Origin of the sequence: Kribbella speibonae (assembly GCF_004331375.1) — a bacterium.
Lineage (GTDB): Bacteria > Actinomycetota > Actinomycetes > Propionibacteriales > Kribbellaceae > Kribbella > Kribbella sindirgiensis.
The window spans coordinates 1,188,765-1,304,107 of record NZ_SJKC01000003.1 but is presented as its reverse complement, the minus strand read 5'-3'; the positions used below and the strand labels follow the sequence as shown (position 1 = coordinate 1,304,107).

General features: G+C 65.9%; 105 protein-coding genes and 1 pseudogene (2 of these 106 cut by a window edge). 51 read left to right on the top strand and 55 right to left on the bottom strand.

Annotation, left to right across the window (positions count from 1 at the left end; translation table 11 throughout):
- Positions 1-497: the 3' portion of a LysR family transcriptional regulator gene (locus E0H92_RS27455; RefSeq protein ID WP_131498206.1), read on the top strand. The gene continues 403 nt to the left of window position 1, outside the view; the window shows 497 of its 900 coding nt (coding positions 404-900); its start codon lies off the left edge, out of view; the stop codon is at positions 495-497.
- A 7-nt stretch (positions 498-504) separates the two neighbouring features.
- Here the strand turns inward: E0H92_RS27455 and E0H92_RS27450 are convergent, their stop codons facing one another.
- Genes E0H92_RS27450 through E0H92_RS27440 form a run of 3 tightly spaced genes read right to left on the bottom strand, consistent with a single transcriptional unit; the run spans position 505 to position 3,194 of the window.
- The gene (locus E0H92_RS27450) at positions 505-1,056 is read right to left on the bottom strand and encodes a DinB family protein (RefSeq protein ID WP_202873837.1); all 552 of its coding nucleotides are present in this window, start codon (positions 1,054-1,056) and stop codon (positions 505-507) included.
- 24 nt (positions 1,057-1,080) lie between these two features.
- Positions 1,081-2,169, bottom strand: a complete 1,089-nt coding sequence (locus tag E0H92_RS27445; protein WP_131498205.1) for a flavin monoamine oxidase family protein — start codon at positions 2,167-2,169, stop codon at positions 1,081-1,083.
- Positions 2,166-3,194 (bottom strand): alcohol dehydrogenase catalytic domain-containing protein, encoded by a 1,029-nt coding sequence (locus tag E0H92_RS27440; RefSeq protein WP_131498204.1) that lies wholly within the window; start codon positions 3,192-3,194, stop codon positions 2,166-2,168. The genes E0H92_RS27445 and E0H92_RS27440 overlap by 4 nt, the downstream gene beginning before the upstream one ends.
- A gap of 145 nt (positions 3,195-3,339) precedes the next feature.
- On the opposite strand from E0H92_RS27440, the gene E0H92_RS27435 reads away from it, so the two are divergent.
- From E0H92_RS27435 to E0H92_RS27420, 4 genes are read left to right on the top strand one after another with little or no spacing between them, the layout of a single operon-like run.
- Positions 3,340-3,687 (top strand): hypothetical protein, encoded by a 348-nt coding sequence (locus E0H92_RS27435; protein WP_131498203.1) that lies wholly within the window; start codon positions 3,340-3,342, stop codon positions 3,685-3,687.
- A gap of 14 nt (positions 3,688-3,701) precedes the next feature.
- Positions 3,702-4,442 carry a DsbA family protein gene (locus tag E0H92_RS27430; protein ID WP_131498202.1) on the top strand — a complete coding sequence of 247 codons (741 nt, stop codon included), beginning with the start codon at positions 3,702-3,704 and terminating at the stop codon, positions 4,440-4,442.
- Complete coding sequence (locus E0H92_RS27425; RefSeq protein WP_238173609.1) at positions 4,439-5,062, top strand: vitamin K epoxide reductase family protein; 624 nt, start codon at positions 4,439-4,441, stop codon at positions 5,060-5,062. The genes E0H92_RS27430 and E0H92_RS27425 overlap by 4 nt, the downstream gene beginning before the upstream one ends.
- Before the next feature lie 19 nt (positions 5,063-5,081).
- Positions 5,082-5,738 (top strand): GntR family transcriptional regulator, encoded by a 657-nt coding sequence (locus E0H92_RS27420; RefSeq protein WP_202873836.1) that lies wholly within the window; start codon positions 5,082-5,084, stop codon positions 5,736-5,738.
- A gap of 71 nt (positions 5,739-5,809) precedes the next feature.
- Here the strand turns inward: E0H92_RS27420 and E0H92_RS27415 are convergent, their stop codons facing one another.
- Positions 5,810-7,243, bottom strand: a complete 1,434-nt coding sequence (locus tag E0H92_RS27415; protein WP_131498201.1) for an amino acid permease — start codon at positions 7,241-7,243, stop codon at positions 5,810-5,812.
- Between the two features lie 189 nt (positions 7,244-7,432).
- Positions 7,433-8,677, bottom strand: a complete 1,245-nt coding sequence (locus tag E0H92_RS27410; RefSeq protein WP_131498200.1) for a MalY/PatB family protein — start codon at positions 8,675-8,677, stop codon at positions 7,433-7,435.
- Positions 8,678-8,759: 82 nt separating this feature from the next.
- Here E0H92_RS27410 and E0H92_RS27405 point away from each other — a divergent pair, with 82 nt between their 5' ends.
- Positions 8,760-9,209 carry an Lrp/AsnC family transcriptional regulator gene (locus E0H92_RS27405; RefSeq protein WP_131498199.1) on the top strand — a complete coding sequence of 150 codons (450 nt, stop codon included), beginning with the start codon at positions 8,760-8,762 and terminating at the stop codon, positions 9,207-9,209.
- Between the two features lie 59 nt (positions 9,210-9,268).
- Here the strand turns inward: E0H92_RS27405 and E0H92_RS27400 are convergent, their stop codons facing one another.
- Both E0H92_RS27400 and E0H92_RS27395 read right to left on the bottom strand, forming a co-directional pair.
- Positions 9,269-10,273 carry a proline racemase family protein gene (locus tag E0H92_RS27400; protein WP_131498198.1) on the bottom strand — a complete coding sequence of 335 codons (1,005 nt, stop codon included), beginning with the start codon at positions 10,271-10,273 and terminating at the stop codon, positions 9,269-9,271.
- Between the two features lie 19 nt (positions 10,274-10,292).
- On the bottom strand, positions 10,293-11,360 hold the full coding sequence (locus tag E0H92_RS27395) for a proline racemase family protein (protein ID WP_131498197.1): 1,068 nt from the start codon (positions 11,358-11,360) through the stop codon (positions 10,293-10,295).
- 133 nt (positions 11,361-11,493) lie between these two features.
- On the opposite strand from E0H92_RS27395, the gene E0H92_RS27390 reads away from it, so the two are divergent.
- From E0H92_RS27390 to E0H92_RS27355, 8 genes are all read left to right on the top strand, one after another.
- Positions 11,494-12,336, top strand: a complete 843-nt coding sequence (locus tag E0H92_RS27390) for an ABC transporter substrate-binding protein (RefSeq protein ID WP_131498196.1) — start codon at positions 11,494-11,496, stop codon at positions 12,334-12,336.
- A 28-nt stretch (positions 12,337-12,364) separates the two neighbouring features.
- The gene (locus E0H92_RS27385) at positions 12,365-13,090 is read left to right on the top strand and encodes an amino acid ABC transporter permease (protein ID WP_131498195.1); all 726 of its coding nucleotides are present in this window, start codon (positions 12,365-12,367) and stop codon (positions 13,088-13,090) included.
- Complete coding sequence (locus E0H92_RS27380; protein ID WP_131498194.1) at positions 13,087-13,887, top strand: amino acid ABC transporter ATP-binding protein; 801 nt, start codon at positions 13,087-13,089, stop codon at positions 13,885-13,887. Before E0H92_RS27385 ends, E0H92_RS27380 begins: the two co-directional genes overlap by 4 nt.
- 31 nt (positions 13,888-13,918) lie before the next feature.
- The gene (locus tag E0H92_RS27375) at positions 13,919-14,821 is read left to right on the top strand and encodes a dihydrodipicolinate synthase family protein (protein WP_131498193.1); all 903 of its coding nucleotides are present in this window, start codon (positions 13,919-13,921) and stop codon (positions 14,819-14,821) included.
- Between the two features lie 24 nt (positions 14,822-14,845).
- Positions 14,846-16,099 carry an NAD(P)/FAD-dependent oxidoreductase gene (locus tag E0H92_RS27370; RefSeq protein WP_165550048.1) on the top strand — a complete coding sequence of 418 codons (1,254 nt, stop codon included), beginning with the start codon at positions 14,846-14,848 and terminating at the stop codon, positions 16,097-16,099.
- A 61-nt stretch (positions 16,100-16,160) separates the two neighbouring features.
- Complete coding sequence (locus E0H92_RS27365) at positions 16,161-16,853, top strand: GntR family transcriptional regulator (protein ID WP_131498191.1); 693 nt, start codon at positions 16,161-16,163, stop codon at positions 16,851-16,853.
- 82 nt (positions 16,854-16,935) lie between these two features.
- Positions 16,936-18,429: a gamma-aminobutyraldehyde dehydrogenase gene (locus tag E0H92_RS27360; protein ID WP_131498190.1), complete on the top strand. Its 1,494-nt coding sequence runs from the start codon at positions 16,936-16,938 to the stop codon at positions 18,427-18,429.
- 10 nt (positions 18,430-18,439) lie between these two features.
- On the top strand, positions 18,440-19,048 hold the full coding sequence (locus tag E0H92_RS27355) for a short chain dehydrogenase (protein WP_131498189.1): 609 nt from the start codon (positions 18,440-18,442) through the stop codon (positions 19,046-19,048).
- Here E0H92_RS27355 and E0H92_RS27350 read toward each other — a convergent pair.
- Positions 19,036-20,625 carry a PucR family transcriptional regulator gene (locus E0H92_RS27350; protein ID WP_238173608.1) on the bottom strand — a complete coding sequence of 530 codons (1,590 nt, stop codon included), beginning with the start codon at positions 20,623-20,625 and terminating at the stop codon, positions 19,036-19,038. The two genes, E0H92_RS27355 and E0H92_RS27350, sit on opposite strands and share 13 nt — an antisense overlap.
- A 114-nt stretch (positions 20,626-20,739) precedes the next feature.
- Here E0H92_RS27350 and E0H92_RS27345 point away from each other — a divergent pair, with 114 nt between their 5' ends.
- The 4 genes and pseudogenes from E0H92_RS27345 to E0H92_RS45245 all read left to right on the top strand — a co-directional run bounded on the left by E0H92_RS27345 (position 20,740) and on the right by E0H92_RS45245 (position 24,623).
- A complete protein-coding gene (locus E0H92_RS27345; protein WP_131498188.1) occupies positions 20,740-22,257 on the top strand; it encodes a CoA-acylating methylmalonate-semialdehyde dehydrogenase in 1,518 nt (505 codons plus the stop codon).
- Positions 22,250-23,584, top strand: coding sequence for an aspartate aminotransferase family protein (locus E0H92_RS27340; RefSeq protein ID WP_131498187.1), 1,335 nt, complete (start codon positions 22,250-22,252; stop codon positions 23,582-23,584). The genes E0H92_RS27345 and E0H92_RS27340 overlap by 8 nt, the downstream gene beginning before the upstream one ends.
- Before the next feature lie 421 nt (positions 23,585-24,005).
- Positions 24,006-24,158 (top strand): annotated as a pseudogene (locus tag E0H92_RS45675) (type IV toxin-antitoxin system AbiEi family antitoxin domain-containing protein); the annotation flags it as partial.
- A 135-nt stretch (positions 24,159-24,293) separates the two neighbouring features.
- Positions 24,294-24,623 (top strand): BAR domain-containing protein, encoded by a 330-nt coding sequence (locus tag E0H92_RS45245; RefSeq protein ID WP_238173607.1) that lies wholly within the window; start codon positions 24,294-24,296, stop codon positions 24,621-24,623.
- A gap of 121 nt (positions 24,624-24,744) precedes the next feature.
- Here the strand turns inward: E0H92_RS45245 and E0H92_RS45795 are convergent, their stop codons facing one another.
- Complete coding sequence (locus E0H92_RS45795) at positions 24,745-24,843, bottom strand: EspF repeat-containing protein (RefSeq protein ID WP_202869986.1); 99 nt, start codon at positions 24,841-24,843, stop codon at positions 24,745-24,747.
- Between the two features lie 52 nt (positions 24,844-24,895).
- Between E0H92_RS45795 and E0H92_RS45790 the strand changes: the two genes are divergently transcribed.
- Positions 24,896-25,087 (top strand): hypothetical protein, encoded by a 192-nt coding sequence (locus tag E0H92_RS45790; RefSeq protein WP_420843838.1) that lies wholly within the window; start codon positions 24,896-24,898, stop codon positions 25,085-25,087.
- 747 nt (positions 25,088-25,834) lie between these two features.
- Here E0H92_RS45790 and E0H92_RS27325 read toward each other — a convergent pair.
- Positions 25,835-26,626 carry an SDR family oxidoreductase gene (locus E0H92_RS27325; RefSeq protein WP_238173606.1) on the bottom strand — a complete coding sequence of 264 codons (792 nt, stop codon included), beginning with the start codon at positions 26,624-26,626 and terminating at the stop codon, positions 25,835-25,837.
- A 26-nt stretch (positions 26,627-26,652) separates the two neighbouring features.
- Positions 26,653-27,537: an MBL fold metallo-hydrolase gene (locus E0H92_RS27320; protein WP_202873835.1), complete on the bottom strand. Its 885-nt coding sequence runs from the start codon at positions 27,535-27,537 to the stop codon at positions 26,653-26,655.
- Between the two features lie 80 nt (positions 27,538-27,617).
- On the opposite strand from E0H92_RS27320, the gene E0H92_RS27315 reads away from it, so the two are divergent.
- A complete protein-coding gene (locus E0H92_RS27315) occupies positions 27,618-28,052 on the top strand; it encodes a MarR family winged helix-turn-helix transcriptional regulator (protein ID WP_131498185.1) in 435 nt (144 codons plus the stop codon).
- 129 nt (positions 28,053-28,181) lie between these two features.
- Here E0H92_RS27315 and E0H92_RS27310 read toward each other — a convergent pair whose 3' ends face one another.
- Positions 28,182-28,364 carry a hypothetical protein gene (locus E0H92_RS27310; RefSeq protein WP_131498184.1) on the bottom strand — a complete coding sequence of 61 codons (183 nt, stop codon included), beginning with the start codon at positions 28,362-28,364 and terminating at the stop codon, positions 28,182-28,184.
- Between the two features lie 83 nt (positions 28,365-28,447).
- Between E0H92_RS27310 and E0H92_RS44305 the strand changes: the two genes are divergently transcribed.
- The gene (locus E0H92_RS44305) at positions 28,448-28,618 is read left to right on the top strand and encodes a hypothetical protein (protein WP_165550046.1); all 171 of its coding nucleotides are present in this window, start codon (positions 28,448-28,450) and stop codon (positions 28,616-28,618) included.
- 3 nt (positions 28,619-28,621) lie between these two features.
- Here E0H92_RS44305 and E0H92_RS27305 read toward each other — a convergent pair whose 3' ends face one another.
- On the bottom strand, positions 28,622-29,431 hold the full coding sequence (locus E0H92_RS27305) for a DUF4145 domain-containing protein (RefSeq protein ID WP_131498183.1): 810 nt from the start codon (positions 29,429-29,431) through the stop codon (positions 28,622-28,624).
- A gap of 2 nt (positions 29,432-29,433) precedes the next feature.
- Entirely contained in the window at positions 29,434-33,735 is a 4,302-nt protein-coding gene (locus tag E0H92_RS27300; protein WP_165550044.1) for an AAA domain-containing protein, read from the bottom strand.
- A 778-nt stretch (positions 33,736-34,513) separates the two neighbouring features.
- On the opposite strand from E0H92_RS27300, the gene E0H92_RS27295 reads away from it, so the two are divergent.
- Together E0H92_RS27295 and E0H92_RS27290 are read left to right on the top strand one after the other, a co-directional pair.
- The gene (locus E0H92_RS27295; protein ID WP_131498181.1) at positions 34,514-34,780 is read left to right on the top strand and encodes a hypothetical protein; all 267 of its coding nucleotides are present in this window, start codon (positions 34,514-34,516) and stop codon (positions 34,778-34,780) included.
- 248 nt (positions 34,781-35,028) lie between these two features.
- Complete coding sequence (locus E0H92_RS27290) at positions 35,029-35,481, top strand: PaaX family transcriptional regulator C-terminal domain-containing protein (RefSeq protein ID WP_131498180.1); 453 nt, start codon at positions 35,029-35,031, stop codon at positions 35,479-35,481.
- On the opposite strand, the gene ald is transcribed toward E0H92_RS27290, so the two are convergent.
- The 3 genes from ald to E0H92_RS27275 are packed head-to-tail and all read right to left on the bottom strand — an operon-like array spanning position 35,478 to position 39,049.
- On the bottom strand, positions 35,478-36,602 hold the full coding sequence (gene ald, locus E0H92_RS27285; protein ID WP_131498179.1) for an alanine dehydrogenase: 1,125 nt from the start codon (positions 36,600-36,602) through the stop codon (positions 35,478-35,480). The two genes, E0H92_RS27290 and ald, sit on opposite strands and share 4 nt — an antisense overlap.
- 33 nt (positions 36,603-36,635) lie before the next feature.
- On the bottom strand, positions 36,636-37,916 hold the full coding sequence (locus E0H92_RS27280) for a metal-dependent hydrolase family protein (protein ID WP_165550040.1): 1,281 nt from the start codon (positions 37,914-37,916) through the stop codon (positions 36,636-36,638).
- A complete protein-coding gene (locus E0H92_RS27275) occupies positions 37,916-39,049 on the bottom strand; it encodes an aminotransferase class V-fold PLP-dependent enzyme (RefSeq protein ID WP_131498177.1) in 1,134 nt (377 codons plus the stop codon). The genes E0H92_RS27280 and E0H92_RS27275 overlap by 1 nt, the downstream gene beginning before the upstream one ends.
- A gap of 194 nt (positions 39,050-39,243) precedes the next feature.
- Here E0H92_RS27275 and E0H92_RS44300 point away from each other — a divergent pair, with 194 nt between their 5' ends.
- From E0H92_RS44300 to E0H92_RS27260, 3 genes are all read left to right on the top strand, one after another.
- The gene (locus E0H92_RS44300) at positions 39,244-39,486 is read left to right on the top strand and encodes a DUF3311 domain-containing protein (RefSeq protein ID WP_165550038.1); all 243 of its coding nucleotides are present in this window, start codon (positions 39,244-39,246) and stop codon (positions 39,484-39,486) included.
- Positions 39,487-39,497: 11 nt separating this feature from the next.
- The gene (locus tag E0H92_RS27265) at positions 39,498-40,997 is read left to right on the top strand and encodes a sodium:solute symporter family protein (RefSeq protein ID WP_131498175.1); all 1,500 of its coding nucleotides are present in this window, start codon (positions 39,498-39,500) and stop codon (positions 40,995-40,997) included.
- Between the two features lie 73 nt (positions 40,998-41,070).
- The gene (locus E0H92_RS27260) at positions 41,071-41,607 is read left to right on the top strand and encodes a helix-turn-helix domain-containing protein (RefSeq protein ID WP_131498174.1); all 537 of its coding nucleotides are present in this window, start codon (positions 41,071-41,073) and stop codon (positions 41,605-41,607) included.
- A 9-nt stretch (positions 41,608-41,616) separates the two neighbouring features.
- On the opposite strand, the gene E0H92_RS27255 is transcribed toward E0H92_RS27260, so the two are convergent.
- On the bottom strand, positions 41,617-42,336 hold the full coding sequence (locus tag E0H92_RS27255; protein ID WP_238173604.1) for a GntR family transcriptional regulator: 720 nt from the start codon (positions 42,334-42,336) through the stop codon (positions 41,617-41,619).
- Positions 42,337-42,465: 129 nt separating this feature from the next.
- Here E0H92_RS27255 and E0H92_RS27250 point away from each other — a divergent pair, with 129 nt between their 5' ends.
- The 6 genes from E0H92_RS27250 to E0H92_RS27225 are packed head-to-tail and all read left to right on the top strand — an operon-like array spanning position 42,466 to position 48,753.
- Entirely contained in the window at positions 42,466-43,824 is a 1,359-nt protein-coding gene (locus E0H92_RS27250) for an ABC transporter substrate-binding protein (protein ID WP_131498172.1), read from the top strand.
- A gap of 4 nt (positions 43,825-43,828) precedes the next feature.
- Complete coding sequence (locus E0H92_RS27245; RefSeq protein ID WP_202873834.1) at positions 43,829-44,791, top strand: carbohydrate ABC transporter permease; 963 nt, start codon at positions 43,829-43,831, stop codon at positions 44,789-44,791.
- Complete coding sequence (locus tag E0H92_RS27240) at positions 44,788-45,600, top strand: carbohydrate ABC transporter permease (protein WP_131498171.1); 813 nt, start codon at positions 44,788-44,790, stop codon at positions 45,598-45,600. The genes E0H92_RS27245 and E0H92_RS27240 overlap by 4 nt, the downstream gene beginning before the upstream one ends.
- Before the next feature lie 37 nt (positions 45,601-45,637).
- Complete coding sequence (locus E0H92_RS27235) at positions 45,638-46,444, top strand: 6-phosphogluconolactonase (RefSeq protein ID WP_131498170.1); 807 nt, start codon at positions 45,638-45,640, stop codon at positions 46,442-46,444.
- Between the two features lie 30 nt (positions 46,445-46,474).
- Positions 46,475-47,770, top strand: coding sequence for a family 4 glycosyl hydrolase (locus E0H92_RS27230; protein ID WP_131498169.1), 1,296 nt, complete (start codon positions 46,475-46,477; stop codon positions 47,768-47,770).
- Positions 47,767-48,753, top strand: coding sequence for a BadF/BadG/BcrA/BcrD ATPase family protein (locus E0H92_RS27225; protein ID WP_131498168.1), 987 nt, complete (start codon positions 47,767-47,769; stop codon positions 48,751-48,753). Before E0H92_RS27230 ends, E0H92_RS27225 begins: the two co-directional genes overlap by 4 nt.
- Before the next feature lie 59 nt (positions 48,754-48,812).
- Here the strand turns inward: E0H92_RS27225 and E0H92_RS27220 are convergent, their stop codons facing one another.
- From E0H92_RS27220 to E0H92_RS27180, 9 genes are read right to left on the bottom strand one after another with little or no spacing between them, the layout of a single operon-like run.
- Complete coding sequence (locus tag E0H92_RS27220; RefSeq protein WP_202873833.1) at positions 48,813-49,856, bottom strand: LacI family DNA-binding transcriptional regulator; 1,044 nt, start codon at positions 49,854-49,856, stop codon at positions 48,813-48,815.
- Positions 49,857-49,901: 45 nt separating this feature from the next.
- Entirely contained in the window at positions 49,902-51,779 is a 1,878-nt protein-coding gene (iolD, locus tag E0H92_RS27215) for a 3D-(3,5/4)-trihydroxycyclohexane-1,2-dione acylhydrolase (decyclizing) (protein WP_165550036.1), read from the bottom strand.
- Entirely contained in the window at positions 51,776-52,687 is a 912-nt protein-coding gene (locus E0H92_RS27210) for a Cgl0159 family (beta/alpha)8-fold protein (protein WP_131498167.1), read from the bottom strand. The genes iolD and E0H92_RS27210 overlap by 4 nt, the downstream gene beginning before the upstream one ends.
- Complete coding sequence (gene iolC, locus E0H92_RS27205; protein WP_131498166.1) at positions 52,684-53,625, bottom strand: 5-dehydro-2-deoxygluconokinase; 942 nt, start codon at positions 53,623-53,625, stop codon at positions 52,684-52,686. Before iolC ends, E0H92_RS27210 begins: the two co-directional genes overlap by 4 nt.
- Positions 53,625-54,503, bottom strand: coding sequence for a sugar phosphate isomerase/epimerase family protein (locus E0H92_RS27200; RefSeq protein ID WP_131498165.1), 879 nt, complete (start codon positions 54,501-54,503; stop codon positions 53,625-53,627). The genes iolC and E0H92_RS27200 overlap by 1 nt, the downstream gene beginning before the upstream one ends.
- Positions 54,504-54,513: 10 nt before the next feature.
- On the bottom strand, positions 54,514-56,010 hold the full coding sequence (locus tag E0H92_RS27195; protein ID WP_131498164.1) for a CoA-acylating methylmalonate-semialdehyde dehydrogenase: 1,497 nt from the start codon (positions 56,008-56,010) through the stop codon (positions 54,514-54,516).
- A gap of 11 nt (positions 56,011-56,021) precedes the next feature.
- A complete protein-coding gene (locus E0H92_RS27190; RefSeq protein WP_131498163.1) occupies positions 56,022-57,020 on the bottom strand; it encodes a sugar phosphate isomerase/epimerase family protein in 999 nt (332 codons plus the stop codon).
- On the bottom strand, positions 57,020-58,036 hold the full coding sequence (locus E0H92_RS27185; RefSeq protein ID WP_131498162.1) for a Gfo/Idh/MocA family oxidoreductase: 1,017 nt from the start codon (positions 58,034-58,036) through the stop codon (positions 57,020-57,022). Before E0H92_RS27185 ends, E0H92_RS27190 begins: the two co-directional genes overlap by 1 nt.
- Before the next feature lie 33 nt (positions 58,037-58,069).
- Complete coding sequence (locus E0H92_RS27180) at positions 58,070-58,993, bottom strand: TIM barrel protein (protein ID WP_238173603.1); 924 nt, start codon at positions 58,991-58,993, stop codon at positions 58,070-58,072.
- Between the two features lie 191 nt (positions 58,994-59,184).
- On the opposite strand from E0H92_RS27180, the gene E0H92_RS27175 reads away from it, so the two are divergent.
- Together E0H92_RS27175 and E0H92_RS27170 are read left to right on the top strand one after the other, a co-directional pair.
- Positions 59,185-60,606, top strand: coding sequence for a sugar porter family MFS transporter (locus tag E0H92_RS27175; protein WP_131498160.1), 1,422 nt, complete (start codon positions 59,185-59,187; stop codon positions 60,604-60,606).
- 13 nt (positions 60,607-60,619) lie between these two features.
- Complete coding sequence (locus tag E0H92_RS27170) at positions 60,620-60,985, top strand: universal stress protein (RefSeq protein ID WP_131498159.1); 366 nt, start codon at positions 60,620-60,622, stop codon at positions 60,983-60,985.
- Between the two features lie 357 nt (positions 60,986-61,342).
- On the opposite strand, the gene E0H92_RS27165 is transcribed toward E0H92_RS27170, so the two are convergent.
- On the bottom strand, positions 61,343-62,377 hold the full coding sequence (locus E0H92_RS27165) for a hypothetical protein (protein ID WP_131498158.1): 1,035 nt from the start codon (positions 62,375-62,377) through the stop codon (positions 61,343-61,345).
- A gap of 487 nt (positions 62,378-62,864) precedes the next feature.
- Here E0H92_RS27165 and E0H92_RS27160 point away from each other — a divergent pair, with 487 nt between their 5' ends.
- The 5 genes from E0H92_RS27160 to E0H92_RS27140 all read left to right on the top strand — a co-directional run bounded on the left by E0H92_RS27160 (position 62,865) and on the right by E0H92_RS27140 (position 70,131).
- Positions 62,865-63,245 (top strand): TIR domain-containing protein, encoded by a 381-nt coding sequence (locus E0H92_RS27160; RefSeq protein ID WP_131498157.1) that lies wholly within the window; start codon positions 62,865-62,867, stop codon positions 63,243-63,245.
- Positions 63,203-64,204, top strand: a complete 1,002-nt coding sequence (locus E0H92_RS27155; RefSeq protein ID WP_202873832.1) for a caspase family protein — start codon at positions 63,203-63,205, stop codon at positions 64,202-64,204. The genes E0H92_RS27160 and E0H92_RS27155 overlap by 43 nt, the downstream gene beginning before the upstream one ends.
- The gene (locus tag E0H92_RS27150; protein ID WP_131498156.1) at positions 64,201-64,677 is read left to right on the top strand and encodes a hypothetical protein; all 477 of its coding nucleotides are present in this window, start codon (positions 64,201-64,203) and stop codon (positions 64,675-64,677) included. Before E0H92_RS27155 ends, E0H92_RS27150 begins: the two co-directional genes overlap by 4 nt.
- A gap of 74 nt (positions 64,678-64,751) precedes the next feature.
- Complete coding sequence (locus E0H92_RS27145) at positions 64,752-67,718, top strand: NHL repeat-containing protein (protein WP_131498155.1); 2,967 nt, start codon at positions 64,752-64,754, stop codon at positions 67,716-67,718.
- 10 nt (positions 67,719-67,728) lie between these two features.
- Positions 67,729-70,131 carry a hypothetical protein gene (locus E0H92_RS27140; RefSeq protein ID WP_131498154.1) on the top strand — a complete coding sequence of 801 codons (2,403 nt, stop codon included), beginning with the start codon at positions 67,729-67,731 and terminating at the stop codon, positions 70,129-70,131.
- 604 nt (positions 70,132-70,735) lie between these two features.
- Here the strand turns inward: E0H92_RS27140 and E0H92_RS27135 are convergent.
- Positions 70,736-72,265: an SNIPE associated domain-containing protein gene (locus E0H92_RS27135; RefSeq protein ID WP_238173602.1), complete on the bottom strand. Its 1,530-nt coding sequence runs from the start codon at positions 72,263-72,265 to the stop codon at positions 70,736-70,738.
- Between the two features lie 543 nt (positions 72,266-72,808).
- Between E0H92_RS27135 and E0H92_RS27130 the strand changes: the two genes are divergently transcribed.
- The 3 genes from E0H92_RS27130 to E0H92_RS45785 all read left to right on the top strand — a co-directional run bounded on the left by E0H92_RS27130 (position 72,809) and on the right by E0H92_RS45785 (position 75,151).
- Entirely contained in the window at positions 72,809-73,063 is a 255-nt protein-coding gene (locus tag E0H92_RS27130) for a hypothetical protein (protein WP_131498152.1), read from the top strand.
- A gap of 648 nt (positions 73,064-73,711) precedes the next feature.
- The gene (locus tag E0H92_RS27125; protein ID WP_131498151.1) at positions 73,712-74,323 is read left to right on the top strand and encodes a phage integrase central domain-containing protein; all 612 of its coding nucleotides are present in this window, start codon (positions 73,712-73,714) and stop codon (positions 74,321-74,323) included.
- A 210-nt stretch (positions 74,324-74,533) separates the two neighbouring features.
- The gene (locus E0H92_RS45785) at positions 74,534-75,151 is read left to right on the top strand and encodes a helix-turn-helix domain-containing protein (protein WP_165550034.1); all 618 of its coding nucleotides are present in this window, start codon (positions 74,534-74,536) and stop codon (positions 75,149-75,151) included.
- Positions 75,152-75,283: 132 nt separating this feature from the next.
- On the opposite strand, the gene E0H92_RS27115 is transcribed toward E0H92_RS45785, so the two are convergent.
- The 4 genes from E0H92_RS27115 to E0H92_RS44285 all read right to left on the bottom strand — a co-directional run bounded on the left by E0H92_RS27115 (position 75,284) and on the right by E0H92_RS44285 (position 78,984).
- Entirely contained in the window at positions 75,284-75,952 is a 669-nt protein-coding gene (locus E0H92_RS27115; RefSeq protein ID WP_131498150.1) for a hypothetical protein, read from the bottom strand.
- A 65-nt stretch (positions 75,953-76,017) separates the two neighbouring features.
- A complete protein-coding gene (locus tag E0H92_RS27110; protein WP_131498149.1) occupies positions 76,018-77,637 on the bottom strand; it encodes a hypothetical protein in 1,620 nt (539 codons plus the stop codon).
- Positions 77,638-77,953: 316 nt separating this feature from the next.
- Positions 77,954-78,586, bottom strand: coding sequence for a S1 family peptidase (locus E0H92_RS44290; protein WP_165550032.1), 633 nt, complete (start codon positions 78,584-78,586; stop codon positions 77,954-77,956).
- A gap of 38 nt (positions 78,587-78,624) precedes the next feature.
- The gene (locus tag E0H92_RS44285) at positions 78,625-78,984 is read right to left on the bottom strand and encodes a CU044_2847 family protein (protein WP_165550030.1); all 360 of its coding nucleotides are present in this window, start codon (positions 78,982-78,984) and stop codon (positions 78,625-78,627) included.
- Between the two features lie 591 nt (positions 78,985-79,575).
- Here E0H92_RS44285 and E0H92_RS27100 point away from each other — a divergent pair.
- The gene (locus tag E0H92_RS27100) at positions 79,576-80,892 is read left to right on the top strand and encodes a condensation domain-containing protein (RefSeq protein ID WP_131498147.1); all 1,317 of its coding nucleotides are present in this window, start codon (positions 79,576-79,578) and stop codon (positions 80,890-80,892) included.
- A 342-nt stretch (positions 80,893-81,234) separates the two neighbouring features.
- Here E0H92_RS27100 and galE read toward each other — a convergent pair whose 3' ends face one another.
- The 3 genes from galE to E0H92_RS27085 are packed head-to-tail and all read right to left on the bottom strand — an operon-like array spanning position 81,235 to position 84,573.
- On the bottom strand, positions 81,235-82,230 hold the full coding sequence (gene galE, locus E0H92_RS27095) for a UDP-glucose 4-epimerase GalE (RefSeq protein ID WP_131498146.1): 996 nt from the start codon (positions 82,228-82,230) through the stop codon (positions 81,235-81,237).
- Positions 82,231-82,285: 55 nt separating this feature from the next.
- The gene (locus tag E0H92_RS27090) at positions 82,286-83,455 is read right to left on the bottom strand and encodes a glycosyltransferase family 4 protein (RefSeq protein WP_131498145.1); all 1,170 of its coding nucleotides are present in this window, start codon (positions 83,453-83,455) and stop codon (positions 82,286-82,288) included.
- A 2-nt stretch (positions 83,456-83,457) separates the two neighbouring features.
- Positions 83,458-84,573: a glycosyltransferase family protein gene (locus E0H92_RS27085; RefSeq protein ID WP_165550028.1), complete on the bottom strand. Its 1,116-nt coding sequence runs from the start codon at positions 84,571-84,573 to the stop codon at positions 83,458-83,460.
- Between the two features lie 27 nt (positions 84,574-84,600).
- Here E0H92_RS27085 and E0H92_RS27080 point away from each other — a divergent pair, with 27 nt between their 5' ends.
- Entirely contained in the window at positions 84,601-85,836 is a 1,236-nt protein-coding gene (locus tag E0H92_RS27080) for an MFS transporter (protein WP_165550027.1), read from the top strand.
- Here E0H92_RS27080 and E0H92_RS27075 read toward each other — a convergent pair.
- The 9 genes from E0H92_RS27075 to E0H92_RS27030 all read right to left on the bottom strand — a co-directional run bounded on the left by E0H92_RS27075 (position 85,799) and on the right by E0H92_RS27030 (position 97,564).
- Complete coding sequence (locus tag E0H92_RS27075) at positions 85,799-86,602, bottom strand: Rossmann-fold NAD(P)-binding domain-containing protein (protein WP_131498142.1); 804 nt, start codon at positions 86,600-86,602, stop codon at positions 85,799-85,801. The two genes, E0H92_RS27080 and E0H92_RS27075, sit on opposite strands and share 38 nt — an antisense overlap.
- A gap of 1,535 nt (positions 86,603-88,137) precedes the next feature.
- Positions 88,138-90,153, bottom strand: coding sequence for a condensation domain-containing protein (locus E0H92_RS27065; protein ID WP_131498141.1), 2,016 nt, complete (start codon positions 90,151-90,153; stop codon positions 88,138-88,140).
- A gap of 14 nt (positions 90,154-90,167) precedes the next feature.
- Entirely contained in the window at positions 90,168-91,343 is a 1,176-nt protein-coding gene (locus E0H92_RS27060) for an acyl-CoA dehydrogenase family protein (protein ID WP_131498140.1), read from the bottom strand.
- Between the two features lie 5 nt (positions 91,344-91,348).
- Positions 91,349-93,091 (bottom strand): carbamoyltransferase family protein, encoded by a 1,743-nt coding sequence (locus E0H92_RS27055; protein WP_131498139.1) that lies wholly within the window; start codon positions 93,089-93,091, stop codon positions 91,349-91,351.
- A gap of 61 nt (positions 93,092-93,152) precedes the next feature.
- On the bottom strand, positions 93,153-94,460 hold the full coding sequence (locus E0H92_RS27050) for a DegT/DnrJ/EryC1/StrS family aminotransferase (protein ID WP_131498138.1): 1,308 nt from the start codon (positions 94,458-94,460) through the stop codon (positions 93,153-93,155).
- Positions 94,461-94,531: 71 nt separating this feature from the next.
- Positions 94,532-95,164, bottom strand: coding sequence for a 7-carboxy-7-deazaguanine synthase (gene queE / locus E0H92_RS27045; protein WP_131498137.1), 633 nt, complete (start codon positions 95,162-95,164; stop codon positions 94,532-94,534).
- Between the two features lie 3 nt (positions 95,165-95,167).
- Positions 95,168-95,863, bottom strand: coding sequence for a 7-cyano-7-deazaguanine synthase QueC (gene queC, locus E0H92_RS27040; RefSeq protein ID WP_131498136.1), 696 nt, complete (start codon positions 95,861-95,863; stop codon positions 95,168-95,170).
- Positions 95,864-95,981: 118 nt separating this feature from the next.
- Positions 95,982-96,536 carry a P-loop NTPase family protein gene (locus tag E0H92_RS27035; RefSeq protein ID WP_131498135.1) on the bottom strand — a complete coding sequence of 185 codons (555 nt, stop codon included), beginning with the start codon at positions 96,534-96,536 and terminating at the stop codon, positions 95,982-95,984.
- Complete coding sequence (locus E0H92_RS27030) at positions 96,533-97,564, bottom strand: adenylosuccinate synthetase (RefSeq protein WP_131498134.1); 1,032 nt, start codon at positions 97,562-97,564, stop codon at positions 96,533-96,535. Before E0H92_RS27030 ends, E0H92_RS27035 begins: the two co-directional genes overlap by 4 nt.
- A 90-nt stretch (positions 97,565-97,654) precedes the next feature.
- Here E0H92_RS27030 and purB point away from each other — a divergent pair, with 90 nt between their 5' ends.
- Positions 97,655-99,034 carry an adenylosuccinate lyase gene (purB, locus tag E0H92_RS27025; protein WP_338068874.1) on the top strand — a complete coding sequence of 460 codons (1,380 nt, stop codon included), beginning with the start codon at positions 97,655-97,657 and terminating at the stop codon, positions 99,032-99,034.
- A gap of 1 nt (position 99,035) precedes the next feature.
- Positions 99,036-99,698, top strand: a complete 663-nt coding sequence (locus E0H92_RS27020; protein WP_165550025.1) for an HAD family hydrolase — start codon at positions 99,036-99,038, stop codon at positions 99,696-99,698.
- 17 nt (positions 99,699-99,715) lie between these two features.
- On the opposite strand, the gene folE2 is transcribed toward E0H92_RS27020, so the two are convergent.
- The 4 genes from folE2 to E0H92_RS27000 all read right to left on the bottom strand — a co-directional run bounded on the left by folE2 (position 99,716) and on the right by E0H92_RS27000 (position 102,343).
- The gene (folE2, locus tag E0H92_RS27015) at positions 99,716-100,519 is read right to left on the bottom strand and encodes a GTP cyclohydrolase FolE2 (protein ID WP_131498131.1); all 804 of its coding nucleotides are present in this window, start codon (positions 100,517-100,519) and stop codon (positions 99,716-99,718) included.
- Positions 100,509-100,877, bottom strand: coding sequence for a 6-carboxytetrahydropterin synthase QueD (queD, locus tag E0H92_RS27010; protein ID WP_202873831.1), 369 nt, complete (start codon positions 100,875-100,877; stop codon positions 100,509-100,511). Before queD ends, folE2 begins: the two co-directional genes overlap by 11 nt.
- A gap of 88 nt (positions 100,878-100,965) precedes the next feature.
- Positions 100,966-101,814 carry a hypothetical protein gene (locus E0H92_RS27005; protein WP_131498130.1) on the bottom strand — a complete coding sequence of 283 codons (849 nt, stop codon included), beginning with the start codon at positions 101,812-101,814 and terminating at the stop codon, positions 100,966-100,968.
- Complete coding sequence (locus tag E0H92_RS27000) at positions 101,807-102,343, bottom strand: phosphoribosyltransferase (protein ID WP_165550023.1); 537 nt, start codon at positions 102,341-102,343, stop codon at positions 101,807-101,809. The genes E0H92_RS27005 and E0H92_RS27000 overlap by 8 nt, the downstream gene beginning before the upstream one ends.
- 317 nt (positions 102,344-102,660) lie before the next feature.
- On the opposite strand from E0H92_RS27000, the gene E0H92_RS26995 reads away from it, so the two are divergent.
- Genes E0H92_RS26995 through E0H92_RS26980 form a run of 4 tightly spaced genes read left to right on the top strand, consistent with a single transcriptional unit; the run spans position 102,661 to position 106,934 of the window.
- On the top strand, positions 102,661-103,644 hold the full coding sequence (locus E0H92_RS26995) for a UDP-glucuronic acid decarboxylase family protein (RefSeq protein ID WP_202873830.1): 984 nt from the start codon (positions 102,661-102,663) through the stop codon (positions 103,642-103,644).
- Between the two features lie 28 nt (positions 103,645-103,672).
- Positions 103,673-105,067 (top strand): class I adenylate-forming enzyme family protein, encoded by a 1,395-nt coding sequence (locus tag E0H92_RS26990; protein WP_131498127.1) that lies wholly within the window; start codon positions 103,673-103,675, stop codon positions 105,065-105,067.
- Positions 105,064-105,582: a phosphopantetheine-binding protein gene (locus E0H92_RS26985; RefSeq protein WP_131498126.1), complete on the top strand. Its 519-nt coding sequence runs from the start codon at positions 105,064-105,066 to the stop codon at positions 105,580-105,582. The genes E0H92_RS26990 and E0H92_RS26985 overlap by 4 nt, the downstream gene beginning before the upstream one ends.
- Positions 105,583-105,584: 2 nt before the next feature.
- Entirely contained in the window at positions 105,585-106,934 is a 1,350-nt protein-coding gene (locus tag E0H92_RS26980) for an AMP-binding protein (protein WP_165550021.1), read from the top strand.
- 131 nt (positions 106,935-107,065) lie between these two features.
- Here the strand turns inward: E0H92_RS26980 and E0H92_RS26975 are convergent, their stop codons facing one another.
- From E0H92_RS26975 to E0H92_RS26950, 6 genes are all read right to left on the bottom strand, one after another.
- The gene (locus E0H92_RS26975; protein WP_131498124.1) at positions 107,066-108,490 is read right to left on the bottom strand and encodes a glycosyltransferase family 4 protein; all 1,425 of its coding nucleotides are present in this window, start codon (positions 108,488-108,490) and stop codon (positions 107,066-107,068) included.
- Positions 108,487-109,662 carry an IMP dehydrogenase gene (gene guaB, locus E0H92_RS26970; RefSeq protein WP_131498123.1) on the bottom strand — a complete coding sequence of 392 codons (1,176 nt, stop codon included), beginning with the start codon at positions 109,660-109,662 and terminating at the stop codon, positions 108,487-108,489. The genes E0H92_RS26975 and guaB overlap by 4 nt, the downstream gene beginning before the upstream one ends.
- Entirely contained in the window at positions 109,662-110,465 is an 804-nt protein-coding gene (locus E0H92_RS26965; protein WP_131498122.1) for a hypothetical protein, read from the bottom strand. Before E0H92_RS26965 ends, guaB begins: the two co-directional genes overlap by 1 nt.
- A 62-nt stretch (positions 110,466-110,527) precedes the next feature.
- On the bottom strand, positions 110,528-112,342 hold the full coding sequence (gene asnB / locus E0H92_RS26960; RefSeq protein ID WP_131498121.1) for an asparagine synthase (glutamine-hydrolyzing): 1,815 nt from the start codon (positions 112,340-112,342) through the stop codon (positions 110,528-110,530).
- 3 nt (positions 112,343-112,345) lie between these two features.
- Positions 112,346-113,323, bottom strand: a complete 978-nt coding sequence (locus tag E0H92_RS26955; RefSeq protein ID WP_165550019.1) for a glycosyltransferase family 4 protein — start codon at positions 113,321-113,323, stop codon at positions 112,346-112,348.
- Between the two features lie 65 nt (positions 113,324-113,388).
- Positions 113,389-114,480, bottom strand: coding sequence for a Gfo/Idh/MocA family protein (locus E0H92_RS26950; protein ID WP_131498119.1), 1,092 nt, complete (start codon positions 114,478-114,480; stop codon positions 113,389-113,391).
- A gap of 390 nt (positions 114,481-114,870) precedes the next feature.
- On the opposite strand from E0H92_RS26950, the gene E0H92_RS26945 reads away from it, so the two are divergent.
- A protein-coding gene (locus E0H92_RS26945) for an ABC transporter ATP-binding protein (RefSeq protein ID WP_131498118.1) crosses the window boundary here: on the top strand, positions 114,871-115,343 show its start. It continues 1,414 nt past the right edge of the window; the window shows 473 of its 1,887 coding nt (coding positions 1-473); its start codon is at positions 114,871-114,873; its stop codon lies beyond the right edge, outside the window.

Here is a 115,343-nt window from a genome sequence, read left to right as displayed (position 1 = left end):
CCGCACTCGTCGCCCGCGACTTCGACCTCGTGCTCCACGAGGAATACCCAGGCATACCCGTCCCACCGGTCAGCGGCGTCACCGTCGAACGACTCACCACCGACCCCATGCTGCTTGCCACCCCCGCCGCTGCAGGCCTCACCTCGATCGAACACGCCGCCAACCAGCCCTGGGCCATGGAACCCGGCAGCACCCGCGCTGGAGCCTGGGCCAGAGCCGTGTGCCGCAGAGCCGGCTTCGAACCGCACGTCGTCTACGAATCGACCGACGTACTCCTGCACCGGCTCCTCGTCGAACGCGGTCTTGCCACTGCACTGTTGCCACAACTCGTACTCAATACCGACCCACAACCGAGCGGACTCCGGACAGCGGCCGTTCCCGGCCACCCTCAGCGCGAAATCATGCTCGCCTACCGCAGCGGAAGCCGCACCAACCCCGCGATCGCCGCAGTAACCGAGACGCTCAAGTCACCTCAACCGCCGTCGCAGCCTCGGTGAGGGTCGGTCACCGTAGGTTCAGCGGGTTGAGGACGAGGTAGCCGTCGACTCGTGACAGGCGGTCGCACTCGGGTGCGTCGGGCAATGCATGACCGAGGCGTTGGGAGCGCACCTCGGAGATCCATTGATCGTGCTGATACTCGTGATTGACGATCGCGGTCACCAGGTGGCCGGCGATGATGGTCAGTTGATCGGGCGCACCCACCCGGCCGGCGGCGATGTCGCCGACCCGGGCATGGATGCGCTCGGCAACGGTACTGCGGAAGGTGGCGAGCCGGCTGACCGTCGGAAGCGCGCCCCTGAACTGCTCGGGATTCGCGGAGTCCATCACGCCGTCGAGCTCGGGGGCCGGGCTGGGTTCGGCCGCCGTGAGGTTGCGGATCATGAAGTGGGCGACGTGGGCCTGGTGGCCGAGGTGCCAGCCGATCGCGGAGAAGTCCGGTTCGGGTCGCCACACCACCTCGTCCGCGGTGAGGTCGCGCCAGAGTTCGTCGGTGTAAGCCCTGGCCCGGTCGTATTCGGCGAGCAACTCGGGCAGGGGCAGCAGGTAGTCGTTCACAGGATGTCTCCGAAGTGAGTCGGGTCAGGTGCAGGTGACGGTGGTTGCGATGGCGTCGGCCGCACGGAGGCCGGCGCGGACGGCTCCTTCGAGGTGGCCGGCGTACTGGGTCGCGGTCTCGGTGGACGCCCAGTGGATCGGGCCGTTGGCCGGCGACCGGAACACCGGATGACCGAACGTCGCCGTCGTGGCTCTCGGGCTGAGTCCGGCCGACGGTGTCGTGTGCGGCTCCCTACTCCAGTCGCGTGCCACGATCCGCAGCGGACGGTCCGCGTCAGGGCCGAACAGCTGAACGAGCTGCCGACGGAACACATCGGCAATCTCTGCCTCGCCGTCGAACTCCCGGCTGTCGGCGAACCCGAAGATGGCCGCCTGACCACCGGGCGGACCCGAATGGTCGTGGAACTCGCGGAACGGCCCTCGATAGCTCACGGCAGCGCCGGACAGACCGGCATCACGCCAGAAGGACCGTTCGTACACCGCGACAGCCTTCACGACCTGGCCCATCCACACCGCAGTCGTGCGGGCAACCCGCTCCACCGGGTCGGCCAGCGGCGGGTCGAAGGTAATGGTCGTCGTTGCCAACGCCGGCGGCAGCGCCAGGACCACCTGGTTGCACTGCAGCCGTCCGGTGGTGGTTTCAACGACGACGGGGCCGGCATCACCAGTGCTGACAATTCGGGTGACACGCTCGGAAAGACAGATGGTCCCAGCCGGCAGCCCTGCCGCAAGATGTTCGGCGAGGATCCGAGCGCCGCGAGCGAACCGGTAGGCGGGCACGTTGACGGGGTTGCCGTCCGCACGTTCGACGCTCCCATGTACGTCGAGCATCGCGTCGCCGGCGGTGGCCTGAGCAAACAGGTCGATGCCGAAACGGCGTACCAGCTCGAGTACCCGGTCTTCTCCTGGCCAGATCCAGGAGGCGCCGAGGTCGACGTACCCGCCGGGGACCTCCACGGAGACCGCGCGGCCGCCTACCTCCGGACGTGCCTCGAGCACTCGAACAGAAAGGCCTCTTGCGTGCAACTGGTCAGCAACGACGAGTCCGGCGATACCCGCTCCGACGACGGCGACGTCGTACGCCGACACCGCCGTCTGCTCAGGAGGGGTCACCCTTCGGCTCCCGGCTCGAGCACGATCCGGAACCGCACGCCGCCGTGCCTGAGCTTGTTCAGCGCCGCTTCTGCCTGGACCAAGGGCATGCGCTCGATGACCGGCCGGATACCGTTCGTCACGGCGAACTCCATGGTCTCCTCGATATCACGAGGCGAGCCGGTCAGGCTGCCGGTGACGACCTGACGGTTCATCACCAGCTGTACGGCGGAGATGGTGAGCCGGCCGCCGTCGACGCCGACGAGCGTCAGCCGACCGCCCACACGCAAGCCCGTCACCAGCCCGGACACGGCGTCGGTCGCCGATGCGGTCGAGATGATCAGGTCGGCGCCGCCGAGGCGTTGCAGCGCGGCGGGCACGTCCTCGGTGGCGCTGTCGATGTAGCTCTGCGCGCCCAATTCGAGTGCCTGCGGCTTGCGTTCGTCGCCGCGGGAAATCGCGATCGTGCGGTACCCCAGAGCCTTGGAGAACGAGACGGCGAGGTGACCCAGACCACCGATCCCGAACACGGCCACGGTCCCGCCGGCCCGGACGCCTGCGTGGCGGAGCGCATTGAAGACTGTCACACCGGCACAGCCCATGGGAGCTGCGTCAGCGAAGTCGAGTCCTTCCGGTATGCGTGCCAGTGCGTCGGCGGGCACGACAATGGTCTCGGCCCATCCACCCCGGTAGTCCACGCCCGGCGTACGTCGCTCCGCACAGTGCACCGGGTCGCCGGTCCGACAGAACGCGCAGTGCCCACAACTGCCACCGAACCAGCCGACGGCGACGCGATCCCCGACACTCCATCCGGCCACGTCGGCACCGATCGCGGCGATCGTGCCCGCAACCTCGTGACCGGGCACGATCGGAAACCCCGTCGCCGGCTCCTTCGCCGCGGCAAGCCCCAGGTCGGCATTGCACACACCGGATGCCTCGACCTGGACGAGCACCTGAGCTCGGCCCGGGCCCTGAGACGGCACCTGGATGGCCTCCAGCGCCGAGGCCGGCGCCTCGATCGCCATCGCGGTTGTCGTGTTCACCATGGACGTCCTCTCGTTTCCGGTCGCCGGCCCACTGCCGGCGACCACCGTGCCGACCCTCGTCCGGCATCCATTCACTACTGATGTACAACTTGTATCCTAGTTTTATTCCGCCTGACCTCCGACACCGAAAGCGAGGCAAGCCCCGATGCGCGAGCTCGAAGTGCGAAGACTCTTCGACGGCGAACCTGACTACCTGCACGACGTCGTGACCGACGTGGCGGACGTACTGTTCGACCTCGACGGCACCGAGCCCGGGCGCGTCTCGTACTCGAGGTGGCGCACCGTGTCCGCGCCCGGCGCGCGCGTCGTCGTACACATCAGCCGGACAGCGGCCGACTGCGAGTTCCGCGCCCGTGCGACCGTCCGGCAGTCCTTGCTGCCACGTCTGAAGGGCGAGAGGCGGCGGCTGGAGTTCCTGATGCACGTGATCGACTCGGTCCTGCGGGCCGAGCGCCGTGCTGAGCTGGTCGGCGAGGGTGGGACGCGCCGGTGAGCAAACGAGGGCGATTGCACAGACGCGAAGTACAGGCGGCATTGCAGCAAGAGCGGAAGCGGCAGGCGCGACGTGCCTGGATCGCACGCGGCATCGGGAGCACGATCATGCTCGGGCTGCTGGCGGCGATGGCAGTCGCAGTCATCCATGCCGCCCGCACGCCGCAATCGACCGCCTCCGCGGAGATCGTCGCACCCAAGGGCGTGACCTCCGACGGGGCGATCCCGGTCGGGGACCCCGGCGCCCCGGTGCGGGTCACGGTGTACTTCGACTACATGTGCCCGGCCTGCGGGGCGTTCGAGAAGGCGAACGGCGCCAGTCTGAAGGCACTCGCCGCCGCCGGTAAGGCGAGACTCGAGTTGCGCCCGCTGCGATTCCTGGACCCGACTTCCCTCGGTACGGCCTACTCGACCCGTGCGGCCAACGCGCTGGCAACCGTGGCCGCGGACAGCCCGAGCAACCTCTGGGCCTTCCACTCGGCGCTCTACGCACACCAACCACAGGAGAACAGCCACGGTCTGACCGACGCCGAGATCGCGCGATACGGCGAGGACGCGGGTGTGCCGTCCTCTGTGACCAGCAAGTTCGTCGACGGAAGGTACGCAGGCTGGATCCGGAAGATGAGCGACGCCGCGCTGCCCACGGTCGAGTCGACCCCGACCGTCCTGATCAACGGCTCGGAGTTCGACGGGAGCCTGATGATCGCCGGCCCGCTCACCGAGGCGATCGAAGCAGCAGTCGGCCGCAGCAAGTGACGATCGAACGACGTCGTACGACCGCGCGGCCGTGGCAGAAGACCCGATGGCTGTACGGCCAGACCATGCTCGCGTCGACCGCCGGGCTCATCGCTTCGCTGGTCTTGTCGGTGGACGCCTATCGACTTGCCCAGGATCCGCAGACGGGCCCGTCCTGCAACATCAACGCCGTACTGAGCTGCGGCTCGGTCGGCTCATCGGAGCAGGCACACGTCTTCGGCTTCCCGAACGCGTTTCTCGGGCTGATCACCGAGCCCGTCGTGCTCACCATCGCAGTCTGCGGCCTCGCCGGGGTCCGGTTCCCGCGATGGCTTCTCGCGTGCGCGCAGGGCGCCTGCACCGTCGGGCTGGGATTCTCCTACTGGATGCTGTTCGAGTCGGTCTTCGCCATCAAGGCACTCTGCCCGTGGTGCCTGCTCGTGACGCTCACGACAACTCTGGTGTTCGCGGCGATCACGGTCCTGAACGTCCGCAACCGCACGCTGCCGCTGCCCGCGGGGGTTCAGGCACTGGCGGAGCAGGCGCTCTCCCTGGATGCCGACGCCTTCGCCCTCGCCGCATGGATCCTCGCCGTCGCCACAGTCATCGTGTCCAGATTCGGTTCGGCACTGCTCCAGTGATGACCGGTAGGCTCTTCTGGTGACTGCGAACCGTACGACGGCCGCGGATCGCGCTCATGCGGGGATCAAGGACGGCATCATCAAGGCCAAGTACCCGCCGGGGTCGATGCTCAGCGAGAACGAACTGGCTGCGGAGCTGGAGATGTCCCGTACGCCGGTGCGCTCCGCGCTGGCCCGCCTCCAGGACGAGGGCTGGGTGACGATCTACCCCCAGCGCGGCGCGCTGGTCCGCGACTTCACGGCCGAAGAGATGCGGGAGTCGGCAGATTTCCTGCATGCGCTGGAGACGGCAGGCATCCAGCGCGCCGACTCCACTCGCCGGCAGGCGATGGCGAAAGCCCAGGAGCACAACCTCGCCGCACAGCACAAGGCGCTGACAACCGGCGACTACGCGGGCTTCGCGCAACTGGCGACCGAGTTCCATCGGGCGTTCGTCGAGGTGGCCGGCAACAGCATCATGCTGGCCGCCTACGACCGGCTCCGGGAACGGCAGAACATGGTCATCGCCAAGAGCGGCGACCGGCTGGCAAAAGCACCGGCTGATGTCGTGGCCGAGCACCGGAGCCTCATGGAACACGCCCGCGACGGCGACTGGGATGCCTTCTCCAACGCCCTGTACGCCCACCTGTCGCTCAACGATGCGCACGACGCAGGGACCCGGCCGACCCTGCACTGACCAGGCAGTCATCGCCAGGTCAGTGCAGTCACGAGTGATACGACGTCACATCCGATGGCGGGTGTACCTGCTCAGCGCTCGAGCCGAACATCTGGAACGTCTGCCGACGTAGCCGTGGTGACTGACCGAGCGGTGTAGAGGCGGTAGGCGATGAAGACTACGCCGACCCAGCCGGCGGAGACCAAGAGAGAGACTCGGGTGTCGGGCAGGATGGCGATGCACACGAGGACCGCGGCGACGAACACCAGGCCGAGATAGTTGCTGTAGGGCGAGAACGGCATCTTGTAGCGGATCTGGTCCGCGTCGCCGTTACGGACTCGGCTGCGGCGGAATCGCAGATGGCTGATCAGGATCGATGCCCAGGCACAGACGAGTCCGTACACGGTGACCGAAGAAAAGATCTCGAACACCCGGCCGGGCATCAACAGGTTGAGGAGTACGCCGGCCAGCATCGCCCCGAACACGAGGAAGATCGCCCGTGCGGGTACGTTCCGCTTGTTCACGACACCCAGGAACGCGGGAGCGTTCCCTTGCAGGGACAGGTTGTAGAAGGTCCGGCTGTTGGTGAACACGCTGGCGTTCACCGCGGACAGCACTGCCGTGATGACCACCAGGTTGAGGATGGTCGCGGCAGCGGGAATGCCGAGCCGGGCGAAGACCTCGACGAACGGACTGCTGTCACCGGTCAGCGAGGTCCACGGGAAGATGATGACGAGGACAGTCATCGCTCCGACGTAGAAGATGAGCAGGCGCCAGAAGGTCGAGTTGACGGCCTTGGGCATGGTGGTCGCCACGTCCTTCGCCTCCCCGGCCGTCAGGCCGAGGTTCTCGATCCCCCCGAACGCGAACGCCACCATGACGATCGAGAGCAACGAGCCGCCGATGCCCTGCGGGAAGAACCCGCCATGGTTGGTCAGGTTGCCGAAGCCGATCGGGTGCCCGTTGTTGCCGACGCCGAAGAAGATCAAGGCGCACCCGAAGAGGATGAACGCGACGATGGCGACGATCTTGATCATCGAGAACCAGAACTCGGACTCGCCGTAGAACCGTACTCCGATGATGTTGACGGCGAACATCACGAGCACCGCGACCGCGGCGGTCACCCAGATCGGCATCGCCGGCTGCCAGTACTGGACATAGCGGCCCAAGGCATTGAGCTCGGCCGCACTCGTGGCGAGCAGGAAGACGAAGGCGTTCCAGCCATTGAGGAAGCCGGCGAAGCGGTGGATGTAGCGATTGGCGTAGGAGACGTAGGCGCCGGACACCGGCTCCTCGACCGACATCTCACCGAGAGCACGCATCACGAAGTAGATCGCGACTGCTGCGACGACGTACGTGAGGATGACGGCTGGCCCGGCCGTCTTGATCGCCCATCCGGAGCCGTAGAAGAGCCCGGTGCCGATTGCTCCACCGATCGCGATCATCCGGATGTGCCGGCTGTCCAGGTCGCGGCGGAGGTTCTCGGATTCGAAGTGCCGGCTAACGCGTGTGTTCGAGGTTCCCATGGTCGGATGTCCTTCGTGTACGCAGCGATGTGGGCAGGCACGACCGACCCGACTCGGGTACTGGTTGGACGTGCCCTGTGAGGTGTTGCGGATGCCGCCCTCCCGGGTGCCGGGAGAACGTGGGGCTGGCCGAGTCGGGCCGGTGGGACTTCGGGCCTGGTCCGGATCGAGCGGACCGGGAATGGACTGCTACAGGTCGGTGACAGCAGTGGTGAGGCGGGTGATGGCTTCCTCGACGGTGGAGCGGGGGCAGCCGAGGTTGACGCGCATGTAGCCGTGGCCTTCGAGACCGAACTTCTGGCCCTTGTCGAGCCACAGCCGGGCGTTGGTGAGCATGAACTTGTCCAGCGTCGCGGCGTCCATGCCCAGACCGCGACAGTCCATCCAGGTCAGGTAGAGCGAGTCGGCCGGTAGGACGCGCACCTTGTCGGTGGCACCGTTCACGGCGTCGGCGAAGCGGGTGTGGTTTCCGCGCAGATAGGTCAGCAGCTCTTCCAGCCAGGCCTCGCCGTGGGTGTAGGCGGCCTCAGCCGCGACCATGCCGAGCAGGTTGCCGATCGGGAAGATGTTGCGCTCGTACTGCCGGGCCAACTCCTCGCGCAACCTCTGGTCAGGCACGAACACGTTGGCACATTGCAGGCCGGGCAGGTTGAACGTCTTGCTCGGCGAAGTACAAGTGATGCTGTTGGCGGCGCACTCCGGTCCGAGCGACGCGAACGGGATGTGCTTCTTGCCAGGGTTCAAGATCAGGTCCTGATGGATCTCGTCGGACACCACCAGGACCCCGTGGCGGGCACAGATCTCCCCCATCGTGCGCAGTTCGTCCTCCGACCAGACGTTCCCGGTCGGGTTGTGCGGGTGACTGAGGATGAACAGCTTCGTGTCGGGCCGGATCGCGGCCTCGAAGGTGGTCGCGTCGAATCGGTAGCCGTTGTCAGTGCGTTCGAGCGGCGCGTAGGCCAGGTGGCGGCCGTTGAGCAGTACGTCGTTGTGAAAGTGCGCGTACACAGGAGGCTGGATCAGAACCGAGTCCCCGGGGGCCGAGAACGCCTGTACGGCGGTCTTGAGCGTGGTGATGATCCCCGCGGTCTGCAGCACCCACTCAGGCGGTACGTCCCAGCCGAACCGGCGCTCCTGCCAGCCAACCACCGCGTCCAGGTAGCTCGCGGTCGGGCCTCCCGGGTAACCGAAGATCCCGTAGTCCACCGCCTCATGCAGCGCGTCCAGAACAACCTGCGGAGCCTTGAAATCGGTATCGGCCACCCACATCGGCAGCGGATCAGCCGCGACCTCATCCGGCGCGAGCAACTCGTTGCCGAACGCCCACTTCATCGAGTTCGACGTACGCCGGTCCACCACCTCGTCGAAGACGGAGGTACGGGCGTCGCGCGGATCGGGACCGTTCTGAGGACTGAGGGCGGTGTCGAGGTGCATGTGTTCAACGGTACGACCGGAGTCGCGCAAGGTGTTCGCCTTTTTTGCCCATCTGACCGTTGAACGCGATAGAATTCGCAGTGTGGACGCGATCGACCGCGAGATTGTTGCTCTCCTGCAGAGCGAAGGGCGAATCACACTCACTGAACTCGCCGACCGGGTGCAGTTGAGCGTCTCCCGTTGCCAACGACGGGTGCGCACCTTGGAGGACGACGGCGTACTGCGCGGTTACCGGGCCGTCGCCGATCCTTCGGCGCTGGGGCTCGGGTTCGAGGTACTGGTCTTCGCAACACTGGACCGCCCAGCCTCCGTCGACGCGTTCGATGCGGCCATTGCCGGCGTCCCCCAGATCATCGAGGCGCAACGGCTCTTCGGCGAGCCGGACTACCTGATCCGCGTGGTCAGTGCCGATCTGGCCGCCTACCAGAAGCTGTACGAGTCGACGCTTGTGCACCTGCCCGGAGTCGCCGGGCTCAACTCGACGATCGTGATGAAGAACTCCGTGCCACTGCGGCCATATCCCGTCCGCTGAGCCCATGCCGTGCCCGTCCTCGTCCCGGACACCTGCGGGCCGACATCAACCCTTCGGCGTTACATCACCAGGAATCCGTTGCGCAGCGGGTCGTCCGGGTCGATGCTCCACTCGGCCGTTCCAGTGACGAAGGCGGTGCCGGTGATCTTGTTGCGGACGCCGGGGAACGGGCCGACCTGGACGCGTTCGATCGGTACCGACGAGAAGATCTCGCCGGTGATGCTCTCGTGGACCAGCGGTTCACCGACCAGAAGGTTGCCCTTGGCCACCAAGCTGGCGGTACGCGCCGACGTACCGGTTCCACACGGCGAGCGGTCCGCACCGCCCGGACGGATCACCACCGAACAAAGGTTGGTCGCCCCCGGACGACGGGCCGGTCCGATGAACTGGACGTGCGTCACGCCGCGGACTCCGTCCAGCTCCGGATGGACCACCTCAACGGTTTCGTTGACGCTTTCGCGGATCGTCTCGGCCAGCAGGATGCGACGGCCGACCTTGGGGTCGGTGAGGTCGAGCCCGACGTCGCTCGCGTTGACGATGGCGTAGAAGTTCCCGCCCCAGGCGATGTCCACGGGCACCGGTCCGAGACCCGGAACAGGCACGCATACGTCAGCGGCGTACAGGAACGACGGGGTGGAGGTGAACGTTACGCTCGTGACCCGACCGTTCTTCACCGCTGCAGTCGTGGCGACCAGGCCGGCCGGCGTGTCCAGCACCAGGTGGGTCGTCGGTTCGGCCGCCGGGACGAGACCATGCTGAATCAGAACGGTCACCAGCCCGATTGTGTCGTGCCCGCACATCGGCAGATGACCGCTCGCCTCGATGTACAGCACCCCGATATCGGCTCGCGGGTCGCACGGCGGCAGGACCACGCAGCCCGACATGACCGAGCCTCCGCGCGGCTCGAACATCAGCGACGTCCGGACCCAGTCATGATTGGACTCGAGGTCCTTCATCTTCGCGAGCATCGTGTCGCCCGCCAACTCGGGGACGCCGGAAAGAACAGTCCGGGTGGGGTTGCCCGCGGTGTGCGACTCGATCGTCCGGAACGCGTGCGTGGTCACAAGAGTCTCCTGAAGGGTGTCAGTACGAGGTCTCGCCCCAGATGTCGGCGATCGTGTAGCCGCGTGGGAACGGGTCGTCGGGGTGGAGGACGTGCTGGTTGATACCGGTGATCCAGGCGCGGCCGCGGATCGACGGGATCACCGCGTTGCGGCCGTGGACTGTGACCTCTTCGTGGAGGAGTCCCTCGAAGGTGGTGCCGAGGACGCCTTGGTGGACGAACGGGACGCCGAGTCCGAGTTCGCCTCGAGCGCGCAGGCACGCCATCCGCGCCGACGTACCGGTTCCGCACGGTGAGCGGTCCAGTGCTCCACGCCAGGTCTCGGGGCGATCCGGGTCGAGGCGTCCGGTCGGCAGGATCACGCTGTTCCGCCCGGAGATTCCTGGCTCGTTCGAGGGGCTGTGCAGCATCACCAGGGAGATCAGGCTCAGGTTCGGGTCGGTGGGGTGTTCGACTTTGATCTGACGCCGGGCTGCCGCGAGCAGTGCCGCGCCGGCGCGGACGATGTGTGGGGCATTCTCCGCGCCGAGCTCCACTCCCATCGCGGCCGCCGGCGCCTGCACGTAGTACTGCCCGCCGAAGGCGATGTCGGCAAGCACCGTGCCGTAGCCGGGTACGTCGACCGCGGTATCGAGGGACTCCACCCATGACGGCACGTTACGCACCTGCACGTCCACGACCTTGGTGCCTTCGATCCGGGCGGTCGCCTCGACCAGGCCGGCAGCGGTGTCGATGCGGACGACCGTTTCCGGAGCCGTGATCGGGAGCGCGCCGGTCTCGAGGATCGCGGTAACGGCGCACATCGTGTTGCTGCCCGACATCGCACGGAATCCCCCGTGTTCCAGGATCACGATCGCGACGTCGGCCTGATCGGTGATCGGTGGCATCACCAGGACGCCGCACATCGCGGGGTGGCCGCGCGGCTCGCGCAGCAGCAGCGTTCGCAGGTCGTCCAGATGCGCGATACACCAGTCCAGCCGTTCGGCCATGGTCGTGCCGCGGACCAGCAAGTTGCCGCCTAACAAGACTCGCCCTGGCTCCCCCTCTGCATGGACATCCACGCTCGACAGCAGCGTCGTACCGGCCATCACGCACACCTTTCTCGACGCGAACCCTTGACACCTGCAGGTGACGATCCTACGGTCCCTGCAATGCAGATTGTATGACGATCTGCACTTTTCCGACAGACCCAAGCACGGGGAGCCCGAGGAGTCACAGGACATGGACAAACCGACCAAGCTCTCGCTGGCCGCGATCGCCGCGGTGATCGTCGCCCTCGTCGGCGGCTACTTCGGCGCCGGCTTCCGCGGCGCCGACAGCGCATCCGCGGCCACCAAGGCAGGCTCGTGGATCGAAGACATCAAGTCCCGCGGCGAACTGCGGGTCGGAGTCGCCATCGCGCCCCCGATGACGGTCGAGAAGAACGGGGTCCTGGGCGGCCCCAACCTGATCCCGCTGCAGCATCTGGCCAAGACTCTCGGCGTGAAGCTGACCCCGGTGCCGGCGACCTGGGGCAACATCGTCGCGGGTCTCCAGGCCGGCCGCTACGACGCGGCGGCGAACCTCGACGCAACCCTGGAGCGGGCCAAGGCCATCCAGTTCTCGGACTCTGTGTACGAGTACCAAGGCGTCTTCGTGATCGCCGCGAACTCGCCGTACCGGACCTCCAAGGATGTCATTGCCTCAGGCAAGCAGGTCGCGGTGGCCCAGGGCAGTGCGCCGGCCGCCGCGGTCAAGGCCGCGGGCGCGAAGATCCTCGAGCTGGCCGACTACACCAACGCGCTGCAGGCAGTGCAGGCCAACCGGGCGGTTGCGGTGTTCACCGACCTGCCGACGGCGGAGTCGCAGGCGCAGGCCAACGCGGCGTACAAGATCCTCGTTCCGGACCCGGCGATCTACGCGGCCAGCGCCAGCTACGGCCTGCCGGACGGTATCGACCCGCGATCACTGCAGCTGCTGAACGTCGCCATCAACACCTCCCGGCTGAGCGGCGAGCTCGAGCGCGCCTACGCAGGCGAGAAGTACGTGCCGATCGACCAACTCGGCGCCCTCGAGAAGAAGTAGCCGACCACCGAAGGACGAGGTCACTCTCATGCCGGACTACAACTTCGACTGGGGCGTCGTACGCGACGCCTGGCCGCAACTGCTCAGCGGGCTGGGAACCACTCTCCAGATCGCCGTCATCACGATCATCCTCAGCATGATCCTCGCGATTCCGGTCGCCGTCGCCCGCATGTCCGCCATCGGCATCGTCCGCTGGATCGCCCAGATCTACATTGAGATCTTCCGGTGTACGCCGATGTTGGTCCAGCTGTTCTGGATCTACTACGCGCTGCCGGCGCTGACCGGGATCACCATCCCCGGGTACCTGTCCGCGGTCATCGCGCTGACCGCGAACCTGACCGCGTTCATGGCCGAGGCCTACCGCAGCGGCTTCCAGGCCGTCCCGGTCGAGCAGATCGAGGCCGGCAAGATGCTGCGACTGACCCGCTTCCAGCAGCTCCGCTTCATCATCGTGCCGCAGGCGCTCCGGCAGCAGGTCCCGGTGATCCTGTCGCTGAACATCTCGATGTTCAAGGACACCGCGCTGGTGTCCACGATCGCAGTCCATGACCTGATGTTCGCGGCGAACACCGCAGCGACGCAGTCCTACCGGGCTCTCGAGCTCTTCACGACGGCCGCTGCCGTCTACTTCTGCATCGCGTTCCCGGTATCGCTGCTGACCAGCTTCCTGGAGCGCCGGGGGCAGCTCGCCCGCACCGGCCGCGCCCCCCTGCCCAAACTTCGCAAGCCCGCTGAGACCGGAGCAGCCCGATGAGCCAAGCAGCCGAACTGAACAGCCACGCAGACGTTGTCGGGAACAACGACGTACCGCTGGTGCGGGCCACGAACCTGTGCAAGTCCTTCCACGACCGCAAGGTCCTCGACGGCGTCGACTTCGACGTCGCCGCCGGACAGGTCAGCGTCATCATCGGCAAGTCCGGATCGGGCAAGTCGACGCTGCTGCGCGCAATCGCCGGTCTGGAAGAACCCGAGGACGGCGACGTCACCATCGACGGCAAGCTGGTCCGGTCGGGCGGCGAACGCACCGCCGACTGGAACCACGGCGCCGCCAGGGTCGGCATGGTCTTCCAGAGCTACACACTCTGGCCCCACATGAACGTCCTCGACAACCTCACCCTCGCGCCGCGAAAGATCCTCGGGCTCTCCGCCAGTGAGGCAGAAGCCAGGGCCGAGAAGGCGCTCGCCGAGGTCGGTATGGCCCATCACATCCGCAGCCGCTCGACGCAGCTGTCCGGCGGCGAACGTCAACGCGTGGCCATCGCCCGGGCCTTGATGATGCGCCCGGCCGTCTTGCTCTGCGACGAGATCACGTCGGCCCTCGATCCGCCGGTCGCGGCTGAGGTGCTCGGCGTACTCGCCCGGTTGAAGGAGGAGGAGGGGCTCGCGGTCTGCCTCGTCACCCACGACATGGCCTTCGCCTCAAAGGCCGCCGACCGTCTCGTCTTCTTCCTGAACGGCCGGATCGCGGTCGACACCAGTCCGGACCAGGCGTTCAACCACTGCGACAACCCCGAGCTCAAGGCGTTCGTGGACGCCGTACGCATCGACTGATCCCCCAACAAGTACTCGAGGAGAACCCCCTATGACCACCACTGTCCCGCTCAGCGGCGTCCTTGTCGCTCTCATCACGCCCTTCAGCGCCGACGGAGCCGAGATCGACCTGACCAACCTGAGGGCCCAGGTCGACCGGCTGATCCAGGCCGGTGTGCACGGCCTGGTGCCGGGCGGCAGTACCGGCGAGTTCACCGCGCTGTCGCTGGCGGAGCGCAAGATGCTGACCGAAGGCTGTGTGAAGGCGGCAGACGGCAGGGTCCCGGTGATCGCCGGCACCGGTGCACTCTCGACCGCGGAGGCCGTCGAGCTGAGCCGGCACGCCGCCGAAGTCGGCGCGGCCTCACTGATGGTCGTTCCGCCCTTCTACGACGCCCCGAACGTGGACGAGGTGAAGGCGCACCTTGCCGCCGTCCACAAGGCCTCCGGGCTGCCGATCGTCTACTACAACATCCCGTCGGCCAGTGGCGTGAAGCTGACGGCTGCTGAGATCGCCGGACTGGCCGAGGTCGAAGGAGTGGCGTACCTCAAGGACACGTCCGGAGACGCCGTCGCCCTCAGCGAACTCCTGGTCGCGCACGCCGACAAGATCACCGCCTTCAACGGCTGGGACACCCTCACGTTCTTCGGGTTGGCAAGCGGTGCGAAGGGAACTGTCTGGGGCGCCACCAACGTGATCCCCGAACTCTCCATGCAGTTGTGGGACGCGGTCGCAGTCCGCTGTGACCTGGCCGAAGGGCGCCGGCTGTGGGAGAAGATCTGGCCGATCTGCAACTTCCTGGAGTCCTACAACTACGCGGCCGCGGTGAAGACCGGGCTCGAGCTGATCGGCCACCCCGCCGGTCCGGTCCGGGCGCCGTTCAACCTGCTCGACGACGACGCACGCGCGCGGTTCAGTGCGCTGCTCGCTGACGCCGGCGCACTCCCGGCGTAGTCTCACGAACGCGGAAGGATCTCGGTGAGAATCGTCATCATCGGCGCCGGAGTCGTCGGCCTGGCGTGCGGTTACGAGCTACTCCAAGACGGTCACGAAGTGACTGTCCTGGACAGTTCCGCCGCGGGTCAGGCGGCCTCCCACGGCAACGCCGCCAAGATCGCCATCGCCGAGGCAGGCCCCGTGCCCGCGCCGGGGATGGTGGTCCAGGGCCTCAAGTGGATGCTCCGATCGGACAGCCCGCTCTACGTGAAACCGTCGCTGTCCCCGCCGTTCCTGCGGTTCCTGCTGCGGATGGCCCGCAATTGCACCGAGAAACAGTTCCGGACCGGTCTCGCTCTGAATCTGCGGCTCGCGTCGCAGTCGAACGAGATCTTCGACCAGTGGCACAGCGCCGGCCTGCACTTCGAGATGCATCAGCGTGGAGTCCTCTTGGCCTACGAGGACACCGGTCATTTCGAGGGCCGGCTCCGCTACCAGGACGTGTACGGCGCGTACGGCGCCGTACCCGAGGTACTGGACGAGTCCGGGGTGCACGAGGTCGAGCCGGCGCTGTCGGACCGGATCCGGCACGGCCTGTTCTACTCCGAGGATCGGCAGCTCGAGCCCGACTCGCTGACTGCTGCACTCGTCGAGCACATCACCAAACTCGGCGGCCTCGTCCACGAGGACACTCGCGTCGTCCGCTTCGATCGGACCGCACGGGGAGTCGAAGGGGTTCACACGAGCAACGGCGAGCGGCTGCCTTGTGATGGAGTAGTGCTGGCCGCAGGGGTCTGGACCGCCGCGCTCGCCGCACAGCTGGGCGTCGCGCTCCCCATCCAGCCGGGCAAGGGCTACAGCGTCGACTACACGCCGGCGCCGATCAGCTTGCGTACGTCGTTGACGTTCGAGGACGCCCATGTCGCCGTCACGCCGCTCGACGGGATGATCCGGGTCGCCGGAACGATGGAGTTCTCCGGGTTCGACGAGACCGTCAACCCGGTCAGGATCGCAGCGATCAAGCGCGCCGCCATGCAGGGATTCCGGGACTGGGATCCCGACGCACCGCAGCGGGAAGCCTGGGCCGGCTTCCGGCCGATGACCCCGGACGGGCTGCCCCTGGTCGGGCCACTGACCGACGGCGCGAACGTCTGGGTCGCCTCCGGGCACGCCATGCTCGGCCTCACGCTGGCGCCGACCACGGCCCGGTCGATCCGCGAGCTGGTCCGACGCGACGCCGTACCGGATCCGCAGACCAGCCCGGCGCGCTTCGCTCGCCGAAGGCGCGACGCGTGAGGCCGCCACCGGAAAGTGCAGACAATCTGCAAGACTGGGTAACGAGAACGAAGGACGATCCATGAGCGCAGAGAGGCAGGACGTGGCCGCACTGACGCCGGTGAGCAACACAACAAGGCGCGAGGTGGTTCTCGACGCGATCCGTCAGGCGCTGCTGTCGGGAGAGCTCGTGCCCGGGCAGCGGATCAAGGAGGCTCCGCTCGCGGAGGCACTCGGGGTCAGCCGACCGACCGTACGGGAAGCGATCTACCAACTTGTCCATGAAGGCTCGCTGGTGCAGGAGCCGTACAAGGGCATCAGTGTCGCCCAGCCCAGCGCTCAGGACCTGCTCGACGTCGCCGATGTCCGAGTGTCACTCGAGACCCTGGCCGCGCTACACCTCGCCAAGCATCCAGACGGCGAGGGCATGACACGGCTGCGCGCCGCCTTGTCCGATCACCTCCAGGCGATCAAAAAGGGCGATCTGGTGCAGGTCGACATCACGCACCTCGAGCTCCACCGGACCCTGTGGGAAGGGTCGGAGAACCAGATGCTGCTCAAGATCTGGCCGCTGGTGGAGTCTCAGATCCGGATGGCGATGAGCCTCGACCAGGCGACGCGTTCCGACCTCAAGCGGGACGCCGAGCTCCACCGGCGGCTGGTCGCGGTCATCGAGAGCGGTGACGAGAAAGCGATCGTCAACGAGGTCCGGCTGCACATCGCCCTCAGCGCGGACGAAGTCGTCAGGCTCATCGAAGCAGGCAAGCCGGCCTGAGCCTGCCGCCTCCGACGGACGAGCTCGTGGCTCGGCCGTCGGTCAAGCCTGCCTTTCGTTCTCATCTCAGCAGGAGTCTCAGATGCCAACTTATCCCCCCAGCAGCAGCTACATCGCCGGAGAGCTCGGCGTCGGTGGCGGGTCTGAATTGCCGGTCGTCGACCCGTCGACCGGCGCAGTGATCTGGACCTATCGCGCCGACGGTTCGGCGTCCGTCGCCGCTGCCATCGAAGCCGCCGCCGACGCCTACCCCGACTGGTCGGCGACCACGCCGGCGGAGCGGTCCAAAGCCTTGCAGACGCTCGAGACCGAGCTCGAGTGGATCGCCGAAGAACTAGCGCAGACCGAGACAGCCCAGACCGGGAAGCCGATCCGGCTCAGTCGTGAGTTCGACGTACCCGGATCCATCGACAACGTCGCCTTCTTCGCCGGCGCCGCGCGCCACCTGGAAGGCAAGGCATCCGGTGAGTACTCCGCCGATCACACCTCGACGATCCGCCGGGAGAGCCTCGGTGTGATCGGATCCATCGCCCCGTGGAACTACCCGTTGCAGATGGCGGTCTGGAAGGTGCTCCCGGCCATTGCGGCGGGGAACACGATCGTCCTCAAGCCCGCCGAGAACACACCCTTGACCACACTGATGTTCGCCGAGGCCTGCGAGCGGGCCGGCATACCGGCCGGCGTGGTCAACATCGTCAACGGCCCGGGCCCGGAGACCGGGCAGGCGCTGATCAGCAGTCCGCGGATCGCGATGACCTCGTTCACCGGATCGACCGCGGTCGGCCGCCAGATCGCGAGCGTTGCCGCGGGCAACGGAACCCGGCTGCACCTGGAGCTCGGCGGCAAAGCGCCGTTCGTGGTCTTCGACGACGCCGATCTCGACGCCGCCGTCCGCGGCGCCGTCGCGGCCAGCCTCATCAACACCGGCCAGGACTGCACGGCCGCCACCCGCGCCTACGTGCATCACAGCCGCTTCGACGAGTTCGTCGCCGGGGTCGCCGAGCTGATGAAGAAGGTCCGTCTCGGAGCGCCGACCGACCCGGAGACCGACCAGGGACCGCTGGTGTCGTTCAAGCAGCGCGACCGGGTCGCCGCGATGGTCGACCGCGCGATCCGCGACGGAGCGACCGCCGTCACCGGTGGCCGCGCGCCTGAGGGCGAACTCGCCGCGGGGGCGTACTACGAACCGACGCTGCTGGTCGGCGCGGACCAACGCAGCGAGATCGTGCAGGACGAGACGTTCGGCCCGGTGCTGGTGGCGCTTCCGTTCGACTCCGACGACGAGGCGATCCGGCTGGCTAACGACGTACCGTTCGGCCTCGCTGCCTCCGCGTGGACCCGTGATGTCTTTCGGGCCCAGACGGCGGCCCGATCGCTGGCCGCCGGAACGGTCTGGATCAACGACCACATCCCGATCATCTCGGAGATGCCGCACGGTGGAATGAAGTCGTCGGGGTACGGCAAGGACATGTCGACGTACTCGTTCGAGGAGTACACACAGGTGAAGCACGTGATGTCCGACATCACCGCCGTGGCCGCCAAGCCGTGGCACCAGACCATTTTCGCCAACGCCTGAAAGGGACATCGTGAAGATCTTGCAGGTCGGCGCCTCCGGCACGGTCGGACGCGCGGTCAGCGCAGCACTCCGTGAGCGCAAGCACGACGTGATCGAAGCGCACCGCGGATCCGCCGAGTACCCGGTCGACATCACCGACCCCGAATCCATCCGCGCCCTCGTCGACGCCGTCGGCGAGGTCGACGCGGTCGACGCGGTCGTCTCCACCGCCGGTACGACGCCGTACGGCCCCTGGGACGACTTGGACCGCACCGCCTGGCAGGCAGGGCTCAACAGCAAGCTCCTCGGCCAGGTCGAACTTGTGCGCCAGGCAACGAGGATCGTCCGGACCGGCGGGTCCTTCACGCTCATCAGCGGCATCCTGGCCAGGGAACCGATTCGCACCGGCAGTATTGCCGCCGCCGTCAACGGCGCGCTCGAGGCCTGGGTGGTGGCCAGCGCGGGTGAGCTGTGGGGGCGCTTCCGGATCAATACGGTCAGCCCGACTGTGCTGACCGAATCCGCCGAGAAGTACGCCGACGCGTTCCCCGGATATCCGACGGTCGACGGTGCGGTCGTTGGTCAGACCTACGTCCGGTCGGTCGAATCGATGGAGACCGGTCAGGTCTACAGGATCTGATCCCGCAGTACCTGGTCGGCGATCAGCGCCACATGGACGGAGACGCGGATCTCGGGGTCGTTGAGGTCGACTCCGAGCAGTCGTTCGATCTTGGCCAGGCGGTCGTAGAAGACCGGGCGGGAGATGTGCAGGCTCGCGGCGGCATCGGACTTGCTGGTGGGGTGATTTACTAGCGCCCAGAGGGTATCCACGAGACCTGAGCCGTTTTGGTCGTCGTACTCGCGCAGTGCTGTCAACTCTCGTACGGCGAACATCCGCAACCGGTCGTCATCGGCCAGCATCGTGAGCAGGCCGCGCAGGTGCACGTCCTCGAGGCGATGCACCAGCCGGTCGCCCGCACCTGGCCGGACCGACTGCACCACGTGCTGCGCCTCGCGCAGCGTTCGGTCGATCTCCGAGGTTCTTGCCACAGCTCGGCCCGCTCCGATGTTGACCGGGTAGCGCCGCTGCACTTTCGCGGCCAGGTCGTCGATCGGTCGGCCGGTGTTTGCGGACGATGGGAAGGACAGCAGCGCCCGTACGTCGCGATCGACCTCGCATACTAGCGCTGGCACCCGCAGCTCGTGGACCGCGTGAACCGTCGCAGCGATCAGGTCGTCCAGGAACGAACCGGACATCGTGCCCGCGCCGATCTGTGGACGCAACGTGAGCCCCACGAACTGCCGCTTAGCTGTTGGCAGCCCCGCCAACTCACACCGCTGAAGTACATCGGCCGACGTCGGATCAGCCAGCAATCCGATGAGCAGTTCGTGGTGCGTACGACGTACCAGACTGTCGCGGTGCCGGTCGTGGAGCCGGTGCAAGGCGAGGGCCGCGGCGGCCCGCTCGGCCATCGCGATCATGCCCTCCGACGGCGGCGACTCGGCCTGGACCACCAGCCGCCCCCAGCCCCGATCCCGTTTGCCCACGCGGGTGATCAGCCAGCCGTACTTCTCGTCCCAGGTCGTCCGTCGGTCAAGCTGCACGCTGCGAGAACGGGACTCCCAGTTCGCCAGCACTGCGGCGATGTCCTCGGGGCCAGAGCGGTAGTCGAGCACCTGGTGCTGATCGCTCTCGAGCACCACCGCCGCTCCCGACAGGCGCTGCACCGCTGCCAGGATCTCCCCCGGCCCCGCCTCGGCGATGCTCAGCTCGGTGAACGTGTCATGGACCCGCTGCGCCTCGCGAAGTTCAGCCAGCTGTTCGTCGACGATGCGCTCCCCCACCGCCTGGGTGACGGCCGCGAACCGCACCTCCCGGGACAGCGCGACCAACGGCAGACCGAGACGCTCGCACGCTGCAGCCAGCGATGGCGGGATCGCGTCCCACCGGCGCCCCAGCTCGATCACCAGGCCGGCCGCCTCGCTGTCGGCGAGGCTCGTCGCGAACAGCTCAAGATCGCCGGCGGTGTCCGGCAGCGCGATCCCCGTGCTGAGGAGCAGGTCGCCGCCGCGGAGCAACGGTGCGATATCGGCCAACTCGGCCGCGTGGATCCATCGCACGTGACGACCGAGGCCTCGCGCGCCCGCGACCACCTCCGGCCTGGCGCGGCGCAGTACCGGCATCGCCAGCACGTCGGCCACCGACAGCACGGCCACCTTGGCACCATCCCTCCGACAGATTGTCGGCCGATCGCTGCTGATCCTACAGTTTGTAGGCGATTGCCGGTGGGTTCGGTTGGACGATGGAGGCTCGACCGAAGGAGCCACAGCATGACCACCTCGATCACTCACTGGGTCGACGGCACCGCCTTCGCGGGCACGTCCGGACAGTGGGCCGATGTCACCAACCCAGCCACCGGACAGGTCTCAGGCCGCGTCGCACTCGCCGACGAACACGACGCCCGCACCGTCATCAGCTCGGCCAAGCAGGCGTCGGCAGCCTGGGCCGCGACGTCCCTGGCCCGTCGTGCCCAGATCCTGTTCGCGTTCCGCGAGCTGCTCAACAGCCGCAAGGACGAGCTGGCGCTGCTGATCACCGCCGAGCACGGGAAGGTCCACTCGGACGCCGTCGGTGAGATCAGCCGCGGGCAGGAGGTGGTCGAGTTCGCGTGCGGTATCTCGCACCTGCTCAAGGGCGGGCACTCCGAGAGCGCCTCGACCGGTGTCGACATCCACTCCAAGCGCGATCCGCTCGGCGTCGTCGGCATCATCAGCCCGTTCAACTTCCCCGCGATGGTGCCGATGTGGTTCTTCCCGGTCGCGATCGCCGCCGGCAACGCCGTCGTACTCAAGCCGAGCGAGAAGGACCCGTCGGCGGCCCTGTGGCTGGCCGCACTGTGGAAGGAAGCGGGTCTGCCGGACGGGATCTTCAATGTCCTGCAGGGCGACAAGACCGCTGTCGACGCGCTGCTGCAGTCCCCGGACGTGGCGGCGATCAGCTTTGTCGGCTCCACTCCGATCGCGCAGTACGTGTACGAGGAAGCCAGCCGGCACGGCAAGCGCGTCCAGGCGCTCGGCGGCGCCAAGAACCACATGGTGGTACTGCCCGACGCCGACCTCGATCTCGCCGCCGACGCTGCCGTGAACGCGGGGTACGGCAGCGCCGGCGAGCGGTGCATGGCGATCAGCGTCCTGGTGGCCGTCGACCCGATCGCAGACGACCTGGTCGCGCGCATCGCCGACCGGACCCGAACCCTCGTGATCGGCGACGGCCGTCCGAACGGCGAGGCGAAGGAGGCCGACTTCGGGCCGCTCGTCACCCGGCAGCACCGCGACCGCGTCGCCGCCTTCGTCGAGTCCGGCGAAGCGGCCGGCGCCAAGGTCGTCGTCGACGGGCGAGCGGTCGAGCCGCGCGGCGAGCAGGACGGGTTCTGGATCGGGCCGACGCTGTTCGACAACGTCACGACCGACATGGACATCTACCGCGAAGAGATCTTCGGCCCGGTCCTGTCGGTCGTCCGGGTCGGCTCGTACGACGAGGCGGTCGCGCTCATCAACGCGAACGAGTACGGCAACGGCACGGCGATCTTCACCAACGACGGCGGGGCGGCCCGCCGGTTCGAGAGCGACGTACAGGTCGGCATGATCGGTGTGAACGTCCCGATCCCAGTACCGGTCGCGTACTACTCGTTCGGCGGCTGGAAGCGGTCGCTGTTCGGCGACACCCATGCCCACGGCACCGAAGGCGTGCACTTCTTCACCCGCGGCAAGGTCGTCACCTCCCGCTGGATCAACCCGTCCGCCCGGCCCCAGGGCGGCCTCGAGCTGGGATTCCCCCGCAATGACTGACTTCACTGCGCAACGCGCCTACGAACTGGACCGCAAGCACGTCTTCCACTCCTGGTCCGCCCAGGAGCAGCTCGATCCGATGGTCATCACCAAGGCCGACGGATCGTACGTGTGGGACGGCGAGGGTAACCGCTACCTCGACTTCACCTCGCAGCTGGTGTTCACCAACCTCGGACATCAGCACCCACGCATCATCAAGGCAATCCAGGAGCAGGCAGCAACGCTCTGCACGGTCGCTCCCGCCTACGCCAACAGCACACGATCCGAGGCCGCGCGGCTGATCGCGTCCCACACGCCGGGCGATCTGAACCGCATCTTCTTCACCAACGGCGGCGCCGACGCCAACGAGCACGCGATCCGGATGGCGCGCCTGCACACCGGCAAGCACAAGGTGCTGTCGACGTACCGCTCGTACCACGGCGGCACCCAGCTGGCCGTCAACGTGACCGGAGATCCACGCCGGTGGGCGAACGACAACGGATCGGCCGGCACCGTCCACTTCTTCGGGCCGTACCTCTACCGCAGCGCCTTCGCCGCGACGACCGAGGACGAAGAGTGCCAGCGCGCCCTCGCCCACCTCGAGCAAGTGATCACGCTCGAAGGGCCGAGCACGATCGCTGCGATCATGCTCGAGTCGATCCCCGGCACGGCCGGCATCATGATCCCGCCACCCGGGTACCTCGCCGGTGTGCGCGAGCTGTGCGACCGGCACGGCATCCTGTTGATCGCCGACGAGGTGATGGCCGGGTTCGGCCGGGCCGGCAAGTGGTTCGCCATCGAGCACGCCGACGTCGTCCCGGACCTGCTGACCTTCGCCAAGGGCGTCAACTCCGGCTACGTACCCCTCGGCGGCGTCGCGATCAGCGAGGCCATCTACCGCACCTTCGCCGACCGCCCCTACCCCGGCGGCCTCACGTACTCCGGCCACCCGCTCGCCTGCGCCGCGGCCGTCGCCACCATCGAGACGATGCAGGACGACCACATCGTCGAACACGCGGCAAACCTCGGCACCGAGGTCCTCGGACCCGGACTCCATGCGCTGACCGCAAAACACGAGTGGATCGGCGAGATCCGCGGCACCGGCGTCTTCTGGGCCCTCGAACTCGTGACCGATCGTGCCACTCGTGAACCACTCGCGCCGTACGGCGGAAGCAGCCCAGCGATGTCCGCCATCCTCAACGCGAGCTCACGCCGCGGCCTCCTCCCGTTCGCCAACTTCAACCGCATCCACATCGTCCCCCCGCTCACGACCACGGCCGACGAGGCGCACGAGGGTCTCGCCATTCTCGACGATGCGTTGAACGAAGCGCGCGAGGCCCTCGCATGAGTGTGATGTCTTAGAGGGGGTTGCAAACGTGCCGGGCTGATCGGTTCCGGCGACGAGTCCGAACGTTTGCCGCTGGATGTGGTGATTGGAGTCACGGAGTCGAGCAAGCGCCTCGCTCGCCGCGATCCGATACCCGGCTGCTCCGGTCTTCTTCACGTCGACGTGGATCACAGGTCCCGGACGGCGCGCGGTAACGCGACGTGGTTGCCGGTTCGTGCCCCGGACGGGTCAATGAAGCGGCGCTGGTGCAGTCCGAGAGGTGCCGGAGTCCTGTTGCTTTAGTACGACGTTCAACGGTGTCGACGGCAATATCCGCGCGCCCGCATCCGAGCGAGATCCTGAGCGGATCTTGAGGCGGACGCCCGAAGTAGTGCATATCAAATCGCACCCTTCAACACCATTGCAGGGTATGACTTGATACCTGACGCCCATCGAGCCGCCGCCTCGCTTACGCCAACGGCTGGCGGGGCTGCCGCCCACTTTCACCACGGCGCAGGCGCGGCCAGCCGGGCTGCCGTCGCAGGATCTGGCGACTCTGGTCAGCGAAGGCGCCGCGTTTGAGCTCTCGCGCGGTGTCTACCGGCGGTCGGACGCTCCCGAGACTGCGCACCTTGATCTGCTGGCGGTACACGCACGAGCTTCCCACGCAGTTGTCTGCGGCGAGTCCGCCCTCGCACTTCACGATCTGATCGACGACATACCAACGGCCGTGCATATCGCCGTACCGCGTGGCGCCCGCCGTCCGGCGATCTCCTACCCGCCCATCGTCGTCGCGCAGTACGCGGCCAAGACCTTCGACCTCAACATCGAGCAGTACGAGGCGGCGCCAGTGGAGTTCGTGCCGGTCTACGACGCGGCCCGGAGCGTGGTCGATGCCATGCGCCACCGCAATCGCATCGGCCCCACACTGGCCCTGGCCGCGCTCGGCCGCTACCTGCGAACCAGCGGGCCCGACGGGGTCGGGAATCTGCAACGCATCGCGCGCGAACTGCACGCCCTGTCCGTCATCCGGCCGGCCGTCGAGGCGGTGCTCGCCTGATGGTCAACCCTGCCCGCGACACCACCGCCGGCCGCGCCTACAACGACCTGCGGAACACAGCACGCCGACAGAAGCGCGCCACCGACGAAGTCATGGTCTAGTACGTCCTCGAACGATTCCTCTACCGACTGGCCACATCTCCCGCCGGCCGCGAACACTTCGTCCTCAAGGGCGGACTGCTCCTGGCCCAGTTCGGCGCCCGCCGCACGACGCGAGACATCGACATCCTTGGGCAAGCCTTCACCGGCGAGGAATCCGAGATCATCCGGCGAGTGACGACGATTGCGGAGACCGAGGTCGACGACGGCGTCGCGTTCGACAGCGCAAGCCTGAGAACCGCGCCGATTCGAGACGGCGGCCGCTACCACGGGCTCCGACTCGTGATGCCCGCCTCGATTGCCCGTGCACAACTCAAGCTTCAACTCGACGTCAGCGTCGGTGATCCCATCACCCCTGAGCCCTAATTCATCGAGTACCAACAGCTCCTGGAAGCCGGGACCTTCACCATCCTCGGCTACCCACTCGCCACCGTCATCGGCGAGAAACTCTCCACCGCCATCGAACTCGGCGACCTCAACACCCGCGACCGCGACTACGCAGACCTCTACCGCCTACTACGGGCCAACACCCTCCGCGCCGACGAAGTATCCACCGCGCTCGAAGCCACCGCAGCCCACCGACGCATCACCCTGCGACAACTCAGCTCGAGCATCTCCGACCTCCCCCAGCAACGACAGCCCTCCTACACCGCATGGCTACGACGACAAGGCCCAGCCGCCACCGGCTACCCAACCAACTTCGCCAATGCCGTCGCGGTAATCACAGCCTTCGCGGACCCACTCATCAGCGGCCAGGCCCGTGGCAAGGACTGGGACCCAGACAACACTCGATGGACCTGACCAACGCGTCGCCGCGGGACCGTCATCTCCGCGGTCAGGACTACGGCAGCGCCCACCTCCCCTCGACGGTCGCGACCTGCATGACCACTTCTAATGCCGGCCCGAGAGGGCTTCGACCTCGCGAGATCCGCGATGTCTATCAGCACGCCGGTCAGTTGCTCCACCAGATCATCGACCCGGCGCATCCTGGTAAACGGGACGGTCACCGGCGACGGCAGCGGCGCGCCTTACTGTTTGCGACACCACCGCGGGAGGTGAGTGGGTTTCCTGTGCGCAGTACCACCGGCCCGATCTGAACCACGCTTCCCCTGCTCAGACCGCCTTGAGGGTGCCGCCGTCGATGAGGTAGTCGGCGCCGGTGATGTTGCCGGCCTGTTCCGACAGGAGGAACGCGATCAGGGCCGCGACTTCCTCGGGTTCGGTCATCCGGCCGGTTGTCACGTTCTGGCTCTTCGCCATCTGCTCGACGAAGTCGTTAAGGCTCACACCGGCTGCGGCGGCCCACTGGGCGACCTGGCCGTTGGGGTCCAGGTAGACGGAGGTACGAACGAGGCCAGGGGAAATGGTGTTCACTCGAACACCGCGGGGACCGAACTCCTCGGCCAAGGACTTGCCGAGCGCCGTGAGCGCCGCCTTCGCCGAACTGATAGCGGGCGGGAAGCCCCCAGGCGTGCGAGCGAGGATCGACGAGACGTTGACGATCGACCCCCGGCGCTCGATCAGGCTGGGCAGAGCCGCACGCGTGGCACGGACGGTGCTCAGCAGGTTGATCTCGAACGCTCCGGCCCACTCGGTGTCGTCGACATCGAGGAAGGCCATCGTCGCTCCGTCGCCGCCGCCCACGTTGTTCACCAGCAGATCGATGCCACCGAACTCGGCCAGAGCACCATCAACGAGCGCGGACACCCCCTCGGCGGTGCTCAGGTCCGCCGACACTGCGTACGCGCCGGTTTCCTTCAGCTCGGGTGTGATGGTGCGAGCGGCGCCCACCACGCGCACGCCCTCATCGACAAGGGTCCGAACCGTTGCCAGTCCGATGCCCCGGCCGGCACCCGTGACGACGGCTGTCTTATCAGCAAGATCGAGGTTCACAACAACTCCCATTCATGAAATGTGCGTAGGTAGACCGGTCATGCGTCAGTCGGGCGCCATACCGTTCTGCCGTCCTCGACGCGGACGCGGCCGAAGGGCACGTCCGCGAAGTGGATGCCGAAGCCGATGGTGTGAGGTTCGGCGAGTTCGAGGACGAGGCTGTGCCGGAGCGCGGCGGCCTGCTCGGCGTTGTGATCGGCGGGGACCTCCCACAGCGGGTGGCTGATCTGGATCGGCGAGTGGAATGCGTCGCCGAACGCGATCACCCGCTGCCCGCCCGCGCTGATGACGTACGCGGTGTGTCCCGCGCTGTGGCCAGGGATGAGCATGACGCGGACTCCGGGGAAGATCTCCTGACCGTCGGCTACCGTGCGGACCTGTGGCTGCATCGCCTTGAGCATGTCGCCCATGCCCTGTGCTTCGGCGTGCTGACGCTGGCTCCACTCGGGTTCGGCGACCAGATACTCGGCGCCGGTGAAGGCCGGTTGGTCGCTGTCCGGGGCGGGATGCCAGGCCCATCCGACATGGTCGACGTGCAGGTGGGTGAACGCGACGGCCTCGATGTCCGCAGGGCTGCGGCCAAGTGTGCCCAGGCTGTCCAGCAGCGCGCCGCCGCGAAGGGTTCCGAACGGATTCTCTGGAGGTCCCATGGTCAGCGGACCGACCCCTGCGTCGACGAGTAGGGCGCGGTCGCCGTGTTCCACGAGTAGGCCACCGTTTCCGGTGACCAGATGCCCGCCCTCGTCGAGGTACTCGGAATGCTGCGCCCAGAACTCGTCGGTCGGCTCCGGGATCCACAGACGGGCCTTGAGCGTACCGATGCCATCCGGCACATAGGTCAGCTTCGTTTCGCCGAGCGTCAGAGTCCGCGGACCCGCAGGACGTCGCAACCGCTCGCCCACCTCCGTCGTCGTGCCGGTCATGAGCTCCTCCAAATACTTATGACTTGAATGATTATGAGTCATATCTATCATGACTTTAAGGATCTTGCTAGTCTGGTGACATGACGATGTCGGAGGCGCAGGCGACGGCGCAGTGGGAGCTGGGCAAGCTGGTGCACGACCTGGACATGGAGAGCAACGCGTGGATGCGTGAGCGGGTGACCCAGCTCGGTCTGACCGTCGCGCAGGCCTCGGCGCTGCGTGAGCTGACGGGTCCAATGACCATGAGGGAACTCGCCGGGCAGATGAGTTGTGAACCGTCGAACGCCACCGTCGTCATCGACAAGCTCGAGAGCCTGCAACTGATCGAACGGCGTTCCCACCCCACCGACCGCAGGGCCAAGCAGTTGCACCTCACGCCCGATGGCGCCGAGCGACGGAAGCGCCTGCTGAAGCTGTTGAGCCAAGAGCCCGTCGTCGTGGGCCTGACACCGCAGGAGCAAGACGTGCTCCAGAACTTGCTGCGACGAGCCATCGCCGCGCGCCAGGCTTCCTAAGCCTGCAGGCCGCCCGCCCTGTCCTACAGGCTCCCGGCAGTGGGACGGCGTGGTGTGGTGATTCGATGGCGAGGTCGGTGAGAGTTTCGGCGCAGGTGAGGACGGAGTCGAGTGGAGAGCGAGCAACGGTCACTCGTCGCGCGGCGACGGGTGCCGGATCGGCGCGTCGGCAACTGCCGAGCGCGTTGTGTCGATCTCGGCCAGCACCGCTTCGGGCGTCCGCCGGGCAGAGTACGGCGTTCGAGGGTGAGGGTCAGGGTCAGGCCGTCCGGGCTGGTCGTGGTCGACCAGCCCGAGGACGCGTTGCACCATGGATCGAGGAGTACCTCGTAACCCGGTTGCGGGAGCTGCGCGGCACGCGGCAGTATCTGCTCGCAACGTGGAGCCCGTAGATCGTGGTTAGCGCGGATGCGGAACAGATCATCACGCTGAAGGCCACCGCGAGTCACGGAGAGGTCGAGCGCACCGGCTCGCTGGAGCGTCACGACCTCAACGAGCGCGTTGTCTACCACGTCGAAGGCGGGCCCGATCCCTTCCGGAGTCGCAGCACCAAGCTCAACATCTGACAGCTACGGGCGGTCAGCCAGGTCGTTGAGGGCGGCGACGACGACGTTCCAGGCGATCCGTACGCTGTCCTCCTCTGGCTCGTACTCCTGCTTCCACTGCTTGCGGGGGTGGACCAGATTGCGGTGGTTGCGCAGTACGTCGGCGTACTCCGCGACGTCCTTAGCGATCCAGCGCTCCTCGCGGGCGGTGGCGATGAGGGACTGCAGATTGTCACTCGGTGCCGAACCCCCGGATCGGCGGGCGAGCGCGGCGTCGTACAGCACGCCTTCCAGGAGGCTGCCGAGCATGATCAGTGCGGCGGTTGGGGCCCCGGATCGCCAGCACGCGTACGCCTCATCGAGACGAAGTCGGAGCTGACGACCGAAGGTCTCATCGTGGACGATCTCCGAGATGCTCACCGACAACTCGGCGACACTCGGGGCGTTGATCCGGTCGATGGCCTCGGCCCCCGCGACGATCACCGGCCGGCCGGCTTCGTGCCTTACATGAAAGCCTTCCAGCGCGAGGAGTTTGTTCAGGTCCGTCAGCACGGCGGACAGAACCTCGTCGTCCCCGATGTACTCGCGCGGGTCGGCCAGCCTCTGGATCACCCGGCGCATCGCGTCCGCGTCGTGCTGCCAACGGTGCAGCTGCTCCAGGGTCCACTCCCGGCGGTACCCCTCGAGCTCGCCCACCGGCAGGCCGGCGGCCTTGAAGAACTTCTCGATCTCGAAACCTCGCCGGTAGTGCGGGGTCAGGTCGTCTCCACAAATCAACTCCGCGATGCCCTGCAGAATGTTCTCGTCGAGCTCGAACGTGTCGTCGTCCACCACCGTCACACCTCGGCCATCTCATCGTCGAGCTCGACCGGACTCCAGTTGGTATCAACCGGCTCCGCCGCCTGCGGGCGGATTCCCTGGTCCTCGAGAAGCTGCCACAGCGGTGCGAGCTCATGATCGCGATCGAACTCGAACTCGCTCTCCCGGATCCGAACCGTCCGCCACCGCATCCGGCCGAGCTCCCGGTCGCGGCGTGCGTCGTTCGCCTGGTCCTGCGCGCTCGTGTGCCACCGGTGGCCGTCGCACTCGATCGCGATCCGCGAACCATCACCCACGACAACCAGGTCGATCCGCCGTGAACCGACCGGGTACTGCGGTACGACGTGGTAGCCGCGACCGCGGATCTCGCGGAACACTCGCTGTTCGAAGAGGCTCTCGAACGGCATCACCCGAGCGGTCTCGGAGACCTCCTCCACGGCCGGGGACATCCCGAAGGCAGATGGCGGCTGCAGCATGTAGGCCATCAAGGACGTGCGCAGGTCGCCTGGCTTGAGGTCCTCGAGGGCCACCGAGCTGAACAGCCACAACTGGTCCCGGGCACGGCTCGCGGCCACGTTGTAGGCCTGTCGGAAGGGTTCCGCTGTCGCTTTCGCCGGCGTCTCGGCAACCACCATCGACAAGAAGACGACGTCCCGTTCGTCGCCCTGGAAGTCCGGCGCGGTACCGATCCGGATCTGTCGTTCCTGGCGCACGTCGGGCGCGATCCGTTGGTTGACAAGATGCTCGAGCAGCTGCAGGTGGCCCTTCACCGACTGCAGGACGACGATGCCGAAGCTCTTTCCCACGTAGGCGGGATCGTCCAGGCACTGCGCCAGCGTGTCAACGATCATCGACGCCTCAAGCCGGTTTCGCCGCCGGTCGCCGGCCCCTTCGATGTGTGCGTCCGGAACGACGGTGACCTGCAGCGGAGGCAACGCGTTCGCCTCGCGTTCCCGCAGCGGGATCAGGCCCCCCGACGTACCGGTCTCGCCCAGCTCATAGAACTGTTTCGACGACCAGGTGATGATTTCCGGCACGCACCGGAAGTGCTCTCGCAGCCTGATGAGGCCGGCCTTTCCGGAGCGCGCGGAGAGGATGTCGTAGAGGTTGGACTTCGGGGTGTAGAGCCTCCGGATGTCGGTGTCGACGTCAGCGAGATATTCGTCGTTGCGCGCATACACCGTGTCCAGCTTGCCAAGTGCACTCAGGCCGGGCGTGCACTGCTTGTCGTCACCGACAACGATGATTCGCGGCGCCATCCACAGCAGGTAAAGGTGCTCGATCCCGATCTGACTTGCCTCGTCGACGATCACCACATCGAACCGATCGCGCTCGGCGGGTAGGTTCTCCAGCAGGTTCGGCAACGGCACGACCCACGCCGGTACAGCACCCTGGGCCTTGTCCATCGCGGCCCGGGCGGCCTGACGGATTTCGCGGACCTTCCGTCCGTGGCCGGCACCAATTTTCGACATGTGCGTGCGGTAGGTGCTCAGCGCGCGCTGCTGGTCGTCCGACAGCCGCGCGATGCAGGTCCGGCTGGCTTCGGCGGCTGCGAGCGCGGCGGTGACGTGCTCGAGCTGGTCCTCGACTTCGCGGAACTCGGTTGCGAGCTGGCGTTCCTGATCGGCTTTGCGATGCGCCACCATAAAGCGCTTCGCCGACGCCCACGCCCACGCTGCCCCGAGGTCTCGCTGCTCCCAGTCCGGATCAACGGCGTCGCGCTCCAGCACTGCAAGCAGCTGCGGATGGGCATCCCGCAGTGCGGCGGAGAGTTCAACACACCGTCGCTCTGCGGTCTGCTCGCTCCGCGCGGCCTCGATCGCCGCCGTCGCGAGCTCGTAACTCTCGCTGTCTCGCTCTTCGATAGCGGCGACCAGGCTTGCAAGCTCGGGACACGCATCCGGCCGTCGCACCAACGCGTCCAACGGCGCCCGTAACCGGTCGATCGCAGTCGAGGCGGCCCGGGACACGACACCGAGTCTCGCCTCGATCGCCGACTGATGCGCGGCGCGGACCGACGTCAGATCGGCCAACGGTGCGACGATCCGGTTGCGGTGCAGCAGATCCCGGACCGAGTTGCGGAGCATCCCGAGCTGCACGATGGCGGCCAAGATCTGCCCGTTGTCGGCGATCTCCGATAGGACCGCCTGGACCGGGCCGTCGGAGATGTGTACGCCGCTTTCCGTCCATCGCTGAGCCAGCTGCAAGGCGCCGACCTCGACATCGATCCGGCGGACGACGGCTCGCACTTGATCTGCGGCCCGGACCTCGGTGCCGTCCACACGAACAGCGTCCAGCAGCGGGCGAGCCCCTTTCTGTTGCGGGCTCGGCATGAACTTGCGGAAGCTACCGCCCTGCTCGAGATAGTCGAGCAACGCGTTTCCCGAGATCAGCCAGCCGCGAGCTGTGCCCAAGGTGTTGATGCTGATCGGCTGGACGAAGTCGACGACGTGGTCGCCGTTCTGACCGCGGATCGATGCCAGCAGCCGGTTCGGTTCGTCGGCCGCGGCCGCCAGGTGTTCCCACAGGCCGGCGTTGCGGCCAGCCAAGGCATCGTCCACCGCCTGCTGAGCCCACGATCCCTCACTCAGGGAGGAGGACGAGTAGCCAGCTGCCTCCACGCCTTGCAGCAGCTCATTCAAGCGGTCGGCGACAGCTGACAACTCCGCTGCCGACAGGTTCGCCAGTTGGTGAGCGAGAGGATCATGTACCTCTCCAACGCGTTCCTGCGCCACGCGTTCGGCCCGGATCAGCTCGGCCAGTTCGGCGGTGGAGGCGAGCTCGTTTGCTGCCGGGATCCGTTGCTGGGGCCTGCGACGGCGCGCCGTCGTACGGCCGGCTAGCGCCAGCCGTAGCTCCTCGAACGCTGCCGGGGACATCGGAGGGCGCTCGGGTGCCTGCGGCGGCAGATCCGGCATCCAGGAGTTTTCGTCAGCAGCCCGGTTCACCTCCCGAACGATCTGCGCCAGCGAGCCACGATAGGCAGTCGGGTTGAACCAGGGTGCCACGGGTTCGAACTGGCGCTGCTCCACATCGCGCAGCTCCGCAATCTGCCGGTTCAGCTTGACGCCACGATCGACGAGTGCATTCCGTTCGCCCGCCAACCTTCCCGCTGCCGCCTTCAGCGTCGCCTCATCGGAGGTCGCCAACGTAGTCGACAGTGCATCGAGGCCACGCTCCAGCTCTGTTGCGGCGTCTTTGCTGCCGCCAGTTAGCAAGACGCATAGCGAGCGCAGCTCCGCCGGAATCCGATCTCGCAGGACCCGCAAGGCCTGATCCTTCTGGCTGGTCACCAGGACGCGCTGACCACGAGCCAGCAACGCGGAGACCAGGTTCGCGATCGTGTGTGTCTTGCCGGTACCCGGTGGCCCCTGGACCACCACCGCGGTCTCCTGCCGCAAGATGCGCAGTACCCGCTCCTGCTCGTCGTTCGCCGGCAGTGGGAACAACGGATCGCTGCCCAGTACGTCGCCTTGCGTCGCGCCCTGGCGTGCCAACCAGGTGTGCCGCTGCTCCGGCTCGGTGTCGACAACAGCCTGGGCCAACCCGACCGGAACGTCGACCATCGGCTCGCGCAACGCAGCCGAGATCTTGCGATAGGCCTCAGCCAGAAGCTCACGACCTCGGGGCCGCAGCAGCAATGCCGGAGCGGGCACCAAACTCAGCCCTGCAGACCGGTCGGCGTCGCCATCCATCCGCCGGTTCCGCTCTTCGAAAGCCGTGGTGAGGCCAAGACCTAGCCATGCCTTCAGCCGATCGACTGTGTCCGCGCTCAGGAACGTCTCGACTGCATCGACGACGTCCTCTTTCGCAGCGCTCCCCCGGTCGGGGCGATACTCCGCCAGTCCCTCGAACAGCTCCCGGTCCTCGAGACGCCGTCGTCCAGTCGGCACCAGCACCTGGACCACGCCGGAGCGCTCGATGACCGGCGCCACCGGAACCGTCAGGAGGTGGCGCCGGATCAACTCTCCGTCAGGCAACCGCCAGGTCACGAGGCCGATGGCGAGCACGAACTCGACCTCGTCGTCGCGCTGCTCCATGGCCTTGGCGGCGTGCTCGAGGTCTTCGTAGAACTGACGAGTGAGAGCCCGTTCGCGTTCGGCCGCGGCCCACTCCTTCCACCGCAGGCTCCACTCCAGATAGACCTTCTGGCGACGAGCAGCAACGTCGTCCTCTGGATCCGGTTCTGCCTGCTCATTGTCGGGGTCGGACTGCGGCAGCCGCAGCACCGGTATCGACCCGTTCGGATCACCGCGGCCGGATCGCTCGATGAAATCGTCGACCTCGTCCGGCACGGCCGGGAAAGGCACGATCGGCACCGGCCGGACCTCAAGCAGTACATCGGACTCTCCCCGAGCCGAGACCTCAATGCCGGCCGGACGCTCGTCGAGCCACAACACTCGCTCAGGCGCCCGACTGCCCGGCGCCAGCACATCCCGAACCGGATTCCGGTTCGCCGAGTCGGTGATATCAGCCAGAAAATCGATCAGGCTTGTGGTCTTCCGTAACGCCAACGCATCGAAGTCATCATCCGGCACCCCGCGTCTCCCCCTCCAGCACCCCATGCCCCCGACGCACTCAGCGTCATCCGTGCAACTGTCCGTGATCAAGGGTGACGCAATCTCCGCCGCATGTCACCCCGTTGGCGAAAGATGAAGGCGCCAGGGGAGAACTTGCGGCAAACCTCAGGCGGAGAGGTTGCCGCGACCCTCGCCGACCTACAGCTCCTTCCCGGTGACAGGCCCGGAGATCCGATTGACAACGCGGGCCTCGGCCGGGAGGTCCTCCCCGCTCGCTTATGAGCTCGAACGCCGAGGTCCGGGTCGTTCGCCTGGCGGTTCGGACGCCGACATCAACGGGGACGCTGCGGACTATGTGCAGCACCTCGCAGCCCTGCCTGACGCTGCGCCGGACATATCCTGGTCGACGACGCCGCATGCCTCACGTACTCCCGCAGCATTGGGCACGAGACTGAGTTCATGACAGTTCGTCTGTATCGTGGGCCGGCCTATGGGCGCGCTGCCGACGACTACCTCCGCAGCTCCACGGGCCAACTCGTGCCGCTCGGCGCGGATCCGATCAATCCCGATTGACTGATTGGCCGAGGAACCGCTCAACGACATCGCGAATGCCGTCCGCAGCCTGATCAGACACGAGAACGGAACACGTCCGCGAGACCCGTTGGGCGACGCATCGATCGAAGTACGCCTGACGAATCCGCCGGCTGACGACTTCAAAACGCTCCTCGAGAGAGGGTACGAGTCGAGCTGCAGTGCGATGCCGATACAGCTCGACATCGGCACGGTCGTGACTATCCGCATCGTGAGTACAGATGCCGAGCCCGGCAGCGTTCACTGCCGATGACGTCGTCGCCGTGGCGCGCGAGAGCCTTCCTCGTGGCGTGAGGGTTGTGGAGGTCGACGTCAACAGTGGATCAGCACTAGACACTTGGTCACAGTCGACATGCGACTCGGGCAGCGATCGCGTCTCACTCTCGGACAGCTCGTCCGCGCAAGCATCGTCAACTTCTCCGTTCCCGAGTCCGCACGAAGCAAGCGCCATCGCTCCGGTCGCACCTTGCCGCACTCGGCTTCGGCAATGTCGGCACCGCCATGTGGATCGCTCCGACACGGATGAAGAATGCCGCCGAGGAGGCCGTTGCCGAACTCGGACTCGACAAGTACGCCGCGATCTTCGTCGGCGACTACGTCGGCGGCCAGGATCTCAGCACTCTCCTCTACGAGAGCTGGGACCTCGCCGAGATCGACCGGCGATACGAGGAGTTCACGGAGCGGTTCCAGACCGAGGCGGACCGGCTCGACCGTGGCGTCGTCGAGCCGGCGCAGGCATTCGTCATCTATCTCGTCGTTATCGATCACTGGCGCAAGTTGCCGTTCCGCGATCCCGGTCTGCCGAGCGACTGCTGGGCGTCAACTGGAAGGCACCGGCGGCGGGGGCGTTCTTCGAGAAGCTCGTCGGCGCTCTGGACGGTAGAGCACTGGCCCACGCCACCGGTCACTGGACCGCAGGTCCCCGCCGGGAGTCGTGACTCCTGGCGGAGCTAGAGGATGTCGGCCAGGTCGGCGGTGGGGATGCCGTGCGCATCGCCGACCTGGACGTTGGCGAGCCGGCCGGCGTGGGTGTTCAGGCCGAGCGCCAGCGACGCGTCGTCTTGGAGTGCTTGCTCCCAGCCCTTGTTCGCCAAGGCGACCGCGTACGGCATGGTCGCATTGGTCAGGGCGTACGTTGACGTGTGCGGGACCGCGCCGGGCATGTTGGCCACGCAGTAGAACGTCGAGTTGTGCACCGTGTAGGTCGGGTCAGCATGGGTGGTCGGGTGGGAGTCTTCGAAGCAGCCGCCCTGGTCGATGGCGATGTCGACCAGCACCGATCCCGGCTTCATCGCGGCCACCAACTCGTTGCTGACCAACTTCGGTGCCGCAGCGCCTGGGATCAGGACCGCTCCGATCACCAGGTCCGCCTGCTGCACCTGATCCGCGATCGCCAGCGTCGACGACGCCAGTCCCTGCACACGGTTGTCGTACCGCCAGAACGACATTCGCAGCTTGCCCAGATCGGTGTCGAGCATGGTGACCTCGGCGCCCATGCCGAGCGCGATGTTGGCGGCGTTCTGTCCTGAGACCCCGGCACCGATGATCACTACCTTGGCCCGCGCGACACCGCCGACACCGCCGACACCGCCCAGCAGGACACCCCGGCCACCAAAAGCCTTCATCAGGTTGTACGCACCCACCTGCGGCGCGAGACAGCCGGCCACCTCGGACATCGGGTACAGCAGTGGCAGACCGCCGGACGGAAGCTGGACCGTCTCGTAGGCGATGCCGGTCACCTTGCGCTTGATCAGCTCCTCGGTGAGCGGCTTGTCGGCGGCGAGGTGGAGGTAGGTGAACAGCACCTGTCCCTCTCTCATCCGCTCGTACTCGGGTTCGATCGGCTCCTTGACCTTGATGATCAGGTCACCCGCGGCCCAGACGTCGGCTGCCGAGTCGAGAATCTTCGCGCCCGCGGCGACGTAGTCGAGGTCGTCGATCATCGAGCCGGCACCTGCCGACGTCTCGATGTAGACCTCGTGGCCGTGGCGGGTCAGCTCACCGACCCCGCTTGGGGTGAGCGCCACCCGGAACTCGTTGTTCTTGATCTCTTTGGGTACGCCGATCTTGGTCACGTCGGATGCTCTTTCGATGAGTTCTGGTGGAGGTCATGCTGTGGTCGCCGCGCGGTGCCGGCCGGCACCGGTCGCAAGGCTTCGCCGGATCCGGTCGCGACTGTCCGCGTCACCGGTTTCGAGGTCGGCCGTCCGCACCGTGTGGACACGGCCGGCAGCCATGACGAAGCGAGGCCGGTGCAGGGCTGCGATGTTCTCCGTCACGTCGCCGTCGACGGCGACCACGTCGGCACTGAGTCCTGGCTTGAGTCGACCGGTGACCTCAGCGAGACCGCAGATCTGTGCGGCTACATCGGTTGCGCTGGCGATCGCCTGGCGGGCCGTCATGCCCGCGTCGACGTACACCTCCAGGCAATCGGCGAAGCGCTCGAAATGGACAAGCGGAATTCCGGCATCCGTACCAGCGACAACGGTCGCGCCGAGGGCGATCAGCCTGCTGAGGTTGTCGATCACCGCATCGCGTTCGTCCCACGGGCACATGTAGTGCTCCGCGGTACAGGCAGTGTTCATCGCAGGACTGACGGCAATGCCCTGCCGGACGATCAGGGCCGCCACCCGGGGATCGAACTGAGTACCGGACTGCGTCACCCAGCCGCAGTGTTCGATGCAGTCGACGCCGGCGAGCACGGCGCGTTCGATACCTTGGCTGCCGAGGGCGTGCGTCGTGACGGGCAGGCCCGCGGCGTGTGCTTCCTCGACGATGGCCGTGAGCTCGTCAACGGTGTACCGCGCCTCGGATGGATGACTGCCCGGCGTCATGAACCCGCCGGTACTCATCGCCTTGATCAGATCGACGCCTTCTTCGGCACGCCGGCGTACCGCCGCTCGCACCTCGTCGATGCCGTCGGCGACACCGCCCATTGCCGCCGCGTGACCTCCGCTGACGGTGATCGGGGCGTTCGCGACCTGCATCCTCGGAGTCGCGTAAGGCAACGTAGGCAACAGGTCCCGGATCTCGGTGCCCATTGTCCCGGGTGCACCCAGGTCGCGAGCAGTAGTGACTCCGGCATCGAGCAGGCGCTGCGCGTTGGCCAGCATCAGCTGCCGGAGAGCGTCCGGATCGGCCTCCATGTCGGTGAGGACGGTGCCCGAGGCCGGGTCCAGGCCAAGATGAACGTGGCAATCGATGAACCCGGGCAGCAGGGTGCGATCGCCGAGATCGACGACCTCGGCCGCCGCCCAATCCGGAGCCGCGCCGCGCGGGCCGGCGTACGTGATCGTGTCGCCCTCCACACACAGCACCGCATCGTGGATCAGCGGTGCCGACGAATCGGTGAGGAGGCTGGCTGCGGCTAGCGCAGTGCGAGTGGTCATCATTGGCTCCGGTAGTCCCGGATCGCGGTACAGACGCGATCGATGTCCTCGGTGGTGTTGTAGTAGTGGAACGCCAGCCGCAGGATCGATCCGCGCGGTGACGCGACGATTCGGCGCGCGGCCAGGTACGCCGCGAGGTCTTCCGGGTTGGTGTCGACGAGCGCGACCTGTGGGCCGGGCAGCGCATCGGGAGCGGGACGGCTCAGTGTCTCGCCCTCCTCGACCAAACGGTCCCCCGTCTCGGCCACCAGACCCTCGACGTGGTTCCAGCGGGTGATCGGGTCCACCTGGCCGAGCACCTCGACTCCGGCGCGTACGGCGTACATCGTCGGGATGGCCGGCGTACCGGACTCGAATCGACGAGCCTCCTCGGGGAAGTTCAGGTCAGCCGGATCGAAGCTGAACTGGTTCACCCGGCCGAACCATCCGGTCATCCGGGGCTCCTGGTGATCCGGTACGCCGGACCGCGCGAACAGCACCGCGGTGCCGGCAAGACCCAGCAGGTACTTCAGCGTCCCGGTGACGAGGTAGTCGCAATCCAGCTCCGCCACATCGATCGGGACCACACCGGCACCTTGGTACGCGTCGACGAGGACGCGCGCGCCGACCGCCCGCGCGTACTTCGCGATCTCGTTGACCGGCTGGAGCGATCCGTTGGTGTAGAGGGCCAGCGGGATCGACACCAGGCGTGTCGCGCCGTCGATCTGGGTGCGGTAGGCCTCGACAACACCGACTTGCCGCATCGCGTCCTGAGTGACGCGGCGAACTTCACCATCGGTACGGCGCTGCGCGTGCAACACCTGGCCGACGCTCGGGAACTCGTCACCCATCGAGACGATCACACCGCCATCGGTGAGATCCACTGCGTTGGCGACTTGGAAAGCGCCATGCGATGCCGAAGGGACGAACGCGATCTCGTCTCGGGATGCGTTGAAGAAGCGCGCCATGACGTCACGCAGCCGCTCCTGCTCGACCAACCACGCGTCCCAAGGAGCTCCATGGTCACGCAGGGTGTATGCCATCTCGGCGAGTGCCGCCGTGACACGCGTCGAGATCGCCCCCTGACTGCACGAAGCCAGGTGGGTGGTGTCGACCAGGCTGGGGAACTGCGCCCGGAACCGGTGTGGGTCCATGAGTCTCCTCCACAGAGCTGCAAGTTGATCAGTCAGGGTAAACATATATCACTATGACTACGCAAGACGGCAATCCAGAATTGCCGTCGTCAGGCCTTGACGAGGCAACCATGGTTACTGACACTGATCGAAGTTCACCTGCTCTAAACGAGCGGTTCGTCCTAGCCTCACCGCGTGTGTCGATCGGAGTAACCATGTCTCGACCATCCGCACCAGCCGCCGGGCACACGTCCCGGCTCCGCTGGCACTGGCTTCTCCTGGTGATCCCGCCTCTGTGGTGCATCGCCGCGATCCCCTTGGTCAACCAGGTCGGCTACGTCTTCGGTTCCATCCCGTTCCTGCTGGTCTGGATGACGGCCGGCGTCCTGGTCGGCTCCGCCGCGATCGCGGGTGTGTACCTCGTCGACCGCCGCAACGGCGAACTCGATCGGATCTAGGGAGGCTCGAAATGGCAATGATTCTTGCCTTCGTCATCGCGATCGGCTCGATCGTGTGGGGCACTGCCACGGCCGCTCGCGGCCAGTCGATGAACATGCAGGAATGGTCGGTCGGTGGCCGGCGGTTCGGCACCTGGCTGTTCTGGTTCCTGCTCGTCGGCGAGACGTTCACGACATCCGCGCTGCTCGGCGCCTCCCAGGCAGTGTTCACCAACGGCTCGCCAGGATTCTTCGTCCTCGGCACCGTCGTCCTCGCGGCGACCGTGGGCTACTGGGTCGTGCCGAGGATCTGGCGAGCCGGCAAACGCCGCGAACTCGTCACCATCGGCGACTACTTCAGCAGCCGTTTCGAGGCACCGTGGTTCGGTGGGCTGATCGCTGTCTTCGGCGTCATCGCACTGCTGCTGTACACCCAGGTGCAGCTGACGGGCCTGAGTCTCATCCTCGCCACTCTCTTCGGTACTTCGGTACCCAAACTGGTGTACGTCGTTGCCGGCGGTGCACTGGTCGCGGTGTTCGTGCTCGTCGGCGGCCTGCGCAGCGCGGCCTTCACCGCGATCGTCAAGGACGTTCTGCTGATCGCAGTCCTGCTCGTGATTGCCGTCGGCGCCTCGGCGGCGGCCGGCGTCCACGGCCCGATGGGAATCTTCGACGCCGTGAAGCAGACACACCCGAACGCCGCGACTCTGCCGGGAATTCTCGGCGCGAGCGGGACGAACACCTGGTGGTGGATGAGCTTCCTCGTGCTCGCCCCGCTGGGCCAGTTCGCCCTGCCCCACATGTTCCAGGTCTCCTACAGCGCCAAGGACGCGGCCACGATCCGCCGCAACCAAGTCATCCAGCCGCTGTACTCGCTGTTCTACGTACTAACTGTCTTCATCGCTCTGGCCTCCCTGCTGGCACTGCCCAACCTCCCCGGCAAGCAAGCCAACCAATCCCTGCTCATCTTCGTGCGCGACAAGTATCCCGACTGGGTCATCGGTCTCCTCGGCGGCGCAGGCATTCTCGTTGCGCTCGTGCCCACCGCCGTACTCATCCTCACGGCCAGCAGCCTCGTCACCCGCAACGTGATCGGTCCACTGTCGAGCTGCTGGTCCTCGTCGCTCGCCCTGACTCGAATCGGCGTCGTCGTGTTCAGCGGCGTAGCCATCTTCCTCGTTGCCCATAGCAATGCGAAGCTGCTGAGCCTGATGACGAACCTGTACAGCACCGTCGGCCAACTCGCACCTGCCGTGTTCTTGTCGATGCTCTGGCGCCGGGTCACTGCGGCCGGACTTGCCGCCGGAGCGATCTGCGGAGGCCTGATCGTCGCCCTACCCGCGCTCGGCTCGATCGCCTTGAAGGCAGTGCCCGCCGGCACCGTCGTCGGCCTTCCGGCACTGGTCATCAACGTCGCCGTCGTTATCGTCGTCAGTCTGGCCACGAAGCCACCGTCGAAGACCGCGATCGAGGTTGGTATCGCGGACTCGTCACCGGCTTCCGTCGAGGAACCGGCCAAGGTCGGACGGTAGTGAACCCTACGAAGACTGGGTACGCCGGGCCTCGCGTCCGGCGTACCCAGCCTTGCTTCTGGATAATGGTGCCGTGACTGTGACACGGATCCGGGAAATTCGGACGCTTCGAGGCATGACCGTCCGGGAACTCGCCGACAACGCCGGGGTCTCCTCCGCCCTGATCAGCCAGGTGGAACGCGGCGTCACCGACCCGAGCCTGGAGACCATGCGCCGGATCGCCGAAGCGCTCGACACGCCGATGTTCAGTCTCTTCCAGGACGGCGACGACGAGACCGTTGCCGTCATCCGGCGCGAGGACCGGTACGAGATCTCCTCACCGCACCACGCCATCACCTATACGCGTGCCTCCCCCGGCGGATCCAAACTCGAAGTCCTCGAGGGATCGCTCGAACCAGGCGCGGCCACGTCCGAAACACCCCGATCACACCCGTCGGAGGAATGCGTCGTCGTCCTCGCCGGACGCCTCACCGTCCAGGTCGGCGACCAGACCCACGTCCTCAAGATCGGCGACAGCTGCACTTTCGACTCCAACATCCCGCACCTCTACCGCAACGAAGGCCGAAACGTCGTCCGCTTCCTCCTCAGCGTGACTCCTCCGAGCTACTGACCGAGCTGATCAGATGGCGCGGTAGAGGTCGGCTTCGAAGCGGTAGGCGTCGCCTCGGTAGGTGTTGTAGCCGAGAAGGATCGGCGTACCGGCGCGGTCGTAGGCGACCTCGCGCCCGATCAGGACCGGGTTGCCTGTAGGGATGGTGAGCAGCGCGGCGGTTTCGGCGGAGGCCGCGTCGGCCTGGACCGAGTAGGCACTGCGGTAGACCGATACCGAGCACAGCTCCTCGAGCGCCTCGTACAGTGAGCGGTCGGTCAGGTCAGCGCTCAGCAGCGGCGCGCCGATCGTCATCGGGATGACGTTGGTGTCGACGCAGATCGGGGTCGAGTTCATTCCGCGCAGGCGCACCAGGACCAGGACCTCGCCGCCGGGCGGCATGGCCAGCTTCTCCGCTTCGTCAATGGTCGCGGAGCGCGGTGCGCGCTCCAGCACGGCAGCCGTGGCGGTGAGCCCGCGGAGACGGGCCATCTCGGTGAAACTCTGCAAGGTACTAGGCGGCTCGCCGACGGTCGGACTGGGCACGAACCATCCCCGTTGCGGCGAGCGGGCGATCCGGCCCTCGCGCTCGAGATCGCCGAGAGCGGCGCGCAGCGTACTCCGGCTTACGTGGAGCTGATCCGCGAGCTGACGTTCCCCCGGCAGGCGTGATCCGGGCGGGTAGACGCCTCGGTTGATGGCGTCGCTCAACTGGCGGGCGACGCCGGCGGCGACGGTTGAGGTCCTCATCGCCATAACCATACCAGTTTTGGCTTTGGCTCAAAACTGGGCCGAATCTGGCATAACTGGTCTGGTTATAGCTACGGTTGACGACGTCCGCTCGGAACGGGGGCATCCGACGAATCGAAGGAGACAGGCATGAAGAAGCGGCACCTGATGGGCGCGGCTGCTGCCCTTCTCGCCACAGCCACGATGCTGGCGGCGTGCGCACCCGGTGGTTCCAGTTCCGGCTCCACGAACGCACCCAGCGGGGCCTCGACTGATGTCTCTGGTGAGGACGTCACGTTGAAGATGCTCGACTTCTGGCAGGGCGAGGAGGGCAAGTGGATGGATTCCGTGGTCGCCGGGTTCGAAAAGGAACACCCGAACATCAAGATCGAGCGGACCACCCAGGACTGGGGTCAGGTGATGAACACCTTGAACCTGCGGCTCGCGGATCCCAACGGTCCCGACCTCGCTCTGGTGAACAACGGCTGGCAGTCAATGGGCACGCTGGCCAAGGGCAACCGCATCCTGAATCTCGACGCCTACGCGTCCGCGTACGGGTGGAAGGACGAGATCCCGACCACGATCCTGCGCCAGGAGCAGTTCACGGCCGACGGCAAGCAGATGGGGAACGGTTCGCTGTACGCCGTCCCGGCGGCCCGGTCGTCGCTGATCGGGCTGTACTACAACAAGGCGATCCTGGACAAGCTCGGGTTGCAGCCGCCGAAGACTCTCGACGAGTTCGAGAAGGCCTGCGCCGCGATCAAGGTCGCCGGCCAGGTCCCGATCTCGTACGGATCCCAGGACAAGGGCTCCTCGACAGTGATCCTGTTCGCGCTGCAGGATCTGTACGGCTCGGCAAAGGACATCGGCGACTTCGTCTACTCCAGCGGCTCGGTGCCGATCACCTCCACCGGGATCACGCAGGCCGCGGCAGCGGTGAAGAAGTGGAACGACACCGGGTGGCTGACACCGAACCACGCGGGTGTGCCGTTCGCCGATGCGATGAACAACTTCCTGGGCGGCAAGGGCGCGTTCCAGTTCAACTACACCGGATCGCTCGGGTTCTCGGCGGCGCAGAAGCAGACGTTCGGCTACGTGCAACTGCCGCAGGCAAGCGGTGACCAGGTCGTCGGCACCGGCTCGACGGTCGGCAACCTGGCAATCTCGACGAAGTCCAAGCACCCCGACGCCGCCGCCGCGTTCCTCGACTACATGGCCAGCAAGGCAACTGCCCAGGCCAGCGTTGATCACGGCTACCTTCCGTTGCTGCACAACGACGTCCAGGAACCGAGCGGCAACCCTGAACTCGCGACCGAGATCGCCGCCCAGAAGAAGCTCGACGAAGGCAACGGCTTCGTGCCGTACTTCGACTGGTCCACGCCCACAATGCTCGACACGCTCGGTGGCCAGACCCAACTGTTGCTCGCCGGCAAGGTGACGCCTGATCAGCTGGCCGCTGCCGGGCAGAAGGACTACGACGCATTCCAGACTCAGCGGGCGAAGGGCTGACCGGATGAGTTCCCGTCAGCTCCTCCACCGGCGGGCCGCTCCGGCTGCCGTCGTCCCGGAGGAGGCCGGCTCCCGTCGCACCAAGCCGGGCTTGTCCGTGCGTGCCCGGAAGCGGCGCTGGCTCGGTCTCGCGTTCGCGGCACCCGCACTGCTGATGTACGGCTTCGTAGTTCTCGTTCCGATCCTGCAGAGCGTCAGCTACTCGTTCTACAGCTGGGACGGCGTCACGACCGCACGGTTCGTTGGCCTGAGCAACTACACCGCCTTCTTCACCGATCCCGAGCTCGGCCAGGCACTGGCACACGTTCTCGTACTGGTCCTGTTCTTCGCCGGCCTGCCGATCCTGCTCGGCCTGCTCTCCGCCGCCCTGCTCGGCCGCGGCAAAATGCGCGGCAGCGGTGTCTACCGCTGGCTGCTGTTCCTGCCGCAGGTCCTCACCAGCGTTGTGGTCGCCGTGATCTGGAAGCGGATCTACGGACCGGACGGCCCACTCAACGGCGCGCTGCGCGCTGTCGGCCTCGGCGACCTCGCCAGGAACTGGCTCGGCGACTTCACCTGGGCGCTACCCGCACTCGGCGTGATCGGCACTTGGACCGCGTTGGGTCTGTGCATGGTGTTGTTCGTCGCCGGCGTTGCCGCGATTCCCAACGAGCTGTACGAGCAGGCCCGGCTCGACGGCGCGAGTCCGGTCAAGGAGTTCCTCGCGATCACATTGCCGGCGCTGCGCGGCCAGCTGGCAGTCGCGCTCACGCTCACCGTCACGGGTGCGCTGCGGGCGTTCGACCTCGTCTGGGTCACGACGCAGGGTGGTCCTGGTACGTCGACCACCACGCCGGCCCTACTGCTCTACCGCAAGGCCTTCCTGAACCCTGACGTGGGAATGGCGGCCGCGATCGGGATCGTACTGGCGATCATCTGCCTGCTCGTGGCACTGATCATCACGAGACTGTCGGAGGAGAGCGCATGATCTCCCGTACCGAACGCGTCCTGAACCACACCGTCCTGGCGCTCGTCTCGATCCTCGTGCTGTTCCCTGTGGTCTGGTTCGTCTTCACTGCGTTGAGTCCGAACCGCTCCGGTCAGCTCGACCTCACGCACTTGCACTGGGAGAACTTCAGTACCGCGTGGGAGCTCGGCGGATTCGGCAAGGCGATGCTCGCGTCCGCGGTGATCACGATCGGCGCGGTGACCGGGCAGACGCTGCTCGCCATCCTGTCCGGCTTCGCTTTCGGCGTCCTCGGGGTCGCTGGCCAGAAGGTGATCTTCCCGGTCGTCCTGCTCGGCCTGATGATCTCGGCCGAGGTCTTCATCGTCCCGCTCTACTACACGTTCCAGTCCCTCGGCCTGACGAACTCCTGGCTCGGGCTGATCATCATCCAGATCGGTATGGGCGTTCCGTTCGGCACGTTCTGGATGCGTGCGACGTTCCGCGCCGTACCCACGTCGCTGGTCGAGGCGGCCGAGATGGACGGCGCCCGCACCTGGCGCATCCTCTGGCAGATCCTGCTGCCGATCTCCCGGCCCGCCGTTCTCACCCTCGCGCTGCTGTCGTTCATGTGGACCTGGAACGACTTCTTCCTCTCCCTGATCTTCATCGCTGACCCGGCGATCCAGCCGGCCACGCTGGCGCTGGGGGTCTTCCAAGGGCGGCACAGCGTCGATGTGAACCTGCTCGCCGCCGGATCACTCATCGTCGCCCTCCCGGTGCTCGTGCTCTACGCCTTCTTCCAGCGGCATTTCATCCGCGGCGTGCTGAACGGCGCCCTCAAGGAATAGCCGCCCTCTCCCTCCCGAAAGCGAAGGAAATCCCCCTATGCACGTGCCGCCCGAAGTCCACGACAGCCCCGACCAGGTCGGCCTGCTCGCGGCCGAGGACATTGCCGCCGGCATCGAGTCGGCCGCGACGGCGGGCCGGACGTTCGTACTCGGCTGCCCGAGTGGCCGCAGTCCGCTCCGGACCTACGCGCACCTCGCCGATCTTGTTGCCGAGCGCAACCTCGACCTCAGCCACGTGATCGTCGCCCTGATGGACGAGTACGTCGTCCGCGCCGCCGACGGGTTCCAACTGGTCGACACCGAGCTCCAGCACAGCTGCGTCGGCTTCGGACGCCGGCAGATCCTCGGCCCGCTGAACGCGGCGGCCAGTCCAGGCCGCCGCATCCCGGACGAGAATCTGTGGTATCCCGATCCTGCAGCCCAACCCGGTGCGTACGACGACGCGCTGGCAGCCGTCGGAGGGATCGACATCTTCCTGCTCGCCTCCGGCGCCTCCGACGGCCACATCGCACTGAATCCCGCCGGAACCGCGCCCGACAGCGTCACCCGGGTCGTCGAGCTCGGGGACGCGACCCGTCGCGACAACCTCGGGACGTTCCCCTCGTTCCGGCGGCTGGAAGAGGTGCCCCGGTACGGCGTCACCGTTGGAGTCGCCACCATCCGCGACCTGTCGCGTGCCGTCATCATGGTCGTCACTGGAGAGCACAAGCAGGTCACCGTTCAGCGCGTCGCTGCCGCCGGCTCCTACCAAGCGGACTGGCCGGCCACCGTCCTCAGCGAGTGCGCATCCCCACGATTCCTGGCAGACCGGGCAGCGGCCGCGCTGCTGTCCGCTGCCTCCTGACCTACCAGCTACGAAAGGCACACTGTCCTCATGGCACGCATCAAGCTCGCATACCTCGGCGGCGGCTCCTCGCGGGCGGCCGGCACGATGGCCTCACTGCTCTGGCACGCCAAGGAGTTCGCGGGCTCCGAGTTCGTCCTGATCGATCTGGATCCCGACCACCTGGAGGTCGTCCGGGCGATCACCGAGCGGATGATCAAGGCCCAAGGCCTCGATGTCACCGTCACCGCCACCACGGACCGCCGCGCCGGCCTGGCCGACGTCGACGCGGTTCTGTCCAGCTTCCGGCCCGGCGGTTTCGCGGCCCGCGCACTGGACGAGCGGATCCCGATCAAGCACGGCGTCATCGGGCAGGAGACCCAGGGCCCCGGCGGCTTCTTCATGTCGCTGCGATCGGTCAACGTACTCAAGGGCGTCGTCGAGGACCTGAACGCGGTCGCCCCCAACGCGAAGATCTTCAACTACACCAACCCGGTCAACATCGTCTCCCAGGCCGTCACGCAGTACAGCGACGTGCCGATCGTGTCGATGTGCGAAGGCCCGATCGTCTTCCCGCCGGTCGTCATCAAGGCCGCCGGGCTCGACCCGGAGCGTGCCCAGGTGACGATGGCCGGCGTCAACCACAACTGCTGGAGCACCGAGGCCCTGTACGACGGCGAAGACATCATGCCGCTGCTCGAGAAGGGGTGGGAAGAGCGCAAGGACACGCTGGACGCCAACTCCCGCCGAGCGCTGCACCTCGCGGTGACCATGGGGTCGATCCCGTCCGACTACTTCAACTACTACTACTTCCGCGAGGAACTGCTGCGCGAGCAGCAGGGCGCAGCCAAGACGCGTTCGGAGCTCATCATGGACGCTGTCCCGGGCTACTGGGACCACTACCGTGAGCAGTCGACCGTCGACGCCCCTGAGCTGGACCCGGCGCGCTCGCGCGGCGGTATCCACGAGCTGGAGCTCGCGATTGACGTGATGAGTGCGCACTACAACGACACCGGCGCCCGACTGCCGGTCAACCTCCCCAACGCCGGCGGCGCGCTCGCCGGGTTCGACGAGAGCACCGTGGTCGAGGTCTGGTGCAACGTCGACAAGAAGGGCTTCCACATCGAGCCACAGAAGCCGCTGCCGCACTCGGTCCTCGGCATCACCCAGGAGCTCGCCGAGTACCAGATCCTCGCCGCGAAGACAGGCTGGGAAGGCACCCGCAAGGACGGCATCCAAGCCCTGCTCGCCAACCCGCTCGTCAACAACCTCAAGGTCGCCGAAGAGCTGTACGACGAGATGGCCGCCGCGCACGCCGCCTACCTCCCGGAGCGACTCCTGCCGTGAACGACCTCTTCCTCGGCGTCGACGCCGGAAACACCAAAACCATCGCCGCCGTCGCGGACCGGCACGGGAACATCCGCGGCTGGGCGCGCGGTGGGCTCGGTGACATCTACGGCGTCGACGACCCGGGAGAGGCAGTAGCCGCGGTCCTCCGACTCGTCGACGAAGCACTCACCTCCGCGCGCAACGTCGTACCCAACGGGCGCTTGGTATCGGCAGCCTTCCGCCTCGCGGGCGTCGACTGGCCCGAGGACACCGCACTCTGGACCGAGGCGCTCGGGGGCCACCTCGGTCCAGACGTGCGATTCTCAGTCAAGAACGACGGCTTCGCCCTGCTGCGATGCGGCGACCCGGACGGTGTCGGCGTCGCGGTCTCGCTCGGTACTGGCGCCGCAATCGCGGGCCGGGGCCGGGACGGGGCCGAGTTCGCGTTCTCGTTCTGGCTGCAGCACCCACTCGGCGCTGCAGGCTTGGTCGACGACGCATTGCACGCGATCTTCCGGGCGCACACCGGTCTGGCGCCCAGCACCTCGCTCTCACAGGCAATTCCCCAGTTCTACGAGGCGGCCTCGGTCGAGGATCTACTGCACAGATTCACCCGCCGCGACAACACCGAGGGCACTCACCTCAACAAGTCAAAAGCAGCCCGCGTCGTACTGCGCGAAGCCGAACAAGGCGATCTCGTTGCTCTCAGCATCGTCGACCAGCACGCCCAACTAGTCACCGCCTACGTCGAGGCCTGCGTCAACCAGGTCGGTCTCGACGAACCTTTCACCCTCACCCTCGGCGGCTCGGTAGCCGCAGACGATACCCTCCGCAAAGCCATCCTCCGAGAACTCGGCCGCCAACTCCCCCACGTCGACGTGGCATCACAAGACACCGCACCCATCCTCGGCACCGTCCTCGACGCCATCGCCGACGGCGGAATCCCACTCACCCCCGTGCTCCATGCGGCCGTCCTCAGCCAAGCAGGTTCTATGACTTGATCCGTTCGCAGCCACGTCACTGATCGGGCCGCGCAGAGGTATGCGCGAGCAGGGTGGAGTCAGTGGGCCGGTGGGGCGGCGGTGCTGGTTCGGACGATGAGGGATGTCTTGACCACGGTCTCGCGGGGTCGCTCCTCCTGTTTCTCGATGCGGCGGACCGCGGCCTCGACGGCAGAGTTGCCCATCAAGTCAGGGTCTTGCCGGACGCTGGTCAGGTCGACCGAGGAGAGCCGTGCGATCGGTGCGTCGTCGAAGCCTGCGATCGAGATGTCCTCGGGGACCCGGACGCCGTTGCGGACCAGGGTGTTCAGGAGGCCGAAGGCGGCGTGGTCGTTCGGTGCGACTGCGGCGGTCGGGAGCTCGGGTCGGTCGAGGAGGATGTGTCCGGCCGCGGCGCCCACTTCTTCGAAGTAGCTGGCCTCGGTGTAGTCGCCGGGTGCCGACACGATGTCCGGGGGCAATTCGAGGCGCTTGGCCGCGCGCTCGTAGCCTCGGCGACGCAGGGCGCCGGGCGGCATCGCGGCGGGATCGACGTAGGTGATTTGCCGGTGGCCGAGCTCCGCAAGGTATTCGACGAGTTGCTCGATCCCCTTGTCGCCAGACGACCGTACGACGTCGTAGAACTGGTTGCGACGGCCGTAGCCGACGTCGACCACTGGTACGACGCTCCGCTCGGCGACGGCTCGGAGTCCGGCGTGCTTGAGGTCGGAGCCGATCAGGATGAGTGCCGCGCAGCGGTGGCCGAGCAGCTCCTCGACCGCCAGCTCGGTGCTTCGGGTGCCCGTTTGCGCGCTGAGCATGATGTCGTATCCGCGCGCCGACGCCGCGGGGTAGATCGCCTCGACGATCTCGGGCTCTGTCGAGTGAGCCGGTGCGAAGACGACCCCCAGGTCCTTGCTGCGGGCGCGGCGTAGTGATCGCGCCCCGACGTGTGGACTGAAGCCGAGTTCCCGGGCGGCCTCACGCACCCGTCGCCGGGTCTCGTCGCTCGCTCCCGGAGCATCGCGCAGTACCAGCGAGACGAGTTGACGCGAGACGCCGACGTGAGCCGCGAGGTCGGCCATGGTCGGCGGACGAGGCGTCTCCGCCGCGTCGCTGCTCATCGGACCTCCTTCGCTCTCCGTCGCCACACTGCGAGGTTAGTCCCTTCACAACCACCGGACCTGTCGCGCCTTGCCGTTCTGGTAGCTGTCGCGGCCGGAAAGCGCCTCGGGTACGCCGGTTTCCCACCACGCGCCGGCCTCGGTCCAGGCAGCTGGGTCCGTGCGGCATACGACGACGGCCGGGCGGCGGGTGCGCCTGGCTGCCTGGCGGGCTCGTTCGTAGGCGGCACGCAGGTCGTCGGTGCCGGCACCTTCGGGGACGTCCTCGACGGTGCATCCGAGGGCTCGGGCGTGGGCGGCGAAGTCGGCCCGGAGTGCGGTGTCGGGGCCGCGGGAGTCGGCGAGCAGGTTGTTGAATCCGGCGGCGCCTTGATTGGTTTGCAGGCGGTGGATGACGGCGTAGCCGCCGTTGTCGCACAGTACGGCGACGTACGGGTGGCCGGAGAAGGCGGCGGAGTAGAGCTCGGAGTTGAGCATCAGGTAGGAGCCGTCGCCGAAGAGCGCGGTCACGAGGCCGTCTGGATGCGTTGTCGCGCGGGCCATGGCGGCGCCCCAGGGTGCGACGACCTCGTAGCCCATGCAGGAGAAGCCGTACTCCAGATCCATCGTGGCGCCGGAGGTGGCGCCGGCCTCGACCTTGGCGGTGCGCCAGCCGCCGTGCAGTTCGCCGGGCATGCCGCCTGATGCGGTGAGGACGTAGTCGTCCGGGCGGCTCGCGTCGTTGACCACGCCCACGACCTGGGCATAGGTGAGGCGTCCGCCACCGGTGCGCAACTGGTCGATGTGCGCGTCCCAGCTCCCCGTCTCCTCGATCGTTCGTGCCGTCCAAGCCGCGGGCGCGGTCCAGCCGGTCAGGCCCGCGGTCAGCTCGTCGAGGGTCTCGCGGGCGTCGCCGACGACAGTCTGGGCGGCACGCTTGACCGCGTCGAACCGGGCGGTGTTCACGGTGAGGATCCGCGCGTCCGCGGCGAAGCCGGTCCACGACGAGGTGGTGAAGTCCTGGAGGCGGGTGCCTACGGCGAGTACGACGTCCGCGGCTGCGGCGAGGTTGTTGGCGCTGGTGGAGCCGATGATGCCGAGCGCGCCGCCGTACAGGTGGTGGTCGTGTGGCACCAGGGTGCGGCCGGCCACGGTCTCCACGACAGGCACGTGGTGGGTTTCGGCGAAGGCGAGTGCTTCGCGGGCGGCGCCCGAATAGCGCACTCCCCCTCCGACAACGAGCAGTGGTCGTTCGGCGGTTCGCAGTACGGCTGCCGCGGCTGCCAGCGCGTCACGGTCCGGGCGCGGCCGGTCGACGACGTGCCGCCGGCGCTCGAACATCGCGGCCGGGAAGTCGTACTCCTCGGCCTGTACGTCTTGCGGCAGCGCCAGTACGACGGGACCCGCGTCGGCCGGGTCGGTGAGAACCCGGGCGACCTGGGGCAGGGTGGACAGGAGTTGCTCGGGGCGGGTGATCCGGTCGAAGTAGCGCGATACCGGACGGAACGCGTCGTTGACCGTGGTCGTCGGGTCGCCGAAATGCTCGACCTGCTGCAGGACCGGGTCCGGGGCGCGGCTGGTGAACGTGTCCCCGGGCAGGAGCAGCACCGGCAGGCGATTCGCGTGGGCGACTCCGGCGGCCGTGACCATGTTGAGGGCGCCCGGGCCGACGGAAGAGGTTGCTGCCATCACCTGCCGGCGGTCGGTGGCGCGGGCGTACGCGACCGCCGCGAGTGCCATGCCCTGCTCGTTCTGGCCGCGCCAGGTCGGCAGCTCGTCCTGGACGTCGTACAAGGCGGTGCCCAGTCCGAGGACGTTGCCGTGCCCGAAGATGCCGAAAACCCCAGCAAACAAAGGTACGTCGGTCCCGTCGAGCAACTCCGAGCGCTGCGCGATCATCCACCGCACCAACGCCTGCGCGGTCGTCAATCGCACGGTTCTCATGCCGCCTCCGCGGCGCTGAGGATCTTCGCGGCCGCGTCCACTGCCGCTCGGACGTCACCGTCCGGTGGGTAGAGCAATGCCCGCCCGACCACCAGCCCCCGCACGACCGGCTCGTTGAGGGCGGCTCCCCACGAGTCGAGGTCCTGCGCAGGATCTGGGCTCGGTACGCCGCCGAGTACGACGCAGGGCAGGGTGGTCGCGCCGAACACGGTGGCCAGGTCTGCACAGGACGGCATCTTCAGCCAGGTGTGAGCGCTGGTACGGCCGAGCGCGCTGCCGACCGCGACCGCGCGGGCCAGGGCCGGCGCGTCTTTGCGCAACCGCAGGGTGCCGTCGTCGTTGCGGTGGTACGGCAGCGGCTCGATCATTGCCATCAGCCCGCGGGCGGCCAGTTCGGACACCGCGTGGGCGCAAGCTTCGATGGTGCTCGCGGTCGACGCGTCCGTGTCGTCGATCCGCAGGAGCATCTTCCCGCCCTGCAGACCACAGTCTGCGATACCGGCAGCGTCGTACCCGGTGAACCGGTCGTCCATCGTCCAGGTAGCACCGTCGAGACCGCCCCGGTTCATCGACCCGATCACCACCTTGCCCTCGAGCGCTCCGAGCAGTAGCAGTTCCTCGACGATGTCAGGGCTGCCCAGTACGCCGTCGACGTCCGGATGCTCGAGCGCTGTGATCAGCCGCGCCAGCAGCGATCGCCGGTCGGCCATCGCCATCGCATTACCGCCGGAGGCGAGCGCGCCGCGGGCCGGGTGATCCGCGGCCACCAGGAACAACGTGCCGCGCGCGGTGAGCAGTCGCTCCGGCTGGGTCCGGGCGGCGTAGGCCCGCTGCACAGCGTACGGGTCGGTCGCGCGGGTGCGCAGCAGGCCACGCCACCGGTCCACGTCAAGCAAAGGACCTGTCACGCTGTCACTCCTTGGGCGGCGAGCAGAGCTTCGAGCTCTGCCGCGGTAGGCATGGCGTCGGCGCAGGCGAGGCGGGACGCGACCAGGGCACCGGCGGCGTTGGCGTACTCGGCGATCCGGGCGGCCGGCCATTCGGACAGGAGACCGTGGACGAGTGCGCCGCCGAACGCGTCGCCGGCGCCGAGTCCGCACACGACGTCGACCCGGTGCGGCGGTACGACGGTTCGTTCGTCGGGGGTGGCGACCAGGACGCCGCGGGCGCCCAGCTTCACCATCGCCAGCTCGACGCCGCGGTTCAGCAGCCGGTCGGCGGCCTCGTCCGGGTCGGCGGATCCGGTGGCGACCTCGACCTCGGCACGGTTGCCGACGACAACGTTCACGAGGTCGAGCATCACGTCGTACTCGGCCGTGGCCTGTTCCGGTGACGGCCAGAACATGGGACGCCAGTCGAGATCGAGCACTGTCCACCGGCTCCGACCGCGATGCTCCAGCATCGCCAGCTGGGTACTGCGTGCAGGCTCGACACTGACCCCGGTGCCGGTGACCCAGAACACCGGAACCTCCCGGACGAGATCCCAGGGGACGTCATCGGCGGTGAGCGTGAGGTCCGGAGCGACCGGCTGCCGGTAGAACAGGAGCGGCGGGTCCTCAGGCGGGTTCAGCTCGCAGAACACGATCGGCGTCTGCAGCTCGGGTGAGATCCCGACGTACGACGGATCGACACCGAACCCCTTCAACGCCTCCCGCACATACTCGCCGAACCCGTCTGCGCCGACCTTCGTGAGGACGGCCGTACGGCGTCCCAGCCGGGCAGCGCCGACCGCGACGTTGGTCGCCGTACCGCCCAGGTACCGGCCGAACGAGGTGACGTCCTTCAGCGGACCCGGCTGCTGCGGATACAGGTCGACTCCGACCCGGCCGACCGTCAGCAAGTCCATCACCACGCCCCGATGTACTTGTCGACGGTCTCGCGCATGAATGTCGCGGAGTCGCGGGCGCGGTCCTCCCAGGCGAACACGCAGGAGGTCATGACGGTGTCTTCACGGTCGCCGAACCCGAGTTCGTCGAGCGTGCTGAAGAAGGTCTCCCAGTCGACCTCGCCCTGGCCGATGTCCAGGTGCTGGTGAACGCGGGCGGTCGATCCGGGTGGGTTGACGATGTAGCGCAGGCCGGACGAGGCGCGGTGGTCGAAGGAGTCCGCGAGGTGCACCTGGGTCAGCAGCGGACCGGCGTACCGCATGATCTCGGCCAGGTTCCGGTCAGTATTTCCGCCCATGTGGAACGTGTGCGGGGCGCAGTACAGGAACGACACGAGGGGTGAGTTGATGCCGCGGATCATGTCGATCGCGACCAGGCCGTCTTCGACGAAGTCGTCCGGGTGTGGCTCAAGTCGTAGCTGCACGCCCTCGCGCTCGAAGACCGGCAGGAGTTCTTCCATCGACTTCCAGAACATCGCCTCGCTCCGGCTCGCCTGTTCCGGCCGTCCGTTGAACTCCGAGTTCATCACCCGGCAGTCGAGATCCACGGTCAGCTGGATCGCGCGCTTCCAGTAGCGCACCGCAGCCTGGCGTTCCTCTTCGTCCGGTCCTGACCAGCGGTAGAGCGGCAGGTGCGAGGCAACCTGTACGCCGGCCGCGTCCAGCGCTTTCTTGAACGCCTTCACCGTGTCGTCGCCCGCGCGTGCGTGCAGGAAGAACGGCGTGAAGTCCTCCCGCGGCGACAGCTCGATGTAGTCGTACCCGAGCTCGGCCACCAGCGCAGGCAGTTCGAGCAGCGGCGTACTGCGGAACATATATGGGTCCAGGGCGATCTTCATCGCGTGCCTTTCACTGAGCTGTGGGGAAGTGGAAGCTGGAGTCGACCGGGTGCGCGACCTCGGGCCAGCGGGACGTGACCGCCTTCGCCCGGGTGTAGAACGCGACACCTTCGGGACCGTGGACGTGGGACTGGCCGAACAGCGAGTCCTTCCAGCCGCCGAAGGAGTAGTAGGCCATCGGCACCGGGACCGGCACGTTGATGCCGATCATCCCGACCTTCACCCCGCGCATGAACCGGCGAGCCGCCTCGCCACTGCCGGTGAAGATCGCGGTCCCGTTGCCGTACGGGTTGGCGTTGATCAGGTCGATGGCCGCGTCGACGCTGTCGGCGCGCAGGACGGACAGTACCGGGCCGAAGATCTCCTCGCGGTAGACGTCCATCTCCGGTGTCACCTGGTCCACCACTGTCGGGCCGACGAAGAACCCGTTCTCATGACCCGGGACGACCAGGCCGCGGCCGTCGGTGGTGACCTTCCCGCCCTGAGCCTCGCCGGCCTCGATCAGCCCGACGATCCGGTCCCGGGCCTCGGACGTGACGACCGGCCCCATCTCGCTCCGCTCGTCACGACCCGCGCCCACCACGACCTCGCGGGCCTTGGCGTTGACCGCTTCGACCAGGGCGTCGCCGGCCGCGCCAACGGTCACCGCGGCGGAGATCGCCATACACCGCTCACCGGCCGACCCGAACGCGGCCGCGACCAAGTGACCGGCCGCGAAGTCCAGATCGGCGTCCGGCAGCACGACCGCGTGGTTCTTCGCACCACCGAGCGCCTGCACCCGCTTGCCGGCACTTGTACCGCGTTCGTGAATGTAGCGGGCGATCGGCGTGGAGCCCACGAACGAGATCGCGGCCACATCCGCGTGATCCAGCAACGCGTCGACGGACTCCTTGTCGCCCTGCACCACATTGAAGACCCCGTCGGGCAGGCCCGCCTCGGACCACAGTTCCGCGATCCGCAACGATGCCGACGGATCGCGCTCGCTCGGCTTGAGGACGAACGTGTTCCCGCAGGCAATCGCCACCGGATGCATCCACATCGGCACCATCACCGGGAAGTTGAACGGCGTGATCCCGGCACACACCCCGATCGGCTCGCGGAACGAGAACGCGTCGACGCCCCGCGACACCTGATCGGAGTAGTCACCCTTCAGCAACTGCGGAATCCCGCACGCGAACTCCACAACCTCCAGCCCGCGCTGCACCTCACCCGCGGCATCCGACACCACCTTGCCGTGCTCGTCGCTGACGAGCCCCGCCAACTGGCCGACGTTCGCGTTGACCAGCTCCCGGAACGCGAACAGCACCTTGGTCCGCTGCGACAACGACGCCTGCGACCACGAGTCGAACGCCTGCTTCGCCGCCTGTACGGCGGTGTCGACGTCCGCCGCGGAGGCCAGCACGACCTCGGCCTGCTGTTCGCCCGTCGCCGGATTCCACACCCGGGCACGCCGGGGCGACGCGCCGCTGGTCGATGCTCCACCGATCCAATGCTCGATCGTCTTCACAACAGGTCCTCTCAGCTGAGCACGCCGGCCTGTGCGGCGGCGTCGAGTAGGTTGTCGGCCGCGTACTTCAGGCCTTCGATCTGCCCGAACGAGGCGTCCTCGTGCTCGATGTTGACGACCAGGTCCGGGTTCACCTTCTGCAGCGCAAGCAGGAACCGTGCCCAGAAGTCGAGATCGTGGCCACGACCGACGGCGACGAACGACCAGCCCGGCACGGCCGGCCACCGCGTGAGCGTGTGGCGGCCGCCAAGACCCATCGGCTGCTCCTCCGCCGGGATCCACTCGAAGCGGTCGTCCAGGACGCCGTTGATCGCGGCGGTCTCGTGGATCAGCGTGTCCTTGGCCGCCGCGAAGTACACCAGGTCGCCCAGGTCCTCGATGGCCTGGATCGGGTCGATGTGCTGCCAGAACAGGTGGCTGGGGTCCATCTCCGCGCCGATGTGGGTCGCGTCGGTCCGCTCGACCAGGCGCTTCAGCGTGGCTGGGTTGAAGACCAGGTTGTGTGGATGCATCTCGATCGCGACGCGTACGTCGTACTGCGCGGCCAGCGTATCGATCCCGGTCCAGAACGGGACCGCGACCTCGTCCCACTGGTAGTCGAGCGTCTCCTTGTAGACGCTGTCCCACGGGATGACGGTCCACGACGGCCGGGTGCCGCCGGGTTCGGCGGCGGGCAGGCCGGACATGGCGATGACGGTCTGGATGCCGAGCAGGCCGGCCAGCTTGATGGTGCGTTTGAGGTCGTCCCCGTGCGTGACTTCGGGGTCGGGGTGCAGTGGGTTGCCGTTGCAGTTCAGCGCCGTGAGTTCGATACCGAACTTCTCGAAGGTGGCCAGGTACTCCGCGCGGGCCGACGCGCTCGCCAGTAGTTCCTCGACCGGCAGATGCGGCGTACCGATGAAACCGCCGGCGTTGACCTCGACGCTGGTCAGACCGAGATCGCCGAGGATTTCGAGGGCATCTTCAAGACTCTTGTCGTGCAAGCAGGCGGTGTAGGCGCCGAGCTTCATCAAGATTCCTTTCGGTAGAGCGCCGGCTTGTCGCCAAGGACAACGGGCACCCGCTCGTGGGTGGCCAGGGACCGCACACCTGCATCGCAGACCACGGTGGCTGCGTAGCCGTCCCACGAGCTCGGCCCGGTCGGTTCCGTTCCGGACGAGATCGTGTCGATCCACTCCTGGAACTCGGTGTCGAAGGCAACGGCGAACCGCTCCCGCCAATCAGCCGGTACACCGCCTGCACGATGCCCGGCCTGCCGGAGCTCGACATTGTTGCGGTCGGCAAGCGCCGCCGTCCCCGTTTCCCCGACGACCTCGCCCCGGATGTCGTACCCGTAGCGGATGTTGACACTGGTCTCGACGTTGACGAGGACGCCACTCTCGGTCTCCACGACCATCAGCAACGGGTCCTGCAGACCACCGCCGAGGCTGTTCTGCTTCGCCGGGAGAACACGGATCGCGGTCAGCTCCTCACCCAGCAGCCAGCGAGCCACGTCGAAGTCGTGAACGGCGGTGTCGACGATGGCCATGTCGCTCGTGTACGTACTCGGTACGTCGGGATTGCGGTGCGCCGAGTGGTACATCAGCGGAGCTCCGACCGCGCCGGAATCGATCACCGCCTTCAGCTCCCGGTACGCAGCGTCGTACCGGCGCATGAAACCGACCTGGACGAAACGGCGGCCGGCAGCCACCTCCGCGGCGATGATCCGCCGGCAGGCCTCGGCCGTGGTGGCCAGTGGCTTCTCGCAGAACACCGGTTTGCCCGCCGCGATCGCGGCGAGGACGAACTCCTCGTGCGTGGGGCCCCAGGAGGTGACGAGCACCGCGTCGACCTGACCGGACCCGATCAGCTCGTGGCCGTCGCCGAACACCTCGGTGTCCGGCAGGTCCTGGGCGACCTGCTTGGCCAGGTCGAGATTGGCGTCGGTAACAGCCGCGATCTCGGCCCCCGACAGCACCTGGGTGATCCGGCGGATGTGGTCACTGCCGATCATCCCGGTGCCGATCACTCCGATCCGAAGCGTCATGAATGTCCTCCAGTGTTCAGCTCAGTAGTCAGCTCAGTAGGGCCAGCGGCGGACCGGGCCCAAGCCGCAACCGACGTAGTAGCCGGCCGTGCGGGCGCCGATCGGCAGTGGGATGTGCGGCTCGACCGGGTACAGGTCCTGCTCGATGACGCAGAAGATGTCGCGGTCGAGTTCACCCAGCGCCGCGAGCAGCGGGGGCATGTCGGGTTCGCCGTACGGCGGTTCGCACATCACGCCGAGCTGCACCGCCTCGGACAACGGCAGGTTCTCGGCGAGTGCACGCGCCCGGACCGCCGGATCCACCGACTTCAGGTGCACATAGGTGATCCGCTCGGGGAACCGCTGGATGATCTGAAGGTTGTCGCCTTCGCAGTACGCGACGTGGCCGGTGTCCAGGCAGAGGTTCACCAGCTCCGGGTCGGTGTCTTCGAGGAAGCGCTCGATGCGCTCCTGCGTGTCGACGTGCGTGTCCACGTGCGGGTGGAACACGAGCTTCACGCCGTACGACTCGAACAGGTACCGCGCCAGCTCGTCGGTCCCGGTGACCAGGTTCTTCCACTGCTCGGGATCGATGTCGACGGCCTGGGTCGCAACGCCTGTGTGCATGTCCGTGTACTGCTCCGGCAGGTGCACCAGGTAGTCGGCACCAAGCGCGGCCAGCAGTTCGGCCTCCCGGCCGAAGGCCACCTTCGCCTTCCGCAGCGCATCAGCACCTTCGTGCAGGCCGGCGAAGACGGTGCCACCACAGACCGACAGGCCGCGCCGAGCGAGTTCGTCCTTGAGCTGTTCGGAATCCTGCGGCAGGAAGCCCTGCGGACCCAGCTCGGTATGCACATAGCCGACGGCGGCGATCTCGTCGAGGTAGACGTCCCAGGTCACCTGGTGCGCATCACTGGCGAACCACACTCCCCAGGAATCGGGAGCGGTGCCGAGACGGAGCTTGGAAAGATTGGTCACGCGAATCATGGAACTAGCACGTGCTAGTAGCTGTCAAGAGCTGGCCTCGCAGAATCACTAGCACGTGCTAAATCCATGATGCGTTCGGTCTTGACGCGACCGTGGGCCGGACCTACTGTCCCGGTTCAAACGCGAAGTCTGGCACGTGCCAGTCAACGATCCGAGGAGTACCACCGAACGGAAGGTTGACCATGACCCACACAACCGGCGCGACCGGAGCGCATGCGGCGCTCCCCGCCGACGTTCCCGGCCCGCATTCGAGGCGACTCGGTCTGATCGCCGTCGTCGCGACCTTCGGCGGCCTGCTGTTCGGCTACGACACCGGTGTCATCAACGGCGCCCTCGCCCCGATGAAGGAGGACCTCGGACTCACCGCGTTCACCGAGGGCTTCGTTGTCAGCATCCTGATCTTCGGCGCGGCCGTCGGCGCACTCGTCGGCGGCCGGCTCTCCGACCGCTACGGCCGGCGGCACAATATCCTGATGCTGGCCGCGATCTTCGCGATCGGCACGATCGGCTGTGTACTGGCGCCGACCTGGCAGGTCCTCGCACTGTTCCGGTTCGTGCTGGGGCTCGCGGTCGGCGGCGCCTCGGCCACGGTACCGGTGTACCTGGCAGAAGTCTCGCCGTACGAACGCCGTGGCAGTCTCGTCACCCGCAACGAAGTGATGATCGTGTCGGGTCAGTTCGCGGCGTTCGTGATCAACGCGATCATCTTCCAGCTCTGGGGCGAGCACGACTCGATCTGGCGGTTCATGCTGCTGGTCGCCGTCGCGCCCGCGATCCTGCTGTTCGTCGGCATGCTACGGATGCCGGAGAGCCCGCGCTGGCTGTCCTCGCAGGACCGGGACTCCGACGCGCTCGCCGTACTTCGGCAGGTGCGGTCACCGGAGCGTGCCGAGGCCGAGATGGCCGAGGTACGGGCGCTCGCAGAGGAGGAGAAGCTGGCGCAGACCGGCGGCTGGTCCGACCTCGCGGTGCCGTGGATCCGCCGGCTGCTGCTCGTCGGGATCGGCCTTGGTGTGTTCCAGCAGTTCACTGGGATCAACTCGATCATGTACTACGGCAGCCAACTCCTCGAGGATGCCGGCTTCTCCGCCGAGGCCGCGATCCTCGGCAACACCTTGTTCGGCTTGGCCAGTGTCCTGGGCATCTCGGTCGGCATCCTGGTGATGAACAAGGTCAACCGGCGCACGATGCTGCTCGGCGGCTTCGGGCTCACCACTAGCTTCCACCTGCTCGTCGGACTGTCCGCCCTGCTGATGCCCGACAACTCGGTCAAACCCTATGTGCTGCTGGTGTTCGCGGTCCTGTTCGTGTTCTCGATGCAAGGCACCATCGGCCCACTGGTCTGGCTGCTGCTGGCCGAGATCTTCCCGCTGAAGATCCGCAGCTTCGCGATGGGCGTGTGCGTCTTCTGTCTCTGGATGGCCAACGCAGGAGTCGCTTTCGGATTCCCGCCCGTCGTCTCCTCCATCGGCATCGCACCGACCTTCTTCATCTTCGCCGGCCTCGGCGTCCTCGCGCTCGTCTTCATCGCCACCTCGGTCCCGGAGACCCGCGGCATCACCCTCGAGCAGTTCGAGGACTCCTTCAAGACTGCCCACGTGTAGAAAGGCTCATCCCATGACTGTGATGGTCGCCGTACCCGACAGCCCCGAAGGCGTCGCCGCACTCGCCGCCGCTGCGGCCGAAGCCGAACTCCTCGACACCGACCTGGTCGCCGTCAACCTCGCCCTCAAACCACTCGACACCTCCACACTCCCCTCAACACTCAAAGTCACCGTCCTGGAACGCCACGGCAAATCCGACCGCGACCCCGCCGACGCCGTCCTCGCCGACATCGAGGAACACCACGTCCAGCGCCTGGTCATCGGCGTCAAACGCCGCTCCCCCGTCGGCAAAGCCCTCCTCGGCAGCATCAGCCAACGCCTCCTCCTGGACTCCCCCATCCCGGTCCTGGCAGTCAAGATCAACGAAGACCACCACTAAGTCGCTGCCCGCTCCCTTCGCCTCTGCACCGACCGCGCAACCACCACGCAGAGGCGAAGGCACGGTCGCTGGGCGGCTGTTCGGGCATAACGCACAGACTGAGCACTAGGGTTTGTGAATCCCGTGCCGACGTTCGGAGTGCTCGCCGGCCACGCGGGTGAAGGTGCACGCTTGGGTCTCGTAACAGTCGGGCGGTCGCCCGATCACCGAGGTCGAAGTCTCCTGTGTCCTGCGCCGGGGGTCCTGCTGCAAGAGCTCAGGCCCAACGCTCGCACCTACACCACGCGATCATGAGCGCCTCCGGTCGGACCGATGCGCTTCATGTGTCGGGCACATGCCTTGCTCGCGGACGAAGGCTCACTTCTTCGCGATCGTGATCGCGACCGTCTGCGGCTTCGGCACAACCAGACCGAACACCTCGGGGTATGCGGTGAAGCTGATCGCCGGACACCCAGCCTTGCTCGGAACGGTCTGGACGACGTACGGCGAGTCCGCCGTGCCCGCGCCGCCCGTTACCAGCACCGGCACCTGACCGGGTGACGTCTCGCATCCCTCCAACCTGTAGCTGGCCCAGACCTCCTTCGCCTGATCGCCCGACCTGGTCAGAATCGCAACTTGATTCACTGCAGCCGCCGGAGCAGCCGACTTGTCGCTGTCCGGCGCCGAGGTGAGCGCGAGCTGAAACCCGAGCCCGCCGATGCCGGCAAGAAGCGCGCCCACGATCAGCGATGTCTGTTTGCTCGAGAAGACCTGACTCAGCTTGGTATAGGCGCCACGGTCGAGGAGGTCGGTCCGGACCGATTCGTACACGGCGAGGTTGGCCACGGCATCGTCGTACGCCGCCCGATACGCTCGGGCGGCCCGCATCGCGTCCGCCTTCTCACTTCTCCTGCCCGCCTCGGCAGCCTGCTGATCGGCGTCCTCGGCCTTGTCCGGCAGCTCGACCGATGCCACGCGGTACGACGCAAGCTGATCGCGGAACTCCCGCAGATCGTGCGCGTCGGCGGGCAGCACCGTCGCCGGCGCGGCATTGATCTTCGCCACCAACTCCGCCGGCAGGTCGTCGAGGCTCATCTCCACCGGGAGCAGCACCTTGCTCACCCCGAAGATCAACATCCCGATGCCGACCAGCCCGGCGACGCCGAGCGCCGCTGAAATCACCAACTGCACGGCGTCGTCATGGAAGTCAAGATTCGGCCGGCTGATCACCGGCCCGGCCCCGAACACCACGGTTGCCACCGCAGCCAGTGCAGTGATCACCCACTTCGCCGTACTGCGCAACTCGGCCGACGCCGACACCCACTTCGTGTCGACCGCCGACGAACCCGCAACTACAGCCCCCGGTGCAGCGGCCGCGGCGCCGACGGCTGGCGGCGAGCCCACGTCAGCCACGAACCCCCACCTATCCCGTCGGCCCTATCGAGGTTTTCTCGCGAGCGGCCCTGGACGCCGGCCGCGCCGCCAGGCTGTCCCGTCCCACGTCCACACCACACCGTCGTGGAACTCGGTGTCCCCTCGATACCGACCGCTCCCGGCCGGCGGCTTTGGCGCCATGTCATCCCCCTCGCTTGCCTGCCTCTTACCAGGATCGCAGAAGAAGTTAGTTGCCAACAGCTCGTAGCATGTGGCTTCCTTCCGCAACGGCGCCCGGCACCCGGTCCTCACCGGCTCCATCGGACTGCGTACCCCCGCACCGTGTTCACCATTGGGCCCGGCAGCTCAGAGGGGCGCGATCCGGCCGCCGCAGCCTCGCTGACCTCAGAGTTGACGCGGTGTAACGATTTCGGTCGGGCAGCGATATGCGAGCGGGGAGTGGGACTGTCGTTCAATCAAACGTGCGCTCGATTTTCCGATCGCCGTCGACTGGTAAGTGGGGGAAATGGCTGACAAACGCGTGATATTCATCGCCTTCGCCATGGAGGACGAAGGCATCCGCAATCTCTTCACTGGGCAGTCTCTGAACACGAGAACGCCGTACGAGTTCGTCGACATGTCGGTGAAGGAGCCATACAAGACCGCATGGAAGGACCGGGTTAGAACTCGAATCCGCCGTTCTCATGGAGTCATTGCGTTGATCAGTAGCGACACCCCACAGGCGACCGGACAGCTCTGGGAGATCTCCTGTGCGGCCGACGAGGGCAAGCCCCTGCTGGGCGTCTGGATAGATCCGAAATACCGCACCAAGCCTGTCGAGCTGGGTACAGCTCCGTGCACGGAGTGGACCTGGCCGGCGATCACGGCGTTCGTCGAAGACGTATGAATCGTGCACTGCTGGTCGGGATCGACCACTACGAGAATTTCAACGACCTGAGCGGCTGCGTGAACGATGCCGAGGCGATGTTGCCGTTGCTCGAGCGCAACGAGGACGCGAGCCGGAACATCGACTGCAAGGTGCTCTCGGCCGCGTCGACCACAGCCGGCCGCGTCGATCGCGCGATGCTCGACCAGAACATCGACAAGCTGCTCGGCCCTGGAGCCGACTTCGCGCTGTTGTACTTCGCCGGCCACGGTGACGCCGCCCACAACGACGTCACGCTGGTCACAACCGACGGAACCAGCACAGCCCCCGGCATCCGGTTCACCGAGGTCCTGGAGAAGATCCAGCGCTCGAAGGTAGCCGAAGTGGTCGTCGTGCTGGATTGCTGTTACTCAGGCGGCGCAGGCAACGTGCCGGCGATCGGCGGGGGTGCCGTTCTCCGGCCTGGCGTCTCGATCCTGGCGGCCAGCCGTCCTGACCAGCTCTCCGCCGAACTGGACGGTCGCGGCGCGTTCTCCCAGCATCTCGAGGGAGCGCTCGCCGGTGGTGCGGCAGATGTGCTGGGGCAGGTCACGGTCGCCGGTCTGTACGCCTACGTGTCCGAGTCGTTCGATGCCTGGAACCAGCGCCCGACCTTCAAGGCCAACATCGAACGTCTCCACGTACTCAGGCAATGCAGAGCCGCGGTCGGGCTCGATATGCTGCGGGAGTTGCCCAAGTGGTTTCCGACCCCGCATTATGAGTTCCCGCTCGATCCGACGTACGAGCCCGACGCCGGACCGGACCACGTACACCTGGAGCACGAGGGCGTGTTCGCCGGCCTGCAGATCTGCCGAGCCGCGAAGCTGGTTGAGCCTGTCGGCTTCGAACACATGTACTTCGCGGCCATGAACTCAGGGGTCTGCCGGTTGACGCCCCTTGGTCGCCACTATCGGCACATGGCCGCAGAAGGGAATCTATGACGATCGTCGGAGTCAGCGGACACCAACGGCTACCCGCCATCGCGGTGGCGTTGGCAGAGCGAGAGTTGCGGCTGCTGTTCGCCGACCTCGACGGTCCACTGATCGGCCTGAGCAGCCTCGCAATAGGTGCTGATCAGCTGTTCGCGCAACTGATCCTCGATACCGGCGGCGAACTCCACGCTGTGATTCCAGCGGTCGGCTTCGAGAAGACCTTCGACGACAATGCCCGGAGCAGCTATTTCGCCTTGTTGTCCAAGGCCACGCAGGTCACGACGCTCGACTATCCCATGCCGAGCGAAGAGGCGTACGACGCGGCGGGCAGGTTCGTCGTCGACCACTGCGACCTCCTGTTCGCGGTCTGGGACGGCAAGCCTGCTCGGGGCCCGGGCGGAACCGCGGACGCCGTCGGCTATGCGCGCGAACTCCACCGTCGGGTCCAGGTCTCCTGGCCGCCGAACGCCGAACGTGATTGACGATCGGCTAATTGATCGTGGTATTTGTTCACGATTTGTAACGCATTCCCCGAAGACACCGATGATGCCTGCGGGTGGGACTTCAGATCGGGGGGAAGATGCGGAATCGAATCGGTCCTGCAGCGGGCGGGCGCTATCGGATTGCGGGATCGACGCTCTGGTGGATCGTCGCCACCTTGCTGGCGTCGGCGGGAATTCCCTTGGTCATTTCGACGAGTGTCGCGGCCGATCAACTTCCGCCACCGGTTTTCGCACCGGACTACGCGCGTCCAGCCATTGCTGCAGCCCTTCCCCAGGAGAAGGCTGTCAGTGATCTCTTCGGCCAACCTGCCGTCCGGATCATGTCAGGTCTCCCCAGCTCGCGCGCCTTCGCTTCAAGTAGCCCTTTCGCGCAGGACGCCCTTGGCAACGCCGTCAAGAATGCGTGGGACGAGGTGTGGCAGTCCACCGATGGCCGCTTCTTGCTGCACGCGCAGATTCTCGAAGCCAAGAGCGGGCAGAAGCTGACCGTCTTCGGCCAGGGATGTCGTCCGGAACGTCCGCCGCGAGTCGCTGTGACGGCCGATCAGGCCGGCGAGCTCGGGGGCCGCGGCGGACGCGAAGCATTCTGCATCGTGGTGGAGCGCAACGGAGCACGCATCAACCTCAGCCTCGCACGCCCGACCGGCGGCGAAACCGACGCCTGGAAACAGTTTGCTGCGCTGGCCCAAAGCAGCGTCACCCGAATGCCGGTCGTGCGAACGGAGCAGTCGGGCTACGTCGACATGCACCGAGTGCGGACCCTGCAGAACAGGTACTTCCTCCTGGCACCACTGGCCGTGGCATTGCTCGCCTGGCTTTTTGGTCTGGTGGACCGCGCCACCTGGCAGCGCCTGCTGAGTCTGCTACGTCCGCACCGGAGCAGGGCAGCTTCGAACTTCGTCGATCTCGAACCTGTGTCCCGTCGGCGACGCTGGCGTGCTCGCGCACTCGGCTCGCTCAGGCTACTGCTCTACGTCTGCGCGATCCGTCTGGCCGAAGTCGTTCACTGGGGCACCTATAAGACAGTGGCATTCGTCTTCGTCATCGCTCTCAGCGTCATGGCGGTCGAGACGTTCCTCGCTCGCCGCACCGTCGCACGTCCGCAACACCTGTTCGCCGGCAAGCGGCGACTCTTGATGGTCGGCGCCGCACTAGGCAGTGGGATCGTCGTCCTCGGTGCCATCGCGCTGGCGATGACGGGTGCCGCGATGGCTGCGATCGGCTACAACCCGGTTGGCACGGACCTCCAGGTTCAGCGCATGGGCCTGGTCATGATGCTGGCGGCACCACTGGTCGCCCTCCTGGCCCTGGCACCAATGGCGGTGGCGCGCCGATTGGCCATGCGTATCCTGCGCAGTGAGACGCTCGCTGATCCCCGGCCTCCTGTTCTCCTGCTCCGGTCCTTCGCCGACGACCGCCGAAAGGTCCGGTCGCGCAGCCCGGCAAGAGCCGGCCTCATCGACCGTCTGTCGCTGCGCCGCTGGGAGAGATTCGAAGAGGTCCTCGCCGCGCGGCTCAGTCGGGTCGGGCCGCCCCTGGCCGTCGGACAGGTCGGTGAACGGATGCCGCCGCAGCTGGGGGCGGTACGTCGCCAGTTCACCGACGACGAGTGGCGTGACCAGGTCGGAACACTGATGGCCGACGCCTCGATGATCTGCGTCACGGTCGGCCGTTCGCAAGCACTCAGCTGGGAGATCCGCCGCATCCAGATGTACGGGCTCCTCGGCAAGGCTGTCTTCGTACTGCCGCCCACCGGCAGCAGGGAATGCAAGCGCCGGCTCGCCGTCCTCGCAGAGCTACTCGACATCCCATGGGAGCTGGTCGACCCCACCGGGCTCGGCCGACGAGTGCTCGCGGTGACCTGCCCGAGCGACTCCCCCGACCCGGTCGTCCTGACCGCCGCCGCCCAGGACGACCTCGGCTATGACTGTGCCCTCGAAGCCGCGGTGCTGCTCACCCGTGGCGTCACCTCGCCCAACAGCGAGGTTGCCGCCGTCATCGAAGCTGACCGGCGTCGGTCGGCGCCCGCGGCACGCCGGAGGAGAAATCCCCCACCTGTTGTTGTTTACCCGACCGGCAAGACGCCCAAGTATCGGCCGCTGATACCACGGTGGTTCGTTCGAACCGGCGGACTCGGCCTCGGCGGCATCCTCACCTCCGTCATCGCCTTCACCGTCGGGGCCAACGCCGACGATGTCCAAAGCATCGACAACCCGCTCGGCGGCGCGGTGACCCTTGCCGAGCAGCCCACGACCGGAGCCCTCTTCGCCGCCGGATCACGAACCGTCATCAGGGTCGACTTCAATCGACACCGGCTGACCAAGGTGGCGACCCTCGACACGACACCAACGCAGCTGGCAGCCGCTCAAGACGCGCTCTACGCACTCGATTCCGCAGCAGGCACCCTCACAGCCGTCGACGCGACCAGCGGACAAGTACGATGGAAGCTCTCCAACATCAGCGGTTACCGCGCACTGAAGCCCGTCGGCGATTCCCTGTACGCCGCCGATCCGGTCAACCATCGGATCGTCAGGATCCGACCCTCGGACGGCCACCGGAAGTTCTCTCCCAGACTCACCGGCACCCCTTGGGACATCGCTCACGTCAAAGGCAGCCTGTACGTCGCCTTTCCAGACCTCGGACAGGTCCAGCTTCTGACCGGGAGCGATCTCCGTCCGTCGACGGCGTTGAAGACAGACAAGCCCGTGCAACTCGCCGTCACGGGCGATCGGATCTGGAGCCGCAGTGGAGACGAGCCGAAACTCACCGCGCTACCGGCCTACGCGGCTCCGCGCTCGAGCGAACTGCTGTTGAAGGTCCAGCCTGCCGCACTCAACAGCGACGGTACGACGATGGCTGTCGAGGGATACGAACGCGTCACGATCATGCGGCCGAACGGTGCTCTGCAACGAATCCGCAGCCTTGACCAGGAGCTCAACGCCGTCGTACTCACTCGCGAAGGGTCCCTGTTCGAGGTGTCGCCCGAGCACTTCTTCCTCGCGAAGACAACTGATCAGTGAGGTGAAATCAGTGCACCAGGAACTCTCGCCCTTCAGCGAGCAGGTACAGCTGGTCCTTACCGCAGGCGGATCGACCCAAGATCTGTTGATCGGGCTCATCGCAACAGATCCGACCGAGGCTTGGAGCCGGATTCATCTCCACACACTCGGCCTCGATCACATGCGGGAGATGAGCGAAGCCGATCCCGACCCAGCTGAGAACGACTGGAACGGTTTCAGCCTCACCGAAACCGCACAACGCTGCGTCCGGGTAGCTCAGGAAATCGCAAGCGACTATTCCATCGATCCGATGCCGTCAGGAGTCCTGGCGCTCGGCTTGCTCGCCCACCACGACACTGCAGCTGCCAAGACTCTGAGAATCCGCTCGAGCGAAGACCAAGACAGCATCGTCGAACGGATCCAGGACGACGTCATCGGCTCGACGTTGGCCGACCTCGATCTGTCTGCCCGTTGGGCCGCGACTGCCCCGCTCCACATCGTGCCACCGGTCGCTCCTGAACCAGTCGTTGCCGGAACGACGCAACGCCGCAGGCTCGTGGTAGCTGCTGCTGCGTTGATCTTCGTGGCCGGATGCGGCATCGGACTCCGCAACTCCCCCGTACCGGACCAACCAGGACCAGCGCCACATGAGGTCTTGCTGCCGGATGACGGACTCGGCTCGCGCTACTCGGTTGCCTCCGGCCCTGCGCGCGCATCCAGCCTGGCGCCCGGATCACCCGCAGAGGGCGAACGGCGCTGCGACCGGACCGCCCGCCGTTGGACCAAAAACGCACCCGCCACCACGATCGAGATCAGCGTCATCGCCTGCCGCAAGTTTGTCCGTATGGCCAACGTTCATTTCCAGGCGGACGCCAACCTGCGCAAGACTGCGGCGCGTGTCACCACGGCGGACATCCCGTACGCGCTGGCCGGCCAAGCGGTACGGCCCGACGGCCAGAACGTCAGCACGGTGCTTTTCCGACGTGGACAGTATCTCGTCCACGTCTACTCGATCGGCTCGAGCAGGCCGGCGGATCAGGATCGCCAGGCTCTTGAGATCGCCAAGTTGCAGTGGGCAACAGTACCTGGAACTGCGGGGCCACCGCTCGAACCGTTCGACTCCAAGGCGGACGTGCCTGCGATCGGTTTGGGTTCTGCGGCCTTGATCCTCGCCCTGCTCGCCGCGCTCAATATTTTCGCCGCCGTCAGATCCAGACGAAGCCTGCGGAGGGCCGAAAGCCTGGCACCAGTCAACAGGGACGGCGTCACTTGGCTGGACGTCGGCCAACCCGCCAAGACCATGGCTACCCATGCACAGATCAGGTTCTGGTTCTGGATGACCGTCTGGGGAGTGGCCATGGCTGTTCCGATTTCGACCTGGTTCAAAGGCGCGATCTCCGGTCTGTGCACCATGCAACTGGTTCTCAGCCGACAGTTTCGCCCAGGAGCCAAGGACCTGTGGGGCGTCTACGCAGCACCGCAAGTCAAGGGCAAGCGCTCCCTGGCCACGGTCACGACGACCTGGACCGCACACGCCGTCTCGATGGTCGCTATGTTCGCCGTATTCAGCGTCGCGACGCTCTGGATGTTGCGAGGCAAGGGATACGTCGGCACAGATCTTCGCTTTGCACCGCCTGTTGTCGCGGACGACGCAGGCATTGGTCAGTTGCTCCGACGCGTCCCGATCCCCTGGCTCAGCATCGGCGGCCTCGCCCTGACCCTCGCACTGGCCAGCCTGGCCGCAACCGTCATTCGGCGAACCCGACGCATGACCGCCCTCGACGTTGCAGGACTCCAACAGGTCGACACCCGCGACGACGTTCTCTACCTGCGCAACTTCGCCGACGACCAACTCACCATCTACACGAGTCCGATCACACGACGCAGTATGGACGAGAAGTTCGGGCTCGCTCAGGTCGAGCCGTTCGAGGAACTCATCGTCCGCTACCTCTCGCCGTACGGGCCCGTCATCGCGATCAGTGACCCACGTGTGAGAGGAACCCAGCTGGGCGCCGCACGAGAGAGCCTCCCGGCCGACGACTGGCGCTCGAGCGTTGTGAAGAAGATCGCCAGCAGCCAACTGATCGTCGTCGGCGCGACGCCGGTCGAAGCCACGGCCGGCCTGCGCTGGGAACTCGACACGATCGCTCGGTGCCAAGCCGTCGATCGCACAATCCTCCTGTTCGCACCACGCGGCGCGCACGAATCCGGCAGCCACTGGTCACGATTCCGCGAGATGACGCCGCTCGACCTGCCGGCTCACCTCACCGAGTTCGCAGACCGCATCCTGGCCATGTGTCCCGACGGCAAAGGCGGATGGCTCATCGCCCATGCAGAACGGCGAACCGACTGGGCGTACGCACTGGCAATGTCACAGCTGGCCGAAACCATCCTCGGCCGAACCGACCTGCGCGTATCAGGAACACTTCAATGAGTCTTGGCCATCATGGCGCTATCAGCCCTCAGCCCAACGACCACGAGCCGGACAGGGGGCGGAGCACGGACTCCGTCGTCCGTCTCTGTGAGCCGATCCGAAGGACTTCGCGGTCCCGTCGATGGCTCGAGCACACCTCTTTACACACCTGAATCAGCGCGATCCGACGGGCACTGATGAGAGCGCACGAGCCCTTCGGAACTCTCAGATCCATTACCTACAAGAGATTTTGATTGCCAGCGGCAATCCATGGACAGCCTCAGCTGGAATTCAGCAGAGTTCTGGGTTCGAGCTCGGCGATGTACACGGGCAGTTCGCTGGTAGGTGCGGTGGCCGATCGTGCATCTACACGACGGGCCTGAGTACTACTACGTCGCCCGGAACCTGGCCCCCTCGGCACGAGGAAACGACCATAGCGAGCTCGGCACACAGCAGTACAGACCCTGCGGCTGCGTCCGGAAGCATATGTCCGGAAAGAGGATGCGATGACTACTGCCCGGCAAGATCTCTAGGCGGCTCCTCAAGCAGCACAACATCATGGTCTCGTCGAGAAGCGCTGGTCGGCGATGACGGGGCCGAAGGTCTAACCTGCCCTGCTGATCGGTTATCCCGCCGCGACGGTGACCTCGGTCGCATCTGCGGTGTTCGCATTGATCGACTGGTGGTATTCGGAGGCTTCGGCGACGTCGGTGTACTCCAGCAGGTCGCCGGCGACCGCCGCCAACAGGTCCCGCACCTCTGCGGGCGTTGCGTAGAAGAACTCGCGCCTGAGGTTCACCCGGTTGACCCTGCGGTCCGCCAGCAGTCGATGCATCTCGGCCTCGACACCGACGGCATCGTTCGAGAAATGAATCGCGTGGACGTCGAAGTTGAACGGGACCGAGGCATCCGACAACTCGCGGATCCGGTCCAGCGGCTCCAGCCTCCGGGTCATTCCGACCTTGACCATCTGCTCCCCGAAAGCACCCAGGTTGGAGATGACATAGACATAGCCCGCACGAATATTGGCGGCCCGATAGTCGACATCCTCGATCGCCTTGTCGATCTCTCCCATCTCCGCGCGCATCCGGTTCGCGGCGTCGACATCGCCCTTGTCCTCCAGCGCTGCCAAGGCGTTCACGTAGTGGGCCCGCTCCCGCTCCAGCTTCTCCCGCTGCCGCTGCAATTCGAGCTGGGCTTGGCGCTCCTCCCTGAGACGGGCCTTCTCCTCCTTATCACGTTCTTTCTCGACAGCGAGCTTCTCCAGGAAGTCTGCCGTCAACTCCAGCTCCTTGAATCGCAGCGAGTGGTACTCCGCGCCGATGCGGATGTCCATCGACTGACCGAGCTTCTCAATCGTCGCCCGGGCCTTCTCCAACCGATCCTTCGAGGTCGCCAACTTGTAGGGCCGTAGGCCACGAACCAGATTGTCTGCTTCGTTGTTGTAGGCCCGGAGCAGAAGTTTCGAAAACTCCCGGACCATCTTCATTCCTTGCGCGTGCGAGCCGTTCATCGTCATCGATTCCGACCCTGCCACCGCCCCGCCATCCTTACGAACCATGGCCTTGATCCGGTCCTGCAGCCTGGCGAGTTCCGCCTTGTATGCCACAGAGTCGTCCAGCGGATGGGTGTACTCGTAGACACCTGCTTCTTGAAGAATGAGGGTGTCTTCGGTCAGCACGGTCTGTGCACGTAAGCCGTTCAGTCGCTCGGCGATTGTCGATTCTTCAGCCTTGATCGCGGCCAGGGTTGCCGCGTGCCTGCGCTGCTCGGCCGCGATCTCGGCGGCCAGACCTGTTCGACGTTCATCGATTTCGCGGCTCAGAGCGGCCTTCTGGGACGTGATGTCCTGGGCCAGTGCCGCGGTCGCTTCCTCGATCTCTTGAGTGAGCGCCGTCTTCCGTTCCTCGATCTCGACCAGCGACAAGACACCGAGCCTGTCGAGTTGTGCGCGCAGCGCGGCGTTCTCCGAAGTCACCTTCTGTACCTCGGCTGCCAGCTCTTTTGCCTTGCCCCGGGCACCGAACAGACCGACGGTGAGATCCGCGCCAGTGTCCTTCGGTACTGCTTCCTGCTGGACCGGAGCCTGTGGTTGCGCTTGCACTACCCGCGCCGGCTGAAAGGACGGCGAGCCGGTGTCCGGCTGCCGCGGCACCCAGAAGGCCCAGTTCGGCGGCGCCGGACCCCAGGCAGGGTCTGATTGCCACCCACTCGGAGGAACCCAATCTGCGCTCGGCGGTGGCGGCCAGTTCGGCGGCGAGTTGTATCTCCAGCCTGCTGACCAGTTCGGCGTGATAGGTGCAGCGTTGGTGTGCTGCGAGCGCGAGTCTCCGCCGTGCTTCATGGCACTTCTTCCTCCCCAGACACCGCGTCAACGGCGTCCCCCGCCCGGGAAAATAGCACGCTGTGTAGTCGATCGCCAGACCTAGACGCTACTTGGATCGATCATCGTCTACGGAAAGTGTTCGCCATTGCCAACTGGCGGCGTTGAGGCCGGCTTACCTAGCGCCCGCAACAAGCGTCTGAGTAGCGACAAAGCTGCAGCCTGAGCTGGTGCTCTAGGTCCAGGTAGAGATTGTCCGGCTCCATGACCCAGAGCATGCGGTCGACGCCGTCGGGGGGAGGGCGGAGACGTTGAGCATGGCGAAAGCGATGCCGTCCCGAGCGATCATTGCCACGGGCTGGGCCGTGCGTCTTCGTGAGGGTGATCGTGATCGTGCCGCCCTCCCAGAAGCGTGGCGAAACCGCCTTAACCACGGCCTCGACCCGGTTCCGGGCGGCGACCGGTCTCCGGCTGACGTTCCGGATTCCTCCGCCGTCGGCGCACCTGATCGCGTCGGCGGCCAGGACCTTCACCACCGCGGGCGATGTCGTGCCGAGACGCCGCGAGAAGGGCCTGCAGCAGGCGTTGGTGGTCCCCACTGCTGTCCGGTTCATACCGCTTAATGGCTAGCCCGTTGCGGTCGCCACTCGACCAGGCACAGGCTCGACACGTACGACGCTCCCACGCGATCACGCAGCCGCGCAGTCGAAGGTCAATCCCTCAGGCAAAGCCGAGGATCGTACCCACGCACTGCGCGCACCGGGTTTCGTTCCGTCCGCCAGAGAGTTCCGCTGCCTCAGCCCAGCCATTCCTTGAGCTTCATCAGCTGGCACGGCCCTGACTGTACGGATCAAGGACTCGTCGTCGGTGAGTGCCACCACGCACCTCTTTACGCACCTCAATCAGCGAGAGAGGATGGTGAACGATGAGAATCGATGTGCACGACCCTAGCCCCGAATCCCTTGCCAGTAAGAGATTTCGGTCATCTTCGACAAACGGTGATCATTCTCAGGTGGAATTCAGCGGGTTCGGGGTTCGAGTCCCTGGCGGCGCACCAAAAGCCCAGGTCACGAAGGTGGCCTGGGTTTCTTCATGTCCGCAGGACACCTCTTATTCGACGCTTTCAACTGCGCGTCTCCCTCGCCGACCGGATGTGCTGACCCCGTCTGATCGTGACTGTGCGTCACATCACATGCATGCGCGACGCTCCCGACCTCGCCAATCCTCCGCAACGGCACACGTTGAACAGACAACGCTCACGCCGGTTGGAGGCAAGACATGCCGAGGACACCGCTGCCCATCGGAACCTGGGGAGAGATCTCCACCAGAACTCTGAAGACCACCAAGACCAAGAAGAAAGGCAAGCCCGTCAAGCACCTGGCACACGCCAGGTTCCGCGATCACGACGGCAAGGTCCGCGCCGTCACAGCCACCGGCACAACCAAGACCGCCGCACGAGCCGCCCTACTCGCCAAGCTGCAGAACCGCGCTAAGACCAACTACTCCGGCGACCTCAGCACGAACCACAAGATCAACCACCTCCTGGACCTGTGGGAGCGAAGGTTCGAAGGACTGGTCGCTGACGGGACACGCTCACCCACCTCGCTGGACACCTATCGGCGCGCCATCACCAACCATGTCCGTCCCGCCATCGGCGAACTCCATATCGGCGAAGCCACCACCCAACGCCTCGACAACGTCCTCACCGATATCAAGCACCACGCCGGCGCGCCCACCGCCAGAACCTGCCGTGCCGTCATCTCCGGCGCGATGAAACTCGCCGTCCGCTACGGCGCCATCACCGTCAACCCCGCCCGCGAAGTCGACACCATCGAAACCAAGCCCAAACACCCACCCGAGCACTCACGGCCGAAGAAGTCACCCTCCTGAACAGAACCCTGGCCGCCGACCAACACGCCGTCGACGCAGATCTACCTGACCTCGTCACGTTCATGCTCGCCGCCGGCGTCCGCATCGGCGAAGCACTCGCCGTCCTCTGGAACCAAATCAACCTCGAAACCGGCGCCATCGAAATCACCCACACCATCGCCCGCCCACCCGGCGAAGGCCTCATCCGCAAGACCACCAAGTCCCGAGCCGGTGAACGCACCCTCAGCCTCCCCAGCTGGGCCCTCGCCACACTCCGCGGCCGCCACACCGCCGATACCCGTCCCGACGCGCCCGTCTTCCCCGACACGACCGGCGGCTACCGCGATCCCTCCAATACACGCCGCTCCCTCCGCACAGCACTCTTCCCCAGTCGGCAGCACCGCCCGACGCGAACTCGGCCAAACCCTCCAAGCCCTCCGCCGCCAGACCCACCTCAGCCGCAAACAAGTCGCACACACCCTGGGATGGCCCCAAACCAGAGTCGAACTCATCGAATCCGGCCGCATCAAGCCCAACCATCGACTCATCTCCACCCTCACCAGGGCCTACGGCATCGACCTCGACCGCAGCCCCGACCTGCTCGCCCAGCTCAACGACGCCACCCAACCCGCCGAATCCGACAAACTCGCCTGGATCCGCTCCCACGCCCTGCGCAAGACCACGGCCACGGCCCTCGACAACGCCGGCCAAGCCGCCCGCCAAATCGCCGACCAACTAGGCCAAGCCAAAGTCTCCATCACCCAAGACACCTACCTCCACCGCCAACCCGCCAACCCCACCGCCGTCCAAGCCCTCGAACACGCCTTCGACGACCCCAACCTCGCCTGACGACCAAGACAGCACGAACTCCACCATCCAAGGCAGCGAGGATCTCGCCGAGACCCGCATCAGGATCAAGATCCGGATCTACGGCGAGCAATGGCAGCGATCCTGGCGGTCCAGATGGCGAAGACGTGCTCATCACCTTGCTGCATGCTTCTTGCCAGCTTGTGGCGCAGCAGATCCCGGACGCCCCTCACTGTGCTGCCGCGCTATTTCGACGCCGAGGGAGCTGTCGATCAACTTCGCATCCAAGTGACGGATCGCTGTCAGGAGAACCTCCAGCGCTTTGTCGACCTTGTCAGGATCGCCCGCGGTTCTCATAGCGAGCTCGTTCCAGGCGGTCAGCAACGGCGCCCACCACTCCTTCGCATGGCTGAGTTCACCTGCGACCGCGTGGCATCTGTCGATCAGGGCACGGTCGATGGGCGTGTCAGGGTTTCGGTCCAGATGATCGATGAGCAGGAGCTCCGGATCGGTGTAGAGGGCTGACCGGAGATAGCGGAGGCGCGCGATCCGCGCACGGTCTTCGCGATGCCGAGCGGCTGTCTCGACGGCCTCCGGGTCGGCGTCGAGCTCGATTTGGACGACGAGCCGTCGATAGAAGCCCTGTGCACAGTCAGAAGGGCGACCGAGTTCCGCGTTGAGCGCATCTTGTGCAGCCGGTACGTCGTCAACGCTCCAGCTGCGGGAGAGGTCCCGTGCCGCCTCGAGGACCTCATGCCGGACCAACGCCTGACGGTCATCGTGATGCAACCGCCCCGGGCGGAAGCTCCCACTGAACCGGGCCTCGAAGTCGACGCCGTCCAACGCCGACGGCAGACGCTGCGGATCTGGCCAGGTGAGAGTGACCGAAGTGAGGCGGGTCCAAAGGGTCATCGGGCCGCGTGTGCTCCCGTCGTCATGCCCAGATCGCCGAACGTGAGGCCGTTGGTGAGATCGCTAAGGGGGTCCCGTGTCCCGAACCGGCTCGTGTCACGGAACTGCCGCGCCAGGTCGAGCAGCGCGAGAACGGCGCCTTGCTCGGCTGCGGCCGTTCGGAGACCGACAACAACTCGCGCATACAACTCGTCATCGCCGGTCACGGCGTCGAGCAGGCCGACGATCGCGCCATACGTGGCCGGGTCATTCAGGGCCTCTCCGAGCACTGCGTGAACCTCGACCCCCTCCGCGTCGTCGGAAAGCAGCCACGGGACGCCATCGACTGTCGCGCGCAGCACCGCGCGGAGCGCGAGGTTGCTCGACGGCCGCGCCGGAGCCTCGCTGAACCAGCCGCTGACCCTGGCGAGGAACCGGTCGCGTAGGGCTGGATCGTCGACGGCTGATTCGAACGCACTCAGAACGACTGTGGTCGCGTCTTGGGATTGTGCGGCGTCGGCGACGCGCCGCAGACGGCGCAGGGCAATGTCGAAGCACGTGCCATCGAGGAGCAGCCGTCGCGAGACATCGGCGACGACAACCTGGTACTTCTCGCTCGGTGCCCAGTCGTAGAGAACACGTTCACATCGTCGCCGCATGTGGGCGTCAGTCGTCGCGTCGTAAAGGACATCGGCAAGCAAACCAGTGTTCTTGCCGGTGAGTTCTTTGAGGTCGTTGGTCAGGAAATCCACGTCCTGACGACGGCGGATGAGCTCGGATAGCCTTTGGTGGACCGCCTGCGCTGCGGTTGGGTCCTTGCCCGCCAGACCGACGAGCCACGTAGCGATCGGCCGACGAGTGTCAGGGTAGTAATCCCACACGTAGCGAACGGCTGCATCACCGAAACCCGGTTGCTTCAGCGCGACAGTATCCCCTTGAGGGTTGGCTGCTCCGATCCGGCGCAGACGCCCACGCAGCCCTGCGCCGCCGAACGCCTCGAACGGAACGATCTCGGTCCTGGGCTCAGCGTCGGTCTTCGCCGACGGCCTGCGCTGCAGGTGCCCCATCAATTCCTTGCTGGCATCGTCGAGTTCAGGGAGTTGAACAGCGCCGATGCAAGCGAGTGCGATCAACATGCATCGGTCTTCAGTCGACAGCGGAGCCATCTTGACCGGGTCATTCCCATCTGCTTCCACGACGGCGCTGCCGGGCTCCGCAAAAAGCTGATCAAGATCGTCGAGATGACTGTCGAGCATCTCGGCGATGTGGTCGATGCGCTGCGTCTCGTCGCGCGCATCGCGGGACAGCCGCTCCCACTCGTGCAGGATTCGTTCGACGGCGTCTGCTGCCCGTACGGCGGTCATACCCTTCAGGTGCCTCGCGACCTTCTCGCTCGTCACGACTGCTTCCAGATCGCCGCCGTGCAGTTTGACGTGGCGCGCGACGAGTTCCTCCGAGTCCGGGGCGTTATCGAGCCGAACAAAGCAGACTCCCGGTATGGACGTCGGGTGCCCGCGCCAGAGCTCGGACCGTACCGTGAGTACCAACGCGGCCCGCAGGCTGCGGTAGCTGGTGGCGAGTTGCTCCAATCGGTCCACGAAGGGCTTGGGCGGCCGATCGTGGACCGGATCACGCAAGTCGAGGATGTGTGCGTGCCAGGGTTTCGGGCGCAGGGAGGAGACGGTGGGGCTCTCCCAGTCGCCGGGATCGAAGGTGGCGAGCCGGCAACGATCCGGGGTCGTCTGCGCCAGGAGTTGTTCGGCGAATGTCGTCGCGCCGACCCCCGGCGCGGCCAGGACGACCAGAATGTCACTTCGGCGGATAGCCGCGGTCGCATCGGCCCAGGGGGCTTTCCAGCTCTCCGGTAGAAAGAACCTCTTGTCGTCGAGCCTCTGTCGACGGCCGACGGGAGACTCGGCGAGGCGATCGGCGCTGCGCAGTGCGCGAGCCTCGTCAGGCTCGATCGCGATGGCAGTCAGACCGTTCAGAAGCGGGCTCGAGTGCCTCAGTTCGGATTATCCAGACACGGCCGGAGGAGAAGACCTCATTGGTGTTGTAGCGGGCTCGAAGTACGCCGATCACGGCACCGTCCTCAAGCCTTAGGACCGGAGAGCCTCTCATCCCCGGTTCGACGCCAGTGGAAACAGCTCGGACGGCTTTGGCACCGCCTTCCGACTGCGAGATACCCTCCCAGCGACCGGTGGTCGGGAGTACGCGGAAGGCCTGCCGACCCTCGCTCTCGGGGAGAGTTGCGTACCCCATGAGACGGAACTCGCTGTGTGGTGCTTGGCCATCCGAGTAGGCCATCAATGGTGCGCTCGCCTGCAGTGGGTGGTCGGTTCTCAACACCGCGAGGTCGTTGAACTTGTCGACCGCGATCACCCTGGCAGCCGCTCTTGGCACGGAGAATTGGTTGTCTAGTGGCTCGAAGTACACGTGCGCGCCGATGACTGGGGCGGTCACATCTCGGACGACATGGTGCGCGGTGACCAGGACGCCGTCGTCGATCTGGAAACACGTGCCGACCGCCTTGCCATCCGAGTCGACGATGCGTCCGTGAAACCGCACCGGATCAAGGTCGGTCATGGTGCTTTCCGCGTTTCCCACGTCAGTCGTCGTGCCGGTCACTGCGCGGCCTCGTCGCCACGACCAGGACCAGCGGCCAGAGCGTCGTCGTAGACGATCTTGACGCTCAGCGAGGCTTCGGTACTCGCGCTCGCGATGACGACATCGCCGGTCGCAGCGAACTTGAGCCCGAACTGCACCTCGAGCTGATCCGGCCGTCGGCCGTTCGTCGCGACACGCTCGGCGATCTCCACAGCGGTCAGCGCGAACTGTTCGATCACCGCCTGCGCGCGTGTGAACATCTGATGGACATGCTCGGTCGCCTTCCGCCCGGACGTCAGCTCGGTCCCCGGAACGGCAACGGTCTCGACCAAGACCGGGACGCCCCCAAGCTCTGTCGACAGCAGTGATCCGGCCATCCATCCCCCTCGTGGTTGTTCGGCGCGACTACGTGGTGAAGCGTAGTTACGATCAGCAACCGCTGCATCACGAACGGCGTGCCATGTGGTCTGACACGCTGTCCGCACAAACCAAGCCCCATCGAGCACCTCAACCACGCCGCTCTCGGTGATGGGACCCAGAGAGCGCTCGGTGGACCTGACCCACGTGTCGAACTCTCGGACCGTCAGGTCGACGTCTTTCGACACGTCCATCAGCAGACCGACCAACCGGACTACCCGCCCTTCACGCACCTGAATCAGCGAGCATCGATCGACAGTGCGAAGTCCTGGTGCTCCAGAAGACGCTCGACGTAAGCCGAGTCCCGTCCTCGAGAAGGTGCAGGACACCCGCTCGTAGGGACTCGACGTCCCGACCGGTCTGCCGTGCCAACCGCTGCACTGGTGTGTAACGAGGCGTTCGCCTGACCGTGCGCGTCAAACCGATCGATCACTGTCTGCGCCTCCGGATCGGGCAGGCGTCTCACCGCCAGGCAACGCATTCGCGGTCCAGGAAGTATCATTCGAGGCGTTCTCGGATATATCGCCGCCCACACAACAAGGAGCTCACCGGTGCACCGTCGTCTGCCGCTCACGGTGGCACAGAAACGGCAACTGTCCTTGATGCTCGAGAACGGCAGAGGATACGGCTGGCTCTCCACAACCGTCGAGACAGATCACGAATTCTCGGCGATCGAGCTTTCCCGACGACTCGCGCGCTTCGTCGAGTCCCACGAAGCCCTGCGATCACGAACGGTCGAGCTCGGCGACGAATTCCGACAGGTCATCGAGCCCGTCGACGCCGACCATCCTGTGGATTCTGCACATATCGTTGATTGCGCCGGTGCCTCGGATCCCATCGCGCATGTCGAGAATGCCGCCCGTTCGCTGCCTTTGGATACCAACCATGGCAGTTACAGGTTGATCATCGGCCGTCTACGCAGACGCACGATTGTGAAACTGTTGATTCATCATCTCTTCGCGGACGCCGTTGCGCTGTCCACGCTCACGTCTGATCTGCGCTCGATGCTTACGCCCGGAGAGGTCCACATCAGCAGGCCATCTGCTCAACTGAGCGACCTCCCGACTCCGCTTCTCAAGACGATTGAGACCCCGAGCCTTCGGCGGTGGACACGGACGCTCGGTCAGGCCCCTAGTGGCTCTCCATTCGAATTCTTGCCAGCTTATGAGAGTTTGCCACATCACGGCGTGGAGATGGAACTCACTCCAGATTCGACGGGATCCCTGAAGGCACAGAGCAGGCGCAGCCGGATTTCATTGGCTGGGCTCATCAACGCCGCCATCGCAATCCTGCTGCGAAGCTACGACCCAACCTCCTCTCCGGTTATTCAAACCGTCCTATCGAATCGGTTCACCCGGAAGGAGTCAACCGTTGTCGCGAACCTGACGAATTCTTCGTACGTGGTAACGCCACCTCATGACGGAGTGGCCGACCTGATCAACGGGACCTGGACGGGACACCTGGCGGCAATTCGCAGCGGTTGGTTCGATCGACTCGAACTCGACGACGCGTTGCGATACACGTCAGACAACCGGTACACCGCGGATATTTCGGCGATATCGAATATCCGAACCGTCTCCACCGAACAGGTGAAGCCCTCGGCGTCGCATCCAGGCAAGGGACCCGATCACCTCTGGAGCCTGCCTGACCTCATACCGCCTGTCGACCCCTGCCGATCGAGGAACACGCACCTTCATGTGTTCGCGGGCATCGGACCGAGCACCGTCCACTTGAGGGTGTACACCAGCGACGCGCTCACGCGGTGTCGCTCGCCGTGGCAGGTGGCGAACGATCTGTCGCGCTGTCTCGAGGCGATGGCGGACGAACGACAACAGTTGTCGGATGTTCAAGTCGAGCGGTTGCGCTAGTTATAGGGCACAAGACCTTGGTGGCAGGTGACCCGTACGACGTTTCATGGCTCGTTTCGGCGCGGCTGCGCAGGCGTTCCTCCAAGCCGGCATCCCCACCATCGAACTCGTGATTAGCGACGACCACACGAGCTACAAAGGGGAAGGGCGTTGAGCCGTCGATGCCGTCCCTACGTCAACCATCCCAATCCAACTAGATGTGTCCGCAAGGACCACAGTTCCACTCACCGCACCGCGGCAGCCATCTGCGACTGCCAGCAGTGGAGCAACTTGCAGAGCGCGCGACACGATTGGATCGCGTCTGTAAAAGGCCAGCCGCGTTTTCTCGCCGTGCGGCGTGTGTCACATTCGGGGTTGCCGTCGCCTGTCCGCCCAGGCCATCGCATGTATTACGGCATCGTCGAGGCTGAGTATCGGTTCCCATTCCAGGAGCTCCTTCGCCCGGGTGCCATCGGCGGACGCACCCGTGCTGTCCCCGAGCCGCCGAGTCCCTTCGAGGACCTTCAGCTGTGCGCCCGTGACTCTACCTACCGCATCGACGAGCTCTCGAACCGTAACGCCCGTCCCGGTCCCAATATTGATTACGTGGAACGGTACGTCTTGCCGCACGATCGAATCGAAGCGCTGGATAGCAGAGACATGAGCCTCCGCAAGGTCCCACACATGGACGTAGTCACGGATCGCCGAACCGTCGCGCGTTGGCCAATCGGTGCCAGCAATCGTAAAGGCGGAACCCTTTTCTGATGCGCACTTGATCAGGAGGCCGAGCGCGTGAGGCGGATCGGGATGCTGAACTCCGCTACGAAGCAGCGGATCCGCCCCTATCGGATTGAAGTAGCGTAACGCGATGGCTCGCAAGATGTTTGCATTAGCAGAGTCCTCCAGCACCCGTTCGAAAACCGCCTTTGTGACGGCGTACGGACTCGATGGACGAATGGCCGAACCCTCGTCGACGACGCCGCGATTTGTCGACGCATAGACAGAGGCCGAGGAGGAGAACACTAGGCGACTCACGCCGTTACGGGTGAGATGACGTAGGAAGGCGAGGCTTTTCGAAACATTCGTTTCGTAATAGTCGAGCGGGTTTTCGACGGACTCCGGCACGATGACTTTCGCAGCGCAGTGCACCACCACGCCAACGTCCGGATGGTGTTGCATTATTTGATCGATCAGATCTCCATCGGCGATATCGCCCATGTAGAAGGGGTGACCTTCGGCGAATGATGGATCGCCTGTGGAACAATCGTCGAGGATCACAGTCGAGATGCCCCGATCACGACACGCATTAGCGATGGTGCTACCAATGAATCCGGCGCCCCCACTGATCAGCACCTTCACGAGTAAATTCCCCCATTCGACGGAAAGCCTGCTGATGGATGTCGGGACGCCAATCTTATGCCTGGCTAAACTTGCTGCGCGCGACACTTTCGAAGAAGTCCAACGAGGAACGGGCTGCCTTTGCCCAGGTGTGGCGAGCGGCACGGCTTCGTCCTGCCGAGGCGATCGAATCGATCAGATCGGGGGTGGCCAGAGCCTTCTCCAGCACTCGAGCGAGGTCGCCGGAGTCCTCAGAGCTGAACATGAGACCGTCGACGCCGTCGCACATCTGCTCGGCGTGCCCAGGGATGTCCGAGGCTACCAACGCGGCACCGCTAACACGCGCTTCCCCGATGACCATCCCATAGGCCTCGACATAGCTCGGCGCTACGACAACGGTCGCAATGCTGTAAAGCCCAGCGAGCTCCTGCTGCGTCACCTTGCCCAGGAAGTGAACGCGCTGCTGGATGCCCAGCCGCTGCGCTAGATCGACGAGAGCTTGTTCGTGCGGTCCGGAGCCGACGAATGTGATGCAGGTGTCGTCGCGCTCGACGAGGGTCAAAGCCTCAATGACTGTGTCCCCGCCCTTACGCGGCGAGAGTCGTCCAGGCACCAGGAGCCGCTGATCGTGCGAGCACCAGTGCCATTCCGGCGTATCGGGGCCGGCGAAGATGCCCTGGTTGACCGCCGGCGGACAGATGATATGCCGGGCCGGCACGTCGTCACCGTACAGGGTCCGAGCCCGGTCGAGCATCTGTTCGGCGACGCAGATGACCCCATCGGCGGAGCGAAAGATCCAGTCCTCGAGGTCGTTGAGATTGCCCAGCATGTAGTCCTCGATCGGTCCGGATGTACCGGTCGTGGTTCCGTCCGGGCCCGTCGGTCCCGTGTGCTTCGTGAGGATGAAGGCGGTCTTCGGGTTGGCGCACCTGACGGCCAGCGGAGCTATCGCTGAGTACACGTCATGGAAGTTAACGACGTCGTAGTGGCTTGCGATACGCGCCAGGGTCGCCGTCAAAGCGATGTTGTCAGTTAGAACTGACACACCGTCCCATCCGGGCGCTGGTGATGTCGGATATTTGAGAGCAGATGAGTCGGCATGGATCCTGTCTACGCCAGGCCGCGTGCTCAGCACGTCGACGTGTACACCGAGGGCTCGAAGTTCGCGGGTGATTTCAGCCGCATAGAAGCCCGCACCTCCGAATGCGTTCGGCGGATAATCGGTGGCAACTGTCAGAACGCGCATGTTTAGCCTCTATCCTGGAACGGCTTCGCGACGGCCTCGATCTCGTCGATCAGTTTCCTGGTGGACGTCGGGGATGGTTTGAGGACATCAGGGTTGGTCCGCATGGAATGGCGAGCGTTGCTGATCTGCTGCACGAAGGCGGCGAGCTCCCCGGGTGTCGGGCTCCGCGTCTCCTTGAGTCCCATACCGATCCGTAGCGTTTCAACGGTCCTGGAGCAGAGGTGCTGGTCGTATGTCGCAAGGGGGATCGTCATGATCGGGACCTCTGCCGCGACGCACTCACTGATCAGGTTGAACCCAGCCGTCGATATGACCGAGTCCGAGTCGGCGAGGACTTTGGGGAAGAACTCGCGGTCAATTTCCTCGAAAACCACGTTCAGCGGCGCTTCACATCGTCTGCCGAGTGAATCAAAAATCGTAAATCTGCGATTTGGCATAGTCGCGAGACTCGCGACGAGATCAGGAAGGTGCACAAATGAATCCGAGCCATAATTGGACAAGTACACCAGTGTGTGCTCCGGCCTCGTTTCTTGATCATCGTTTTGGATCTCGGACCGCACCATCGGAGGACGCAGTTCAACGCGAAACCGATGGTCCGGCGCCGCATTCACGCGGAAATAGCTCAATGCGATACGCTTCGTCGCCTTCGGGAAGAACAAACCGAGGCGAGCCCGCTCTTCCTTTCTACTGAGCTCACCTATAGGAGAAGTTTCGAACCCGAGGAGCTTGCTCTGTTGATCGAGTGTAATGAGCGGCGTCCTTGTCGCGTATGCAACCCGCGCAGTGACAGGTTCATAGTCGCTGATGCACAGGTCGAAGGGTTCGCTTTGCCGGAAGCGTCGAATCAGGCTCAAATCGCGCAAGATCCCGGGAATCGCCCGCCAACCACTCCTGCGCACGGTCTCCATAAATCGCAAACCGTCGGGGCCGCAAGCGACCCACGGCACATACACAGGCAAAACCAAAGAGTCCGGGAACCTCGCTTTCAGTGTCTCAACACCGGGGCCGTACGTCAGGAAAGAAAGCGTGTGACCTCGTTCGAGCAGCAGTTCGGCGATCACGGACTGTCGTGTAATATGCCCTTGGCCGATCCCACAGACACCAATCAGTATCTTCACGTCTGATCTCCTCGAAAGGTCACTATGGTGCTCTCGCGACTGCGTAATGCATTCGACTCGTCTGCGTTGCCAGGTATCGCGATTCTGGCGGTGTTTTTCGCCCAGCAGTCCATCGCCTCACTCTTGGTTCCGCTCGGGCGAGCTTCGCAACTCTCGGACCAGGCCCTCGGCGGAATCATGTCCATGTCATCGGTGTGTTTCGTCGTGGGCAGCGTGCTCTGGGGGTTCCTCGCAGGGACGATGAGGGCCGACCGCCTGCTCACGCTGGGCTTCAGCGGCGCGGCGATCGGGCTCGTCATATTCGCAGCTGCGCTCAACCTCACGCGCAACGGGCTACTGGCGAGCGACAGCGCATTCTGGATGGCCCTCGTCGGCCGCAGCATCATCTTCGGGATGGCTGCGTCGGTGGTTCCGATCGTTTCGCAATCCTTCGCGTTGACGCTGGACAGCCCACGGACTCGACAGTTGGCGGTGTCGAACATCGGACTTGCATACTCCTTGTCCGGCATATGTGGTCCGGCGGTCGGGGCAGCGCTCTTCGTTGTGACCCCACTGGCGCCTCTCTGGGCGGCCCCTGCGCTGATTGTCTTCGTCGGGTCCTTGGTGGTCGTCGTCTTCCGCAAGCACGAGCGTTCACGGCCCATCATCCGCTCGGCCAGCGGACCGCGCAGGTCGGAGGGCAGATCTGCAATCGGTCTGCGGGCGGGAACGCGCCTGCTGGCAGGCGTACTCCTGTCGTGCGGATCCAGCTGCGTGATCATCCTTTTTCCGTTCCTCCTGCAAGACAAGTTCCGCTTGACGTCCGCGGAGTCCGGACCGGTCATTGGCATCTCCCTGACCTGCGCAGCGCTGGCAGGTCTGGCAGGACAGATCCTGATCACTCGTCGCTGGAAGTGGCCCCCTGCTGCGCTTGTGCTCTTGGGCTCCGTCGTCCAGCTCGCCGGCGCAATGCTCCTGGTGCTCAGTCCGAGTGTCGTCGTTACATGTGGCGGTGTGGTTCTGAACGCTTTCGGCTCCGCGATGTCAGTTCCCGCCTACACATTGTGGATCGGCTCTGTCGTTCAGGCGCAGGCACAAGCCCGGCTCGCCGGGTACATGGAGGCGACCAACTCGCTTGCTCCTGCGTTGGTACCGCTGGTCGGGGTCGCCGCCTACCACTGGTCTCCGAGTGCACCGTTCCTGGCCGCCGCAATCTCCTTCACGTGCGTTACTGCGTGGTCGATGACTACGGTTGCGCCTCGCCGGGCGCCTCACCGCGGATGATCGCGTTCGCCGCCTGCGTCGCCCGGAGTTGGACAGGAAAGTACCCGGCGGTCTCGCTCGAGTGGAGAATCGCAGCAAGGTCCTTCGGCAGACACTTGCCGCCGAAGCCGGGATCATCGCGGAACACTGCGGTGTGCATCGGGTTGATCCTGGGGTCGCAGAGCCATGCCTCGCGGACCGCGTGCCAATCCGCGCCGAATGCCCCGCAGATATGGGCGAACTCATAGCAAAAAGTGACCTTTGTGGCGAAGAATGTATTCTCGGCATACTTGGCGAGTTCCGCCTCGAGAGCAGAACACTGATGGTATCGAACGGTCGGCCCCATGACCGGGATTAGAATGTCGATCAGTCTGCTGCGGAGCGTCGCCTCTCCACCGATGATGGCGAACGGTTCGTCAGCGATCTCAGTCGGGAAATACGGATTGGCATATTTGCTCTCACCGATATATTCTGGCCAGAACACAATTCTTGCGCCATATTTTTCACTCAGAGCGTCGACCGTTCCCGGAGGAACTGTGGATTTAAGTACGAACAGATCGGCTTGCATCGAGCCAAGGGTTTTCTCGATTGCCGTGATGTCAGCCTCACCAGTCTCGGACTGCGGCGTCGGCAGACAAAGGAAGACAGCGTCAAATTCTTTGGATCGTGCATATGGAGCAGGTGTTTCATCGAGTATATCCCACGATTCGACATCGTAGCGGCGCGACAGAAATCGCTCAATCGAGCTTCCAACATATCCACGACCGATGACAATGAACTTCGCCATATTAGATAGTTCTCCTCAGCGGGCACTTCGAATCGAATAGCGATCTACGAGGCGTGAAGATGTGGCATCTTCGTTCGGGATTAATCTGGTCAACGCGCCTGACTCTGGTCGCAGAGACAGCAACCGCCGACGGCTTCACCGCAGGTCGCCAGGTAACCATCTCTGATATCCCAGATGACGCGGCCGGTCTGCGCCCAGGTCTCCTAGTTGCTCGGCACCTAAGCTCACGCATGGTGGAGCGCACATCATCGTCTCGGCGCCGGCAGCGTAGCGACGAACCTCGGCCGTGCTGAACGTGTCCCATACACGGAAACGTCGGACGACGAACCGCCCAGTAGGCGCCGGGACACTAGTCGACAAAGGAACCGCCCGAGCCATCGGCGCGACCAATTGGGCATATACACACGCGCGCAGCTGCAACTCGGAATGATGCAGGAAGAAGCACGACTAGGGGCATACGGAAGCGACCTATGGTCGCAGGGCATGGGAACTCCAAGACTTGGGGCGGAATCCGGCAGCCCCTCTGGGACACCGGCGAGTCAAAAAGGATTTTATCGTTCGACTGGCAAGCTTGACAGGCTTTCCCGCACATTTGCAGCTTCCTGCAACGACACGCCTCTCGGACTCCACAGTTCAGTTCGGTGTGCTATCCCGGTGCTTTCACGGGTTCGATGATGAGGCTGCGTTGGTGAACTGAAAGGTGCTCCTGACCAGCGACGATGCGGTTTGTCTAGGCCCATGTCGTCGCGAATCGAGGAGCACCTTCGCGGTGAAGACTATCGGGTTGTAATCCGTATGTCGGGGTTGATGCGCCCGGTTCGGGGTGGTGTCGCAAGCAGGCGGACTGTTGCTTGCCGGCACGACTGGCGCCAGCGGCCTCGACGTGAAGTTGTCGCAGGTACTGGCGCCGTGGCGCAAGCCCCGCCACCGGCGCCGATGCCTTGCGCGCCGCCGGGCTCCACAGGGGACCTGCGGACCCGACGCGATCCTCGCTAACCGGCCCGTCGAACAGCCTCCAATCTAGTGATGTTGACGATCCCGACACCGTCGTCACTCCCCGCCGGCGGCAACGCTCAGGTCCGGTGAGCCGCGATCGATGTCATCCGCCGCCCGGCACCGTCGTACGTCGGCCGCTACCTGCACCGGGATTTCCCAACCCGGCAAGGTCCTGTTCTACGCACCGACCACCCACCTCATGGGTGTGGTCGACTGGGCAGGTCCCTGCTTGGTCCAACCGACCTAGACGTCGCGCACTGCGCCACCAACCTCGCCGTACTTCCACGGCGCTGCCCGAGACCTCGAATTCGTCACCGCCACCGGCGCGGCCGCCGGCACCCTGGCGGCAGACCCGGCCGAGCGCCGGTACTGGCTCGTACACGACCTCCTCGCCTGCTCCGAAGACATAGTCGTCGTCTCCCAGGCGTGGCGCACAGCAGGCAGACCTGACCGAACCACCCAAGCCGCCGAACACCTACCTCACGACTCTCCACAACACCTTCTGACCACAGATGCCACTCCGCCTTCCGGCACCCAAGTCATGGGCGCGGACACTTCTGGAGCATGGCGGCGACAGCACTGAGCGGCTGAGGGCCTAGCAAGTCCTCCGGGAGAATTCCGGAATAGCCCTCGAGGGCGAGCCGACCGATGATCGCTGGAACGACGGCTGCTCTGCCGTTGGCCAGAACATATGACCTCGCCATGTTCTTCACCATCCCGGGATTAAACGTTTCCAGGACGGCGAGCAGCGCCATCTCCTCCCTGGTCGACGGATCCAGGTGCAACGGATCTTTCCCATCTCCCTCGGTGGCGACCGGGAGAACTTTCCAGCCTTGCTCGTCGTTGGGAACCGGCGCCTGCGTGCAGACGACAAAACGGTGCGGGACCATGATGTTCGGATGGGTCGCCAAGCTACCCAGCAGACGCCGCCTGAGGAAATTCGGCTCGATCTCCGGATCGGATGATGCGAGATACGCGATGAGCGTCTGTTCATCGCCGGCACCGTCCGAGAAGACCGAGGCGGTGATCACAGCGGGGATTGCGCACAGCAGGTCGGTCAATTCGCTGACGTTGATCCAACAATGATCGACACAGGTCCAATGGGCGGTGCGCTGCCGACGCTCGAGGCCGAGCTTCTCGCCCAGGTGAGAGATGTTGGCCTGCCGGATCGCGGAATCCTCGGCCCAGAGGGAGATCAACGTGACCATCGCTGTCAGAATCCGTTCCATTTCGTCTCGTGAGAGCACCGAGTCATGCGCCAGCAGGAAGAGGCCCTTGGGGTCGTTCGGCACGACCCTGAGATACAGGTCTGTGTCGTAGTCTTCCCAGTCCACATCCTCTTCCCAAGTCAACTGCAGGCTGCTGGCATCCGTGACCGCCGTGCGCTGCAGCTCATCGCGGTACGTTGCCTCTTGCGGCTGCGTGAAGTTGTAATACACTCCGACCCGCAAGGCAACACCGCGCTCATCTGCAGCTCTGACGGCCAACTCCTTGGCATTCCAGAATGAATGATGGGCATTTCCGTAGCTGGTCAGTGATTGCGCACGCAGTCTTTTTGCAGCCTGCAGGACAGTCATCTCTGGCAAGATGTCGGCAACCATTATTCCGCACTGAAAGAAGCAGCCGACAGAAGGCTGTACCTCAGGATCGAAACGGTTCGCAGATGCGACGTAGAGTGAACACCTTCGGTGTCCGGTGATGATCGAAAGGACAGCAACATAAGCAGTGAGAAAGATCGTGGAACTGGACAGTCGATGCCGCGCCGCGATCATCTCTGCTGCCGCCACGAGCTCGACCGTGCTGAGCGTTGCAGCAGTGAATGACGTACCTCCTTCACGACCGGGAGACCCCGATTCTCCCTTTCGGTAGTTCGTGAACATCATGTTGGGCATCTGCTCGAAGCACCGGCGCCAGTACGCGAGTACCCGCTCGTGCCGACCGACTTCGCTCGCCGTCTTCTCGTACGCTGCCTGCGAGATCGGCTCTCGGCCGATCACCTCCGGCAGCCCCTGGGGGTCCTTCAGGAGAGCCAGGAATTCGTCCCGCAGTATCGCGGTGGAGATCCCGTCGAGGGTCAGATGATTGAAGACGAGCACCATCGACACCGGGACCTCGCCTCGCAGCAGCACCCCTGCTCGGATCGGCCAGTCCACTGCCGGGTCGATGGGCCGACGGCTGAGCTCGTCGGTCAACTCCCGCAGTCCGCCGCCGGTCGTGTCCTGCCACGTCAGGATCGGCACATCGAACGCCGGGTGGACGCACTGCATCGGCAGACCCAGGAGGCTGACGGGGTACTTCGTTCGCAGTGCGACGCGCCGTTCTACCAACTGGTTCAGCGCGACTGCGACGTCCGCGACGGTGACGCCTTCCGGAACCGTCCAGGCCCAGTCGAGCAGGACGCCGTTATGCTCCGGAACCGCGTAGTAGAAGTTCCAGTAGAACTCCTGGCTATACATCAAGTCGGCGCGAACAACTTCACCAACTGCGGGGAAAGGGACGGCGGATCGGACCGCGTCCACACAGCGTGACCACACCGTGAAGTCATCGTTGGTCAACGTTCGGCAGCTTCCTACTGCTTCTGATCCAGGATGAACGCACCCAGACTAAGATTCGAGGCGGGCTGCCGAGCACCCTCCGCGACCCGGGCGAGCTGGATGTCGCGCCAGCACCGCTCAAGCGGATTGCCTGACACGAGAACCGATCCCCCGAGCAGCTCGACCAGTCGGGAAACACATGAGTACGTCAGCGACGCCACCGAGCCCAACAGGGCCGCGTGACTCGGGCGGGAGGCTTCCCGCTGCTCCGTCCGCGTCGAGGCGGCCAGCTCCAGCCCTTCGACCCGATGATAGAAAATGCTCCGCGCCTGCAGGAATTCCGCCGCCGACTGCCCCATGCCCAGATCGCCGGCCAGGCGCTTCGCGGGATCGGTCGACGCGCGCTTGCGCACCAATTGCTCGCGGGCGTACGCGAGGGCGCAACCAGCGATGCCGAGGAAGACCGCACCTTGTAGCAGGATGGATTGCCACGCGCCGTAGTAGCGGCACGACGGAGGCCGATTCGTCGGATCGCCGAGGTCGGAGAACCAATACACCTGCCGCCACGGAACCTGCACCTTCGTCAACCGGACGACACCGGTGAGTGAGCCACGCATGGAGTGCAGGTGGGCGGCCGGCTCGCACGAGATGCCTGCCTGCCGGGCGTCGATCATCATGGTGCAGCCCTTAACCGTGCCCGCTATGGGGACCTGGGCCGTGCAGGTCAGCCAGGTCGCCAGCGGAGCTCCGGAGCAGTACTGAAGAACGCCGTCCAGCTCGATCCCATCCGCCGTTTCGCTCATCGCGAGGCCTGACCTGCTGTGTGAACCGGCGAAGAGGGCACCGGTCTTCCGCACGTCCTCGAAGTACGGCTCGCAACTGCCGTGGGTGGCGGTCGGAAGCAGGAGATGCAGCCCCTGCTGAATGGTGAAAAGCCAACCGAGCGATCCGTTCTTGGTGCCCAGCATTTCGAGGAAGCGCGCCGCGTAACTGAGCGAGGCATCGCGTCCGCCGTATTTCGCCGGAACCGTGTCCATCAGGAAGCCCTCCCCAACCAGGCACCGCAGCGCCCCGGTAGCCCCGTCGTCGTCATCGGGCCAATCGGTCAGGACGTCCCGCGCTGCCGCCAGCCGCGCAGCCTCGGCGTCCTCCAGGATCGGAATCGCGTGCTCGTAACCCTGGGTCCAGCTCATCTCGTCCAAGTCCAGCATGGAGATCAGCGCCTTTCGTCGGTCTCAGGTCCTGCGGAAGGGTTGCGCACCAGATACGGACCGAGGCACAGCACGTCCGCGCTACTGCGCACAAAGGTGCGGACGGCGTCCGCCGGTGAACACACGATGGGCTCGCGTTCGTCGTTGAACGACGTGTTGATCACCGCGGGAAGCCCAGTACGCCGCTGGAAATGGTCGATCATCGACCAATACGCAGGCTGCAGCACAGGATCCACCGTATGCGGCCGCGCGCTCCCGTCGACGTGCACCACGCCCGGTATCCGATCTCGCCAGCCGGCCGCAATCCGGTCGGCCACGATCATGAACGGCGCCTCACCGCCGCGATCCAGCAGCATCTGCGCGTCCTGCTGCCGAAGGCTCGGAGCCAAGGGTCTCCATCGGGCTCGCCGTTTGATGTCGTTGACCCTGTCCCTGGTCGCGCGCGCCCCCGGTGAGGCCACGATGCTGCGCTGACCCAGCGCCCGCGGGCCGGCCTCCATCCGCCCGTCGAACCAGCAGACGACCTCGTTGCGACTCAGATGCTCTCCGGCCGCCTCCGAGATGTCGTCCGGCGTCTGGTAGCTCAGGCCAGCGTCCGACAGCGCTGTGGTACAACTGTCCGGACTGAACGACGGCCCCAGCGAGACCGAGGTCATCCGCTCGCCGGCCGGAGAGAACCCACAGATCGCACTGACATGCAACGCGGCACCAATCGGTACCCCGTCGTCCCCGGCCGCCGGCTGCACGAAGAAACCTTCGAGGTCCGGGATGGCGGCGAGACGTCCGTTGGCCGAGCAGTTCAGTGCTACGCCACCGGCCGTCGCCAGCCGCCGGCTACCGGAAAGCCGCATCGCGAGTTCCGCCAGGTGGACCAGCGCCTCCTCCAGAGCGGACTGCCCTGACGCAGCGATGTCCAGGTCATGCTGCGACCAGTCCGCGAGAACAGTGGGCCGGCCACGTTCGCGCGCCGCGCGAGGTTCACCGAACCGCTCGGAGAACCGCCGTATCCAGCTGTCGATCACCGTTCGGTAGGTGGTGTGCACGGGATCCCACCGCTTCACGCCGGCGTCGAGCCGGAGCCGGTAGCCGGCGGGGTCCAGCTCGATCTCGGGGAACTCGAGTACAGGCCGGCCGTAGGGGGCCAGACCCATCAGTTTGCCCTCTCCGAAACTGCCGAGCCCCAGAAAGCGTGTCAGGCAGGCGTAGAACTGCCCCAGCGAGTCCACCGTCGAGAACTGCCGTAGTACCGACAGCTTCCCGGCTGCACCGTAGGCCAGAGTGGTGGAAACCCTGTCCCCTTCTCCATCGACGACGAGGATCGCCGTCTCGTCGAAACCGGAGCACCAGTACGCGCTCGCGGCGTGCGCCAGGTGGTGCGACACCTGGAAGAGCGGCATCGTACCGTCACGAGCCCCCGCAGCCGCAGCGAACTCGCGAAGGTTCGCCGGCCAGCGCGCCCAGGCGGTGCCGAGGTCGCGCTCGCTGAAACTGATGTCCTCGCGATACCCCGGCGGCGCCACCGAGCCGAACTCTTCCTCCACCCAGGGGGTGGCGATGGCGTCGATGTCCGCCCACGTCAGTCCCCGCGACTCCAGGCACCAGCGGACAGCGTTGAGCGGCTGCTGGCCGCGCGCGTGCTTGTCCCGCAGAAATCTCTCTTCTTCGGCGAAAGCCACCAGGCGGCCGTCCTCGACAAGGCACACGGACGCGTCGTGGTGCCCGATGGCGTTGATGCCCAGAACTCTCATGTAGTCACCCCGGTTGTGCGATGTGCCTCGATCGTGCCCACGGTCGTTGCCTGAAGCATGCTCAGCGCGGCACGGACGCCGGCTCGAGCAGCTCGCGATGGTGCTGCGCCACCTTCCAGAAGGCGGCGGCGATCTCGCCGATCAGGACGGACTGATCGCCGCGGGCGTTGGCACCGAGGAAGACGCTGATGTCGGTGCGGGCACACCGGTCCTCCGTCACCGGGCAGTCGCCGGCGGCGTACCGGACGTCGCGAGATCCCAGCTTCCAGGGATAGTCCGGCGCGAGATACCTGCGTTCCTGCATCTCCCGCCGAAGATGCAGCGGAGTTCGCACGTAGCCGATGCGGACCGGCACCCCCTCGGCCATCAGCGCCTCCACGTACCGGTCGCGGGAAAGGCCGGACAGCTCATCGGGAACGAACGTCGGGCAGTACAGGTGATAGACATGTCGACCGGATTCGGATTCGACCGGCGCACGGATACCGCGACAGTCGTGCAAGGCGCGGCTCAGCGCTCGCAGATTCGCGATTCGCTCATCGTTCCACCGGCGCAGTTTCGGTAACTGTTCGGCACAGATCGACGCTGCGACCGGGTGCATCCGATAGGTCGGGAGGAAGCCGTCCGGTAGTTCGTAACCGACCGGGAGGTCGACACGGTGGCGCTGTGGATGCTGCGACATCGCGACGGCCCGATTCCTGACTTCCTCCGACGAGGTCAGGAGGAAGCCGCCCTCACCGCCGACGATCTGCTTACCACTGCCGATGGAGAAACATCCCACCGTGCCGATCGTCCCGACATAACGATCGCGGTGCATCGCCCCGGTCGCCTGCGCACAGTCTTCGATCACGGGCAGACCATGAGCCTCCGCGAGTGCCATCAGGCTCGTCATGTCAGCCGGCTGACCGTACAGATGCACGACCACGATTGCCTTGGTCGCGGGACTGAGGCACTTCGCCACCGTTTCGGCGCTCAGCGTGTAGATCTCGGGGTCGATGTCGGCGAAAACGGGGATGGCACCTTGCTGCAGGACACAGGACACCGACTGTGGCCAGGTGTACGCCGGCACGATGACCTCGTCACCCGGACAGACACCGACCGCGACCAGCGCGGTGTGCAGGGCGGCCCAGCCCGAGTTGGTGGAGACAGCGAAGGGTACGTCGAAGTAACCGGCGACGGCGCGCTCGAAGTCCACGACGGGACCGTTGCCGAAGATCGAGGTCAGGTACGCGGGATCCCTCTTCGCGCGGTCGAGGTGGGCACCGAGCGCCGCGATCTCGTCCTCGCCCAGCACGGGCCACTCCCGTAGAGGTGTGCGGACAACGGGTTCGCCGCCAAACAACGCCAGCGGATGCGTCTGCTGTGAACTCATCTCATGCAATCCGTTCCACGCGTCGAAAGATGTCGATCGATGCGACGGATATCGCGACAGACCTCGCGGTCCTACCGAATTCCGACGATCTTGTGCGTTTGCAGGCTGAGCCGCCAGCGCGGATGGGTCAGGCAGTACTCCAGCGCCAGGCGGGTGTTGCCGGTCGTGTCCGGGCCGTCCATCGGCTGCAGGGAGAACCGCCTGAAGTCGAGACTCTCGTAACGCTCAGGCGGGGCATCCAGTTGCGGGTACACCAGCTTGAGCTCGTCACCTGATGTCAGTACGAGCTCGGCGGTGCTCTTCGGGCTGACGCAGATCCAGTCGATTCCGGGTGGCGCAGCACGCGTTCCGTTGGTCTCCACCGCCACCGTAAATCCAACGTCGTGCAATGCGTCCACAGCGGCTCGATCGAGCTGGAGCAGCGGCTCGCCTCCGGTGCAGACCACGTATCGCTCACCGCCGCCCGCCGGTGGCCAGAAGGCGGCGACCGCGGCGGCGAGATCGGCCGCCGTCCTGAACCGTCCGCCACCACTGCCGTCGGTTCCCACGAAGTCGGTGTCGCAGAACGTGCAGACCGCCCGGCCCCGGTCCTTTTCGTGGCCGGTCCACAGATTGCAGCCGGTGAAACGGCAGAACACGGCAGGACGGCCGGCGTGCGCGCCTTCTCCTTGCAGGGTGTAGAAGATCTCCTTCACCCGGTACACAGGTCAGAGCCTGCCCGCGAGGGCAGGGTCCCGCAGCCCTACTTCGGCGAACCCGCGGCGACGAAGCAGGCAGGAGTCGCAACTCCCACAGGCTCGGCCCGCGGCGTCGGGGTCGTAGCAGCTGTGCGTGAGGGAGTAGTCCACGCCGAGGGCCAACCCGCGCTCGATGGTCTCCGCCTTGGTCAGGTCGATCAACGGGGTGTGGATCCGCAGCCGCTGATCGCCTTCAACGCCTGCCTTGGTAGCCAGCGTCGCCATTCGTTCGAAGGCCGCGATGTACTCGGGGCGACAATCGGGATAGCCCGAGTAGTCGAGGGCGTTCACCCCGATGAACACGTCGGCGGCGCCCAGTGTCTCGGCCCAGGCCAGTGCGAACGACAAGAAGATCGTATTGCGGGCCGGTACGTAGGTGATCGGGATAGAGTCGTCCAATTCATCGACGTGAGCGTGCCGCGGAACGTCGATGTCCGCCGTGAGGGCCGAACCTCCGAACAGGCGCAGGTCGATGTCGGCCACGACATGCCGCTCCGCCCCGAGCGCCTCCGCGACACGTCGTGCGGCGTCGAGCTCGGCCTGGTGACGCTGACCGTAGCGGAAGCTCAGCGCGTAGAGCCGGTAGCCCTCCTGTTTGGCGATGGCGAGGACGGTCGACGAATCGAGTCCCCCGCTCAGCAGCACTACCGCAGGCTCATTGGACATGTCGCCCCTCCGAGAATTCGATGGATTTTTGACACGGTGCCGCGCCCCTCGAGCTTTACACCCGGTCCGATCGGCGTCAATTTCCGGACGGCCGATGGAGCACGGCCCGGAGAAGATGTCAGATGGTTCGCGAAGCAATGTTCGACACGATATCCCGGCCATGTCGAAATCGCACGACCTTGCCGGCGTACGGCATCAGTGCGGCTACCGTCATACGATGATCCGTTGCGGCGTCCTCATGTTCCTGACTCGGGATTCCGCCAGGGCCTAGGTAATACCGCCGCGTACTCCACAAAAAGCGGAGAAGAAGCCGGATACCCTTCCATTCGTTCTCCCCGCGCAAGGACTTTTGCACGTGTCTGCTGATGACTCGCCACGTCGCCTGCCACCACGGGATATCCAGCCAGACGATGAGGTCGGCCGCCGCGAAGAGCGGCTCGGTCCAGCCCAGATAGATGCCCTCGGTCACCCAGTCAGGCCGGGCCGCGATCTCCGCGACCGCAGCACGACGCTCGGGCCACGGCACGAGCGTCACCGTCGTGTGGTCGTCGGATCGGCGCATGGCCACCCGATCCAGCTCGTGGTGATCGGTGGACAGCGCGGCGGCGAGCCCGGCCGCGACGTAGGTCTTGCCGCTCCCGGCGGCTCCGACTACGTGGATGCGCTGACTCATCTCACAGAGACTTCCGGATCGGCCACCGAACCTCTCCGGTCGATCGTGGCGCGGATGTCGGGTCCCGTACTCAGCAGGCCGACGGGTCGCTGAAGCCCGTCTTCAACTTGGTCCACGAACCGCCGAACAGTCGAGGGCAGGCGCCCGTACGGCACCCCGGCCGCGGCCGGATCCAGACGGTCCAGACAGGTCAGCGCGATATAGGCGGGATCGTTCAGCATGACCGCGGTGCTGGCCGACTCCAGGTCGAATGCGCCCACCCGCCGCGGGCGACCGGTCACCGTGGCCACCTCCTGCCAGTTCCGCTCGTGAATCTCCTCGGACGACAGCTCACGCGGCAAGTCGCCCGGCCCGACCCGGGTGGCGTAGGCCTTGAACACCAGCACGACCTCGTTGATGCGGGTCGGTGCCAAACCGACGTCAGCCGCAGCCGTTGAGGCGGTGCTGTCCTTCGAGACGGTGTGCGGGTAGGTGCCGTACAGCACCGACAACCCGAAGCCGTTCGTGCCTTCCACCAGAACGCGTTCCCCCCGGTCCAGCGCCTCGTTCGCCAGCGCGGCTACGTCGGCCACGTACGGAGCCAGTTGCGGGGTATCTCGGACCAGTCTGGCCGTGCGCAGAGCCCGATCGGCCAGACATGGGCCGTGCCCGCTTCCGGTACTGCCCACCACCGTGCGGAGAAAGTTGCTGCTCGCATCCGCTTGCCGGTGCTGCTCCTCGATGACGGTCGCTCGGCCGTCGATCGTGATCCGGCCGGTCAGCCCCAGCCGCTCGACCTCCTCGAAGAAGACGGCCGGCGAGATCAGGGTCCCGGCGCCCAGTGCCAGCCGGCAGTCCGGACGCACGAAAGCGGCAGGAGTCTGCCGGAGCCGGAATTCGACCCCGTCCTGAACCACGGTGTGACCGGCTCCCGGGCCGAGGCCGGCTCGGATACTCAAATCGATCTGATCACGGCCGGCGAGATAACTACACACCTTGCCCTTGGCTTCGTCACCCCATTGTCCACCGACGACAACAGTGCTCGGCATCGTTCGCTCCCTTCGCTTCCGTCCTTTTAAACTCAAGCGTCCCTACGGATCCCTGAAACATTCCGGAATCAGAGTGGAGTACCCAATACCGTGGACAATGACATTTCTGCCGGAAGCAACGTGATCCTGCCTCTCGACGAGGGGCGTTACGGAAGTTCGCAGATGCGAGCCATCTTCTCAAAATCGAATCGCTATCGACTATGGCTGACGGTGGAGCGCGAGGTCGCCCGGGTCCAGGGCGACCTCGGGTTGATCCCCGCCGATGCCGCCGCCGCCATCGACGCCGTCGGCCGTGAGGACGTCGATCCGGCGGCGATTGGTGCGGCCGAGACGTGGACCGGCCACGAACTGGCAGCGTTCGTCCATGTGCTGTCGACATCGGCAGGGATACACGGCCGGTGGACACATTTCGGCCTCACCAGCAGCGATGTCATCGATACCGGCGGAGCGTTGCAGCTCGCACAGGCCGCCGGTCTCCTTCGGGAGGAACTGCACACACTCACCGACGCATGCCGCCGTCTTGCCATGGAGTACGCCGACCTCAGCATGGCCGGCCGGACGCACGGCCAGTACGCCGAACCAGTCACCCTCGGCGGCAAGTTCGCCGTCTACCTCGATGCCCTGCTGCGTACGTCGGACCGGCTCGCCGAGCTCTCCCCCAGACTGCTCGTCGGCAAAGTGGGCGGAGCGGTGGGCGCCGGTGCGGCGTTCGGCGATTTCGGTGAGGAATTGGAACGCCGGGTGCTGGCTGGGCTGGGCCTGGGAGTGGCACGACTGAACTCGCAGGCGATCGCGCGCGACCGCATCGCCGAGTTCGTCGGCTGGGCGGCACTGTCCGCGGCGGTGCTGGAGAACATCGCCACCGAGATCCGCAACTTGCAGCGCGACGAGATCGCCGAACTACGAGAGCCCCGAACCATGCGGCAGGTCGGCAGTTCCGCCATGCCACACAAGCGCAATCCGGTGCTGTGCGAGAACGTGTGCAGCCTCAGCCGCCTGGTGCGCTCACTGGTCCATCCCGCGCTGGAGAACGTGATCACCTGGCACGAGCGCGACCTGGCCAACTCGGCGAACGAGCGATTCGTCATCCCGCAGGCGTGCCTGCTGCTCGAGGAGATGGCGCGGAAGATGACGACCGTGCTGGCCGGTCTTGAGGTCGACACGACAGCGATCGCTCGCAACCTCGACCGGGCCGCCACCATCTGGATGAGCGGGACGCTGCTGCGCCTGCTGGTCAGCAGCGGTCTGGCCCGCCCCGAGGCCTACCAGGTGGTCCAGCAATGCCTGCGGTCCGGTCACCGTGGCGACCAACTGGTCACCGAACTGCTCGCGCACAGCGAGGTGGCAGCCGTTGTCACGGTCGACGAACTGGCGGCGCTGGTCGATACGGATCTCGGTTCCGGCTGGTACGCCGATCGGGCCCGAGCTGTGGCCGATGTCCCTTCGTCCTGGTCGACCGAGGACCTGTGAGATGGCTACATCCGCCGTGTTGCTGTTGGACCGCGATGGCACCCTGGTGTCCTGGGAGGAGATGTTCGTCGCGTGCGTCGCCGACGCCTGTCGGCAGGCCGGTGTGACCACTCCGGCACCCGAAGTGGTACTGGCGTTCGACTTCTGGGAACAGTTGCTCGCCGATCGACTCGTAGTGGACGGCTGTCGCGTCACTGTCGACTCCGACGCGATTCCCCATCGCTACTTGAGCAGGTACGGACGCCCGATTCCTGGTTCCGTACCGGCCATGGTCGCGCTGGCCGCGGCCGGTGTGGTCACCGCTTTGGTCAGTTCCTGGACCGGTACCCAGGCCACCCGGACGTTGGTCGACTCCTGGGGAATCGGCGACACCTTCGCATTGCTGCTGACCTCCGACGACCTGACCGTCACCGGCACTCTCACTGCCGTCGAGCGCAAGCGGCTCCTCCTCGAGTTGGCCTTGCGGGACCTAGACCCCGCGTTGCCACGATGGCTGGTGGGCGACTCGGCCAGCGACATCGAGGCCGGCCACCAGGTCGGCGCCACAACGGTCGGCGTACTGACGGGTAACGGTGCCCGGGAGTTCGCGCCCGGCAGCAGGGTCCGGCCCGACCACCTCGTGGCCAGCCTCCGTGAGGTTCCCGACCTGATGCGCAGCAGGTAAGGCGGCCTCTGAACCGATCAGGAAGGCTGTGCGCCGCGGGGTTCCCGCCAGGACACCGCGGCGTACGCCGCGTGGTTGTGGATGCTCTCGTCGTTCACAGCACGCACACGGTAGGCGGTGATCCCCACACTGGTGGACAGGACTTCACAGACGTTCCGCACCATGTCCTCGACGAAGACCGGGTTGTCGTAGCCGGTCATGGTCACATGCCGTTCGTCGGGACGCTTGAGCAGCGCGTAGACCGGCGACGAGGCCGCCGCCTCCGCGGCGGCGATGAGTCCGTCGAACCACAGTCCCTCCACCGGATCGGCGCCCTTGACCTCGATGGTGATGTGGCCGCGCTGATTGTGCGCACCGCGGTCGCTGATCGCCTTGCTGCAAGGACACACACTGGTCACCGGAACGTCCACGCTCCACGACAACTGGGTGCCGGTCGGGCCGCTGGAGGCCGATACCGAACACGTGTACTCGACGAAGGCGCGAGACCGTGTCACCGGCGCTTCTCGTTCCAGGAAGTACGGAAACGTCAGGTGCACCCGTGCGCCGGAACTTCCCATGTACTGCCGCAGTTCCTCCGCGAGAGCCCTGACAGTCGCGGGCGTCAACTGCTCCCTCGAACCGTGCAGCACCTCGATGAAGCGACTGAGGTGCGCGCCCTTCACCTCGGGCCCGAGGTCGACCGACATGGTGGCCGTGGCCACGGTCTCCCGCTTCGCGCCCTGTCCGTCGGCGACCAGGACCGGATATCGAAGGCCTTCGATACCGACCTCGTCCAACGGCACGCCCCGGCGGTCCGGTGCGGCCTGCACATCAGCGAGCATCTTCCCTCCCTCGATAGACACATCCAGAAGTGCACGTCTCCCGGACGTGGATCTCCGACAGCGGTAGCACGCCGACCAGACGGGCCCAGATCCACTGGGCCAAGTTCTCGCTGGTGGGGTTGTCCAGCCCCTCGACGTCGTTGAGGTAGTGGTGGTCCAACTGGTCCTCCAGCGGCCTGAACGCCTTCTTGATGTCCCCGAAATCGATCAGCCAACCGGTAGAGGCGTCGACCTCACCGCTGACATGCACCTCCACGCGATAGCTGTGTCCGTGCAATCTGCCGCACTTGTGACCCGCCGGAACAGTGGGTAATCTGTGCGCCGCTTCGAAGGTGAATTCACGATAAATTTCGATCAACGGATCTCCAAATGGTGAATGCAACGTTCACGTGAAGCCGATGGTCGAGCTGCCGGAAAGCGCTGGACGTCACTTCGTCGAGCCAGCATCAGACGGCGGAGTGCTTACCGTCAACGGTGGCATTCGTACGCGGCGCCGGCCGCGACTTCGACGCCGCACCGAGAGCCGTCCAAACATGCCACTGATGCGGCAGCCGCTCGAGCGAACTCTCGATCCGGCGCAGAAATTCCAGCGGCTCCCCAGAGTACTGATGACAGATGATCTTCAGCTTCGGGCGCCAGCCGTCCACCACCTCCACGCACATGAAACTGATGCGCGCCGCATCGTTGCCGAGAACCCGGAACAGTCGTTCGGTCCGATCCGGAAGCCGGGCGAACTCGGCATGGAAGGACGTCGTTCCCGGTTCGCCGATCGAGTCGATCGGCACGATGAAGTCCCAGCCGCTCTCGAGCCCCCGACGGGCACTGAGGATCGCCTGCCACGAAGGAAAGAACAACGGGGTGACGAGGCCGCGCTGACGTTCTCCGACCTTCGGCAGAACGAGTCGCCGACGGTGCTCGGGGTGTGCACTGCTGAACGCCACGTTGTGTCCGCGCACCGCGAGGACGACAGCCAGAGCACCCAGCGCCCCGGTCCGCGCGGTCAGAATCAGGTTTCCTCCCGGTGCGATCGGTTCGTCGCAGGTCAGGCCCAGGGCCTGGACCGTGGTCGCGGCGCCGAACCGCCGGAGGGTGTCGTCGAAAGCTCGCCCCGACGCTGACACGAGCACATGCCGCTCGAAGACCGGCAACTGCTCCCACCGGTTCCGGAAGGGCCCTTGGCGGATCCCGAGAGCCAGGTCCCGTCGCCATCGACGAGAACTCGGCCACAGCCTCGACCGGAGATATCTGGCGCGGAACCGCTTGCGGTAGAAGGCCTTGGCCTCGGCGTCAGTCATCCGTGCCGGATCGGGTTCGGAGAACCAGCGACTCGACGGCGCCGTGGTGGTCGCCAGGAGGACACTCCCAGGGGAACACCACCCAATCGTCCGCCGCGAACACCGAGTATTCCGGTCGGTCCTGACACCCGTCGTTCACCACGATGACGGCTGCCCGCACCTCGGCCGCGCCGGCCCGACGGGCGCGTTCGCGGACCACCCGAAGCGTGCCACCGTCGCCCGCGATGTCGTCGACGAGCAGGACCCGAGCGCCGTTCAGGGAGTCCGGAACCATCCAGGAGATCGCGGCCTCGTCACGTTCGGCGTACTGACCGTCCGAGGCGTTACGGGTCACCCCGGTCGTTCCCACCCGGCCGGACAGCAGGTGTCCCAGCGCGGTCGCCAGAGGCAGGCCGCCGCGCGCGATTCCCATGATGACGGTCGGCCGGAAGCCACTGCTCTTCACCTGGACGGCAAGGTCCTGCGCGGCGTCGCCGAACGTGGTCCAGTCAAGGCCCAACAGCCGCCGGCGCTCCCAACGCGGGGTCACGACCGCGGTCCCGCGGAAGGGACGCTTCGGCGAGGGACATTCCGGCACGAACGCAGCATCGGCCTCTCCTTGTCATTTCCAGCACGAGATTCCGCTCGGGGCGGTGTCCCGCCGGCGGGACGCCTCCGGGAAGAAGCAGAACACGATTGACAACTCCGACCGCGCTGCCGGCGGCAAGGTTTCGGCGGAATGGTTTGGCCATATGATGCCGCCGCGTCACCGTTGCGCGCTACCGGCCACGACCGGCACCGAATAAGGTATTGCAGGTCGGGCCTATATTGGGATTTCCTGTCGCGGGGAGAATATTGATGACAGCTATGGCCACACGCTGGAATTTCCGTCGGGCGGTCGTGACCGGTGGCGCGGGCTTTGTCGGATCCCATCTGTGCGAGCGCCTCTTGTCATTGGGAACACAGGTCGTCTGCCTTGACAATTTTCTGACCGGCCTTCCGGAAAATGTCGGTCACCTGACGAACGATCCCGGCTTCCGCCTCGCCCGCTGTGACGTCACCGATTACATCCACGTTCCCGGCGAGGTCGACCTCGTTCTGCATTTCGCCTCACCAGCCTCGCCGGTGGACTATCTCCGGCTGCCCATCCAGACGCTCAAGGTCGGCAGCACCGGCACCCTGCACTCCCTCGGGCTTGCCCGGGAGAAGAAGGCCAGGTTCGTCCTCGCCTCGACGTCGGAGGTCTACGGCGACCCTCTCGAGCATCCTCAGCGCGAGGACTACTGGGGCAACGTCAACCCGTTGGGGCCGCGCGGTGTCTACGACGAGGCCAAGCGTTTCGCGGAGGCGCTGACCACCGCGTACCGGGCGAACTGCGGCGTGGACACCGTGATCGCGCGCATCTTCAACACCTACGGACCGCGGATGCGGCCCGACGATGGCCGGGCCATTCCCACTTTCATCCGCCAGGCGCTGGCCGGGGAACCCATCACAGTCACCGGCGACGGCAGCCAGACCCGCTCGGTCTGCTTCGTCGACGACACGGTACAGGGCATTCTCGCACTCGCCGCCAGCGGTCACCCGGGTCCGGTGAACATCGGGAATCCCGACGAGACCACCGTTCTGCGGCTGGCCGAGACGATCCGGCAGATGGTCGACGCCCAGGTCCCGATACAGCTCGTCGACCGGCCGGTCGACGATCCGCGCAAGCGCAGGCCGGACACCACGCTGGCCGAAACCCTGCTGGGCTGGAGATCCACGACCTCGCGCGAAGAAGGTCTGGACAAGACCATCGCCTGGTTCCGATCGGCGTTGGCCAGCCAGGAGGAACTGCCGTCCTTCACACACTGATGCCCAGATCACCGACGAGAGATCGAACATGATTCTTGATGAACTGCTCCGGCAGGCGGTCCATCAGCATCCTGACCGGCCCGCCGTCATCGAGAGCAGGCGCGGGGTTGTCCGCAGCATCACCTGGTCGCAACTCGATCGGCTGACCGCGGCACCGAGCCCGCTGGGGCCGGAGGTGGCCAAGTGCAGGCCGATCTTGTGCATCGACCTGGCCAACACCCTCGACGGCGTGACGAGATTGCTCGCCTCCCTGCGCACGGGGCTTCCCGTCCTCCCGATCAGTCCCAGGACTCCCCCGCAGGAACGCGCCGAACTGGTGCAACGACTGGCCGCGACCTACGGCGCGGTGTACGACGACAACCGGCTCGTCGTCGCCAGACCCGAGCACGACGTGCCGTGCGAGGGCGACTACCTCCTGCTGACGGGCGGCACCACGGGGCGACCCGTTCCCGTACAGGGCAGCCTCACGCTGGGTGGCTTTCCCTTTCTGCTGCGCCGAACAGGCTGGACGGAGGGGTTGCGCCAACTCGTCGTGGGCCCGCTTCATCACGCCGCACCCTTCCTGCATCTGATCGCGGGTGTCCTCGACCGGCAGACGATCGTGGTACAGGGAGTGTTCGAGGCGAGTAAAACCATCGACATGATCCACCGCCGATCGATCGAATGGATGCAGGTCACACCGTCGCACCTGCGCAAACTGCTGGCGGGGCCCGGCCTGCGCCGGGATCGGTTGGCCTCGCTCAGGGCCGTCGTCCACACAGCCGGCCCGTGTGACGCCGAGACCAAGCGGAACTGGATCGAACTGCTGGGCGCCGATCGGATCTTCGAACTCTACGGCGCCACCGAACAGATCGGGATGACCATCGCGCGGGGCGACGAGTGGCTGGCGAGGCCGGGCACCGTGGGCAAGGGTTTCCTAACCAGGATCCGGATCCTCGACGAGAATCTCGGACCGCTGCCGCCCGGGGCTGTCGGCCGCGTCTTCATGCGCAGCGGCCGGCCGGTCACCGCGGCCGTCGAACACACGGTGGACGGATACCTGAGCCTGGGCGACCTCGGATATCTCGACGAGGACGGCTATCTGTATCTGACGGGGCGCCGCCAGGGCCTGATCAACGTCGGTGGCGCGAACGTGTCGTCGGCCGAGATCGAAGAGGTCGTTCTGCGCCTGCCAGAAGTCGCGGATGTCGCTGTGATCCCAGCGCCCGATGCAGACCTCGGCCAGGTTCCTGTCGCATTGGTGGTCAAACACGCCGGCAGCGGCCTGACCAGTGACGAGGTCGTTCGGCACTGCCGCGCACTGCTGTCCGCGTACAAGCGGCCCAGGCGGGTGGAGTTCGTGGCCCATCTTCCCAGAACCGAGACGGGCAAACTGCAACGCTGGCGGCTGGAATCCCTGCGAACCATAGAGGTGGAAACGTGAGCGAGTCCTCGACCACACGTCGCGAGCACCCGATGACGATCGAGCACCCCGACGTCCTGGAGGCTGTCACCTACGAGGAGGCCGGTGAGTTCGTCGTCGCGGTGGTGCCCACGTCCTACACGAGCGCGGTCGGCATCCGGGAGCACCTGTGGAAACACCACGCGTTCCCGGCTCACGTGGTGGTCGTTCGCGAACTGCCCACCACGACGGACGGAGCAGTGGACCTCGCGACATTGGGAGCTGAGGTGGCCGCGCTCGACGAGAGCCAGAGGTCACGCTATGTCGCGCCCTCAGGGGATTTGGAAGAACACCTGGCCGCACTGGTCGCAGAGGTTCTCGACATCGATCGGGTCGGCGTTCTCGACGACTTCATGGACCTGGGCGGCGACTCGATGCACGTGATCCAGCTGAGCACACTCATCATGCAACGGTTCGGCGCGGACCTCTCGCTCGAGGCCTTCTTCGAGGCCTCCTCGGTCCGGAATCTGGCGCAAGCCGTGCAGCACAAGAGCTGATCGTGTCATTCCCGCACGGTGCGGCGAACGCCCCGGCCCTGATCGTCGCTGACGGCACGGCCCTGCGCTACGGCGAACTGAGCTCTGCGTTCAGCCCTTGGCACAAGCTCACCGCGACGCTGAAGGGACCGGGGGTGGTGCTGTTGTTCGCCGACAACTCCCTGTCCACCGTTCTGTGCTACTTGGCCTGCCTAGACTCCCCACACACGCTCATGCTCGCCGACCCCGCCCTAAACGAGCGCGCCGTCGCCCGGATCCTGTCGGCGTTCCAACCCGACCTGGTGGTCCGCCCACCGCGTGCGCTGCCCCTTCCACAGGGCTACCTGGCCACGGATGGTGCGAACTGGCGACGGGCACGAACCGCGGTGATCGATCGCGGACCGGCCCTGCTACTGATGACGTCGGGCAGCACCGGAGCCCCGCGTGTCGTTTGCCTCTCGGCGGACAATCTGTCCGCCAACGCTGACAGCATTGGGCAAGCCCTCGCCATCACCGAGGCGGACCGAGCGATCACCTCGCTGCCCCTCCACTACTGTTACGGGCTCTCAGTGCTCAACAGCCACCTGAGTCGCGGCGCGAGTGTCGTCCTGACCAACCGATCCCCGACCAGTCGGCTTTTCCTGCGGCAGCTCGCACAGACGGGGACCACGGCGCTGGCCGGCGTTCCGATCACGTACCAGGCTCTGTGGCCGGTCTTGCGCAGGCAGTGGCCCGCCACCTTGCGCGCCCTCACCCAGTCCGGAGGGGTCCTCGGCAACGTCGCCGACTATGCCCGGCTGGCGATCGAGCACAACGGGCGCTTGTTCGTGATGTACGGGCAGACCGAGGCGACAGCGAGAATGGCAGTCCTGGACACCGCAGCACACCCCGAGGCCATCGGGTCGGTCGGCCGAGCGGTACCCGGTGGCAAGTTCGAACTGCTTGACTCCGGCGAGATTGTGTACCAGGGCCCGAACGTCATGCTCGGTTATGCCGATACCCGGGCGGATCTGACCGCTGGTGACCGCCTGGGAGGCGTCCTGCGCACCGGGGACCTCGGGTCGATCCGAGACGGCTACCTCTATCTGCGGGGGAGGATCAAGCGTATCGCCAAGGTCGCGGGAAAGCGGATCAACCTCGATGAACTCGAAAGTACCTTCCGTAGGCTCGGCACGACCGCTGTGGTCGAGTCCGGGGGCGCAGTGTTCGTCCATTGCGTGGCCGAGTTGGACACCGCACACGCCCTGGCCCGCGAGGTCTGTGCAGACCTTGGCATCCCCCCTGCCTACCTTCGGATCAAGCTGGTGGACAACGTGCCGCACAGTGCTGCCGGAAAGATCGACTACCAGGCGCTGATTCGAGAGTCCTCCTGATCGCGACGCATCAGCAACTCCCGCGGCTGGGGGCAAGGCAACGCGGACGACGGCTTTCGGCTCGGTCGCCCTGACGACCGAACCGAAAGCCGTTGCCGCAGGCACCTGTTGTTCCGGTGTCGGCCTTTCTGCTACCTGTTCGGCGGTTGCTGTCTGACGAGTAGCCCTTCGGCCTCCCACCGGTTCAGTTTGTCCACCGCTGTGCCCAGGTCCGCCGAGATGTACCCATCCGGCGCGGCTGACAGCAGCGTCAGCAACTCCTGGTCGTCGGCGTAGGTGTGCAGGTAGTCGCTGTAGTAGCCACTTGCCGTCAGCGCACACCAGGGCGGAATGCCATAACCGGTTCCGCCCTGCGTCAGCGAGTTGCCGATGGGCCGACCGACCGCCGTCTCGGCGAACACCTCGTGGTAGCCGGAGACCATGCGTTGTTCGCTGTAGGTGGCATCGACGAAGTCGCGGAACCGTGGTGTCTCGAAAGGCTTGTCACTGAGCAACAGCTCCACCAGCAGTTCCGCGCAACCACCGATGTCGGCGTAGTCGACCTTGGAAACCAGGTCGTCCGGAAGAACGGTCCGCTGGGCGCCGACGCGGCTCACGATGGCCGGTGTCCCGCACAACTGCGATTCCACCGCGACGTTGCCGAATGCCTCGACGAAGTTGCCGATGCACAGGGTGGCTCGCCCGAGTGAGAAGTACTCCGGCATGCGGTCGGCCGGGATCCATGGATGGACGTGCAGGAGTTCACCGAGGTCGTGCTCAATGGCGTGCTTCTCAGCTTCGCGGTAGAGGGTCTGGTACTCGTGGTCGGACTCCTCTCCGACAAGATCCGAATCCATCCACAGCGGCACGAGCAGGCGTAGCCGGGCGAAGAGCTCGGCCGGCAGGTGCTCCCGAGCGGCTGCAATCACCTCGATGGCCTGGAACAGTCCCTTGCGCGGGTCCGGGCGGTGCGGGAACAGAATCGGTACCCAGTCCGTTCGGAGGCCGAGCTCACTCGCCATCCGGGTGAAGTCGACGGGGCGGAACGCGGACTGGTTGAAGCCGTTCGGAACGACCTGAACCGAGGTCGAGTGCTTGTCCGCCAGCCGGGAAAGCGTCGCCGACATACAGCGCTCGACGTAGTCGGAGATCGCGACGAACTGCCGCCCGCGGAAGGCGAAGACACCCTCCAAGGTCGTCGGGTAGACGAAGTCCTGAACTCCGGACACCACCGGCACGCCGTCGTAGATCTGACTGAACACCAACTCCGAGTCGTGAATGTAGAAGACGTCGGAGTCGGACGCCGCCGATCGCAGCGTCTCCGCGATCGACGCCAGGTGGAACGGGGCGGTGTAGTAGGGCTCAGGAAAGGTTTGTTTGAAACGAAGGTGTGGGTGCACGTGCGCGCGGGGGGCCAATTGGAAGGACTGCGGGTTGTCGTCACGCCAGGTGCAGTAGACATCACAGTCGTGCCCCTGCTCGGCCAGATGACGGACGACCGAAGTCAGCGTGCGCTGTGAGCCGCCATGGACGTGTCGCGGGAACACCGGGCCGAGGGAGAACACGGAGATCTTCATGACGCGCCGAACCTGTCGAGGAGCCGGCCACCGTCGTCGCCCGCGTGGGGCCGGCTCTCCTGTACGCCCGCCGGCGTCACCCTGACGAACCGCGCGACCGCCTGCAACGTGCGCAGGTCGGAAGCACCGCAGTAACTGAGCCCCGATTGCACCCCACCGGCGAACTGCCGCAGGACGTTACGCAGCGGGCCTGTCGCCGGGAACGCCACCTCGACGCCTTCTGGGACGTAGTCGTCGATGTCCTCGTCGGACAGCGCCGAACCTTCGGCGCGACGGAGCGTGAGCCGCATTCCCAACGAGACGTAGCCGGTGGACGACCGCACCCTGCGTCCGTGGCTCTCGCCGGGTGCGGCTGAGCTCTCGTCGGTACCGGCAAGCACAGATCCGAGCATCACCGAGGACGCGCCCGCTGCGAGAACCTTGGTGATATCGCCTGCCTTGCGGATCCCGCCGTCCGCCACTATCGGCACGCCGAGTGCGCGACCGGCCTGCACGCATTCCATCACCGCCGTGAACTGAGGCACCCCCACCCCGGCGACAGTTCGGGTGGTACACACCCCGCCAGGGCCGATACCGACCTTCACCGCACCCGCTCCCGCCGCGACGAGATCTTCGACTCCCTCAGCGGTGGCGACGTTGCCGGCAATGATCGGCAGGTCAGGGTGTCGCTCACGCAACAGGCCGACCGCGCCGAGCGACAGGTCGAGGTGTCCGTGCGCTGCGTCCACCAGCAGCACGTCCACCTCGGCGTTCACCAGCGCATCGGCCCGCTTGACGAATTCGTCGGTGACACCGACCGCGGCGGCCGTGAGCAGTCTCCCCTCGCTGTCCACCGACGGCGGCACACCGAGCGAGCCACTGCCTTCGAGGGCAGTCTGCTTCACGTGCCGGATCTGGTTGGCCTGGTCGTCGATGGTCTGCATCCGGTGAATGCAACCCAATGCACCCAGCCGCGCCATCGCCACCGCCATCACCGTCTCCGTGCACCAGGGGACGTTCGAGGACAGGATCGGGATCGACAAGCGGATGTCCCCGACCACTGTCGAACTCAGATCGACATCGCGCCTGCTGCGCACTGCGCTGCGGCGCGGCACGAGCAGAACGTCATCGAGTGCCAGCGCAGTCGGGATCTCCACCGCGGGCTGTTGGGGCGAACTGGATCGGTCCCTCATCAGACACGTCTCCTCACTGTCAGGCCGGCTTCGGCCGGATCGGCTGTGACACCGCTGACCTGCGCGATGTCCGGCAGGAACCGCCAGAACGCAGGATGATCCGGATACGTCGCGTGCAGCATGACCAGGTCGGTCACGTCGCGCACCGGCGGCTCGTTGAGCGGGCACACGACTCGATAGCGAGCAGGGTCGAGGACCAGCACCTCGCCCTCGGCCGCCAGCGTCTGGATGACCGCTGCGACCGCCCCCTGCTCATCGTGGTACTTCACGTCGCCAGGGGCGATCGACTTCTCCCACCAAGCGAGTTCGGCGTCGAGCAGGACAGTCAGATCGGCGCCCCTCGCCTGACCCACCAGACCGGCGTTGATCGGCAGAAAGTCGGGCGGCAGCCGGTCGCCGAAGTTCCCGTACGGCCACAGTGCCACGAATTCTTCACTCGAGACGAGGTAGGAAGCGCTTTCGCCGGCGAGGAAACGTCGCACCTCGACCGGCTCGCCGAGCAAGAAGATGTCGGAGTCGATGCGTAGTTCCGCCCGGTCGACATCGCCCCGGGGCGCGGGCGCCCATTTACGCCAGGTGGCCTCCTCGCGGAGGTAGCGAGATCGCGACGGGCCGGCCAGTTCCCGCACCTCGGCCTCGACCAGCAGGTTCGCCGCGACGAAGCCGGGGTCATCGGCATAGACGATGTACTCCGCGGTCGGGCCGAGGAACCGCTGGAACGACCCGATGCTGTGACTGAGCATGAAGCAGTTCTCGATCGTCGGGTTCCAGCTCGCCCACCGGCAGGTGACGTCGGGCTTCATCGTGTACTCCCCAGTTCGTGGCCGAACACCGAGTGAGCGGCGGTTTTGGTGGGTTGCGCGATCTAGGGCAGGAACACGTTGCCCCAGGTCAGCAGCGAATAGATGCTCCAGACATCAGACGGAAAGACTCCCGGTGCAAGGCGGTTGTCCGAAGTGATCAACGTCGGCAGCCAGTTGTCGGGCTCAAGCCCGAGTTGATCCTTCTCGGCCAGCAGTCGCAGCTCGGCCACCACGCCGCGCAGCGGCCCTGCCAACCACGCGGCCATCGGTAAGGAGAACGGGCTCTTGGCGGCTCGGGCAGCCGCAGGGATCCCGAGGTCCAGGGCGAGAGAACGCAGCGCCACCTTGTTCGAGTCCGTCGAGAGCTTGCGATCGGCGGGCAGGGACAGCCCGTGCTCGACCACGCGGTGGTCGAGGTACGGGTATCTGCCTTCCACCGAATGGGCCATGCAGATCTTGTCGCCCCGGGCCAGCAGGGTGCTGGGGACGAAGCCGCGCAGGTCGTCCCGGCCGTAGCGGTAGAGCAGTGCCGACCTCGTACCGCGCGGCTCGTCGGTCACCGCGGCGGAGCACATCACCTCGGCCACCTCGGAATCGCTGCGTCCCAATAACCGCGTCAGGGGCAGCTCTGTCGGGCCGTCGCCGGGCAGGCGCAGCCGCTGTGGCCACAGACTGCCGTCGTCGAGTGCTTTCAGCAGGCGCCGGCCGCCAGTCCATGAGCGGTCGCCCGCCGTCGACCGGCGGTATTGCGAGTACCCGCCGTACAGTTCATCTGCCCCGTCGCCGAACAGGAGCACCCGGATGCCACGCCTCGCCGCCTCCGCCGCGATGCGGTCGAGAAGCGCCGCTGTCGGATCGCAGATCGGCTCCTCCAGACTCTCCACTGTCCGCGTCGCCGCCTCCAGGTAGCTGTCGGCGGACAGCTCGACGGCGACGTGCTCGAGACCGAGCCGAGAGGCCACAGCCGCCGCGGCAGTGACTTCGGAGTGAGCGCGGTCCTCGGCGGTGGCGAAATCGATAGTGAAGGCCGTCAACGGTCGCTCGGCTGTGGCGCAGTGCACGGCCGCGACGACAGCCGAATCGAGCCCGCCGCTCAGGCAAAGACCGGTGGGGCCATCCACAGTGCTGCCTTGCGCACCGACTGAGTCTGCGAGGAGCCCCGCCAGACCCGTATCGAGATCAGTAGCACAACTGAGGTCGCCGGGATCTTCCGGGAGGCTCCAGTACCTGTGCTCGTCGACCTGTCCGTCCCGGATCTCCAAGCAGGTTCCCGGGTTCACTTTGTAGATGCCGTCGAATCCGGTCAGTGGCGCGGGAATGAACTGATGGCGAAGGTAGTGGGCGATACCGGCGGTGCACGCGGCGGCCGGCTCAGGATCGACGGCCAGCAGCGGCCGGATCTCCGAGCAGTAGGCGAGCCGCCCGCGGATCTGCGTCACATAGAGCGGGCGGATGCCAAGTCTGTCCCTGGCGAGTACGACGGACCCCGAGCGGTTGTCGATGACGACGACGGCGAAATCGCCGACCAACTCGCTCCAGAGCCCGGCTCCGTACTCCTCGTACAGGTGGACAATCACCTCGAGGTCCGAGGTGCTGCGGAACGAATGCCCCCGGCTCGACAGGTCCCGGCGTAGTTCCGGATAGTTGTAGATCTCGCCGTTACCGCAGACGGCGATGGATCCGTCTTCGCTCAGCAACGGCTGGTCGGCGGCAGGCCCACCACGGACGGCAAGACGACGGACGACCACCGAACCGACCAGCGACTCGTACCTGCCCTCGGAATCGGGGCCCCGATGGATCATCTGGCCGGCCATGACAGCCAGGCGCTCCAGGTCGCCCGGCCGTTGCGGTCCGGTGAATCCCGCGATTCCGCACATCGGTCAGCGTCTCGATCCGCGGCCGGCGTCGACCAGGAGTTTCTCGTACAAGTGCACGTAGTCGGCCGCCATCCTGCCGCGGGAAAACCGGGTCACGGCCCGCTCACGGCATGCCGTCGGACTGATCCGGTCGACCTGCCCGATGGCGGCGGCCATCTCCTCGGCAGTAGCCCGCAGGAAGCCGGTGATCCCGTCAGCTACCACCTCAGGAACGGCTCCCCACGGGACCGAGACCACCGGTGTACCGCACGCCTGGGCCTCGACGAGCACTTTGCCGAACGGCTCCTCCCACCGGTACGGCATCAGAAGGGCCCGCGCATCACGCAGCAACTGTTTCGCCTGCGTGCGCGAGGCCGGTCCGTACCAGCTGACCTGATCTCCATCGAGCGCCGGCGCCACCTTCTGCTCGAAGAATTTCCGATGTCTGTCGAGCAACTGTCCTGCGATGACGAGCGGGACGCCCGCCGTCCGTGCGGCCTCGATGGCCAGGTCGACACCCTTTTCCGGAATGATCCGACCGAGAAACAGGACATAGTCCTGCTTGTCCGCGCCGAACGGAAACCCGTCGACGTCGATTCCGTTGTGCACGGTACCGGCAAAGGACAACTCCGGCAGCAGTGTTCGCATCCGGTGACTGATCGCTACGAATCTGGTGGCCCGGCGTGCCTTCTCGTCCAAGGCGTGGAACTGCTGGAGGAAGTCGGCGTCGTACAGCCAGTTCGCCCGGGTAATCGTCGGCCGCCGAATCGTGTGCGCCAGGAGCGCGCCATGTTTCGACTCATTGTTGTGAACAATGTCGAAATCGTGTGAATTGGCGTACTCGACCGCGGCCTCGACGTGCTTGCGCGGGTTCGCCGGGCTGTACTCGGGCACTTCGGGGAAATGGAAGGCGAGCGGAAGCCCGACCGTGGAGTCGCCAGTGGCGAAAACCGTGACCTCGTGACCGGCCGCCGCGAGCTCGACCGAGAGGTCGTAGGTCACTTCCTCGGCCGGGCCGAACCCGTCCGGTGGAGTTCTGGCCCAGCAACTCGAGATCTGCAGGATCTTCATCTCGCCCGGCCACCGGCCTCGGAGAACGCGGCCAGGTGCTTGGCCACGGGCACCGTTCTCCCCAGCTCGGCAGCCTCGACGGCAGCGAAGATCGTCGCCAATGTTTCGAGGTTGTCGAGCAACTGTGTGGCAGGCGCGGGACCACCGCGGATCCAGCTGACGAACTCGTCGACGACCGCGCGATGTCCGGTCAGCGGCGGTGCGATCACCGGTACCGCGGTCTCCTCCGGCCCGTTCGGACCATGGACGGTGACGAGCACGGAGGAATCCACGATGCGCAGCGTCCCCTGCGCGCACTCGGCTCGGTAACTCTCGTGTTTCCACCCGTCCTGCTGGCCGGCCGCCACAGCGTTCGCCTCGTAGAGGAACCTGGCCGATGATGGGAAGACACCACCGGCGAGGGCACACGGCGCTCCCGAGAAGGAGTTCACATGCCCCGGCCGCCACTCGTCGGCCCACACCAGTTCGGGAGTTTCTCCGGCCAGATGACGAATCTGATCGAGGTGATGCGCACCGGCTTCCAGGAGCGCAGCGTGCGAATTGTCGTGCCGATCACTGCCCCAGCTTCCCGGTTCCCGGTAGTCGACCCGGAACCGTGCCGTCAGCAGGTTAAGCGGGCCTAGGCGTCCCTCGGCCAGCACAGCTCTCGCCGTCTGGGCAGGTCCGTAGTGCCGATAGTTCTGCACCACCTGTGCCTTCACTCCAGCCGATCGCACCGCCCGGACGATGTCCGAGGCCTCCCCGAGGTCGCCCGCCAGCGGCTTCTCGGTCAGAACGTCGAGCCCGTTCTCGGCCGCCGCGCAGATGGCGTCGCGATGATGACCCGGTGGCAACACGACCACGGCGGCATCGACTTCCAGCCCCCGGCCGAGCGCAGTGGCCGCCTCGTCGATCGAGCGGAACGTCGCGGACCGAGATACGCCCAGCGCGGCTGCACGGTCAGCCAGGCTGGTCCCATCCTGGTCGACCAGCGCCACGATCTCGATCCGGTCGGCCGCGACGGGAAGGAAATGTTCGTGCCACACTCCGGCCCACCCACCGGTGCCGAAGACCAGCACGCGCACAGCCGACTCTCGGCGGCCACTCACGCCGCACTCCTCGGCGATTGGCTGAAGCGGATGTGTTCCGGCGTCATTTTCACCCTTCCGTCCCGCAATCGGCCAGGCTTATGGTCACTCCGGACGTTCACCGCCGTGATTCGAAACTCAATACTCCGACACCGCGGCACGATCGCGAACGGTTGAAAGGCGACCGGGACCCGGTTGTCTCGCCGGCGGGACACGCGGCGAACCGGACTCGGACGGGATTCAGCACCCGCCGAACCGGCACCAGGAACAGGGATTGTGCGGATACGGTTGCCCGGTCCGATCTCAGGTTCGACCGGACTGCCGTACCTAACGTGAAGCAAGCGATCGGGATTATCATTTCAGCGGCGTGCTCCAGGCTGATCGTTGCTTCCTCTCCACAATGGAGTGCCCTTGAGATTGGTTGACAGCGGTACCGGCACGTCGCCGACTTCCTTGCACCGATTGGCGTACCGGGAACATGTGGCGGAAAGACTGCGGATACTGCGTCTGCTCCGGCATGCGCGGCGGCGGGACCTGATCGGACTGATCACGGTGCTGGCCGGCAAGGCCGCAGGTCCTCCGGCGGCCGCGATCGTCACGGGGACTGTGGTGACACAGGTCGGTGCCGCGGGTGGCACCGGCTGGGGACTGGCGCTGGTCGCGCTGCTCGCCGTGACGTTGCTGGCGATCAATCTGATGGATTCGCTCCGAGAGTTGTTTCACCTCGCCGTGTCGCAGCGCATCGATGGCTGGGTGCGTACCCAGGTGCGTGCCATCGCCCTGGCGCCCGCCGACATCGTTCATCTGGAAGGACAGGACTTCCAGGACGACGCGTCGCGGGCCAGCGCACCCAATGACTGGTGGGTCCGCTCTCCTGGTCACGC

Excerpts from the sequence above, each read along its gene's own strand:
- E0H92_RS27385 (WP_131498195.1), top strand. The coding sequence starts at position 12,365 with ATGCCGGACTACAACTTCGACTGGGGCGTCGTACGCGACGCCTGGCCG.
- E0H92_RS27365 (WP_131498191.1), top strand. The coding sequence starts at position 16,161 with ATGAGCGCAGAGAGGCAGGACGTGGCCGCACTGACGCCGGTGAGCAAC.
- E0H92_RS27200 (WP_131498165.1), bottom strand. The coding sequence starts at position 54,503 with ATGAAGATCGCCCTGGACCCATATATGTTCCGCAGTACGCCGCTGCTC.
- E0H92_RS27280 (WP_165550040.1), bottom strand. The coding sequence starts at position 37,916 with ATGACCACTCGCACTGCGCTAGCCGCAGCCAGCCTCCTCACCGATTCG.
- E0H92_RS27345 (WP_131498188.1), top strand. The coding sequence starts at position 20,740 with ATGACCACCTCGATCACTCACTGGGTCGACGGCACCGCCTTCGCGGGC.
- E0H92_RS44285 (WP_165550030.1), bottom strand. The coding sequence starts at position 78,984 with ATGGCCGGATCACTGCTGTCGACAGAGCTTGGGGGCGTCCCGGTCTTG.
- E0H92_RS27265 (WP_131498175.1), top strand. The coding sequence starts at position 39,498 with ATGGCAATGATTCTTGCCTTCGTCATCGCGATCGGCTCGATCGTGTGG.
- E0H92_RS27050 (WP_131498138.1), bottom strand. The coding sequence starts at position 94,460 with ATGAGTTCACAGCAGACGCATCCGCTGGCGTTGTTTGGCGGCGAACCC.
- E0H92_RS44290 (WP_165550032.1), bottom strand. The coding sequence starts at position 78,586 with ATGACCGACCTTGATCCGGTGCGGTTTCACGGACGCATCGTCGACTCG.
- E0H92_RS27235 (WP_131498170.1), top strand. The coding sequence starts at position 45,638 with ATGCACGTGCCGCCCGAAGTCCACGACAGCCCCGACCAGGTCGGCCTG.
- E0H92_RS27055 (WP_131498139.1), bottom strand. The coding sequence starts at position 93,091 with ATGAGAGTTCTGGGCATCAACGCCATCGGGCACCACGACGCGTCCGTG.
- E0H92_RS27375 (WP_131498193.1), top strand. The coding sequence starts at position 13,919 with ATGACCACCACTGTCCCGCTCAGCGGCGTCCTTGTCGCTCTCATCACG.
- E0H92_RS27035 (WP_131498135.1), bottom strand. The coding sequence starts at position 96,536 with ATGAGTCAGCGCATCCACGTAGTCGGAGCCGCCGGGAGCGGCAAGACC.
- E0H92_RS27170 (WP_131498159.1), top strand. The coding sequence starts at position 60,620 with ATGACTGTGATGGTCGCCGTACCCGACAGCCCCGAAGGCGTCGCCGCA.
- E0H92_RS27175 (WP_131498160.1), top strand. The coding sequence starts at position 59,185 with ATGACCCACACAACCGGCGCGACCGGAGCGCATGCGGCGCTCCCCGCC.
- E0H92_RS27360 (WP_131498190.1), top strand. The coding sequence starts at position 16,936 with ATGCCAACTTATCCCCCCAGCAGCAGCTACATCGCCGGAGAGCTCGGC.
- E0H92_RS27240 (WP_131498171.1), top strand. The coding sequence starts at position 44,788 with ATGATCTCCCGTACCGAACGCGTCCTGAACCACACCGTCCTGGCGCTC.
- E0H92_RS27255 (WP_238173604.1), bottom strand. The coding sequence starts at position 42,336 with ATGAGGACCTCAACCGTCGCCGCCGGCGTCGCCCGCCAGTTGAGCGAC.
- folE2 (WP_131498131.1), bottom strand. The coding sequence starts at position 100,519 with ATGCTCGCTGATGTGCAGGCCGCACCGGACCGCCGGGGCGTGCCGTTG.
- E0H92_RS27245 (WP_202873834.1), top strand. The coding sequence starts at position 43,829 with ATGAGTTCCCGTCAGCTCCTCCACCGGCGGGCCGCTCCGGCTGCCGTC.
- E0H92_RS27060 (WP_131498140.1), bottom strand. The coding sequence starts at position 91,343 with ATGCTGGACTTGGACGAGATGAGCTGGACCCAGGGTTACGAGCACGCG.
- E0H92_RS27390 (WP_131498196.1), top strand. The coding sequence starts at position 11,494 with ATGGACAAACCGACCAAGCTCTCGCTGGCCGCGATCGCCGCGGTGATC.
- E0H92_RS27415 (WP_131498201.1), bottom strand. The coding sequence starts at position 7,243 with ATGGGAACCTCGAACACACGCGTTAGCCGGCACTTCGAATCCGAGAAC.
- E0H92_RS26990 (WP_131498127.1), top strand. The coding sequence starts at position 103,673 with ATGATTCTTGATGAACTGCTCCGGCAGGCGGTCCATCAGCATCCTGAC.
- E0H92_RS27250 (WP_131498172.1), top strand. The coding sequence starts at position 42,466 with ATGAAGAAGCGGCACCTGATGGGCGCGGCTGCTGCCCTTCTCGCCACA.
- E0H92_RS27030 (WP_131498134.1), bottom strand. The coding sequence starts at position 97,564 with ATGCCGAGCACTGTTGTCGTCGGTGGACAATGGGGTGACGAAGCCAAG.
- E0H92_RS27320 (WP_202873835.1), bottom strand. The coding sequence starts at position 27,537 with ATGACCGGCACGACGACGGAGGTGGGCGAGCGGTTGCGACGTCCTGCG.
- E0H92_RS26965 (WP_131498122.1), bottom strand. The coding sequence starts at position 110,465 with ATGAAGCCCGACGTCACCTGCCGGTGGGCGAGCTGGAACCCGACGATC.
- E0H92_RS27150 (WP_131498156.1), top strand. The coding sequence starts at position 64,201 with ATGACGATCGTCGGAGTCAGCGGACACCAACGGCTACCCGCCATCGCG.
- E0H92_RS27005 (WP_131498130.1), bottom strand. The coding sequence starts at position 101,814 with ATGACTGACGCCGAGGCCAAGGCCTTCTACCGCAAGCGGTTCCGCGCC.
- E0H92_RS27290 (WP_131498180.1), top strand. The coding sequence starts at position 35,029 with ATGTGGATCGCTCCGACACGGATGAAGAATGCCGCCGAGGAGGCCGTT.
- E0H92_RS27020 (WP_165550025.1), top strand. The coding sequence starts at position 99,036 with ATGGCTACATCCGCCGTGTTGCTGTTGGACCGCGATGGCACCCTGGTG.
- E0H92_RS27220 (WP_202873833.1), bottom strand. The coding sequence starts at position 49,856 with ATGAGCAGCGACGCGGCGGAGACGCCTCGTCCGCCGACCATGGCCGAC.
- E0H92_RS27275 (WP_131498177.1), bottom strand. The coding sequence starts at position 39,049 with ATGGACCCACACCGGTTCCGGGCGCAGTTCCCCAGCCTGGTCGACACC.
- iolC (WP_131498166.1), bottom strand. The coding sequence starts at position 53,625 with ATGGACTTGCTGACGGTCGGCCGGGTCGGAGTCGACCTGTATCCGCAG.
- E0H92_RS27340 (WP_131498187.1), top strand. The coding sequence starts at position 22,250 with ATGACTGACTTCACTGCGCAACGCGCCTACGAACTGGACCGCAAGCAC.
- E0H92_RS27230 (WP_131498169.1), top strand. The coding sequence starts at position 46,475 with ATGGCACGCATCAAGCTCGCATACCTCGGCGGCGGCTCCTCGCGGGCG.
- E0H92_RS27075 (WP_131498142.1), bottom strand. The coding sequence starts at position 86,602 with ATGGCGAAGTTCATTGTCATCGGTCGTGGATATGTTGGAAGCTCGATT.
- E0H92_RS27185 (WP_131498162.1), bottom strand. The coding sequence starts at position 58,036 with ATGACGCTTCGGATCGGAGTGATCGGCACCGGGATGATCGGCAGTGAC.
- E0H92_RS27395 (WP_131498197.1), bottom strand. The coding sequence starts at position 11,360 with ATGGCCGGTACGACGCTGCTGTCGAGCGTGGATGTCCATGCAGAGGGG.
- E0H92_RS27435 (WP_131498203.1), top strand. The coding sequence starts at position 3,340 with ATGCGCGAGCTCGAAGTGCGAAGACTCTTCGACGGCGAACCTGACTAC.
- E0H92_RS26995 (WP_202873830.1), top strand. The coding sequence starts at position 102,661 with ATGGCCACACGCTGGAATTTCCGTCGGGCGGTCGTGACCGGTGGCGCG.
- E0H92_RS27090 (WP_131498145.1), bottom strand. The coding sequence starts at position 83,455 with ATGCGCGTTCTGACAGTTGCCACCGATTATCCGCCGAACGCATTCGGA.
- asnB (WP_131498121.1), bottom strand. The coding sequence starts at position 112,342 with ATGTGCGGAATCGCGGGATTCACCGGACCGCAACGGCCGGGCGACCTG.
- E0H92_RS45795 (WP_202869986.1), bottom strand. The coding sequence starts at position 24,843 with ATGTCTCGCGTCGTGCGGCGGGCGCCGAACTGGGCCAGGAGCAGTCCG.
- iolD (WP_165550036.1), bottom strand. The coding sequence starts at position 51,779 with ATGAGAACCGTGCGATTGACGACCGCGCAGGCGTTGGTGCGGTGGATG.
- guaB (WP_131498123.1), bottom strand. The coding sequence starts at position 109,662 with ATGAGGGACCGATCCAGTTCGCCCCAACAGCCCGCGGTGGAGATCCCG.
- E0H92_RS27125 (WP_131498151.1), top strand. The coding sequence starts at position 73,712 with ATGCCGAGGACACCGCTGCCCATCGGAACCTGGGGAGAGATCTCCACC.
- E0H92_RS27160 (WP_131498157.1), top strand. The coding sequence starts at position 62,865 with ATGGCTGACAAACGCGTGATATTCATCGCCTTCGCCATGGAGGACGAA.
- queC (WP_131498136.1), bottom strand. The coding sequence starts at position 95,863 with ATGTCCAATGAGCCTGCGGTAGTGCTGCTGAGCGGGGGACTCGATTCG.
- E0H92_RS27325 (WP_238173606.1), bottom strand. The coding sequence starts at position 26,626 with ATGGGAGTTGTTGTGAACCTCGATCTTGCTGATAAGACAGCCGTCGTC.
- E0H92_RS27310 (WP_131498184.1), bottom strand. The coding sequence starts at position 28,364 with ATGGTGCAACGCGTCCTCGGGCTGGTCGACCACGACCAGCCCGGACGG.
- E0H92_RS27440 (WP_131498204.1), bottom strand. The coding sequence starts at position 3,194 with ATGGTGAACACGACAACCGCGATGGCGATCGAGGCGCCGGCCTCGGCG.
- E0H92_RS27190 (WP_131498163.1), bottom strand. The coding sequence starts at position 57,020 with ATGAAGCTCGGCGCCTACACCGCCTGCTTGCACGACAAGAGTCTTGAA.
- E0H92_RS26975 (WP_131498124.1), bottom strand. The coding sequence starts at position 108,490 with ATGAAGATCTCCGTGTTCTCCCTCGGCCCGGTGTTCCCGCGACACGTC.
- E0H92_RS27410 (WP_131498200.1), bottom strand. The coding sequence starts at position 8,677 with ATGCACCTCGACACCGCCCTCAGTCCTCAGAACGGTCCCGATCCGCGC.
- E0H92_RS44300 (WP_165550038.1), top strand. The coding sequence starts at position 39,244 with ATGTCTCGACCATCCGCACCAGCCGCCGGGCACACGTCCCGGCTCCGC.
- E0H92_RS27315 (WP_131498185.1), top strand. The coding sequence starts at position 27,618 with ATGACGATGTCGGAGGCGCAGGCGACGGCGCAGTGGGAGCTGGGCAAG.
- E0H92_RS27380 (WP_131498194.1), top strand. The coding sequence starts at position 13,087 with ATGAGCCAAGCAGCCGAACTGAACAGCCACGCAGACGTTGTCGGGAAC.